100 protein-coding genes, 2 tRNA genes and 2 pseudogenes (1 of these 104 only partly in view) are annotated in these 114,174 nt (G+C 66.6%); 64 read left to right on the top strand and 40 right to left on the bottom strand.

All coding sequences use genetic code 11. The features are described from left to right. Both AC1D2F_RS00520 and pknB read left to right on the top strand, forming a co-directional pair. A protein-coding gene (locus tag AC1D2F_RS00520) for a protein kinase domain-containing protein (protein ID WP_476965978.1) crosses the window boundary here: on the top strand, nucleotides 1-872 show its 3' end. 967 nt of this gene lie to the left of the window's left edge; only the last 872 of its 1,839 coding nucleotides appear in the window; its start codon lies beyond the left edge, outside the window; its stop codon occupies nucleotides 870-872. A gap of 6 nt (nucleotides 873-878) precedes the next feature. Then, the gene (gene pknB / locus AC1D2F_RS00515) at nucleotides 879-2,855 is read left to right on the top strand and encodes a Stk1 family PASTA domain-containing Ser/Thr kinase (protein WP_229993505.1); all 1,977 of its coding nucleotides are present in this window, start codon (nucleotides 879-881) and stop codon (nucleotides 2,853-2,855) included. Nucleotides 2,856-2,963: 108 nt separating this feature from the next. Here the strand turns inward: pknB and AC1D2F_RS00510 are convergent, their stop codons facing one another. Together AC1D2F_RS00510 and AC1D2F_RS00505 are read right to left on the bottom strand one after the other, a co-directional pair. Next, the gene (locus AC1D2F_RS00510; RefSeq protein ID WP_229993506.1) at nucleotides 2,964-3,605 is read right to left on the bottom strand and encodes an anthranilate synthase component II; all 642 of its coding nucleotides are present in this window, start codon (nucleotides 3,603-3,605) and stop codon (nucleotides 2,964-2,966) included. Nucleotides 3,606-3,775: 170 nt separating this feature from the next. After that, a pseudogene (locus AC1D2F_RS00505) lies at nucleotides 3,776-4,228 on the bottom strand (sortase domain-containing protein); the annotation flags it as partial. A 135-nt stretch (nucleotides 4,229-4,363) separates the two neighbouring features. On the opposite strand from AC1D2F_RS00505, the gene AC1D2F_RS00500 reads away from it, so the two are divergent. Both AC1D2F_RS00500 and AC1D2F_RS00495 read left to right on the top strand, forming a co-directional pair. After that, complete coding sequence (locus AC1D2F_RS00500; protein WP_091560774.1) at nucleotides 4,364-4,618, top strand: cell division protein CrgA; 255 nt, start codon at nucleotides 4,364-4,366, stop codon at nucleotides 4,616-4,618. 103 nt (nucleotides 4,619-4,721) lie between these two features. Continuing rightward, entirely contained in the window at nucleotides 4,722-5,327 is a 606-nt protein-coding gene (locus AC1D2F_RS00495) for a DNA-3-methyladenine glycosylase I (protein ID WP_290369353.1), read from the top strand. Between the two features lie 1,151 nt (nucleotides 5,328-6,478). On the opposite strand, the gene AC1D2F_RS00490 is transcribed toward AC1D2F_RS00495, so the two are convergent. Together AC1D2F_RS00490 and AC1D2F_RS00485 are read right to left on the bottom strand one after the other, a co-directional pair. Next, nucleotides 6,479-7,348, bottom strand: coding sequence for a rhomboid family intramembrane serine protease (locus AC1D2F_RS00490; protein WP_229993507.1), 870 nt, complete (start codon nucleotides 7,346-7,348; stop codon nucleotides 6,479-6,481). Nucleotides 7,349-7,357: 9 nt separating this feature from the next. Further along, complete coding sequence (locus AC1D2F_RS00485) at nucleotides 7,358-7,903, bottom strand: peptidylprolyl isomerase (RefSeq protein WP_229993508.1); 546 nt, start codon at nucleotides 7,901-7,903, stop codon at nucleotides 7,358-7,360. 155 nt (nucleotides 7,904-8,058) lie between these two features. Between AC1D2F_RS00485 and AC1D2F_RS00480 the strand changes: the two genes are divergently transcribed. Continuing rightward, on the top strand, nucleotides 8,059-9,057 hold the full coding sequence (locus tag AC1D2F_RS00480; protein WP_229993509.1) for a hypothetical protein: 999 nt from the start codon (nucleotides 8,059-8,061) through the stop codon (nucleotides 9,055-9,057). Nucleotides 9,058-9,210: 153 nt separating this feature from the next. Further along, entirely contained in the window at nucleotides 9,211-10,083 is an 873-nt protein-coding gene (locus AC1D2F_RS00475; RefSeq protein ID WP_229993510.1) for a glycosyltransferase family 2 protein, read from the top strand. 44 nt (nucleotides 10,084-10,127) lie between these two features. Here AC1D2F_RS00475 and AC1D2F_RS00470 read toward each other — a convergent pair whose 3' ends face one another. After that, the gene (locus tag AC1D2F_RS00470) at nucleotides 10,128-11,072 is read right to left on the bottom strand and encodes a DMT family transporter (RefSeq protein ID WP_229993511.1); all 945 of its coding nucleotides are present in this window, start codon (nucleotides 11,070-11,072) and stop codon (nucleotides 10,128-10,130) included. A 141-nt stretch (nucleotides 11,073-11,213) separates the two neighbouring features. Here AC1D2F_RS00470 and AC1D2F_RS00465 point away from each other — a divergent pair, with 141 nt between their 5' ends. Beyond that, nucleotides 11,214-11,573 (top strand): cupin domain-containing protein, encoded by a 360-nt coding sequence (locus AC1D2F_RS00465; RefSeq protein ID WP_476965977.1) that lies wholly within the window; start codon nucleotides 11,214-11,216, stop codon nucleotides 11,571-11,573. A gap of 60 nt (nucleotides 11,574-11,633) precedes the next feature. On the opposite strand, the gene AC1D2F_RS00460 is transcribed toward AC1D2F_RS00465, so the two are convergent. The 11 genes from AC1D2F_RS00460 to dnaA all read right to left on the bottom strand — a co-directional run bounded on the left by AC1D2F_RS00460 (nucleotide 11,634) and on the right by dnaA (nucleotide 24,066). Continuing rightward, nucleotides 11,634-11,709: transfer RNA gene (locus AC1D2F_RS00460), tRNA-Ala, on the bottom strand. Nucleotides 11,710-11,781: 72 nt separating this feature from the next. Continuing rightward, nucleotides 11,782-11,898: a DLW-39 family protein gene (locus AC1D2F_RS00455; protein WP_216699097.1), complete on the bottom strand. Its 117-nt coding sequence runs from the start codon at nucleotides 11,896-11,898 to the stop codon at nucleotides 11,782-11,784. Nucleotides 11,899-11,967: 69 nt separating this feature from the next. Beyond that, nucleotides 11,968-12,041 (bottom strand) — tRNA-Ile (locus AC1D2F_RS00450). Between the two features lie 98 nt (nucleotides 12,042-12,139). Beyond that, nucleotides 12,140-12,775, bottom strand: a complete 636-nt coding sequence (locus tag AC1D2F_RS00445; RefSeq protein WP_229993513.1) for a DUF3566 domain-containing protein — start codon at nucleotides 12,773-12,775, stop codon at nucleotides 12,140-12,142. Then, the gene (gene gyrA / locus AC1D2F_RS00440) at nucleotides 12,772-15,510 is read right to left on the bottom strand and encodes a DNA gyrase subunit A (RefSeq protein ID WP_229993514.1); all 2,739 of its coding nucleotides are present in this window, start codon (nucleotides 15,508-15,510) and stop codon (nucleotides 12,772-12,774) included. The genes AC1D2F_RS00445 and gyrA overlap by 4 nt, the downstream gene beginning before the upstream one ends. A 60-nt stretch (nucleotides 15,511-15,570) precedes the next feature. Next, entirely contained in the window at nucleotides 15,571-17,673 is a 2,103-nt protein-coding gene (gyrB, locus tag AC1D2F_RS00435; protein ID WP_414645512.1) for a DNA topoisomerase (ATP-hydrolyzing) subunit B, read from the bottom strand. Nucleotides 17,674-18,085: 412 nt separating this feature from the next. Beyond that, the gene (locus AC1D2F_RS00430; protein WP_229993515.1) at nucleotides 18,086-18,646 is read right to left on the bottom strand and encodes a DciA family protein; all 561 of its coding nucleotides are present in this window, start codon (nucleotides 18,644-18,646) and stop codon (nucleotides 18,086-18,088) included. Further along, nucleotides 18,643-19,899, bottom strand: coding sequence for a DNA replication/repair protein RecF (recF, locus tag AC1D2F_RS00425; protein WP_229993516.1), 1,257 nt, complete (start codon nucleotides 19,897-19,899; stop codon nucleotides 18,643-18,645). Before recF ends, AC1D2F_RS00430 begins: the two co-directional genes overlap by 4 nt. A 45-nt stretch (nucleotides 19,900-19,944) precedes the next feature. Further along, nucleotides 19,945-20,829, bottom strand: a complete 885-nt coding sequence (gnd, locus tag AC1D2F_RS00420; protein WP_229993517.1) for a phosphogluconate dehydrogenase (NAD(+)-dependent, decarboxylating) — start codon at nucleotides 20,827-20,829, stop codon at nucleotides 19,945-19,947. A 104-nt stretch (nucleotides 20,830-20,933) separates the two neighbouring features. Continuing rightward, complete coding sequence (gene dnaN, locus AC1D2F_RS00415; RefSeq protein ID WP_090582070.1) at nucleotides 20,934-22,058, bottom strand: DNA polymerase III subunit beta; 1,125 nt, start codon at nucleotides 22,056-22,058, stop codon at nucleotides 20,934-20,936. Between the two features lie 586 nt (nucleotides 22,059-22,644). Beyond that, nucleotides 22,645-24,066 (bottom strand): chromosomal replication initiator protein DnaA, encoded by a 1,422-nt coding sequence (gene dnaA / locus AC1D2F_RS00410; RefSeq protein WP_018775671.1) that lies wholly within the window; start codon nucleotides 24,064-24,066, stop codon nucleotides 22,645-22,647. A gap of 462 nt (nucleotides 24,067-24,528) precedes the next feature. On the opposite strand from dnaA, the gene rpmH reads away from it, so the two are divergent. The 8 genes from rpmH (at nucleotide 24,529) to AC1D2F_RS00370 (ending at nucleotide 30,255) form a co-directional block, all read left to right on the top strand. Then, nucleotides 24,529-24,666 (top strand): 50S ribosomal protein L34, encoded by a 138-nt coding sequence (gene rpmH, locus AC1D2F_RS00405; RefSeq protein ID WP_003800212.1) that lies wholly within the window; start codon nucleotides 24,529-24,531, stop codon nucleotides 24,664-24,666. Nucleotides 24,667-24,707: 41 nt separating this feature from the next. Then, on the top strand, nucleotides 24,708-25,118 hold the full coding sequence (gene rnpA, locus AC1D2F_RS00400; protein WP_229993518.1) for a ribonuclease P protein component: 411 nt from the start codon (nucleotides 24,708-24,710) through the stop codon (nucleotides 25,116-25,118). Continuing rightward, entirely contained in the window at nucleotides 25,111-25,506 is a 396-nt protein-coding gene (yidD, locus tag AC1D2F_RS00395) for a membrane protein insertion efficiency factor YidD (protein WP_229993519.1), read from the top strand. Before rnpA ends, yidD begins: the two co-directional genes overlap by 8 nt. 16 nt (nucleotides 25,507-25,522) lie before the next feature. Continuing rightward, entirely contained in the window at nucleotides 25,523-26,503 is a 981-nt protein-coding gene (yidC, locus tag AC1D2F_RS00390; protein WP_229993520.1) for a membrane protein insertase YidC, read from the top strand. Further along, nucleotides 26,503-27,105 carry a Jag family protein gene (locus AC1D2F_RS00385; protein ID WP_229993521.1) on the top strand — a complete coding sequence of 201 codons (603 nt, stop codon included), beginning with the start codon at nucleotides 26,503-26,505 and terminating at the stop codon, nucleotides 27,103-27,105. Before yidC ends, AC1D2F_RS00385 begins: the two co-directional genes overlap by 1 nt. 16 nt (nucleotides 27,106-27,121) lie before the next feature. After that, nucleotides 27,122-27,772 (top strand): 16S rRNA (guanine(527)-N(7))-methyltransferase RsmG, encoded by a 651-nt coding sequence (rsmG, locus tag AC1D2F_RS00380; RefSeq protein WP_229993522.1) that lies wholly within the window; start codon nucleotides 27,122-27,124, stop codon nucleotides 27,770-27,772. 87 nt (nucleotides 27,773-27,859) lie between these two features. Further along, nucleotides 27,860-28,927, top strand: coding sequence for a ParA family protein (locus AC1D2F_RS00375; RefSeq protein ID WP_229993523.1), 1,068 nt, complete (start codon nucleotides 27,860-27,862; stop codon nucleotides 28,925-28,927). 68 nt (nucleotides 28,928-28,995) lie between these two features. Then, on the top strand, nucleotides 28,996-30,255 hold the full coding sequence (locus tag AC1D2F_RS00370; RefSeq protein ID WP_229993524.1) for a ParB/RepB/Spo0J family partition protein: 1,260 nt from the start codon (nucleotides 28,996-28,998) through the stop codon (nucleotides 30,253-30,255). Between the two features lie 6,392 nt (nucleotides 30,256-36,647). Here the strand turns inward: AC1D2F_RS00370 and trxA are convergent. The 5 genes from trxA to AC1D2F_RS00345 all read right to left on the bottom strand — a co-directional run bounded on the left by trxA (nucleotide 36,648) and on the right by AC1D2F_RS00345 (nucleotide 42,597). After that, nucleotides 36,648-36,974, bottom strand: coding sequence for a thioredoxin (gene trxA / locus AC1D2F_RS00365; protein WP_091248528.1), 327 nt, complete (start codon nucleotides 36,972-36,974; stop codon nucleotides 36,648-36,650). Nucleotides 36,975-37,011: 37 nt separating this feature from the next. Beyond that, entirely contained in the window at nucleotides 37,012-37,968 is a 957-nt protein-coding gene (trxB, locus tag AC1D2F_RS00360; protein WP_229993525.1) for a thioredoxin-disulfide reductase, read from the bottom strand. Between the two features lie 242 nt (nucleotides 37,969-38,210). Beyond that, the gene (locus AC1D2F_RS00355; RefSeq protein WP_229993526.1) at nucleotides 38,211-39,767 is read right to left on the bottom strand and encodes a protein kinase family protein; all 1,557 of its coding nucleotides are present in this window, start codon (nucleotides 39,765-39,767) and stop codon (nucleotides 38,211-38,213) included. 170 nt (nucleotides 39,768-39,937) lie between these two features. Then, nucleotides 39,938-41,986, bottom strand: a complete 2,049-nt coding sequence (gene murJ / locus AC1D2F_RS00350) for a murein biosynthesis integral membrane protein MurJ (protein ID WP_229993527.1) — start codon at nucleotides 41,984-41,986, stop codon at nucleotides 39,938-39,940. 62 nt (nucleotides 41,987-42,048) lie between these two features. Then, complete coding sequence (locus AC1D2F_RS00345) at nucleotides 42,049-42,597, bottom strand: NUDIX hydrolase (protein ID WP_229993528.1); 549 nt, start codon at nucleotides 42,595-42,597, stop codon at nucleotides 42,049-42,051. A gap of 171 nt (nucleotides 42,598-42,768) precedes the next feature. Between AC1D2F_RS00345 and AC1D2F_RS00340 the strand changes: the two genes are divergently transcribed. The 5 genes from AC1D2F_RS00340 (at nucleotide 42,769) to AC1D2F_RS00320 (ending at nucleotide 48,904) form a co-directional block, all read left to right on the top strand. Further along, nucleotides 42,769-44,247 (top strand): CCA tRNA nucleotidyltransferase, encoded by a 1,479-nt coding sequence (locus AC1D2F_RS00340; RefSeq protein ID WP_229993529.1) that lies wholly within the window; start codon nucleotides 42,769-42,771, stop codon nucleotides 44,245-44,247. Beyond that, on the top strand, nucleotides 44,248-44,832 hold the full coding sequence (locus tag AC1D2F_RS00335) for a histidine phosphatase family protein (RefSeq protein ID WP_091560715.1): 585 nt from the start codon (nucleotides 44,248-44,250) through the stop codon (nucleotides 44,830-44,832). Between the two features lie 652 nt (nucleotides 44,833-45,484). After that, the gene (locus AC1D2F_RS00330) at nucleotides 45,485-45,709 is read left to right on the top strand and encodes a hypothetical protein (protein WP_229993530.1); all 225 of its coding nucleotides are present in this window, start codon (nucleotides 45,485-45,487) and stop codon (nucleotides 45,707-45,709) included. Nucleotides 45,710-45,980: 271 nt separating this feature from the next. Further along, entirely contained in the window at nucleotides 45,981-47,459 is a 1,479-nt protein-coding gene (locus AC1D2F_RS00325) for a glycosyltransferase family 87 protein (protein ID WP_229993531.1), read from the top strand. After that, nucleotides 47,456-48,904, top strand: a complete 1,449-nt coding sequence (locus AC1D2F_RS00320; protein ID WP_476965976.1) for a phytoene desaturase family protein — start codon at nucleotides 47,456-47,458, stop codon at nucleotides 48,902-48,904. Before AC1D2F_RS00325 ends, AC1D2F_RS00320 begins: the two co-directional genes overlap by 4 nt. On the opposite strand, the gene AC1D2F_RS00315 is transcribed toward AC1D2F_RS00320, so the two are convergent. Next, complete coding sequence (locus AC1D2F_RS00315) at nucleotides 48,901-49,683, bottom strand: ABC transporter ATP-binding protein (RefSeq protein WP_229993533.1); 783 nt, start codon at nucleotides 49,681-49,683, stop codon at nucleotides 48,901-48,903. The two genes, AC1D2F_RS00320 and AC1D2F_RS00315, sit on opposite strands and share 4 nt — an antisense overlap. 45 nt (nucleotides 49,684-49,728) lie before the next feature. Further along, entirely contained in the window at nucleotides 49,729-50,829 is a 1,101-nt protein-coding gene (locus tag AC1D2F_RS00310; protein ID WP_229993534.1) for an ABC transporter permease, read from the bottom strand. Nucleotides 50,830-51,018: 189 nt separating this feature from the next. Between AC1D2F_RS00310 and AC1D2F_RS00305 the strand changes: the two genes are divergently transcribed. From AC1D2F_RS00305 to AC1D2F_RS00295, 3 genes are all read left to right on the top strand, one after another. Continuing rightward, complete coding sequence (locus AC1D2F_RS00305) at nucleotides 51,019-52,407, top strand: sensor histidine kinase (RefSeq protein ID WP_229993535.1); 1,389 nt, start codon at nucleotides 51,019-51,021, stop codon at nucleotides 52,405-52,407. After that, complete coding sequence (locus AC1D2F_RS00300) at nucleotides 52,404-53,060, top strand: response regulator (protein WP_229993536.1); 657 nt, start codon at nucleotides 52,404-52,406, stop codon at nucleotides 53,058-53,060. The genes AC1D2F_RS00305 and AC1D2F_RS00300 overlap by 4 nt, the downstream gene beginning before the upstream one ends. 89 nt (nucleotides 53,061-53,149) lie before the next feature. Then, the gene (locus tag AC1D2F_RS00295; protein ID WP_229993537.1) at nucleotides 53,150-55,174 is read left to right on the top strand and encodes a penicillin-binding transpeptidase domain-containing protein; all 2,025 of its coding nucleotides are present in this window, start codon (nucleotides 53,150-53,152) and stop codon (nucleotides 55,172-55,174) included. Nucleotides 55,175-55,292: 118 nt separating this feature from the next. Here the strand turns inward: AC1D2F_RS00295 and AC1D2F_RS00290 are convergent, their stop codons facing one another. Then, a complete protein-coding gene (locus tag AC1D2F_RS00290; RefSeq protein ID WP_229993538.1) occupies nucleotides 55,293-56,666 on the bottom strand; it encodes an aspartate aminotransferase family protein in 1,374 nt (457 codons plus the stop codon). Nucleotides 56,667-56,693: 27 nt separating this feature from the next. Then, on the bottom strand, nucleotides 56,694-58,181 hold the full coding sequence (locus tag AC1D2F_RS00285; protein ID WP_229993539.1) for a CoA-acylating methylmalonate-semialdehyde dehydrogenase: 1,488 nt from the start codon (nucleotides 58,179-58,181) through the stop codon (nucleotides 56,694-56,696). 112 nt (nucleotides 58,182-58,293) lie between these two features. On the opposite strand from AC1D2F_RS00285, the gene AC1D2F_RS00280 reads away from it, so the two are divergent. The 16 genes from AC1D2F_RS00280 (at nucleotide 58,294) to AC1D2F_RS00205 (ending at nucleotide 79,445) form a co-directional block, all read left to right on the top strand. After that, nucleotides 58,294-60,027 (top strand): PucR family transcriptional regulator, encoded by a 1,734-nt coding sequence (locus AC1D2F_RS00280; RefSeq protein ID WP_476965975.1) that lies wholly within the window; start codon nucleotides 58,294-58,296, stop codon nucleotides 60,025-60,027. A gap of 35 nt (nucleotides 60,028-60,062) precedes the next feature. Beyond that, nucleotides 60,063-60,980 carry a LysR family transcriptional regulator gene (locus AC1D2F_RS00275; protein WP_364746621.1) on the top strand — a complete coding sequence of 306 codons (918 nt, stop codon included), beginning with the start codon at nucleotides 60,063-60,065 and terminating at the stop codon, nucleotides 60,978-60,980. 376 nt (nucleotides 60,981-61,356) lie between these two features. Next, nucleotides 61,357-62,727: an MFS transporter gene (locus tag AC1D2F_RS00270; RefSeq protein ID WP_229991874.1), complete on the top strand. Its 1,371-nt coding sequence runs from the start codon at nucleotides 61,357-61,359 to the stop codon at nucleotides 62,725-62,727. 45 nt (nucleotides 62,728-62,772) lie between these two features. Then, entirely contained in the window at nucleotides 62,773-64,038 is a 1,266-nt protein-coding gene (locus tag AC1D2F_RS00265; RefSeq protein WP_229991875.1) for a M20 family metallo-hydrolase, read from the top strand. Then, nucleotides 64,035-65,474, top strand: coding sequence for an amidase (locus AC1D2F_RS00260; RefSeq protein WP_229991876.1), 1,440 nt, complete (start codon nucleotides 64,035-64,037; stop codon nucleotides 65,472-65,474). Before AC1D2F_RS00265 ends, AC1D2F_RS00260 begins: the two co-directional genes overlap by 4 nt. Before the next feature lie 47 nt (nucleotides 65,475-65,521). After that, nucleotides 65,522-67,204, top strand: coding sequence for an ABC-F family ATP-binding cassette domain-containing protein (locus AC1D2F_RS00255; protein WP_229991877.1), 1,683 nt, complete (start codon nucleotides 65,522-65,524; stop codon nucleotides 67,202-67,204). A gap of 129 nt (nucleotides 67,205-67,333) precedes the next feature. Beyond that, nucleotides 67,334-68,107, top strand: a complete 774-nt coding sequence (locus tag AC1D2F_RS00250; RefSeq protein WP_229991878.1) for a DeoR/GlpR family DNA-binding transcription regulator — start codon at nucleotides 67,334-67,336, stop codon at nucleotides 68,105-68,107. Then, nucleotides 68,104-69,291: an MFS transporter gene (locus tag AC1D2F_RS00245; RefSeq protein WP_229991879.1), complete on the top strand. Its 1,188-nt coding sequence runs from the start codon at nucleotides 68,104-68,106 to the stop codon at nucleotides 69,289-69,291. The genes AC1D2F_RS00250 and AC1D2F_RS00245 overlap by 4 nt, the downstream gene beginning before the upstream one ends. Before the next feature lie 52 nt (nucleotides 69,292-69,343). Next, complete coding sequence (locus AC1D2F_RS00240) at nucleotides 69,344-70,840, top strand: bifunctional phosphatase PAP2/diacylglycerol kinase family protein (RefSeq protein WP_364746618.1); 1,497 nt, start codon at nucleotides 69,344-69,346, stop codon at nucleotides 70,838-70,840. A gap of 149 nt (nucleotides 70,841-70,989) precedes the next feature. Beyond that, nucleotides 70,990-71,931 carry an ABC transporter ATP-binding protein gene (locus AC1D2F_RS00235; RefSeq protein ID WP_229991881.1) on the top strand — a complete coding sequence of 314 codons (942 nt, stop codon included), beginning with the start codon at nucleotides 70,990-70,992 and terminating at the stop codon, nucleotides 71,929-71,931. 3 nt (nucleotides 71,932-71,934) lie between these two features. Further along, complete coding sequence (locus AC1D2F_RS00230; RefSeq protein WP_476965974.1) at nucleotides 71,935-72,825, top strand: ABC transporter permease; 891 nt, start codon at nucleotides 71,935-71,937, stop codon at nucleotides 72,823-72,825. A 35-nt stretch (nucleotides 72,826-72,860) separates the two neighbouring features. Continuing rightward, complete coding sequence (locus AC1D2F_RS00225) at nucleotides 72,861-74,240, top strand: sensor histidine kinase (RefSeq protein WP_476965973.1); 1,380 nt, start codon at nucleotides 72,861-72,863, stop codon at nucleotides 74,238-74,240. Then, the gene (locus tag AC1D2F_RS00220) at nucleotides 74,200-74,934 is read left to right on the top strand and encodes a response regulator (RefSeq protein ID WP_476965972.1); all 735 of its coding nucleotides are present in this window, start codon (nucleotides 74,200-74,202) and stop codon (nucleotides 74,932-74,934) included. Before AC1D2F_RS00225 ends, AC1D2F_RS00220 begins: the two co-directional genes overlap by 41 nt. A gap of 284 nt (nucleotides 74,935-75,218) precedes the next feature. Further along, complete coding sequence (locus AC1D2F_RS00215) at nucleotides 75,219-76,709, top strand: amino acid permease (protein ID WP_476965971.1); 1,491 nt, start codon at nucleotides 75,219-75,221, stop codon at nucleotides 76,707-76,709. Between the two features lie 432 nt (nucleotides 76,710-77,141). After that, nucleotides 77,142-78,062: an intradiol ring-cleavage dioxygenase gene (locus AC1D2F_RS00210; protein ID WP_476965970.1), complete on the top strand. Its 921-nt coding sequence runs from the start codon at nucleotides 77,142-77,144 to the stop codon at nucleotides 78,060-78,062. Between the two features lie 66 nt (nucleotides 78,063-78,128). Continuing rightward, entirely contained in the window at nucleotides 78,129-79,445 is a 1,317-nt protein-coding gene (locus AC1D2F_RS00205; RefSeq protein ID WP_476965969.1) for a M18 family aminopeptidase, read from the top strand. 67 nt (nucleotides 79,446-79,512) lie between these two features. Here the strand turns inward: AC1D2F_RS00205 and AC1D2F_RS00200 are convergent, their stop codons facing one another. After that, nucleotides 79,513-80,196 (bottom strand): DUF1345 domain-containing protein, encoded by a 684-nt coding sequence (locus tag AC1D2F_RS00200; protein ID WP_229991888.1) that lies wholly within the window; start codon nucleotides 80,194-80,196, stop codon nucleotides 79,513-79,515. 274 nt (nucleotides 80,197-80,470) lie between these two features. On the opposite strand from AC1D2F_RS00200, the gene rpsF reads away from it, so the two are divergent. The 4 genes from rpsF (at nucleotide 80,471) to rplI (ending at nucleotide 82,242) form a co-directional block, all read left to right on the top strand. Further along, nucleotides 80,471-80,776, top strand: coding sequence for a 30S ribosomal protein S6 (rpsF, locus tag AC1D2F_RS00195; RefSeq protein WP_090582123.1), 306 nt, complete (start codon nucleotides 80,471-80,473; stop codon nucleotides 80,774-80,776). Between the two features lie 55 nt (nucleotides 80,777-80,831). Continuing rightward, a complete protein-coding gene (locus AC1D2F_RS00190) occupies nucleotides 80,832-81,407 on the top strand; it encodes a single-stranded DNA-binding protein (RefSeq protein WP_229991889.1) in 576 nt (191 codons plus the stop codon). A 125-nt stretch (nucleotides 81,408-81,532) separates the two neighbouring features. Further along, complete coding sequence (gene rpsR / locus AC1D2F_RS00185; protein WP_003800144.1) at nucleotides 81,533-81,772, top strand: 30S ribosomal protein S18; 240 nt, start codon at nucleotides 81,533-81,535, stop codon at nucleotides 81,770-81,772. A 17-nt stretch (nucleotides 81,773-81,789) separates the two neighbouring features. Then, on the top strand, nucleotides 81,790-82,242 hold the full coding sequence (rplI, locus tag AC1D2F_RS00180; protein ID WP_229991890.1) for a 50S ribosomal protein L9: 453 nt from the start codon (nucleotides 81,790-81,792) through the stop codon (nucleotides 82,240-82,242). Between the two features lie 91 nt (nucleotides 82,243-82,333). On the opposite strand, the pseudogene AC1D2F_RS00175 reads toward rplI, so the two are convergent. Further along, a pseudogene (locus AC1D2F_RS00175) lies at nucleotides 82,334-82,737 on the bottom strand (DUF1801 domain-containing protein). 139 nt (nucleotides 82,738-82,876) lie between these two features. Between AC1D2F_RS00175 and AC1D2F_RS00170 the strand changes: the two are divergent. Together AC1D2F_RS00170 and AC1D2F_RS00165 are read left to right on the top strand one after the other, a co-directional pair. Then, entirely contained in the window at nucleotides 82,877-83,506 is a 630-nt protein-coding gene (locus tag AC1D2F_RS00170) for an FMN reductase (protein WP_476965968.1), read from the top strand. A gap of 67 nt (nucleotides 83,507-83,573) precedes the next feature. Beyond that, the gene (locus tag AC1D2F_RS00165) at nucleotides 83,574-83,999 is read left to right on the top strand and encodes a TFIIB-type zinc ribbon-containing protein (protein WP_229991893.1); all 426 of its coding nucleotides are present in this window, start codon (nucleotides 83,574-83,576) and stop codon (nucleotides 83,997-83,999) included. Between the two features lie 81 nt (nucleotides 84,000-84,080). Here the strand turns inward: AC1D2F_RS00165 and AC1D2F_RS00160 are convergent, their stop codons facing one another. Together AC1D2F_RS00160 and AC1D2F_RS00155 are read right to left on the bottom strand one after the other, a co-directional pair. After that, a complete protein-coding gene (locus AC1D2F_RS00160) occupies nucleotides 84,081-84,653 on the bottom strand; it encodes a hypothetical protein (RefSeq protein ID WP_476965967.1) in 573 nt (190 codons plus the stop codon). Nucleotides 84,654-84,656: 3 nt separating this feature from the next. Then, nucleotides 84,657-85,124, bottom strand: a complete 468-nt coding sequence (locus AC1D2F_RS00155) for a hypothetical protein (protein WP_229991895.1) — start codon at nucleotides 85,122-85,124, stop codon at nucleotides 84,657-84,659. 739 nt (nucleotides 85,125-85,863) lie between these two features. On the opposite strand from AC1D2F_RS00155, the gene dnaB reads away from it, so the two are divergent. Beyond that, nucleotides 85,864-87,249, top strand: a complete 1,386-nt coding sequence (gene dnaB, locus AC1D2F_RS00150) for a replicative DNA helicase (protein WP_091560661.1) — start codon at nucleotides 85,864-85,866, stop codon at nucleotides 87,247-87,249. 6 nt (nucleotides 87,250-87,255) lie between these two features. On the opposite strand, the gene AC1D2F_RS00145 is transcribed toward dnaB, so the two are convergent. Next, nucleotides 87,256-88,230 carry an acyl-CoA thioesterase gene (locus tag AC1D2F_RS00145; protein WP_229991896.1) on the bottom strand — a complete coding sequence of 325 codons (975 nt, stop codon included), beginning with the start codon at nucleotides 88,228-88,230 and terminating at the stop codon, nucleotides 87,256-87,258. A gap of 163 nt (nucleotides 88,231-88,393) precedes the next feature. Beyond that, nucleotides 88,394-88,828 (bottom strand): DoxX family protein, encoded by a 435-nt coding sequence (locus AC1D2F_RS00140; protein ID WP_229991897.1) that lies wholly within the window; start codon nucleotides 88,826-88,828, stop codon nucleotides 88,394-88,396. Nucleotides 88,829-88,978: 150 nt separating this feature from the next. On the opposite strand from AC1D2F_RS00140, the gene AC1D2F_RS00135 reads away from it, so the two are divergent. The 3 genes from AC1D2F_RS00135 to AC1D2F_RS00125 all read left to right on the top strand — a co-directional run bounded on the left by AC1D2F_RS00135 (nucleotide 88,979) and on the right by AC1D2F_RS00125 (nucleotide 91,465). Further along, complete coding sequence (locus AC1D2F_RS00135; RefSeq protein WP_229991898.1) at nucleotides 88,979-90,334, top strand: MATE family efflux transporter; 1,356 nt, start codon at nucleotides 88,979-88,981, stop codon at nucleotides 90,332-90,334. 90 nt (nucleotides 90,335-90,424) lie between these two features. Beyond that, the gene (locus AC1D2F_RS00130) at nucleotides 90,425-91,018 is read left to right on the top strand and encodes a hypothetical protein (protein WP_229991899.1); all 594 of its coding nucleotides are present in this window, start codon (nucleotides 90,425-90,427) and stop codon (nucleotides 91,016-91,018) included. Nucleotides 91,019-91,102: 84 nt separating this feature from the next. Continuing rightward, nucleotides 91,103-91,465, top strand: a complete 363-nt coding sequence (locus tag AC1D2F_RS00125) for a hypothetical protein (protein WP_229991900.1) — start codon at nucleotides 91,103-91,105, stop codon at nucleotides 91,463-91,465. Between the two features lie 71 nt (nucleotides 91,466-91,536). Here AC1D2F_RS00125 and AC1D2F_RS00120 read toward each other — a convergent pair whose 3' ends face one another. Next, the gene (locus AC1D2F_RS00120) at nucleotides 91,537-92,079 is read right to left on the bottom strand and encodes a CGNR zinc finger domain-containing protein (RefSeq protein ID WP_229991901.1); all 543 of its coding nucleotides are present in this window, start codon (nucleotides 92,077-92,079) and stop codon (nucleotides 91,537-91,539) included. 215 nt (nucleotides 92,080-92,294) lie between these two features. Here AC1D2F_RS00120 and AC1D2F_RS00115 point away from each other — a divergent pair, with 215 nt between their 5' ends. Next, complete coding sequence (locus AC1D2F_RS00115) at nucleotides 92,295-93,248, top strand: EamA family transporter (protein ID WP_229991990.1); 954 nt, start codon at nucleotides 92,295-92,297, stop codon at nucleotides 93,246-93,248. Between the two features lie 94 nt (nucleotides 93,249-93,342). Next, nucleotides 93,343-93,615 (top strand): DUF2277 domain-containing protein, encoded by a 273-nt coding sequence (locus tag AC1D2F_RS00110; RefSeq protein WP_229991902.1) that lies wholly within the window; start codon nucleotides 93,343-93,345, stop codon nucleotides 93,613-93,615. A gap of 27 nt (nucleotides 93,616-93,642) precedes the next feature. Here AC1D2F_RS00110 and AC1D2F_RS00105 read toward each other — a convergent pair whose 3' ends face one another. The 4 genes from AC1D2F_RS00105 to AC1D2F_RS00090 all read right to left on the bottom strand — a co-directional run bounded on the left by AC1D2F_RS00105 (nucleotide 93,643) and on the right by AC1D2F_RS00090 (nucleotide 97,389). Beyond that, complete coding sequence (locus tag AC1D2F_RS00105) at nucleotides 93,643-95,877, bottom strand: heavy metal translocating P-type ATPase (protein WP_476966095.1); 2,235 nt, start codon at nucleotides 95,875-95,877, stop codon at nucleotides 93,643-93,645. 136 nt (nucleotides 95,878-96,013) lie between these two features. Continuing rightward, nucleotides 96,014-96,244: a cation transporter gene (locus AC1D2F_RS00100; RefSeq protein WP_229991991.1), complete on the bottom strand. Its 231-nt coding sequence runs from the start codon at nucleotides 96,242-96,244 to the stop codon at nucleotides 96,014-96,016. Between the two features lie 67 nt (nucleotides 96,245-96,311). Next, entirely contained in the window at nucleotides 96,312-96,689 is a 378-nt protein-coding gene (locus tag AC1D2F_RS00095) for a metal-sensitive transcriptional regulator (RefSeq protein ID WP_476965966.1), read from the bottom strand. A 214-nt stretch (nucleotides 96,690-96,903) separates the two neighbouring features. Then, complete coding sequence (locus AC1D2F_RS00090) at nucleotides 96,904-97,389, bottom strand: universal stress protein (protein WP_229991905.1); 486 nt, start codon at nucleotides 97,387-97,389, stop codon at nucleotides 96,904-96,906. 151 nt (nucleotides 97,390-97,540) lie between these two features. Here AC1D2F_RS00090 and AC1D2F_RS00085 point away from each other — a divergent pair, with 151 nt between their 5' ends. The 3 genes from AC1D2F_RS00085 to AC1D2F_RS00075 all read left to right on the top strand — a co-directional run bounded on the left by AC1D2F_RS00085 (nucleotide 97,541) and on the right by AC1D2F_RS00075 (nucleotide 99,288). Then, a complete protein-coding gene (locus tag AC1D2F_RS00085) occupies nucleotides 97,541-97,753 on the top strand; it encodes a hypothetical protein (protein ID WP_229991906.1) in 213 nt (70 codons plus the stop codon). A 67-nt stretch (nucleotides 97,754-97,820) separates the two neighbouring features. Then, on the top strand, nucleotides 97,821-98,945 hold the full coding sequence (locus AC1D2F_RS00080; protein WP_476965965.1) for a WD40/YVTN/BNR-like repeat-containing protein: 1,125 nt from the start codon (nucleotides 97,821-97,823) through the stop codon (nucleotides 98,943-98,945). 16 nt (nucleotides 98,946-98,961) lie between these two features. Next, nucleotides 98,962-99,288 carry a MoaD/ThiS family protein gene (locus tag AC1D2F_RS00075; protein WP_476965964.1) on the top strand — a complete coding sequence of 109 codons (327 nt, stop codon included), beginning with the start codon at nucleotides 98,962-98,964 and terminating at the stop codon, nucleotides 99,286-99,288. Nucleotides 99,289-99,291: 3 nt separating this feature from the next. Here the strand turns inward: AC1D2F_RS00075 and AC1D2F_RS00070 are convergent, their stop codons facing one another. The 3 genes from AC1D2F_RS00070 to AC1D2F_RS00060 form a co-directional block, all read right to left on the bottom strand. Next, nucleotides 99,292-99,528, bottom strand: a complete 237-nt coding sequence (locus AC1D2F_RS00070) for a hypothetical protein (RefSeq protein WP_476965963.1) — start codon at nucleotides 99,526-99,528, stop codon at nucleotides 99,292-99,294. A 184-nt stretch (nucleotides 99,529-99,712) separates the two neighbouring features. Next, nucleotides 99,713-101,455 carry an alpha-amylase family protein gene (locus tag AC1D2F_RS00065; RefSeq protein ID WP_476965962.1) on the bottom strand — a complete coding sequence of 581 codons (1,743 nt, stop codon included), beginning with the start codon at nucleotides 101,453-101,455 and terminating at the stop codon, nucleotides 99,713-99,715. Then, nucleotides 101,452-102,447: a TIGR03885 family FMN-dependent LLM class oxidoreductase gene (locus AC1D2F_RS00060; RefSeq protein ID WP_364746603.1), complete on the bottom strand. Its 996-nt coding sequence runs from the start codon at nucleotides 102,445-102,447 to the stop codon at nucleotides 101,452-101,454. The genes AC1D2F_RS00065 and AC1D2F_RS00060 overlap by 4 nt, the downstream gene beginning before the upstream one ends. A 106-nt stretch (nucleotides 102,448-102,553) precedes the next feature. Here AC1D2F_RS00060 and AC1D2F_RS00055 point away from each other — a divergent pair, with 106 nt between their 5' ends. Next, nucleotides 102,554-103,639 carry an ATP-dependent DNA ligase gene (locus AC1D2F_RS00055; RefSeq protein WP_229991912.1) on the top strand — a complete coding sequence of 362 codons (1,086 nt, stop codon included), beginning with the start codon at nucleotides 102,554-102,556 and terminating at the stop codon, nucleotides 103,637-103,639. A gap of 116 nt (nucleotides 103,640-103,755) precedes the next feature. Here the strand turns inward: AC1D2F_RS00055 and AC1D2F_RS00050 are convergent, their stop codons facing one another. Then, complete coding sequence (locus AC1D2F_RS00050) at nucleotides 103,756-105,075, bottom strand: MFS transporter (protein WP_229991913.1); 1,320 nt, start codon at nucleotides 105,073-105,075, stop codon at nucleotides 103,756-103,758. Between the two features lie 225 nt (nucleotides 105,076-105,300). Between AC1D2F_RS00050 and AC1D2F_RS00045 the strand changes: the two genes are divergently transcribed. From AC1D2F_RS00045 to AC1D2F_RS00005, 9 genes are all read left to right on the top strand, one after another. After that, the gene (locus AC1D2F_RS00045) at nucleotides 105,301-106,143 is read left to right on the top strand and encodes an IclR family transcriptional regulator (protein WP_229991914.1); all 843 of its coding nucleotides are present in this window, start codon (nucleotides 105,301-105,303) and stop codon (nucleotides 106,141-106,143) included. A 160-nt stretch (nucleotides 106,144-106,303) separates the two neighbouring features. Next, entirely contained in the window at nucleotides 106,304-107,185 is an 882-nt protein-coding gene (locus tag AC1D2F_RS00040) for a shikimate dehydrogenase (RefSeq protein ID WP_229991915.1), read from the top strand. Continuing rightward, nucleotides 107,185-109,158: a TIM barrel protein gene (locus AC1D2F_RS00035; RefSeq protein WP_476965961.1), complete on the top strand. Its 1,974-nt coding sequence runs from the start codon at nucleotides 107,185-107,187 to the stop codon at nucleotides 109,156-109,158. Before AC1D2F_RS00040 ends, AC1D2F_RS00035 begins: the two co-directional genes overlap by 1 nt. 41 nt (nucleotides 109,159-109,199) lie before the next feature. Continuing rightward, a complete protein-coding gene (gene pcaH / locus AC1D2F_RS00030; protein WP_476965960.1) occupies nucleotides 109,200-110,096 on the top strand; it encodes a protocatechuate 3,4-dioxygenase subunit beta in 897 nt (298 codons plus the stop codon). Nucleotides 110,097-110,103: 7 nt separating this feature from the next. Next, entirely contained in the window at nucleotides 110,104-110,679 is a 576-nt protein-coding gene (gene pcaG / locus AC1D2F_RS00025; RefSeq protein WP_476965959.1) for a protocatechuate 3,4-dioxygenase subunit alpha, read from the top strand. Further along, nucleotides 110,676-112,193 (top strand): lyase family protein, encoded by a 1,518-nt coding sequence (locus AC1D2F_RS00020; RefSeq protein WP_476965958.1) that lies wholly within the window; start codon nucleotides 110,676-110,678, stop codon nucleotides 112,191-112,193. Before pcaG ends, AC1D2F_RS00020 begins: the two co-directional genes overlap by 4 nt. Continuing rightward, nucleotides 112,186-113,004, top strand: coding sequence for an alpha/beta fold hydrolase (locus tag AC1D2F_RS00015; protein WP_476965957.1), 819 nt, complete (start codon nucleotides 112,186-112,188; stop codon nucleotides 113,002-113,004). Before AC1D2F_RS00020 ends, AC1D2F_RS00015 begins: the two co-directional genes overlap by 8 nt. Beyond that, nucleotides 113,001-113,456, top strand: coding sequence for a 4-carboxymuconolactone decarboxylase (pcaC, locus tag AC1D2F_RS00010; protein ID WP_364746591.1), 456 nt, complete (start codon nucleotides 113,001-113,003; stop codon nucleotides 113,454-113,456). Before AC1D2F_RS00015 ends, pcaC begins: the two co-directional genes overlap by 4 nt. Then, a partial coding sequence (locus tag AC1D2F_RS00005) for a thiolase family protein (RefSeq protein WP_476965956.1) occupies nucleotides 113,453-114,174 on the top strand: 722 nt, incomplete at its 3' end. The genes pcaC and AC1D2F_RS00005, both read left to right, overlap by 4 nt.

Below are 114,174 nucleotides of genomic sequence, written 5' to 3'. Positions count from 1 at the left end.
CGCTGCCCGTCGTTGGCGCTGCAGGTGCCGGCGCGGCGGCCGGCCTGGCAGCCGGTGCAGCCGCCGCCAGCGGCTACGGCGCCCGCAACGCGCTCAACCGCGCCGATGCCCTCGCGGCCGAGCGGAGCTGGGTGCAGGAAGAGGAAGCGGAAGATTACGACGAACCGGAGGAAGAGCCGAAGCGCCGCGGACGCAGCCCGTGGACCTGGCCGCTTATTGCGCTGATCCTGCTGGTGGTCTTCGCCCTGGTCGGTCTGGTCGTGAGCCAGGCCGGCAATCTGTTTCCCTCGCAGGCGCCGGCCAGCAACAATGTGACCTCCAGTTCTGCGAAGCCGAGCAGCGCCACCCCCTCGGCGTCGTCCGCGTCCGCGTCCGAGACCCCCACCCCCACGCCCAGCTCCGCGACACCGACCGAGTCCACCCCGGCAGCGGTCAACCTGATCCCGGATGCCTATTTGGGGAGGCCCTTCAACGATGTCCGCAACGAGCTGATCGGCCAGGGGCTGCAAGTCACCGGCGTCGAGGTGGTCAACGACGCGACACCTGGCACCGTCACCAACATTGACCCTTCCGGTCCGGTTCAGCCCGGCACCACCATCACCGTCAGCTACTCCAAGGGACCGGAAATGGTTTCCGTCCCGTCCATCAAGGCAGGCTCAAGCGAGGCCAAGGTCCAGCAGGCCATCCAGGACGCCGGGCTGCGCTGGGCCAAGGGAGCCGACGTCAGTCCCACGAACAAGAACGAAGATCCCGGAACCTTCGTGAGCTCGGAGCCTCCTTCCGGGTCCAAGGTGCCCGCCGGCAGCGTTGTGACCTATCACCTCGCCGAAGCCACCGCCACAACACCTTCACCTACCAAGTCCGGACCCTAAAGAATCATGAGCAATACACCCCGCACTCCGTCGCACAGGGAGGAACGCCCGGCGAACACGCAGCGCGTCCTCAGCGGGCGCTATGAGCTGGGTGAGCTGATCGGCCGTGGCGGCATGGCGGATGTTTTCCGCGGCGTCGATACCCGGCTGGGACGTACAGTGGCCGTCAAGCTGCTTCGCCCTGACCTGGCCAGGGACCCCCAGTTCCAGGCCCGGTTCAAGCGCGAGGCCCAGGCTGTCGCGGCACTCAACCACCCTTCGATTGTGGCTGTCTTCGACACCGGGGACCACGCGGTCCCCGGTGACCACGACGACAGCGTCCGTGTGCCCTACATCGTGATGGAATTCGTTTCCGGCAAGACGATCCGCGATCTGGTGCGGGCCAAGGACGTCACCATCGATCAGGCGATCGACTTCACGCTGGGCGTGCTGTCCGCGCTCGATTACAGTCACAAGGCCGGAATCGTGCACCGCGACATCAAACCCGCCAACGTGATGTTTTGCCCGGATTCGAACAGCGTCAAGGTCATGGACTTCGGGATCGCCCGGGCCATGGCGGACTCCTCGGCCACCATGACGCAGACCCAGGCAGTCGTGGGGACCGCCCAGTACCTGTCCCCCGAACAGGCACGGGGCGAAACCGTCGATGCACGGAGCGATCTCTACTCCGCAGGATGCCTTCTCTATGAGATGCTGGCCGGCCGGCCGCCGTTCATCGGCGACAGCCCAGTCTCCGTGGCCTACCAGCACGTGCGTGAGATCCCGGAGCCCGCCAGCAGCCTCAACCCCGAGGTCTCCGCTGCGCTGGACAGCGTGTTGATGAAGGCCTTGCAAAAGAACCGCGCGGACCGGTTCCAGGACGCGGCCGCCTTCCGCCGTGCCCTGCGGGCCGCGCGCAGCGGCGTTCCGGTGGCAGCACCGGCCGCCAGTGAAGCCCCCACGGACCCCACCAACGCCGTTCCCCGGCATGACCCCCTGGCGCCTACGGCAGCGTTCACGCTGACCGGGGCCAAGTTCCTTGACGATTCCCCGGGCGGCCGGCTGCGGCCCGCTGAAGAAACGCCCGACGACGAGCAGTTGCTGCAGCCCGCAGACACCGAACTTTATGACACGGACGACACCGGCAGCCTGCCCCTGGTGCTGCCGGTCGAACGCGAGCACACGCCGCGCCAGAAGTCGCGCCGCCGCACGTGGATCGCGACCCTGGTGGTCCTCACGATGCTGGTATTGGCCGGGGGCGGTCTGTGGCTCTACAACCTCATGAACCAGGCCCCGCCGCAGGCAACCAAGGTTCTGGTTCCCACGGTGACGTCCCTGACGGAATCAGAGGCCCTGCAAAGGCTGTACAACGCCGGCTTCAAGCCACAGCTCCAACGGCTGCAGCACGAGAGCATCCCCAAGGGCGCAGCCATTGGCACGGTGCCGACGTCGGGAAGTTCCATGGACGCCAACTCGGACATCATCCTCAATATTTCCGAAGGCCCCAGCGCGGTCACCATCCCCACCGACCTCCCGGGCCGGACGGAGGCGGCGGCCCGCGATCTCCTGCACCAAAAGGGACTGACCGGGTCCCTCACCACCAAGATGTCCAACCACCCCACGGTCCCTGTCGGCATTGTCATCACCACCAACCCGGCCCCGGGACAAATTGTGGCCGTCGCGGACACCGTCGAAATCGTCGTCTCCACCGGGAAGGTTGCTGTGCCCCAGCTGATCGGGCTGCCGCTGGCGGAGGCGGAGGCGAAAATGACGGAGCAGGGTCTGAAGCTCAACGTCACCGAAGTGGAGAATTCCCAGGTGGCCCCGGGCAAGGTGACAGGCCAGGCCGATGCCGCGGATTCGCTCGTGGAACAGGGTAAGACCATCACCGTGACCGTGGCCAAGGCGCCAGCGCCGCCCCCCTCACCGACGCCCACGCCCACGCCAACGCCCACCAAAACCACGACAAAGGAGGGCGCGGTCCTGGACGGACTGTTCCCCTAGGCCGGGCGGGACAGCGGGTAAGGGCCAGCTACCGCCGAGCCGGCGCGTGCAGAGCTCGCGCATGCAGTGCGTGCAAGGTCAGGGCAGGAGCATGCTGTACCTAAAGAGTCAGTGCTTGATAAGCGGGCTGAGTTCCGCTGCCCGCTCAGCGGCGCCGGCCATGCCCAGCGACTCGAGCCAGTTGCCCAGCATCTGGTAGCCGCCTTCGGTCAGGACAGATTCCGGGTGGAACTGGACACCGCACAGCGGGGCGGTGCGGTGCTGCAGGCCCATCACAACACCGGTGCCCGTTTCCGCGGTGATCTCCAGGACTTCCGGGATGCTCGCGCGGACGGCGGCCAGAGAGTGGTAGCGGGTGGCCGTGAGCGGGGAGGGCAGCCCGGCAAACACGCTGGTTCCGTGATGTTCGACGAGGGAAGTCTTGCCGTGCATCAGTTCGGGAGCGTGAGTTACGGTTCCGCCGTAGGCCTCCGCCAGCGCCTGGTGGCCCAGGCACACACCCAGCATGGGCTTGTCATGGCTGCCGCACCATTTGATCAGCTCAATGCAGACGCCGGCCCCGGCGGGATTCCCCGGTCCGGGAGAGATGAGGACACCGTCCCGTGCCTCGGCCATTTCGATCGCCTCGGCGAGCGTGACGTCGTCGTTGCGGACCACGGTGGTCTCGGCACCGAGTTCCTGGAGATAGCCGACCAGGGTGTAGACAAAGCTGTCGTAGTTGTCTACGACCAGGATCTTGGTTGTACTCATGGGTGCTTTGCTGAACCAATCGTTGAATCTGTTAACTGGGTGAATTGCGCCAGCCAAGGAAAAAGGAACTGAACCATCAATACCAGTGCTCCGGCCGCCAGCACCAGCGCAGTCGCAATCCTGAGCCACAAGGGACCGGGAAGGTGGCGGAAAAACCAGCCATAAATCCGTCAGCCTTCCCTGGCCGCGCGGGCCGCCTGGATAATTTCAGCCGGCGGCTCTGCGGAAACAGGTTGCCACCTTTCAAGCAGCGTGTAGGCCACAAAGCGTTCCTGGGAGCCAAACCGCGGATTGCAGCTCGTCGGGGTCAGATAGCTCTCCGTCGGCGCGGCGCCCGGCCGCGTCGGCACCGGCTCATCGGTCCGTGAGGGGAGGCCTGTCTGGCTGTTCCGGAACACGTAGACATAGTAGCCCTCGCGGGTCTGGACGTAGATCCAGTCCCCGGGCACTAAGGCGTCGACATGGTCCAGGACCGCGTCGTGAGCCTGCCGGTGTCCGGCCACGGCGAAGTTTCCCGCAGCCCCTGGCATGGCCGTGCCCTGATGGTGCCCGATGCCCATAGTGTCCAACACCGCCGTCGTGGTTGCCTGACCGATGGGGCGGTTGCGGGGTCCACGGTGTGGCCGGAACTACAGCTAGAATTGTGCGAGCAAAAAGAATTCAAACTTGACCAAGAGCGCGTTGGCCGGCGGGGGCTCCTGTCCTGCAGGATATAAAGCCACATTGCCGCTCTTGTTCCAGCCCGCCAAGGAGGATCAGTGCCCGAGTCGAAGCCGCGTAAAAGGACTGCCCGTGTGGCCCCGCAGACTTCTGCTGCGGAGGCCTACAAGCCCAATCCGGTCTGGTTCAAGCCGGTCATGTTTGGCCTGATGATCATTGGCCTGCTGTGGATCATCACGTTCTACATCACCGAGGGCGCCTTCCCGGTGCAGTCATGGGCGTCGTGGAACATTGTCGCCGGATTCGGAATCGCGATCATCGGCTTCCTAATGACCACGCGCTGGCGTTCCTGAACAGGCCCGCGCGGCGCACATCCCTGACGGGCCGGTACACACAGTGTGCCGGCCGTCGTCGTTAATCCCCGGCCCTAATTCCCGGCCCAGCGAAGGAACCCAGATGACTCCGGCAGTGAGCGGCTCAACCATAGGCGACGACGGACTGGCGCGGCCGGCGTGGGCATCCGTGGATCCCATGCTGCGCGAGTACTACGACAACGAGTGGGGCATGCCCGTCCGGGATGAGCAGGGCCTCTACGAACGAATCAGCCTCGAGGGGTTCCAGGCGGGGCTGTCCTGGGCCACGATTCTGCGCAAGCGGCCCGCCTTCCGCGCGGCATTCAAGGACTTCGACCCGGAACTGGTGGCCCTCTTCACGGACACCGATGTGGAGCGTCTCATGCTCGACGCCGGGATCGTCCGGAACCGGCTGAAGATCCAGGCAACCATCACCAATGCCCGGGCTACTCTGGCGTTGAGGGACGACGGCGGCCTGGTTGACTTCGTATGGGGGTTCCAGCCGGTGGCCACACCCCGGCCCAGCTCCCTCGACCAGGTCCCCACCACCTCGGCCGAGTCCATCGCGCTCTCGAAGGCGCTGCGCAAGAAGGGCTTCGCCTTCGTCGGGCCCACCACCATGTTCGCGCTCATGGAGGCTACCGGAATGGTGGACACCCATCTGCTGGACAGCCACCGGCGCGGAACTTCGGGCGTCTGGCCGCACTGACCAGTCGGGCGACACCCTGCCCCAACCTTATCCACAGCTGTGCACAAGTCTGGGGAAACTTATCCACACTGTTTATAAGTTCCCGGGCTAATGGCGCGTTTCGGCCCAGTTTAAAGGCCACTGCCGGGTCCAAGGCCGATGACGGGATCCCCGGGCGGACGCGAATTACAGCCTTGTAAGTTATTAACAGTGTGGATTGTCTGTGGACAAGTACGGCAGGCCCATCAGTCAGACCCCATCAGACCGTGGACGGCACTGCTGCACCCTTAGTGGGCATGGCCAGTCCCGAAATGAAGTCGCCTGGCCGGACAGGCAGGGCACCAGATGAGTTATCCACTTAATAACACCCCACTACCCACAAGTTATCCACAGCTGGGGATAACAGCCCGCGCCCCGGCCCCGCAACCCCTGCTGCGGGGCCATGAGCCGGGTTAGTTCCCACGGAAACTCAGACCATCAAGTTATTAACACTGTGAATAACCCTGTTGAAACACACCGCCGCTGTCCCCGGGTCCCTGCCTCCGCACCGGGCGGACTGTGGCGCTGTGTCGCTGTGTCGCGGCTCATCCGCCTGCGGCGGCGACACCTGGAGGCAGCGGACAGAGACAGCGCGGCAGTGGCCGCATCACAGAGAGCGCGATCGGCCCCGCGTCAGAGCTGGCGCGACCTGGAATGCCGCGTACAGATGCAGTGGAGAGCCGGTGACGGCGTGGCATGGCCTGGAGGGGGCCGGCGCCTGGAAACCGTCGCGGTGCAGGGAGGCACTGCAGGCAATGGTGCCGGCTGGCAGAAGCGTCGGGCCAGCGATCAAAGTTGTCCACTTACGCACAGGGCAACCCACAGAAGTTATCCACAGGTGTGGAGATCAGGCAGGACGCAGCGCCTCTGCGCCGGAAAATCGCCAGCTCAGGCGGTCAGATCCGGGTCGCCACGTTGAACTACACGCTTGTAAGTTATTAACAATGTGGATAACCCTTGTGGAAAACTTTCGAGGCCGCACCTCTGAATTCAGAGGTTGGGGCTCGGCCGGAGTTTGCGCACGGAAAGTCCCCACCTCTGGGCAGCGGGGAGGGGGACCGAAAGGACCGGAGGGCACTGCGGACAGCAAAACCGGGCCGCAACATGCGGCCGGGAACATGGGCTGGAGCGGGCTAGGCGCCGGCGCCGGCCATCCGGACGACGGACGCGACGATCACCAAGGCAAGGACCCCGCCAAGGCCGATGGCCTGCAGCAGGGTCTGCCGGGGGCCGCGCGGGGTATAGGCAATGACTGCGGCGCTCAGGGCGCCGGTGACGAGGCCGCCGAGATGGGCCTGCCACGCGATCTGGGGCACCATGAAACCGATGACCCCGTTGATGGCGATCAGGACCAAGAGTTGGCGGACTTCTCCGCCGCGTTGACGCTGGACCACCAGCAGCGCGCCGAACAGGCCGAAGATGGCGCCGGAGGCGCCCACGAGTCCCACGGGGCCGTTCACGGGATACACCGGGGTCAGCAGGAGAAAGCCGACGGATCCGCCGACGGCCGAGAGCAGGTAGATGGCCAGGAAGCGGGCGTGGCCCAGCAGCGGTTCAAGGATCTGGCCGAAAATCCACAGCGTATACATGTTCAGGACGATGTGGAGCAGGAATCCCTGCGAGTGCAGGAACGCCGAGGTGAGCAGCCGCCATGGTTCAACATCAGTCAGGGCGGGCGCGTAGGCAAGTTGCTGGTAGATCCCGTCGTTGGGAACCATCCACTGCAGGGCATAGACAAGGGCGCACAGCCCGATGATCACGAAAGTGACCACGGGTTTGCCGGCGGTCACGGCACCGCCGTAGACGGTCCTGACTGTCGGCGTCGTGCGTTTGGTTTCGTTGACACAGTCAACACATTGGAATCCGACGGCGGCCGCCCGCTGGCAGTCGGGGCACGCAGGGCGCCCGCACCGCTGGCAGCGCACATAGGCAGGCCTGTCCGGGTGCCTGGGGCATACCGGGACCTCTGCGGACGGCTCTGCCGCCGGAACTCCGTAGCTCATGGTGTGGGGTTAGAGCTTTTCGATGTCAATGCTGTTGATGGTGACATCCTCGACGGGGCGGTCGCCCATGCCGGTGCGGACGCCTTCGATCGCGTCGACGACCTTCTTGGAATCCTCATCGGCGACTTCACCGAAGATGCTGTGCTTGCCCTGCAGCCAGCCGGTGGGGATGGTGGTGATGAAGAACTGCGAACCGTTGGTGCCGCGCCCCATCTGGACACCGGCGTTGGCCATGGCCAGCTTGTACGGCTCGTTGAAAGTCAGTTCCGGGTGGATTTCATCGTCGAACTTGTAGCCCGGTCCACCGGTGCCGCGGCCCAGGGGATCGCCGGCCTGGATCATGAAGTCCTTGATGATGCGGTGGAAGATGGTGCCGTTGTAGAGCGGCGTGCCGGTCTTGTCCTCGCCCGTTTCCGGGTGGGTCCAGGCCTTCTCACCGGTGGCCAGCCCGACGAAGTTGTCGACAGTCTTCGGCGCGTGGTTGCCATAGAGGTTGACGACGATGTCGCCGAGGCTCGTGTGGATAGTGGCTTTTGCGGTTGCGTTGGCAGTCATAGCGCCTATTCTTCCATGACGGCTCCGCCCCCATAGGGCCGCACAGTCAGTTCCGCGCTGGGTGAAATCCACTGGAAATCGGTCTGAAGAATAGCCGGTGCGTTCCTAGACACGTAGGCTAACAGCAGAACCGTCACATTAATCGGGAGGTAGTTGTGAAGAAAACGGATCGTATTGCCCGTGACCTGGAGCAGTCAGTCAGCACCGGAGTAGACAGCGCCAAGGATTGGGCGGCTCCGCGGGTTGAGGCTGCCGTGAACTGGGCTGTTCCCCGCCTGCAGTATGGGCTGGATACCGCCTCTCCCAAAATCCAGGAGGGGCTCAAGTCAGCGGCCCACAATCTGGCCGGTAGCGTTGCCACTGTCACCCCTCGCCTTCAGGATGGCCTGGCCCAGCTTGCACCGAAAATCCACGACGCCGCGGAAAGCGCGACCCCGCGCCTGCACGAGGCTGTGGACAAGGCCTCACCGGTGATCCTCAACGCACGCGACCGGGTGGTTGTCGAGTACCTTCCCAGGCTTTCGGACCAGATCGGACAGGCTTCCGTGGCCGTCCACCGCACGCTGGAAAACGCTCCGGCCCACGTGGACGCCGTCGCACAGAAGCTTGTTGATTCCGGCGTGGTCCACGGCGTCCAGGCACAGGCCCAGACTGCCAAGGGACATGCGAAGAATCACGCGAAGACTGCAGGAAAGAACATCAAGGCGGCCGCCACCGAAGTCAGCAAGACAGCCAATGCCAAGCTCGCCAAGCAGCAGAAGCCCAAGCACCGCGGCCTGCTGATTTTCGGCATCATCGCTGCCGCAGCTGCCGCCGGTGTCGCCGCCTGGAGGGCTTCCAGGCCGGTGGAGGACCCCTGGAAGGTGCCGACGCCGGTAACGCCTGCCCCGACGGCCGCTCCTGCCGGCGAAGCGCTGAAGGACACCGCCGACAAGGCCGGCTCCGCGGCTGTTGCGGCAGCGGACTCTGCGGCCGAGGCTTCCACCGAGGCATCCGGTTCCGTAGCTGCCGCGGCGGACAAAGCGACAGAAGCGGCCAAGGACGTTGCCGACGACACCGCGAAGACTGCCGCCAAGGTTGCCACCGATGCCAAGACGGCCGTCCGCAACATCGCGTCCAACCTGAACAACGGGGCAGACAAGCCGAATAAGTAGCTCCGGCTGTATTCTCCCAAGGAGGGATTCCGCTACGGCGGGATCCCTCCTTTTGTTTCACACGGCGTGTTTCCCGCGGCAGGGTTTGCTCGGACTGGGGAGGCGCGTCGCGCTCCGCCTTCAAACGGCAGGCTAGATGCTAAATTTGTGGTGATGTCACCCCATAGATCACCCCAGGATGCTTTGCTCATTGCTCCGCCACCGGCTGTATCTATTGTGATTCCGGCGTACAACGAGGAAAGCGTCATCCGGCAGTGTCTGATCGCCGCGGTATACCAGTCGGTGCCTGCCCACGAAATCATTGTGGTGGACAACCTGTCCAAGGACCGCACGGCAGAGATCGTGCGGCAGATGCAGCTGGAGTATCCGGAGAGTCCCATCATCCTGCTCAGCCAGGACCGCGATCAGGGGCTCATCCCCACACGCAATTTCGGTCTTGACCACGCCACCGGTGACATCCTGGGCCGGATCGACGCCGATTCCGTGCTGGAACCGGACTGGGTGGAGCAGGTGCAGAAAGCCTTCGCTGACGAGTCGGTGCACGCTGCGACCGGTCCGGTGGTCTATTACGACATGCCCATGCGCCGGTTTGGGCTCAAGGCAGACGACAAAATGCGTCAGCTAATGCTCAGGCTTGCTAAGCACCAGTATCACTTCCTCTTCGGCTCCAACATGGCACTGCGTCGCTCGGCTTGGGAAACCATCCGTGCAGAGGCGTGCCGCGACGAGCGGGACGAGATGCACGAGGACATCGATCTTTCGCTGCATCTGGCCGACCACGAACTCCGGATCCAGTACTGGCCGCAGATGATCTCGGGTATGTCGGCGCGGCGGCTGGAGGACTCGCCGCGGGATTACCGCTACTACGTGACGCGCTTTGACCGCACCTACAAGGCCCACAACGTCAAGAAGATGGCATTGAAGGCACCCATGGTGGTCTTCTTCTCGGTGTATTTCCCCGCGAAATTGCTCCGCGCCATTCACACGGTCAACGTGGCCCAGCCAGCCCGCCGCGGCGGCCAATAGGCCCGGCGAACAGGCGCGGCCGCTCAGAGCGGCCCCGCCGGCTCCTAGTCGGTGCCAAGCTCCGCCAGCCGCTCTGCGCCGGGGCCCTCCGCAGCGCGCCCCTCAGCAGCGCCCCGGGTGGAGCGTGAGCCGCGCTGCCCCAGGACCACGACGGCGAGCCCCACCAGGATCATCACCAGTCCGGCATAGGTCCCGGCCGGGAGCGTCTCGCCCAGGAACGCCGCAGCCAAAAGCGCCGCTCCCGGGATTTCCAGCAAAATGATCATGGACACCAGCAGCGGGCTCATGGTCGCCAGCAGATAGTTGAACGCGGTGTGCCCCACCAGCTGTGCGCACACGGTGATGGCGAGGATCCCCAGCCAGCCGGTGGCTTCGAACCCTGCCAGCGGCGCTCCGGCCACCAGCGCCATCCCCGCCACAATCGCGGCGCACATGCCGTAGCACAGGGTCGTGTAGACGCCGGTGCCCATGCTCTGCCGGGCCTTGCCTCCGGCGAGCGTGTAGACGCCCGCCAGGGCGCCGCCGGCCACGGCCAGGAGATCGCCCACGAGCGCCTCGGGCGAGGTGCCCATATCAAAGCCGGTAATCGTCACTACACCGCCGAAGGCGAGCCCCAGCCCTACCAGGACCGGCCAGCGGAACCGGACTCCCCGGAAGAGTTGGAAGATCGCGATCCAGCCTGACTGAAGGCACACCAGTGCCGTCGCCGCCGCGACCGACGTCAACTGCAGGGAGGTGATGAAGCATGCGAAGTGCAGGGCCAGGGCCACGGCAGCGGCGAGCGACCAGCGGAACTCGGCTCCGGTCACGTGGCTGAACTGACGGGGGTTGCGGACCACAACCGGACCGGCCATCACGACCGCTCCAATGGCGTTGCGCCAGAAAGCAATGGCGAGGGCACTAACCGACGTGGCGCCCAGTGTGGCTGCAATAAGCGGCCCGGACGACGCCACACCCAGCACCCCTACGGCTGCAAGTAAGAAGTTCACGCTCCAACACTAATGGGACGGACCGTGGTGGCCCTTTACAGCCGCTACTCCTTGACCGGTGCATACCGCGGTGCCAACCTTAAACCGCGGTCTCACATCTCGGTCTCGCCATCATCGAAGAAGGAGACCATCATGGCGTCAATGATCCGCAAGAGCCTGGACAATCCCGAAGAAACACGTCCTGTTGCCGAAGGCATGGGCAGGGTGGATCTCGTCAATCTGGACTCCGGCCCGGTTGGACGGGCCACTTTCCTCCCAGGCTGGAAATGGTCAGATCACGTCAAGCCGATCGCCAAAACGGACAGCTGCATGGCCAGCCATACCGGCTACACGATTTCCGGCCGCATCAAAGTCGTCATGGATGACGGCGAAGAACTCGAATTCGGGCCCGGCGACTTCGGCGTCATTCCGCCGGGTCACGACGCCTGGGTACTCGGCGACGAGCCCTACGTGTTTATCGACTGGCAGGGGATGGCGGACTACGCCAAGCCGAAGGAGTGAGTGAGGCACGGGCATGAAAAAAGCCCCGGGCCGCGTTTCCGCGGTCCGGGGCTCATTCTATGGTGGAGGCACGGGGACTCGAACCCCGAACCCCCTGCTTGCAAAGCAGGTGCGCTACCAATTGCGCCATGCCCCCATAAGAAGCAACCCGTCAATCATACCTTAGGTCCGGACAGCTGATTTCCAGCTTCCACTCCCAGGCTCCGGGCTAGTCAACCGTATCGGTTGAATTGCTCCAGATCACTTTCCGGGCTTCGGATTCCTGCACTTTCCTGTAGAGGAGGACGCCTGCGACCGTGGCTGCGATAACCAGCAACTTCTTCACATGCTCCCCGTTCCGGTTCAGTCATCGACGAACCTTCACTAACCTCTGCCAGAACCAGTACTGGTTCCGTGGGCGTACCAGGACTTGAACCTGGGACCTCTTCGTTATCAGCGAAGCGCTCTAACCGCCTGAGCTATACGCCCCGATGCCTCATCGGGCCGAGATATGACTGTACAGCACATCCCGGCCCGATCTCAAATCGAGGCCCTTTCCCGCGGGATTCCGCGGAAAAGTACGGGAATTAGTCGTCCGTGAGGGTCACGCCAATGCCGCCCACGAGCGTCGCCGCAATGTTGTACAGCACCGCCGAAAGCATCGACAGGGCTGTCAGCAGCACCACGTTGATCACGGCGATGATGGTCGCGAACGACGCCACCTGCCCCAGGGACGCCACCTTCTTCAATTCAAAGCCGCCACCCTCAGAACCGGCCAGGGTCCCGAGCAGGCTGTCCACCTGGTCAAAGATCCCGGTAAGGTCCAAAACGGTCCAGAGCACGATCGCCGCCACGACCGTGACGATTCCCAGCGCCACGGAGAGCAGGAAGGCCATTTTCAGCACGGACCAAGGGTCTACCTTGCTGACCAGCAGCCTGGCACGGCGCACCTTGGCCTTCGGAGCCGGCTTGATCAGCCCGGCGGTGCCCTGCCCGCCGGACTGGGCGGCCCGCTGGCCCGGGACTGCGGGGCGCTGGCCGGGGACCGTGGGGCGCTGGCCGGGTGCGGGGGGACGCTGTCCCGTTCCTGCGGCTGCGCCGGACACGCCCGGGCGCTGCTGCGGACGCGAGGGAGCGCCGCTTACGCGCGGCGCGGCGGTGGGCTGCCGCACTCCGCCAGGCACGCCGCTGCTCGGGTTGGGATATGAGTCCGAATTACTCACTCGTTACCTCCGGTGTTTTCTTCGTCCAGCTCGGCATTGCCTGATGACTCATCTGACTCCGGGGCCGGTACTGATTCTGCCGCTGCGGACTCCTCATGCAATCCGCCATCTTCAGCCAACGTTACGTCATCCGGCGTGGAAGCCCGATTTTCGGCGTCCCCGCCGGCATCCCCGCCTGCATATTCGCTGTCGTCTTGACCTTCGGTCGAATCGTCGCTTTCCAGCCCGCGTTCGGTGTTGCGTGCAACGGCGATGATGCGGTCGTTCTTGTCCGGCTTGGCAAAAATAACGCCCATGGTGTCGCGGCCCTTGGCGGGCACGCCGGTGACCGAGGAGCGGACCACCTTGCCGCCCTCCATGACCACCAGGACTTCATCCTCTTCCTGGACAATGAGGGCGCCGACAAGGTGCCCGCGCTCCTCCTGGTACTTGCCGACCTTGATGCCGAGCCCGCCGCGGCCCTGGAGCCGGTATTCCTCCACCGCGGTCCGCTTGGCGAAGCCGCCTTCGGTGACAATGAAGACGTACGATCCGTCCTGAACGACGTCGGCCGCCAGCAGTTCGTCGTCCTCCCGGAACTTCATGCCGGTCACGCCGGAGGTGGCGCGGCCCATCGGGCGCAGTGCATCGTCCGTCGCCGTGAACCGGACGGACTGGCCCTTGCGGGAGACCAACATGAGGTCATCGGTCTCGGAGACCAGCTGGGCCGAGACGAGCTCGTCGCCGTCGCGCAGGTTGATGGCGATCACGCCGGCGGACCGGTTGGTGTCGTAGTCCTCCAGCCGGGTTTTCTTGACCAGGCCGCGCTTGGTGGCGAGCACCAGGTACGGGGCGTGCTGGTAGTCCCGAAGGTCCAGCACCTGGGCGATGTGCTCATCCGGCTGGAAGGCCAGCAGGTTGGCCACGTGCTGGCCCTTGGCGTCACGTCCGGCTTCGGCGAGCTCGTAGGCCTTGGCCCGGTAGACGCGTCCGAGGTTGGTGAAGAAGAGCAGCCAGTGGTGCGTGGTGGTGACGAAGAAGTGCTCCACGACGTCGTCCCCGCGCAGCTGGGCGCCCTTGATGCCCTTGCCGCCGCGCTGCTGGGAGCGGTAGTTGTCGCTGCGGGTGCGCTTGACGTACCCGCCGCGGGTGATGGTGACCACCATCTCCTCTTCAGGGATCAGGTCCTCCATCGACATGTCGCCGTCGAAGCCCATCAGCACCTTGGTGCGGCGGTCATCGCCGTGCTTCGCCACGATTTCGGCCAGTTCCGTGCTGATGATCTCGCGCTGGCGCGCTTCAGAGGCCAGGATCGAGTTGTACTCGGCGATCAGGGCCTCAAGCTCGGCATGGCGGTCCTGGATCCTCTGGCGTTCCAGCGCCGCAAGCCGGCGCAGCTGCATGTCCAGGATGGCCCGGGCCTGCAGCTCGTCGATGTCGAGCAGTTCCATCAGCCCGTCGCGTGCAGCCTCAGTGGTGTTGGAGGCGCGGATGAGGGCGATGACCTCGTCGAGCATGTCCAGCGCTTTGAGCAGGGCGCGGAGGATGTGCGCTTCTTCCTCGGCCTTGCGCAGGCGGTAGCGCGTGCGCCGGGCGATGACGTCCATCTGGTGGGTGACCCAGTGGCGGATGAACGCATCGAGGCTGAGCGTGCGCGGCACACCGTCAACGATGGCGAGCATGTTGGCGGCGAAGTTGTCCTGCAGCTGGGTGTGCTTGTAGAGGTTGTTCAGCACCACCTTGGCCACGGCGTCGCGCTTAAGCACAATCACCAGGCGCTGACCGGTGCGGCCCGAGGTCTCATCGCGGAGGTCGGCGATGCCGGAGATTTTGCCGTCCCTGACCAGTTCGGCGATCTTGATGGCCAGGTTGTCCGGGTTGGCCTGGTACGGCAGCTCGGTGACCACCAGGCACGTGCGGCCCTGGAGTTCCTCGACGCTGACCACCGCACGCATGGTGATGGAACCGCGGCCGGTGCGGTAGGCATCCTCGATGCCCTTGTGGCCGAGGATGGTGGCGCCGGTCGGGAAGTCCGGTCCCTTGATGCGCACCAGGAGCTCTTCGAGCAGTTCCTCCCGGCTGGCGGTCGGGTTCGCGAGGTACCACTGAACGCCGTCGGCGACTTCGCGGAGGTTGTGCGGCGGGATGTTGGTGGCCATGCCGACGGCGATGCCCGAGGAGCCATTGACCAACAGGTTCGGGAACCGGGCCGGCAAGATGGTCGGCTCCTGGTTCTTGCCGTCGTAGTTGTCCTGGAAGTCGACTGTTTCCTCGTCGATGTCCCGGACCATCTCCATGGCGAGCGGCGCCATCTTGGTTTCGGTGTACCGCGGGGCGGCCGCGCCGTCGTTGCCGGGCGAGCCGAAGTTACCCTGGCCGAGCGCCAGCGGGTAGCGCATGGTCCAGTCCTGGATCAGGCGGACCAGGGCATCGTAGATCGCGGTGTCGCCGTGCGGGTGGTACTGGCCCATGACCTCTCCCACCACGCGGGCACACTTGTTGAAGGAGCGGTCCGGGCGGTAGCCGCCGTCGAACATCGCGTAGAGCACGCGGCGGTGGACGGGCTTGAGGCCGTCGCGGACGTCCGGCAGCGCGCGGCCCACGATCACGGCCATGGCGTAGTCGAGGTAGGAGCGCTGCATTTCGGTCTGCAGGTCCACCTGCTCGACCCGGTCAGTCAGTACGTCGCCGTCGAGGATGGCGCCTTCAAGGACGGGCTCGGAGCCGGCCGGCACCTCGGGTGTTTCGTCACTCATAGTCTATATTTTCCGTTTCAGGTATATATCAGTTCTGGAATATTAGGGGCCAGGAAGCCTCTAGATGTCCAGGAACCGAACGTCCTTGGCGTTCTGCTGAATGAAGTTTCGGCGGGATTCAACGTCCTCGCCCATGAGCGTGGAGAAGGTCTGGTCCGCCGCCAGGGCATCATCCATCGTCACCTGCAGCAGGGTCCGGTGGTCCGGGTCCATGGTGGTGTCCCACAGTTCCGTGTAGTCCATCTCGCCGAGGCCCTTGTAGCGCTGGATGCCGTTGTCCTTGGGAATGCGGCGGCCCGCGGCCTGGCCCGAGAGCAGCTTGGCGTCGCGTTCACGGTCGCTGTAGACGTAATCGTGCGGCGCATTGGACCACTTGATCCGGTACAGCGGCGGCTGCGCGAGGTAGACGTAGCCGTTTTCGATCAGCGGGCGCATGTAGCGGAACAGCAGCGTCATCAGCAGCGTCGTGATGTGCTGGCCGTCGACGTCGGCATCGGCCATGAGCACGATCTTGTGGTATCGCAGCTTGGCGATGTCGAAGTCCTCGCCAATACCGGTGCCGAAGGCCGTGATCATGGACTGGACCTCGGCGTTGCCGAGCGCCTTGTCCAGCCGGGCCCGTTCGACGTTCAGGATCTTGCCGCGCAGCGGCAGGATGGCCTGGGTCTCCGGGTTGCGTCCGCGCTTGGCAGAACCGCCGGCCGAGTCACCCTCCACGATGTAGACCTCGCACCTCTCCGGGTTCTTCGAGGAGCAGTCGGACAGCTTACCGGGCATGCCGAAGGATTCCAGCGGGCTCTTGCGGCGGGCGTTGTCCCGGGCCTTCCGCGCGGCCATACGCGCCTGGGCTGCCGAGATGGCCTTGCGGATCACGTCCCGGGCGGGGCCGGGGTTGCGCTCGAGCCAGTCGCCCAGCCCGTCGGTGACCACGCGCTGGACGAAGCCCTTGACCTCGGAGTTGCCGAGCTTGGTTTTGGTCTGGCCCTCGAACTGCGGCTCGGCGAGCTTCACGGAAATGACTGCCGTCAGGCCCTCGCGGATGTCGTCCCCGGTGAGGTTGTCTTCCTTTTCCTTGATGATGTTCTTCTCCCGCGCATAGCGGTTGATGAGCGAGGTCATCGCGGCGCGGAAGCCCTCTTCGTGGGTGCCACCCTCGTGCGTGTTGATCGTGTTGGCGTAGGTGTGGACGCTCTCGGAGTACGCGTTGGTCCACTGCATCGCCATTTCCAGGGCGATGTGCCGTTCCGTGTCCTCGGTCTCGAAGGCGATGACGTCCTCGTGGACCACATCAACCTTCTTGCCGGAGTTCAGGTGCTTGACGTAGTCCAGCAGGCCGTCGTCGTACTGGTAGACCACGGTGTGGAATTCCGCCGGAACTTCGCCTTCGGTGGGGACGGTGTCCAGGTCCAGGTCGTCGTCCTCGGACGGTTCCTCCGGAGCGCGGCGCTCGTCGGTCAGCGTGATGCGCAGTCCCTTGTTGAGGAAGGCCATCTGCTGGAAGCGGGCACGCAGTGTTTCGAAGTCGAAGTAGGTGCTCTCGAAGATGGTGGCATCGGGGTAGAACGTCTGCGTGGTGCCGGTCTCGGCGGCCTCCTCGCCCTGGACCAGGCCGCCCTGCGGCTTGCCGCCGTCGGCGAAGGACATCCGCCAGACGTGTCCCTGGCGGCGGACCTCGGTGTCGACGCGGCTGGAGAGCGCGTTAACCACCGAAATGCCGACGCCGTGGAGGCCGCCGGAAACGGCGTAACCGCCGCCGCCGAACTTGCCGCCGGCGTGCAGGATCGTCATGACGACTTCCACGGTGGGCTTGTGCTCGGTGGGGTGCATGTCCACGGGGATGCCGCGGCCGTTGTCGACCACCCTGACCCCGCCGTCGGCCTGCAGCACGATTTCGATGTGCGTGCAGTAGCCGGCCAGAGCCTCGTCCACCGAGTTATCCACCACCTCGTAGACCAGGTGGTGCAAACCGCGGGGTCCGGTGGAGCCGATGTACATGCCGGGACGTTTCCGGACAGCTTCCAGGCCTTCAAGTACGGTGATGTCGCTGGCGCCGTATTCGCGCGATGTCGCGGTTCCCGACGACGACGCCGCTGCCGCCGCCACTTGCACTACCGCTTCCGCTACGTCTTCCACTGCCGGGATCTCTGCATTGTCGTTAGCCACAGGCGCTTTCGACTCCTCTATGTTCGTTGAAGGCCGGCCGTTGCCTCTTCCGTGGAAAAGGCTCCTGCCAACAGGCACGTCACTGACGACGCCGGGTGTTCCGCTGACTTGGGATCCCGTCCGCCGCACGCTGAAATTGCGTCGGAAACGGACTCAGTCAACGCTTCACCGGCGCCCAGTTATCTCCACCGATTCTATCGTGTTATAGGAGCCAAACCCGCATTCCAGGGCGCCAAACGGTCGGGAAAGTGCCGCTGAGAGGCCGCTGGCTCCCCCTGCAAGGCTTTCGGGGTCCGGCCCTAGGGTGCCTATACGACTCCGGGTCGTTCGAGCGCCCTACACGCCGCTTGCGGATTTTTCAAGGGTTTTTGCAAGAAGTGCTTCACATCCGGAGGCGCGTGGGGTCCCGGGGCTATCCATATGTGTCGCGGGGTCCGCGGCCATTGACCGTCCGGAGGCCCTTGCGCCAGCTCGGGGCGGCGGGTCCAAGCACCTGGATGCTGGTGACGACGCCGTCGCCAAGCTCGGTGCGGAATTTTTCCAGCAGGCTGTTGCTCAGCAGCCGCAGCTGGGTCGCCCACGCCGTGGAATCGGTGCGCACATGCAAGGTGGTGTCGGTAAAACTCTCGGGGGTGCAGTGCGCCGAAATCTCCGGGCCCACCAGCACGGCCCACTGTGCCATGACAGAGCCGACGGCCACCGGCGAGCTCCAGCCGCGTTCGGCAACGAGGCGTCCCACAACCTTTCCCAGGCCCAGCGGATCCCGGCCGGTGCCATGGAACTGGGAGAACCCGCGGGTTCCCCGCGCGGCGCGGGCAGGTTTCTGGGCCCCGGCACCGGAGCGCGGGAGCGCCCGGCGGATTTCGCCCCGGGCCGCGGCGGCGTCGCGCATTCTGTTCAGTGCCGCCTGCGCGGCATCGATGTCGTCGGGATCCCGGCCCGGTTGCAGGCCGCCGTCGGTATCCTTATTCATCGATTTTCCTGCTCATCGATTCCTCCCGGGATGACCTTCACCCGCCGTCCGGTCAGTTCCGCCGGGATATCGTCCTCGACGGCGGCAGTGACCAGCACCTGTTCGGCGCCGGATACTATTGCCGCCAGTTTACGCCGCCGCTGGACGTCGAGTTCGGCAAAAACGTCGTCAAGGATCAGGATCGGGGGCGACCCGCCGGTGCGGGCATCGTCGAGCATGACGTAGTAGGAGGCCAGGCGCAGGGACAGGCACATGGACCAGGTTTCGCCGTGTGAGGCGTAGCCCTTGGCCGGAGCCGATCCAAGCACGAGCTCAAGCTCATCCCGGTGCGGTCCGACCAGCGAGATGCCCCGTTCCAGTTCCTTGCGGCGGGATGCGGCAAAGGCCTGGATGTAGCGGTCGGTGAGCTGCTCGACGGAGAGCAGGCGCAGATCCTCCGCCAGGAGGGAGGTGGCATCGGCGCCGGCCGCATCCGTTTCGGTTTCCGCGGCGGTGGCGCCGCCCGCAGGTCTGGTCCCAGAACTGGCCCCAGCGCCGTCGTCATCCAGGCTGTCCTGCAGCGTGGAACGGTAAACCGCGGCGGCCTCCTTGGAGCCGTCGGTCAGTTGCGCATAGGCGTTTTTCAGGTGCGGTTGCAGGCGGTCCACCAGCTCGAGGCGCGCATGCAGCAGTTCGGCCCCGGCCCGGGCCATGTGCTGGTCCCAGACATCCAGCGTTGCCTCATGCCCGGAGCTGAACTTTCCGGCCCGGGCTGACTTGAGCAGTGCGTTGCGCTGCTTCAGGACCCGGTCGTAGTCACTCCTGGTCGCGGCGTGGCGCGGCATGAGGCTGACCAGAAGCTCGTCCAGGAACCGGCGGCGGCTGGAGGGATCGCCCTTGACCAGCGCCAGGTCTTCCGGAGCGAAGAGCACGGTCTGGCAGATGCCAAGCAGGTCCCTGGCCCGGACCGGATTGCTCCGGTTGATCCGTCCGCGGTTGGCCCGCGCGGCGTTGATTTCCAGTTCCAGTACGGTCGACTGCTCACCGCGGACCAGCTTGGCCCGGATCATCGCCCGTTCGGCACCAAAGCGCAGCAGCGGTGCGTCCGTGCTGACCCGGTGCGAGTTGAGCGTGGCCAGATACCCGATCGCTTCCATCAGGTTGGTCTTGCCGATGCCGTTGGAGCCCACCAGGACGGTGACCCCCGGCTCAAGGCTTAGATCGACCTGGGCGTAGCTGCGGAAATCTGTGAGTGAGAGTTTTTCTAGGTACACGCGGGATTCAGGACTTCACAGGCTGGGTTGCTTGGCTGGGCAGGATTACTTGGCCGGCCGGGTCGCGTGGCCGCCGAACTGGTGGCGCAGGGCGGACACCATCTTCATGGCCGGCGAGTTGTCCTCGCGGGAGGAGAACCTGGCGAACAGCGCAGCCGTGATCGCCGGTGCCGGCACAGCGTTGGCAATTGCCTCCTCGACGGTCCAGCGGCCCTCGCCCGAATCCTCGACGTAGTCGGAGATCGATTCCAGTCCGGGGTCCTCGTCAAGGGCCTTGACCATGAGGTCCAGGAGCCAGGAGCGCACAACCGTCCCTTTTTGCCAGGCCCGGAAAGTCCCGGGGAGATCGGCGACGATCTCCTTGGCGGCCAGGAGTTCGTACCCCTCGGCGTAGGCCTGCATCAGGCCGTATTCGATCCCGTTGTGGACCATCTTGGCGTAGTGGCCGGCACCAACACCGCCGACGTGCACAAAGCTGTCGGCCCGCTCGCCTGCGGGACGGAGCGCGTCAAAGACGGGAAGGGCCCGTTCGATATCGGCGGCATCGCCGCCCGCCATGAGGCCGTAGCCGTTCTGGAGGCCCCAGACCCCGCCGGACACGCCGCAGTCCGCAAAGCGGATTCCCTTTTCGGCCAGCGTTGCACCGTGCTTCTGGTCTTCCGTGAACCGGGAGTTGCCGCCGTCGATCACGAGGTCACCGGCGTCGAGCTTGGTGCCCAGTTCGGTGATCACGGCGTCGGTGATCTCGCCCGAGGGGACCATGACCCAGATGAGGCGCGGCGCCGGGACGGCGGCGATGAGTTCGTCCAAGGTGGCGACGTCGGCAACGTCGGGGTTGCGGTCAAAACCGGTGACCTCGATCCCGCCGTTGCGCAGACGTTCGCGCATGTTGAAGCCCATTTTTCCAAGGCCGATTAGTCCGATGTGCACGGGATGAACTCTTTTCTGCGCTGGGGTGCTTCGTTGGGGACCGTCACCCAGGTCACTGGCAGTTGTGGCCGTTTTGTGGGGTCAAAACGGCGCACATCTGTCAGCTAGTTGGGCAGCCTCACGGGCATGACGAGGTAGCGGTAGTCACCCTGGTCCTCGCCCTCGGCGTCCTGCTGGGCTGTGATCATGGCCGGCTTGGGTGCGGTGGTGAAGGAGAACCGCACGAACTTGGTTTCGATGACGCTCAGGCCCTCGATCAGGTAGTGCGGGTTGAAGGCCACGGTGATGTCCTCGCCGGACAACTGGGCTTCGAGCTCTTCGGAGGCCTGGGCGTCCTCGCCGGTGCCGGCGTCCAGGTGCAGCTGGCCCTGGGTGAAGGCGAGCCGGACCGGGGTGTTGCGTTCGGCCACGAGCGAGACGCGGCGCACGGCTTCGACCAGTTCCTGGGTCTGCACGGTGGCGTGGATGGGTGTGGAGTCCGGGAACAACGAGCGGATTTTGGGGTAGTCGCCGTCCACCAGCAGCGAAGTGGTGGTCCTGCCGCCGCTTTCGAAACCGATCAGCCGGCTGTCGTCGTCGGCGAGGGCGATGTTGATGTCGCCGCTGCTGCCCAGCGTTTTTGCCACTTCGTTGAGGGTCTTGGCCTTGACCAGGGCGCTCGTGGAGATGCCGGGAGTCGCAGGCTTCCACGGAACTTCCCGCATGGCCAGGCGGTAACGGTCGGTGGCAAGGAGGGTGATGAGATCGTCCTCGATTTCCATCCGAACGCCGGTCAGGATCGGCAGGGTGTCGTCCTTGCTGGCCGCGATGATCACCTGGGACACCGCCTGGGCGAACGAATCGCCGGGAACGGTGCCGCTGATCGTGGGGAGGGCCGGCAGCGGCGGGTATTCGGCCTCGGGCATCGTGGCCAGGTGGAAGCTGCTTCGGCGACATGTGAGAGTCACCTTGTTGCCGTCGGTTTCGACCTCGACGGGGGCGGACGGCAGGCTGCGGCAGATGTCCGCGAGCAGGCGGCCCGATACCAGGATGGTGCCTTCGGTGCTGATGTCAGCAGGGATTTCGAGCCTCGCGGAGGTCTCGTAATCGAAGCTCGAGAGGCTGACGGTACCGGCTTCAGCCTTCAGGAGCAGGCCTGAAAGTACGGGAACGGGCGGCCGCGGAGACAACGACCGGGCGGTCCATGTCACGGCTTCTGCCAGGACGTCCCGTTCGACTCTGAACTTCACGGAAGGGTGCCGCCTTTCATTGCTGCTGTTGGTGCTGAATTCGCTACGACTGCTCAGGCTGCCGCGGACCTCGGCAGGGATGCCGAACTCCGTCAACAAGGGAATCGTCCGCCCTCCCCGGGCCTCATGGCCCGGTAGGGAACCACAAAAGATGTCCGGGACGGACGCACTGCTGACAGCTTAGCCCCAAGGTGAGCGTTTCTCCCATCCCCGGGTTACAAGAGTGTTGTTCGCGGGGCCGGTCTCCTGTGCCGGTCCGGAACGGGCCTGGGCACTGCTCGGGGGGCGGAAGGAGATTGTTGTTTGAGGGAAATTCATTTTCTTGGGATTAGCAGTGTTAATAACTGCTGTGGAAACTGTGGATAACTCGATCCTGCCGTGCGAATCCGCGGTTAAGCCCTGTTCATGGACTGTGGGCGGAGCAGGTTTTAAACAGGGTGTGGATGGGGACAAGTTTTTTGGCCGATTCGCCGATCCACAGGAGCCTTAAGGGTTTTAAGCCCATTAACCGCGGTTGTCCCCTTAAGTATCCACAGGGTTGTCCACAGGGCCCTGTTAATAAGGTAAGAGTGCGCCGGCCGAGGGCTCAGGAATTACGCTGCTGCTGCTTGATCCGGTTGGTCAGCTCGGTCACCTGGTTGTAGATGACCCGGCGCTCAGCCATGAGTTCGCGGATTTTGCGGTCGGCGTGGATCACGGTGGTGTGGTCGCGGCCGCCCAACTCCTGCCCGATCTTGGGCAGGGACATGTCCGTGAGCTCCCGGCACAGGTACATGGCAATCTGCCGTGCGGTCACCAGCGTGCGGGTGCGCGACTTGCTGCAGAGTTCCTCCATGCTGAGCTTGAAGTAGTCGGCCGTCTGCGTGAGGATCTGGGCCGAGGTGATTTCCTGGGCACCGTCGTCGGTGATGAGGTCCTTGAGCACCATTTCGGCCAGGGCCACATCCACCGGCTGCCGGTTCAGGCTGGCGAAGGCCGTGACGCGGATGAGGGCACCCTCAAGCTCGCGGATGTTGCTGGAAATCTTCGAGGCGATGTATTCGAGGGCATCATCCGGGGCGGAGAGGCCTTCGCTGAGCGCCTTCTTCCGGAGGATCGCGATGCGGGTCTCCAGTTCGGGCGGCTGGATGTCGGTCAGCAGGCCCCACTCGAAGCGCGACTTCATGCGGTCCTCGAAGCCGGCGAGCAGCTTCGGCGGCTGGTCCGAGGTGATGACCACCTGCTTGTTGTTGTTGTGCAGGGCGTTGAACGTGTGGAAGAACTCCTCCAGCGTCCTGTCCTTGCCGGCCAGGAACTGGATGTCGTCGATCAGCAGCACGTCCACGTTGCGGTACGTGGTCTTGAAGCTGGTGCCTTCGTCGTCGCGGATGGAGTTGATGAAGTCGTTGGTGAATTCCTCGGAATTGACGTAGCGGACCCGGATCCCGCTGTAGAGCCGGCGCGCATAGTGGCCGATCGCGTGAAGCAGGTGGGTTTTGCCGAGGCCGGAGTCGCCGTAGATGAACAGCGGGTTGTAGGCCTTCGCCGGCGCCTCCGCCACAGCCACGGCGGCTGCGTGGGCGAACCGGTTGGAGGAACCGATCACGAACGTGTCGAAGACGTACTTCGGGTTGAGGCGGCCGAATTCGTGCGAGGTGCTCGGCAGCATCGGCTGCGGCTTTAACTCCACGGTCGGGTCAGCGGCCAGGGAAAGTTCGACGGCGGGTTCGGGCTCTGTGTGCAGGGGCACCAGGTCAGTGTCGACGTCGATCGCGCAGCGGATTTCGTCGGAAAACACGCTGCGGAGGGCGTCGTCGAGGGCTTCCTTGACCTGGGTCTGCAGCACTTCGCGGGTGAGCTCGTTGGGGACGGCCACCAGAAGGGTGGAACCGATCAGGCCCTGGGCCTGGGCCAGGATGACGAAGCCGCGCTGCCGGGGAGAGACACGGTGGTCGTTCTCCAGGAGGCTCACAACCCGCCGCCAGGAACTTCCGACAGTGTTGGCTTGGTTGGCTTCGTCTACTGTCATCAATCAGTTCCTCAAACTTGCTGGCCTGCATTACGTGCATCCACGCGGTCCGGAGCTGTCCACCGGCCGGCTCAATCCACAGGGTTATGCACAGTCCGTGGACAAGGGGTTACTGAGACACTGTAGGGGATCAAAACGCTAGAAGATAGCTGGGTTCAGTCCTGTGGATAATTACACCGTTGTGGTTCTCAAAAGGGGCCTGTGACCGGGCTCATCCACAGGCTGACGGACGGGTTAGCCACAGCTGGGGAAAGGTTGAGAAGCAACCCCCGGTTTGACTCGGGAGGTCGGCAAGCCCTAACGTTGTGAAGTCCCATGTGTACGCTTTTCGCCTCATCTGAATCTTTCCCGACGCCCCGCGTCGTGCGAGTTACGAGGGAAGCGGCACATCCAAAACTTAGCGTCGGCCAGTTCTTCCCCTTGATCGGGTGGGCGCACCTTTGATCCACTGGAGTAACTAACGTGAGCAAGCGGACTTTTCAGCCGAATAACCGCCGTCGAGCCAAGAAGCACGGCTTCCGCCTTCGTATGCGTACCCGTGCCGGCCGTGCCATCCTGGCAGCCCGTCGTGGCAAGGGCCGCACCGAACTGTCGGCCTAAATAACTGACTCGTCGGTCTACATCCCTGTGCGAGTTGAACGGTGCTAGCCACCAGGAACCGTCTGCGGACATCAACCGATTTTTCAACAACTGTACGTTCCGGTGTCCGCAATGGACGCCGGAACGTAGTGTTATATACGGCAGCTCTCGCTGCCGATGAACCAAGCCGGATCGGATTCATCGTTTCCAAGAGTGTCGGGAACGCTGTTGTCAGGAACCTCGTTAAGAGGAGACTGAGAGAAGCCGGTGCATTGTCGTTGCAGAAATACGGCAGCGGGTTCGCCATCGTGGTCCGGGCACTGCCCGCTGCGGCGGGGGCCAGCTGGGACCAGCTGCTCGCCGACTATGACGCCGCTTTGGAGACGACCATGAAACGGCTGGGCGATCGCCTTCCAGAGGCTGCTTCACCAGGTTCTTACAAGACGACACAGGAAGGGACCCCGCGTGCGTAACTCAACTGCCGCCGTCGTCCCTCCTGCAAAATCCGCAGCAGCATGGTTGGGCCGGGCAGTCTGGAACTTGCCCCGCAATGTCCTCATTCTGTTGCTTCAGGCGTACCGCAAGGTGATCTCACCGCTGTACGGCCAGGTTTGCCGCTTCTTTCCCAGCTGCTCGGCCTATGCCCTTGAGGCGATTACGGTCCACGGCGCGGTGAAAGGAAGCTGGCTGGCGGCGAGGCGCCTGTCGCGCTGCCATCCCTGGAACGCCGGTGGCGTGGACCATGTCCCCGCCGGCAAATGCGAGTGGCCCGCAGACCGCACCCCCACAATTGTTGTGCTGAACAATCCGGACAAGTACCTGGCTGCTCAGACTGATGGAGAAGGCCGCTCTGCGGCCTAACGAATAGGGATATCGTATGGACTTCTTTGAAACAATCATGTTTCCGTTCAAGTGGCTGGTCTCAGCCATCATGGTGGTCTTCCACGATGGCCTGAGCGCCATCGGCATGCCCGCTGCCAGTGGCTGGACGTGGACCCTGTCCATCATCGGGCTGGTGCTGGTGATCCGTGCCGCCCTGATTCCCGTGTTCGTCAAGCAGATCAAGGCCCAGCGAGGCATGCAGCTGCTGCAGCCGGATCTGAAGAAGCTGCAGGACAAGTACAAGGGCAAGACCGACCAGCTGTCCCGCCAGGCCATGGCGCAGGAACAGATGGCCCTGTACAAGAAGCACGGCACCAACCCGTTCTCTGCCTGCTTGCCCATGCTGATCCAGATGCCCTTCTTCTTTGCCCTCTTCCAGGTCCTCTCCGGCATTACGGCCGCGGCCACCAGCGGGAAGAGCATCGGGGCGATGAGCCACGAACAGGTCGTGCAGTTCGATCAGTCGACCATTTTCGGTGCCCCGCTCTCCGCGACGCTGCTCCACGGCACCCCCGAGGGCGGCAACGTCGTTGCGGTGTGGGTCCTCTCCATCGTGATGATCCTGGCCATGACGGCCTCGCAGTTCATCACGCAGAAGCAGATCATGGCCAAGAACATGTCCGAAGAGGCCCTGGCGAGCCCGTTCATGCGCCAGCAGAAAATGATGCTCTACATCCTGCCGGTCGTCTTCGGTGTGGGTGGCATCAACTTCCCCATCGGCGTCCTGATCTACTGGACCACCACGAACCTTTGGACCATGGGGCAGCAGTTCTTCGTGATCCGCCGGATGCCTACGCCGGGTTCCCCCGCCGCCAAGGCTCTCGCCGAGCGCCGGGCAGCCAAGGGCCTGCCCGCACTGCCCCTCCTGGGCGGCAAGAAGGTCGACGCCGAGGCAGCCGAGGCCTCCGCCGCGGCCGCCGTGGAAGCCAAGACCCAGCGCGTCCAGCCGCAACGTAAGAACAGGAAGAGGAAGTAATGTCTGCCGAGAGCACCGAACACGCTATTTCCGCCGAGTTTGACGAGGACCGGGACGACGCCCAGGATGCGGCCCAGGACTCGTCGCAGGACGACGCCCAGGGAGCACAGGCCGGCACCGGCAAGAGTGTTTCCGCAAGCCGCCTCGAAGAAGAAGGCGACGTCGCTGCGGACTACCTTGAGGAGCTGCTGGACATCGCGGACATCGATGGCGACATCGACATCGAGGTCCGCAACGGTCGCACGTATATCTCGATCGTCGCCGAAGAAGAATCGGCCGGGCTGGAAAGCCTTGTGGGCCGTGACGGCGAAGTCCTTGAGGCGCTCCAGGAACTGACGCGGCTCGCCGTGCTCTCCGCGACGGAGAACCGGTCCCGCCTGGTCCTGGATATCAACGGGTACCGTGCGGAGCGTGCCGGCGACCTGCAGAAGATCGCTGAAGACGCCGTCGCCGCGGTCAAGGATTCCGGCGAGGCCGTTGCCCTGGCTCCGATGAGCGCCTACGAGCGCAAGATCGTGCACGACGCCGTCGCCGATTTGGGGCTCGTCAGCGAGTCCGAAGGCGAAGGCGCCGACCGGCACATCGTTGTCTCCGCAGACTGAACCGTTGACTAGCTTGATGGTTGAAATTACCGCCCATGAACTCAAGGCAGCAGAGTCCATCTTCGGTGACCGCCTGGAACTGGCGACGCGCTACGTCGAGCACCTGGCGACGTCCGGGACCGAACGGGGCCTGATCGGGCCCCGGGAAGTGCCCCGGCTGTGGAGCCGGCACGTGCTCAACTGCGCCGTCATCGAGAGCCAGATTGCCCACGGAAGCCATGTCGCCGACGTCGGCAGCGGCGCCGGCCTACCCGGCCTGTGCCTGGCCATCGCCCGGCCGGACCTGGAGCTGACGCTGATCGAACCGTTGGAGCGCCGCGTCATCTGGCTCCAGGAGGTGGTGGATGACCTTGGCCTCGAGAACGTCACGATCATGCGCACCCGCGCGGAACTCGCAGTGGGACTCGTGAACGCCGACGTCGTTACGGCCCGCGCGGTATCCGCGTTGTCCAATCTCGCCGGACTGACCATTCCGCTCCTGGCCGGCAAGGGCGAAGTCGTTGCCATTAAGGGACGCAGCGCCGGCGAAGAAATCGAAAAGGCGGCCAAGATTATTCGCAAGCTGGGCGGCACTAAGACGTCCGTGGTGGTGGTGGGCGAGGACCTGCTCGAGGAACCCACCACTGTTGTGCGAATCGTAGTGAACAAGCCTCAAAAGATTACCTAGCACCGGCCCCGGTGCCCGGGGAGTCTGAGGGGAAGAGGTTAGGCTAGTAACCGGCAGTAAAAGCCGAATGAGAGTGAGCGTGTCATAGTGAGCAGTAGCGAAGCTTCCACACAGCGGATCCCGCCGTTTGTGTCCCTGGGGTCCGCACGGGCGTTTACGGCTCCTGCAGTAGCTTTTGACTACTCCGGAAATCACACGGCTTCGGTTGCCAAGGCTGTCGGGATGGCCGGTGTTTCACGTGAAACCTCTCTTCCGCACACCGGGAACGTGCTGGACTCCATCGACGATTCCAGCCCCATCGCCCGGGAACTCGCGCATGAGAACAAGCGCCGCGAACGGCTGCTCGGCCGGCAACTGCCCAAACCGGAAAAAACCCGGGTCTTCACCGTTTCCAACCAGAAGGGCGGCGTCGGCAAAACGACGACGACCGTCAATATCGCCGCCGCGCTGGCGGCGGCAGGCCTGAAAGTGCTCGTGATCGACATCGATCCGCAGGGCAACGCCTCCACAGCCCTGGGAATCGAGCACCACGCCGACGTCGACAGCATCTACGATGTCCTGATTAACGATGTCCCGCTGAAGGACGTTGTGGCCCCGTGCCCCGACATCGATAACCTGATCTGTGCGCCCGCCACCATCCACCTTGCCGGCGCCGAGATTGAACTCGTCAGCCTGGTGGCCCGCGAGCAGCGGCTGCGCCGCGCCATCGATGTGTACTCCAAGGAGCGCGCCAAGAATGGCGAGGATCGGCTGGACTACATCTTCATTGACTGCCCGCCCAGCCTCGGACTGCTGACAGTCAATGCCTTCTGTGCGGCCAGCGAAGTCCTCATCCCGATCCAGTGCGAGTACTACGCCCTTGAAGGCCTCAGCCAGCTCCTGAAGAACATCGAGATGATTCAGAAGCACCTGAACGCCGATCTGGTTGTCTCCACAATTCTGCTGACCATGTATGACGGCCGCACCAATCTCGCTGCCCAAGTGGCAGCCGAGGTCCGGGAGCACTTCCCGAAGCAGGTGCTCGGTGCCGTGGTGCCGAGGTCGGTGCGTATTTCCGAAGCACCGAGCTACCAGCAAACTGTCATGACGTATGATCCCTCTTCCAGCGGCGCCCTGTCCTACCTGGAAGCCGCAGCGGAAATCGCGGAACGTTAGAATCTTTTCAAGAATTGCACTAGCCAGAGCCAGGTGAATCCCGGCTCTTCCACTGGAGGGATTTATCCATGAGCGATAAGCGACGCGGCCTCGGCCGTGGACTTGGCGCACTCATTCCAAGTTCCGCCGCGGCTAACGCCTCCGGAAACGGCGCTGCCCCATCCCGGCCCGTGGACCTCTTCTTTCCCGAAGCCCGAAAAAAGATTTCCGACGCCGACTCGGTCCCGGACGTCAACGCCGCCCAGGCCAAGGCGCCGGAGTCCGCCCCCGCCAAGACCGGGGATCCTGTTGATCTCACAGCTGCCGGCACTGATGCCAGCGCAGCTGCCGACGTCGACGCAGCTGCCGGCGCTGCCGGCTCTGGGTCCAAGAAAACTCCCGCCCGGAAGACGGCTCTGCCGAAGTCCTCGCCTGCTGCTGCCAAGCCGGCCGCGGCCGACGCCGGCGAGCAGTTGGCCTTCGAGTCCACCTCGGAGCAGGGCGATGAGCGATCGGTTGAGCTTGTAGAGGTGCCCGGTGTCAGGTTTGCCGAAATTCCGGTCACTGATATCCATCCCAACCGCAAACAGCCCCGCTCGGTCTTCGATGAGGACGACATGGCGGAGCTGGTGCACTCCGTACGGGAAATCGGCGTCCTCCAGCCAATTGTGGTCCGTACCTCAACCGAAGAGGGTGGCGAACCCTACGAGCTCGTCATGGGTGAACGGCGGTGGCGTGCAGTACAGGCCGCGGGCCTGGAAACTATCCCCGCGATTGTCCGTGACACCACCGATGACGACCTCCTTCGCGATGCGCTGCTGGAGAACCTGCACCGTAGCCAGCTGAATCCGCTTGAAGAGGCTGCGGCCTACCAGCAGCTCCTCGAGGACTTCGGAACTACCCACGAGCAGCTGGCGGACAGGATAGGCCGTTCGAGGCCCCAGGTGTCCAACACCCTGCGGCTGCTGAAGCTTCCCCCGCTGGTCCAGCGGCGGGTTGCCGCAAACGTTATCTCGGCAGGTCACGCCCGTGCGTTGCTGGCACTCCCGGACGCCGCGGCCATGGAACGACTGGCGCAGAAAATTGTGTCGGAGGGCATGTCGGTCCGGGCGACAGAAGAAGCCGTCACCTTGTACCAGAGCCCCGCCTCGCCGGCCAAGAACAACATCCCGCGCCCCGGAGCCCGCCACGAACGGCTGGACTACCTGGCGTCGTCGCTGTCTGACCGCCTTGATACCAACGTCAAGATTTCGCTCGGTGCCCGTAAGGGTCGCGTCAGCATTGAGTTCGCGAGCGTCGAGGACCTGAACCGCATCATGGACGTCCTGACGCCTGGAGCGTCCAGCTAGGTCGCCTCTCGCTGAGCGTTTCCCGGAGGGTCTGTTTCACGTGAAACAGACCCTCCTTTTTTGTCGATGCCGGTGCCCTTTGCAAATGCCGGCGCTGCTCGTGCCGGGGATTTCTGCCGGGTGGGATTCCACTATCCTTCGGCCGGGCCCGGGGCCGGGCCTGGGCCGGCCGCGGATTGAGGGCTCGGGTCGTGGGAGCGGTACGTCACCGTGTTTAGTGGCGGAGTCTTTGGGGCGGAGTCTTTGGGGCGCTTCACCGCGGGTAAGGCGGCATTCGCCCCTACCGCCGGAATAGTGAACTGGCCTGATGAATACTGTTGGTTCTCAGCGTAGGTGCACGCGGAATGCGCAGTGTACGGTCCAGACCTTGTGCCGGCGTCCGCGAAATGGGTAACACATCGCCGTACGGGGCGTGAGCGGGGAGGTATGCCGCGGGGCTCTTGGAGTCGCTGAACGGATCTCGTGCGTTCCTAATGACCCTGCAGAGTCCATGCCGCCGCGACCACGTCTCTCCGAAGCCGCCATTACCGTCCCTTTCTGTGCCCATAGGAGAACCTGTTCCGGAGCTGCGGATCAATGTTTCACGTGAAACAGGGCCAGCAAATCCATGCCACAGCACTCACCGAGCCCTCAGGCCTATCCCGTAGGCCAGGCAGTGGACGATGGACGATAGCCGATCAGAGCGGATGGGGCGTTAGTACCGGCTCGAAGACCGGACGTCCGTCGCCCCGGCGGTCAACATCGCCGGGGACTCGGCATTCCGACGGTGCGAGTTCAACGGGGCCGTGCGACTGCAATAGAGCTGGGAATCGGGGGTGGCCCTGGGCCGGGGGTCGACCTCCTGGAGATGATCCACGAGATGTCCGCGGGCTGAATATCGAAGGTTGAGCCGCCCAAAGGAAGGTGTCCATCCCTGGTTGTTCAAACTCCCGGCCTCCGCGTCCGGCCCGGATGTTGGTGCGGGCAGTCGATCACATCGCTCCATCTTCGCCACCAGCAGCAGGCAGGAACAGCCTTCGAGGCATGGCCAGCTCCCGGGTCCGCCGTTAGCCCACGGTAAGAGCTGACGACTTTCGAGTTCGGCGGCAACGTACCTCGCTGCGCGAACTGTGGACGTGCAGCCTGTTGTGGCGGCCTTGAAAGCAGTGTCGGGTCCCGTTGCAGCGCTGCATGGGGGGCAATAGTCGAATGAATGCAGAGCGGGCTGGCGTGCCGCTGAAGTTCCGATCGGTCGGTTTATCGTGGGTTGGGGTCTTCCTGCTGTCGCGGGAATTCGAAAGAGTGCCTGTACCCTCTGATTCCGATGTCTAGTCGTTGAGGCGTCCTCTGGAAGGCAACCGCGGAGATTCGAATGTCACGCTTTGATCAGGCAATGTCGCTGCCACAAAGTCCCTGAGCATGGGTTCCCCGGCGATGTGGCGTGGCCTATGTTTTCGACGCGCTCCCTCCACCGCCGACGGTCCCGGGACCCAGGGCCGAGCGGCACTGTTTCGTGAAGGCGGAGCGGCGGGATTGGCCTGTTGGGCTTGGGCTCCTTGGCGGCCTGTGGGCCGCAACGTGGGCCTCGATATGGAGTTGATGTGGCGCCGACGCCGCAGGAGTACCCGACCTCGCAGCGATGCGACGGAGCACTCCTCTTGGGATGCTGGACAGAATTGCCTGGCATCACGGAGTTCCAAGCCCTCCGGGTCCCTACTCGCTGGCCTTACCGTATTCGACAGCATGCCCGTGATCCCATCCCCTCCTCCAGTAACCGTTCGGGCCGCGCATGTCAGCTTGCTGCGGCACCCCGGCACCCCGGCACCTCGGCACCTCGGCACCTCGGCACGCCGGCACCCCGGGCGCCGTATTCCGGCACCGCGGCACCCCGGGACGCCGTATTCCGGCACCGCGGCACGCCGGCACCCCGGGCGCCGTACGCCGGCACCGTGGCGCGGCGGTACCCAGGCACCCCGGACGCCGCAAGCCGGGCGTCGTACTCCGGGCCGTACTCCGGCACCGTGGCACGCGGGTACCCGGCTCCCCCACCGAGTTCGCAGAGTATGCCGTGCCCGTCAGCCTGTCATTACGGACTATACGAGAGTGCAGCGACATTGATCCGTCACGGGACGCCAGCCACCCTCACTCCCGGCAGGCCTCGGGAGCCCCTGCTGCCAGGAGCCGCGGTGCGTGGGGCTCCCGATACGGAATGCCGGCGAATCGTATCCGGAGGACGCGTCAGTGCCCTGTCGATTCAGAATATTGGACGGTCTCGCCTGCAGCAGCGTCGGTCTGGGCGGGATCGCCCGAGGTGATGAGTCCGCCAGCTGCCACGGTCGGGGATGCGCCCCAGCGTCTTCACGTTCAGATGGACGAGTCCCCTGTGCTTGCGCGTTCGTAGCGGTTAGCCGTGGTCAGGGTAGACGAATCGGAACTTCAATCTGCGGATCACAATCCATGCGCCGTGCGATCCCCGTACGCTGTAGGCTCCGGCCCACTCTTTGCGCCGGCACCCGACGAGGGTCGCGACCCGCCGGGGTTCCAGCGTAATGACCGTCGGCGTCCCGGATGGCCTGTTCACCTTCGGCACCTGAGCCAGTGAGTTGAGCGTTGGTCTGCGCCGGCTCATGCCGTTCGGAAGTCCGGCCACTCGCCCGTCCCAGGACTTCCCGACCCATGGACATGAGGCTCGGTCGGCCCGGGACTTTCCGACATATCGACGTGCGGCTCGGCCGGAACACGTTTGGCTCCGACGCAATACGAGCGGCCGGCCGCCACGCGGTCGACCATCAGGCAGCTTCCATGAGCCGTCCAAACGGCGGCGGGTGGGAGACGAGGACCTCCGAGTGACAAGTGCGTGAACGGATCGGCTCCACTAACCCCGGCGGTCGTCCTCGCTTTCAGGCCCCACGTGTCGACGACGTGCCGTCGCCGTAGACCCGGTCCGCGGCAGCCGGTCCGCGCAAGATGATAATTCGACTTGGCCCCATGGCGAATTGCCGAAGCCGGGTGATCAGACGGGGAGCGGCGGCGCTCCCCGGGTGCTTCTCAACATTCGTGCACGCGCTGGACGCTCTGCCCTAAGTGGTGGGTGGTGTATGTGGGTGAATGGTCTGGTCGTTCGAAGTGACGTGGTTCGGCCAACAGCATTGGTTCCCTGCGAGGTGAGGGACACCCCTTCCAGGCGCTGCGGTGCGGCAGCTGAACGGTGTCAGGAGGAGCGCTCTCGGAGCCGTCCATGGCTACTGGTTCCGGCCAGTGCCCGGTGGATAGAACGGTGGATAGAGCAGTGGATATTGCTGTGGATAACTTTGTGGATTAGTTTCGGACTGAAGCTCCGTGGGAGCGGCTGAATGGGACACCAGCTGCGGTCGTACCGTATGCCTTGATGCTTTGATGGATGCTCGTGATCCGTTTCACGTGAAACATGATCATTCACGGCGGGAACGGGGCCGGAAGCATTGGTGAAGATGTATTAAATCTCCGCTCTAGGGTTAATTTTTCAGGGTACTTGGCTTCTTTTTCCGTCCGGATCCCCAGGGCTTGAATGATTCTTCGCGGCAGAACCAAGGCACCGCGAGTAGCCGGTCAATAGGTCATGGCCTGAGAACCTAGCGACGCTTCTCGGAGCGTCAGTACGTGGGTGTGAATAGTCTCTCAGGGCCTGTGGATAACTGTGTGAATAACTTCTGTGGAGAACGCGGTGGATATCGCGGACGCGACGGTTCCTGCGGGCCAGTGCACGTGCTGGGCGCGCATGAATCGGGAGTGCTTTTGACCTCTATTTGTCGACGCGGACAGCCGCTTAGATGGCGGATACTGTGACGGTGGGTCCTCAAGGCGGTGTCGTCAGAGCAGTGTCGAAAAGCTCAAGGACACGGAGGGATCGAGGATCTCCTTCCGCGGGAGGCGGCAGTGACTACAGTCGGTAGCTCCAGGAGATCCGGAAGCGAAGGGGACGTTGCCCACCTGCCGACCGCTACAACAATACGACTAGTAGCGCACTGACACGAACCTGCGGTTCGGGAGAACGCGCATTCCCTCCTGTCCCCCGCGTGAATAGTCTGCGGACAATCGGCGGGAACAGAACCACTGCCTACCGGTCCCCTCTTCAGCAGACAAGGTGGTGCGGGTTGCCACTAGCCCGGGTAGTTGGAGCGTCGCCAAGGGCTTGAGGGGAGCTCTCGATGGAGCCTGGCCGGAGATGGGCAGCCCGGTTCAGCAGGCGTTGGGCGAGCTGCGACGTACGGACCGGAGACTGCAATGTGACTTAGACGAGGCGGCGACGTACGGACGAATGTCTGAGCCTGCCCGTTGCTGGACCGCCGGTACGAGGGATCACTGGCTGGGGCAAGACGGCGAATAATCGAGAGTCTTCATAGGCCGGCTGACGGGATCCGCCAGGAGCGGGAGCCGATTGCGGACCCGGCGCGGCGAGAAATATCGTCGCCGTACTCGGGGTGGCCAGCCATTGCCAGTGGCAGGGGGCTCCGTCCCTTGCCTTCAATAGGTCGTTGAGTTGTCTTCTATGCGCCTGCCGTGGACTGAACGTGGAGACCTCTTGCCGTGGCCTACTGACGACCCAACCCGGAATTCGACCGCCCATGTTCGGCGCGGGCCATAAATCAGACAACATGGGCCGTCGAGATATCAGTGTGCCTTGGAGATCCTGTTGGCCTTCTCCCCCGCCGGACCGCGTGCAGTCGAACCGCGATTGACCGTGTGGGGCCGGCCCCAGCAGCACGCCCTCCGCCTGTCGAGCAGGTTCCTAGGCTCTCGGACAGTTGCCTGTGGGCTGCCATGCCGCGGTGTTATGGAGTCTGTCCAGCTCACCCGATGACGGGAGTCTGCCCGGTTACGCTTTCCAATCAGACCTGCCGATTGGTCGCGCGGCTGGTGGGAGCTGGAAGGGGTTCCATCCCCCGTCAGGAACCATATTGCCCTGGTGACGGCCTCCCCTCGGATGGCGCGCAATCCGTTGCCTTGTTTCACGTGAAACCTGGCGATGCTGGAGCTGGGCCAGGTCCCGTTGGGGCCTAGGTGGGGATGGAGATGGAGCGTGGGACATGGAAGGAATTGGGCCCGCAGTCAGCCGAACGATACTGCAGGGAGTGGCAGGCTAGGCGCTATGCCGCGGCGCCCCTCCGCCTGTGGCTAGTTGCTGCCTCGACGCGGTCGGTGCTCAGGAGGCTATGGATGACGACGCAGGCCGGGAGGGGCAACATTTGGCGTCACTGTTTGGATCCCCCGGTGAACGGTAAAGGGGATGTCAGCGCCGTGTCCAAACTAATATCCGAGAGCCAACTGTCGGATCGCCATTTTTCGGCCGTCGTCGATGCCCGGCGTAGGTTCGGTTTCACGTGAAACACCATGACGGCGGCCTACTCGCCCGACTCCACGCGTGGGCAGCGCCGGCATGTTTCACGTGAAACATCTGGTGGACGGGGCTGAGGCCTGCGTGTGATTGGCGGCCGCCAAGAATGACCGGGAACCAAACGTAGAGCTAGATGACGCCAGGGATTGGAACGGCCGCTCTCGTGAATTTCAAGGGTCGACACGTCAGCGCCTGCCAGACTGTTTTCGCCACTAGCTTGGCTCTCGATTCTGTGGAGGAGCCGCGGGGGAAAATCACGTATACCGGCAGTGGCGGAATAGCTACCCCACGTCGAAACTTTGATCCGTTGCTGTGCAGGGCGAGATTCAGTCAAAATGCCCGCGCGGAATGCAGTCAGGACCCTTTGGTGACGCCCCAACCTGCCACCATAGGTCATTCGAGGCGTTGGCTGTGTGTGAGTTGCCCAATAAAGCATCGAATGCCGCCAGCACCACTTCGCCTATAGCCCGGCGATCTGGAACCGTCACCCGGATTCAACGTTTCACGTGAAACCGCTGGGTGCGGCGCGCTAACGACCCTTCGGGGCACCAAGTCACCATAAATCTCCGGCGACAGTGAAGGCTGCGGGTAGCCACGACTAGCACCATGGCCGCAGCGGCAAGAGGGAGGCCGGTTTCCCGAAACTTCTCGTGGCCGCAGAACGGCTGGCATGGACTGCAGAAGCGCGCATGAGCGTCCTGATCCTCATGTTTCACGTGAAACATGGGCATTATGTGAACGCGACAACCAGTGCACCGGCAAACCGTCGCTACAGTACTATTCGCGCACTGGAGCGCCCCCGATAGCAGGCGGAAGCGTCCCTTCTGGGGCAGGAATCGAGAAATACAGCGAGAGTGGCCAGCCGACAGAAAACTGCATCAGCGGGCAACCCCTGAAACTTGCCTTATCAGTTCGAAAGACGTCGCCGTGACCCGGGCAGCCCCTACTACCCTCTGTCAGTCCCCACTCCCCCTCTGTGGACCCTGGACCACAACAAAAAAGGGCCCCCGCCAGAAGGCGGGGGCCACTTTCAGTGAGCTTAGGACAGGACGTCCGCAAATTCCTTCTCAAAGAACTGCTTGGGCCGGGCACCGATAACGGTGCTCTTGACCTCGCCGCCCTGGAACAGGTAGACGGCCGGGATGGAGGTGATGCCGTACTCGGCTGCGATGGCCGGGTTGTCGTCAACATTGACCTTGACCACATCAACCTTCTCGCTGTATTCGACCGAAATCTCGTCAAGAATCGGTCCCAGCTTGCGGCAGGGGCCGCACCACTCGGCCCAGAAATCGACGATGACCGGCTTATCGGAGGCCAGTACATCAGTGCTGAAGCTGGCGTCCGTTACGTCTTTTGCGTTGCTCATAACCTTTGTCTCTCTTCCGTTGGTTGCTGCGCGCCGTTTAGGCGTGGAAATCTGCGAGGTAGTGCTCGACGTCGAGGGCGGCCACACAGCCGGAACCGGACGCGGTGATCGCCTGGCGGTAAGTCGGATCGATCACGTCGCCGGCGGCGAAAACACCCTGGACGCTGGTCTTTGACGTGCGGCCGTCCACCGCGATGGTTCCCTCTGCGGTCAGTTCGAGCTTGCCCTTGACCAGATCGGTGCGAGGATCATTGCCGATTGCAACGAACACTCCGGTCACGGCCAGTTCGGATTCCGCGCCGTCAAGCAGGTTCTTCAACCGCAATCCGGTGACTTTGTCCTGACCCAAAACGTCCTCCACGCCGCTGTTCCACACGAAGTTGATCTTCTCGTGGGCCAAGGCGCGGTCGGCCATGATTTTTGAAGCGCGGAGAGTGTCGCGGCGGTGCACAACGGTGACGGACTTGGCGAACTTGGTGAGGAACAGGGCCTCCTCCATGGCGGAGTCGCCGCCGCCGATTACTGCGATGTCCTGATCCTTGAAGAAGAAACCGTCGCAGGTTGCACACCAGCTGACACCGTGGCCTGAAAGCCGCTTCTCGTTCGGCAGGCCGAGCTCACGGTAGGCCGAGCCGGTGGAAAGAATGATGGACCGGGCCTTGAAGGTCTCCCCTGTGCCGATGGTGACGGTCTTGACGTCGCCGTCGAGGTCCATCTCGGTGACGTCTTCGAACTGGATCTCCGTGCCGAAGCGCGCGGCCTGCTTCTCGAAGTTCTCCATGAGGTCCGGGCCCATGATGCCGTCCGGGAACCCAGGGTAGTTCTCCACGTCCGTGGTGTTCATCAGTTCGCCGCCGGCCGTGACCGAGCCTGCCAGGAGCAGCGGCTTCAAGTTCGCGCGCGCCGTGTACACCGCTGCGGTGTAGCCCGCCGGGCCGGAGCCGACGATGATGACATCACGTACTTCGGAGGCAGTGTTTTCTGCGTTGCTCACTGAACGGTGAACCTCTTCCTTTGTCGAGCGCCCGCCTCGATGGCCGGCCACATGGCACAACTATTGCCGGGCATTGAATATTCCGGCCGAAATGGGCGTCACGAAGCAACACCATTACTCAGGGTACCGGTTTGCCGCGGCCGGGGCCGGAGGCGGCCCCGGATTACAGGGCCGCAACTACACAGGGCCCCTTACCGCCCAGGGCCCCTTATTGCCCAGGGTCGGCTACTGCCCAGGGTCCGCTACTGTACCTTGATCTCGGCAAGGCGCAGGCCGTACCCGTAGCGGGTCTTGGGAGCGGCCAGCTTGGGAAGCGTCTTGATGGACACGATCACGTATTGCGCCGTAACAGGTTCGGACAGCGGCATCGTGAGGTCCGGCGACGTAAAGCTGTTGCTGCCAATCTGCTTCGCGCCGTCCAGGGACGGGCTGTCATTGGTGAAGACGCTGATGCTGCCGCCGGAGGCGCCGAGCTGGCTCAGGGTGACGGAGGAGACTTTGGAGGGGTCCTTCAGCTTGACGACGAGCGGGACCTCGGAGGCAAGTCCGCCCCAGTCCTCCGTGGCGAATTCCATGTCGGACCAGAAGCTCGCGCCGTTCCCGTCAAACGTCTTGGCGAGGTCGGTGTCGTAATTTCCGGCGAAATCGAAGTTGCCGACTCGCGTCACGTCCTCGATGACGGGCGGCCCGGCGGCCGGTGCCTCGCTGGCGGTCGACGACGGTTGCCCCGTGGACTGTTCCGGCGTGCTGGACGACGCGGACGGTGCGGCGGTGGTCTGCGGGCTGCTCTTAAAGAGGCTGCCAAGGTTGGTGACCGCGAAGATGAGGCCCACCACCAATACGGCAGCCAGGAGCCCGCCCACCAGCCAGCGCATGGAGCGCGGTTCCCGGCTGGGCTCGTCTTCGTACTCGTACTCATCCTCGTCGATGGCGGCACGGGCGGAGGCGGGGAAGTTGCCCGGAGCCCGATCCGCAGTGTCGAAACCGGCTCCGGCCAGTCCGGCGGCCGCTGCGGCGCCGCCGTGGTGCTCGGCACCACGCTGGTCATCGCCGGTGTAGTCGTCGTCGGACCACAAGGAAACTTTAGGTGCAGCGGCGGTTGCCGGCTGCTGCGCTGCCGGGTCGGTCTGGCGGGACGCCGTGCCGCCCTGGGCGGGCTGCGGCGCCGTCGTATGTGCCGCGGTCTCTTGCGGTGCGGTTGTGGGGGCTTTGGGGGCCCTGGCGGCTGCTGCTGCAGCCCCGGCTGCCGCAGCAGCGCCAGTCGCGGCGGCGGGCGCCGACGTCGGCCGGGACGGTACTCCGGCGGGAGGTGCCGCGGGGGAAACCGGCGGGTGTCCGGCTGCGGCCTGGGTCTGCCCATAGTTGATGTACCCGGCGTCGACTTCCTCGTCGTCGTAGAGTCCGTCGTAGGTTTCGGGTTCGTGGGAGCGGGCCTGCCCAAAGATTTCGCTGCCCAGGGTGTCCGTGAAGAAAGGTTCCACGTACGGCGGGTTGGACGACACCACAAGATCCAGAAGGTCCGCGGCCGAGGTGTGGTTGGTGATCAGATACGTGGTGGAATCGCTGACGCCGAGGTCAAGGATCTGCACACTGCCGGGACGTTCGCCCGTGGCCACTTCACGGGCACTCTGGGCCACCTGATCGGCGTTGCCCGGGCCGGCGACAAGGATACTCACGGGACGGTTGAGCACCTGGTCCACACCGTCCAGCACCAGATCCTGGTCATGTGAGGTCAGTACGGTGGCAGTGACCTTGTAGCGGCCACCGAGTACTGATCCGACATCGATCGGGTGGGACACGGGCTCCTCCTAGACTGTCCGGGACCTGCCGACGTGGTCACTCTGAGAGCGACCGTGTGCCCTCCGGTAAGCCGGTTGACCGCTGGTCCGCAACTTCCCTTGTTAGTCTTCGATCCTAGCCGATGCTCTGTCCGGGCCGCGTGAGCACGGCGGTTCGAAACGGGGCCGGCTCATTTTTTCTTTTTCCGACTAAACGGGAAATAGGGGTTGTGACCGGCCGGGCCCTGGTAGGTCCGCCGGCCCGGCAAGGGAACATCGCCCCGGCCCAGACCGCCCTGCGCGGTGCTGGGGAGGTCCTCGGCCGGCAGATATCCGCCCTCCGGACCGGACGGACGCCCGTAAGGGAACGAGTCCTCTTCCCGGATGTCGGGGCCTGCTCGGAACGACTCGGCGTCGAACCCGCCGGAAATTCGCGGAATCAGGCCTGTATCCACCGAGGTGGTGGCCCGCTCCGGCGCCCTTCGCACCTCCGGTGCGCCACTTGCCTGCGGCTCGGGGGCGCGGCGCCGGAGCCGCCCCAGCAGCGGCTGCAGGAGATCCTGCAGCTCGGTCACCCGGAAGAGCTTCAGCAGCACGAAGTAGGCGGCCAGCATGACGGGACCGACGACGACGATCGTCACCAGAGCGGCGATCCGGTCGCTCCAGGCGTAGCCGTCCGGGTTGTAGCTGCCCAGCATCCACAGCGCCACGGCTCCGGCCAGAGCCGAACCCAGGGCCGCGTAGCCCATACGGATGTAGGAGCTTGCGATGCGGGGTCCGTCCAGGTGGCCCAGGAGCCGGCGCAGGAAGATCGCGCTGACGATCACGGAGAGGATATTGCCGCCGGTGTAGAGGATGGCGATGGCGAAGATGATCTGGTCGAACGGCAGGAACTGGATCGCGAACGCGGCCGCCACGTTGACCAGCGCCAGGACCAGCTGGATGAAGAACGGCGTCCGGGCGTCCTCGTTGGCGTAGAACACCCTCGACATCATGAAGTTGGCGCTCATGAACGGGGTGCTGAGGGCCAGGATGGTGAGGGTCTGGGCCAGCATGACGCCGTCCTGGCGCACGTTGCCGGAGAAGAACATGCCCAGCGGCCCGGCCAGCGCGAAGAGCGCCAGCGCGCCGAAGACGGTGGCCACGGCCATGGTCCGCAGCCCGTGGGAGAGCGCGCTGCGCAGCCCGGCCCGGTCGCCGTCCTGCGATGCCCGGGTCATCCGGTTGAACAGCACGGTGGCCAGGGACAGGGCAATGATGGAGTGCGGGAGCAGGTACAGCTGGCTGGCCACCTCCAGCACTGCGTTGCCCGGAATGGTGGCCGCCGCGGGGTCCCCCGCTTGTTGGAGGCGCGCCCGTTCCGCGCCCGGGATCGTGGCGATGCGCATGACGTAAAGGAATGCCAGCTGCCCCACGGCGGCCGTCGCCAGGGTCCAGACGCTCAGCTTTGCGGCATGGCCCAGCCCGACGCCGCGCCAGCCGAAGCGCGGCCGCAGCCCCAGCCGGAGCCTAAACACGGGAATGAGCAGGACGGCAGTCTGGGCGACGACGCCGATCGTGGAGAACCCGGCCACGAGAATGGTCTGGGCGGACCCCCAGTTGTCGATCGTGTGGGGATTGGCGGCATTGGCGCCCATGATGGCGATGAACATGCCCAGCCCGGCGATCGCCACGACGTTGTTGACGATCGGCGCCCACATCGCGGGCCCGAAGGCCCCGTGGGCGTTCAGGACCTGGGTCAGCAGGGCGTACAGGCCGTAGAAGAAAATCTGCGGAAGGCACCAGAACGCGAACGACACCGCGAGGGCCTTCTGTTGCGGCGAGTAGCCCTGGGTGGTCAGTTGAATGACCGTAGGCGCCAGCAGCGTGACCAGCAGTGTGAGCACCAGCAGCACCAGGACCGCCAGCGTCAGCAGCCGGCTGATGTAATCCGCACCCTTGTCCGGCGCCTTGCTGGCCTTGATGATCTGCGGTACCAGAACAGCATTGAACACCCCGCCCGCCACCAGCAGGAAGATCAGGTTGGGGAGGTTGTTGGCGTTGATGAACGTGTCATTGACGGAGGAGCCCAAGCCCAGGGCGGCCGCCAGCATCCAAGTCTTGGCGAAGCCCAGGAAACGCGAAACGAGGGTTCCGGCGGCCATGATGGCGCTGGAACGGGCTTCACCGGACTGGACAGCTTTGGAATCGGCGGGGCCGGAGGGTACGGGGGCGGGTTTGGCAGATGACATCGTCTTCATCGTCTCACCCGTGCGGGGCATTAGTCGCTATCGGTGGCCGGGACCGGCCGCTCCTGCGGCCCTTAGCGGTCTTCCGGGAGGACTTCCTTGGCCAGATCCGCGATGCGGCGCTCATTCGGGAAGGACAGCTTGCGGGCCAGCTCCTGGATAGGAACCCACGCGACGTCGACTGCTTCCTTGTCCGGATCGTTCTCGATGGTGAGTTCTCCGCCCGTGGCCCGCAACAAGTAGTGGTGCACGGTCTTATGGACGCGGTGCCCGCTAACGGTGAACCAGTAGTCGATGCTTCCCAGCGGTGCCAGGATCCGGCCTTCGATCCCGGTTTCCTCGGCGATCTCGCGGACGGCAGCTTCCTCGTTGCTTTCCTTGCCTTCCGGGTGCCCTTTCGGCAGGCACCACTCTAGACGGCCGCCGCGGTTGAGGCGCGCGATGATCGCTACCCGCAGGTCGGAGTCGGACATGTCCACCACGACGCCCCCGGCGGAGATTTCCTCCACGGTGGGCAGGGAAGCGTGGCCCGTGTGCTGGACAGGCGCGACATTGGCACCTATTGCCGACGGCAACGGTGCGTTTGTCCTCCTGCCGGGAGCGCTCGGTACGGGATGGGCCATGAGGTCCACTCTAACGACTCTTGCCCGCTGTTGATGACCTAAACATGGCCCTAAAGTGGACGGCCGGGAAAGTCGGCCCGCAGCAGTTCGTACGCAATCGTGACGAACCGGCCGGATCCTCGTGGGTTCCGGTGTGGTGCTGGCGCGGTTTTCTGACAAGCTTAAGTAACTATGGCGCACGCACATCACAAGACTGACTCCCACACCGTTTCTTTCCAGGTGGATCCGGTGGTTCTGGAGCTCGGGCAGCGCTTCGTCGACGCCGGCCACGAGCTGTCCCTCGTGGGCGGGCCCGTCCGTGACCTGTTTCTTGGCCGGATCTCGCCCGACCTCGACTTCACCACTGACGCCACGCCGGACCAGACCGTTGCCCTGATCAAGAAGTGGGCGGATAACTACTGGGAGATCGGGCGCGCCTTCGGCACCATCGGGATGCGCAAGGGCGAGTTCCAGATCGAAATCACCACGTACCGGGCCGACGCCTACGATCCGGAGTCCCGCAAGCCGATAGTGGCCTTCGGAACATCCCTCACGGATGACCTGCTGCGGCGGGACTTCACGATCAACGCCATGGCACTGCGGCTGCCCATGCTGGAGCTCGTCGATCCTTTCGGCGGCGTCCGCGACCTGCACGCCTCGATCCTCAACACGCCGGGACCGCCGGAAACGTCCTTCTCCGATGACCCCCTGCGCATGATGCGCGCGGCGAGGTTCGCGGCCCAACTGGGGGTGTCGGTGCACGCCGAAGTCCGCGAGGCGATGGTCCGGATGGCGGAACGGATCAGCATCATCTCGGCCGAACGTGTGCGCGATGAACTGATCAAGCTCATATGCGCCGCGCAGCCGCGGGCCGGCGTGGACCTGCTGGTCGATACCGGACTCGCGGACCTGGTGCTGCCTGAAGTCTCGGCCCTGCGACTCGAATCCGATGAACACCACCGCCACAAGGACGTATACCAGCACTCGCTCCAGGTCCTGGAACAGGCCGCGGCCCTGGAATCGAAGGCGGACGGCCCGGTTCCCGGCCCGGACTTTGTTTTGCGGTTCGCGGCGCTGATGCACGACGTCGGCAAGCCGGCCACGCGACGGTTTGAACCGGGCGGTGCGGTGAGCTTCCGCCACCACGACATGGTGGGCGCCAAGCTGACCGCGAAGCGCATGAAGGCGCTCCGCTTCGACAACGACACCATCAAGGCCGTGGCCAGGCTCGTGGAGCTGCACATGCGCTTCTACGGTTACGGTGAGGCCGGCTGGAGCGATTCCGCGGTCCGCCGCTACATCACCGACGCCGGGCCCCTCCTGGAGCGTCTGCACCGGCTCACCCGCTCCGACGTCACCACGCGGAACCAGCGCAAGGCGGACAGGCTGTCCTTCGCCTACGACGACCTCGAGGACAGGATCGCGGCCCTGCGGGAGCAGGAATCCCTCGACGCCGTCCGCCCGGACCTTGACGGCGGCCAGATCATGGCCCTGCTCGGTCTCAAGCCCGGTCCCGTGGTGGGCCGCGCCTACAAATTCCTGCTCGAAGAACGCATGGAGCACGGTCCGCTCGATCCCGCCGTCGCCGAATCCCGCTTGCGGGACTGGTGGGCGGCCCAGCCCGAGGCGGCGCCCGCCGGCGCCGAACTTTCCACCACTGAGGAGTCCTAAGTGACTGCACCATCCAACGGCCCCCGCCCCCAACTGTGGATCCTGCGGCACGGCGAAACAGAGTGGTCCAAGAGCGGGCAGTACACCGGGCTCACCGACATGCCCCTCACGGTCGAAGGCGAGCAGCAGGCCGTGGAGGCGCGCAGGGTGCTCGAGACTGTCGACTTCGACCTCGTGCTGACCTCGCCCCTGCGCCGCGCCCGCCGGACCGCCGAACTCGCCGGCTACCCCGACGCCCAACTGGAACCGCTGGCGGTGGAATGGGACTACGGCGACTATGAGGGCATCAGCTCAGACCTCATCCGCAAGGACAACCCGGAATACCTGATCTGGACGCACGGCGTGCCCAACGGTGAGGCGCTCGACGACGTCGCCGCCCGTGCGGACAAGATCGTGGCGCGGGTACTGGAATCGGGCCTGGACAATGTGCTGATCGTCGCGCACGGACATTTCTCCCGCATCCTGACCGCCCGGTGGCTTGGACTCGACCCCCGCGAGGGCCGGCATTTCGTGTTGGGGACGGCCAAAGTCTGCACGCTGGGATGGGATAAGAAGACACCGGCAATCGTGCGCTGGGGACTCTAAAACCGGTTTTAGAACAAAGTCAAAGAAAGTTTATGAATTCGGTAGGCAACTGCCGCATTCATAGTGTATTTTTATTTCTGACCCCAGAGCGACTTGCCGGGGTCACGGCGCACGTCGCCCGGCCAGTCAGCCGGAGCCACGGCAGGACAGAAAAGGAGGTTGGGGAAATGATGATTACTTTGACTAGCGGATGGATGTACTGCACCACCGCCACCCCGGCCTCGTTCGCTGAGCCGCGCCCAAATGTCGGACTGACTGTTTCCTGACCGCTTTCCCGTCCCAGGTAATGCAAGCTGGGACGGGCGGCAGCTGGCTTCCTCAACGGAACGCCTGGTGACAGCAGCCTGAACACGCGGAACCACGCGGTTGCGCAGCCTCCCATAGTTCGGAACCCAGTTTCTTGTTGGGGTTTCAGCGCTGCTGCGTCCTGGGGCCACTCTCCATCGAATAAATTCCCCGTATCCGGAATTCCGGCTTAATTTACAGCCCTAGAATTTCGCGCCTAATTGTCGCGCCCGGAATCGGCTGTTCGAATTCATCGCACCTATGGCTTTATTTGCCGTGCCCAAAATCTGCCGTCCGTTTCACCCGGCCATTCCCCACTAAGTCGCACCGAACCGGTCTGCAAATCCCCCACCAATGAAAGGGCCCCGTGGCTACCGCAACCACCGCTTCAACCCACCGCACCGCCGTACCCGCCGCCAAGACGCACCGATCCAGCCACCGAGGGGAGGTAAAAACCATGATGAACAAGCTCTATACGGTCCTGTTCAGGAAACTGGCGCACAGGGAGTCAACCCGCTTCAACGGCCAACTCCTGGACCAAAGACGAAACGAAACCTTCCTCGCCATGTATCAGGCCGGCCTGATTCGCTGAACCCCTGATCTGCTGACTGCCGGACACTTCCGCCACTGGTGCATGGACCAATCCCGTGCAGGAACGAAGCCCGTTACCGGCAGGACTGTTCGCAGCGAAGGAGAACCTGTGACTGACATCGGAACCGATCCCAGAGGAGCCCGTGCGGCGACGCACGGGCTCCTCCTTTTAAGCCCCGTTCGTCTCCCCCGTTGCCGTGGGGCGGGCGATCCGACGTGCCAGGAACTCCGCAGCGCGGCGTGGGGCAACGGCCCCCGGTAAGCTCGAGGGCATGCAGGAGACAAAGCCGCCGGAGCGCAAACGGGTCCGATTGGTCATCCCGAGCCGCAGCGACCCTTTTCTCCGAAACTTCACGGAACTGGTAGGTGGTCCGTTGGGCCAGCGCTCGGCGCCCGGGATCGTTTCGCCAGGATTCTTCACGGTGGAGCGTGTTCTGGTGATCCTCACAGTCCTCGCCGCCCTGGCCGGGATTCTGCTCAAGAACTTCTGCCGCACCAACGGCTGGGAAACGCCCGGGCAGTTCTACGCCACGTGCTACTCGGACTTTCCGGAACTGTTCCGCAACCGCGGCCTCGGCGATGGCGCCTTCCCCTTCATCACCCAGGGAAGCCTCTTTGAGTACCCCGTGCTGATGGGGCTCATCGCGGGCGCCACGGCACTTCTGGTGCCCGGTGCCGGCACCGGAGACCCCCGTGTCCTTGGCTACTTCGACGTCAATGCCACCCTGATCGCCGCGGTCTGGATTATCACCGTGCTGGCCACAGCACGGACGGACCGGCGGCGGTCCTGGGACGCGGCGATGGTTGCCCTCGCCCCGGGCATCGTCCTCGCCGGCGTCATTAACTGGGACATGTGGGCCGTGTGCATGCTGGCTCTTGGGATGTACTTCTTTTCGCGAAACAAGCTGGTCCTCGCCGGAATCTTCATCGGCCTGGGCACGGCCACCAAGCTCTACCCCCTGTTGATCCTCGGTGCCGTCCTGCTGCTGGCGCTCCGGAGCGGGCGCATCCGGGCGCTCCTGATCACCGCTGGTGCCGCAACCGCGGCCTGGCTGGCGGTCAATGTCCCGGCAGCCGCGGCAAATCCGGACGGCTGGAAGTACTTCTACCAGTTCACGCAGGAGCGGCCGGCGGGCTACAGCTCACCCTGGTTCGCCTACAACCTGGTGGCTGGCCGGCTGGGCTTGAACCCGCTTCAGGCCGAAGCCATCAACTCCCTCGCACTGGACCTGTTCCTCCTGGCCTGCATCCTGATTGCGGTCCTCGCACTGACAGCACCCCGGCGCCCGAGGATCGCGCAGTTGGTCTTCCTGATCGTGGCCGCATTCATCCTGACCAACAAGGTGTACTCGCCCCAGTTCGTGCTGTGGCTGATCCCCCTCATCGCCCTCGCCCGGCCCCGCTGGCGTGACTTCCTCATCTGGCAGGCCATCGAAGCACTGCACTGGGGCGCCGTCTGGATGTACCTCGGGCAGGCGACCAGCGGCGGTTCGACCCAGCACAACATCGATATGCCCTACTACGTCCTGGCAGTGGTGGCCCACATGCTCGCCACCGCCTACCTGATGGCGCGCGTCGCCTGGGACATCTGGGATCCGTCCCACGACGTGATCCGCGGGCACCGGATCGATGATCCGCATGGCGGCCCCTTCGACGGTGCCCCGGACTGGCTGCGGATTGATCTCCGCCGGCCTGCGGCGTCCGTAGTGCCGTGGCGGAAGAGTGCCGTGGCGGAAGGCCACCGCCCATGACTGACGTCGCCGTCGTCGGCTCCGGCCCCAACGGGCTGGCCGCGGCGGCGACCATGGCGCGGGCCGGACTCAAAGTCCACGTGTTCGAGGCGGCTGCCACCCCCGGCGGCGGACTCCGCACCGCCGAACTGATGGAACCGGGCCACTTCCACGACGTCTGTTCAGCCGTGCACCCCATGATTCTGGCCTCACCTTTCTTCCGCCGGTTCGAGCTGGCCCGGCGCGTGCCCCTGGAAGTGCCGGAGCTCTCGTACGGATCCCCGCTCGACGGCGGCCGTGCGGCGCTGGCCTACCGCTCCCTGGACCGCACTGTTGCGGAACTCGGGCGGGACGGCGCCGCCTACCGCCGGCTTATGGAGCCCCTGGTGCGGCGGGTGGAGGGAGTCGCAGACCTGACCCTGAACCAGCTGCTGCGGATTCCGGGAGATCCTCTGGCAGCCGCTGCATTCGGTCTCCGGGCGCTCGAACAGGGCTCGCCGCTGTGGAATGCGAGGTTCAGTCAGGACCTGGCTCCCGCACTGCTGAGCGGGGTCGCCGCGCATACCGTGGCGCCCCTGCCCTCGGTCACCTCGGCCGGCGCCGGCCTCATGCTGGGCGCCCTGGCGCATGCCGGCGGCTGGCCTGTTCCGCGCGGCGGATCGGCCGCGATTGCCCGGGCGCTGACCGCCGATATCGAAGCCCATGGCGGCGTGATCGAGACCGGGAGGCGGATCGCTTCACTCGCGGAGCTGCCGCCGGCCCGGGCCACCCTGCTGGATGTGGCGGCCCCCGCGCTGCTTCACCTGGCGGAGGGCAGGCTCCCGGCACGCTACCGGAGCGCCCTGGCGTCCTTCCGCTTCGGGAACGCGGTCTGCAAGGTCGACTTCATCCTCTCCGGACCGGTGCCGTGGGCGGCGGCCAGCCTCGCCGATGCCGGGACTGTGCACGTAGGCGGCACCAGGGCGGAAAGCGCCGAAGCGGAGCGCCAGGTGGCATCGGGACGGCATCCGGACCGGCCCTACGTACTGGTCTCCCAGCCCTCGCGTTTCGATGCCGGCCGCGCCCCGGCCGGCCGGCACATCCTGTGGACCTATTGCCATGTTCCGGCCGGCTCTGCCGTGGATATGAGCGACGCGGTCATGGCGCAACTGGAGCGCTTCGCACCCGGCTTCCGGGACCTGGTGGTCCAGTTCAAGGTGACGACGGCCGCCGGGCTGGCGGCGTACGACGAGAACTACGTCGGCGGGGACTTCGGCGCCGGCCGCATGGACCTTTGGGGCATACTGCGGCGCCCGGTGCTGAGCCCCGTTCCATGGCGGACGCCGCTGCCCGGCGTGTACCTGTGTTCCTCGTCCACCCCGCCGGGTCCCGGCGTCACCGGGATGCCCGGCTTCCACGCCGCCAGGTATGCCCTCCAGGACATGTTCGGGCTCGGCGTACCTGACCTCGGGAACCGGGTCCCCTAACCCAACCGCGGGGCCCCGAAGCCCGTGTCCGCCGCCGCCGACGCGGCCGGCGTCGCCACCATGGAGGACAGCCGTCCGTCGCGCATGCTCGCCACGGCGTCAGTGATCGGGACGAAGTCGGTGTCGTGGGTGACCATGACGGTTGCCACGCTGAATTCGTCCGTGACCTGCCGCAGCAACCGGACGATCGCCTCGCTGCGGTGGTGGTCAAGAGCCGCCGTCGGCTCGTCCACGAGCAGCACGGCAGGATTTCCCATGAGTGCCCGGGCAATGTTGACACGCTGCCGCTGCCCGCCGGAGAGCTGGTGGGGCCGCTTGGCCAAGGCGTGGCCGAGACCCACGAGGTCCAGCAGACCGGCCGCGCGTTCCCCGGCCGCGCGGGCGGCCCCGCCGCGCAGACGCTGGGTGATCACCAGCTGCTCCATCGCCGTGAGGGAGGGCAGGAGGTTGGGCTGCTGGAAGATGATCCCGATCTTGTCCCGGCGCAGTGCGGTGCGCCCGGCGTCGGGGAGTCCGCCGGCGTCCTGGCCGTCGATCACCACCAGGCCGGCGGAGGGCCGGACGAGGGTGGCGGCGACGGCCAGCAGGGACGACTTTCCGGACCCCGACGGGCCGATGAGGGACACAAACTCCCCGGGGTGAACTTTGAGGCTCACGTCGTCCAGGGCTTTGAGGGTGCCGTCTCCGTCCGGGTACTCCAGGGTGACGTTGACAAGGTTCAGGGCAGCGTTGTTCAGGGCGGACTTGTTTACGATGGACTTGTTCAGTGCGGAATTCACGAGATATGCCTTTCGAAGAATATACGGGACCGGGCCTGGGGCCGGTCAGTTGCCGCCGAGGGCGATCAGCGGATCGACGCGCGCAACGCTGCGGACCGCGAGGGCTGCCCCGGCCAGGCCCAGGAGCACGATCCCGGCGATGGGCAGCAGCGTTGTCCAGGGCGTGATGAGGAACGGCGCCGCCTGGGACGCGAGGACCCCGCCGGCCACGCCGGCCAGCCCGCCTGCCGCGGCGCCGGCCAGCAGGACCACGGCTGCCTGCGCCATGGCGTCCCGGAGGATGTAGCGGGCGGACCCGCCGAGTGCCTTCAGAACGGCGATGTCCCGGGTGCGTTGGACCGTCCAGACCGTCAGGAAGGCGACAATCACGAGGGCCGAGATGCCATAGAGGAATGCCTGCATGAGCAGCAGCGAGCCGTTCTCGCTCTTGTAGGAGCCGAGGGCCTGGAAAGATCCGTCGACGGTGGTGCTGACGGTTCCCGCGGCTGCATTGGCGGCATCGGTATCCACCCCGGGTCCGGCCGTGGAGTCAAAGGTCACGGCCAGCACCGTCGCGGCGCCCGCGTCCGGCAGGTGTGCCAGCTTCTGCCAATCGGCCAACGTGGTCCACACGACTCCGGTGTGTGAATACCACTGCTCCGGAACCACGGCCGTCACAACGAGGCCGGTGCCGCCCACCGAGACGCGGCTGCCGGTGCTGAGCTCCAGGTCCTTCGCCAGTCCCGCTCCGACAGCGATGGTTCCCTCTGTCAGCGGGGCGGGGGCCAGTGGCGTGCCGGTCTCGGTGCCGAAGACCGCAACGCTTGCCGTGCGTGCCGGGACGCCTCCGTCGCCGAGGGCCTGGAAGCGGCTCTGGCTGATCCCTAAGGCATCGGCCCGGGCGACGCCGTCGCGTGCCGACCACTGCGACTGTTGGGCGCGCGAGACTTCGGATTCCGTGAACGAGGCCTTGGGCGTGCTCCCTGCCGGGGCGCCGAAGACCAGTTGGTCGGCCGGGAGGGCAGCAAGGGCCGACGTCGACTGGTTGCCGAGTCCGGCCGTCAGCCCGGAAAGCATGACGAGCAGGAGGGTGATGAGCGCGACGACCGCGCCCATCAGGGCGAACCGGCCCTTGGCAAAGCGGATATCGCGGATGGCGAGATACATGGTTGTCCTTTTTCGTGACGTTTGTGGCGTTGCTTCCAGCCTTCCCTCCGCCAGTCCCAGGGGCATCGGCCGCCCGGTTGGATCGCGGGCACCGCAAGGACTGCCCTGCGATCAACCAAAAGGTTGATTCCGCCGGTGGCGGGCCGATTTCCGCAGTTGCCCCTGCCCCGCCGGCACTACGCTGGAAGCATGGAGGGCAACGCCGGCAACACGGTCCACGAGGGCATTGGACACGAGGGCACACGACACGCCGGCACACCCCACGGGGCCACGGGGCACGCGGGCACGGAGCCCACCGGGGCGGCCGTCATTCTGCGCGTCCTTCGCGTGAGCCTTCACGTCGGCTTCGCGGTACTTCTCCTGGTGGCGCTGGTCCGGCTCGTGGCCGGCGGAATCACGGGTCAGGGCTGGGTCACCCTGCTGCTGGCCCTGCTGCTCGCCGCCTTCTACCTCGCTGGCACCGTTCTGGAGAAAAGGCATGCAGCCCACAGGACCCGGTTCGATCCGCGGCCCTACTCGGCCTGGTGGCTGGGCGGCGTCAGCGTCCTGTGGCTGCTGCTGATCTGGACCAGCGCCGACTTCGTCTGGCTGGCCTTCCCGCTGTTCTTCCTGGAGTTGCACGTGCTCCGGCGCCGGCTGGCGCTGCCCGCGATCGCACTCAGCACCCTTTTTGTCATTGGGGCGCTCTGGTTCCACAACGGCGGTATCGCACCGCCGGAGCTGCCCATGGTGCTCGGGCCCGCGTTCGGCGCAGCCTTCGCTGTGGTCACAGGGCTGGCCTACCGGGCGCTGTTCCTGGAGGCGGAAAACCAGCGGCTGGCGGCCGAAGAGCTCCGCCGCACCCGTGCCGAACTCGCCCGAACCCAGCACAATGCCGGCACCCTGGCCGAGCGCACCCGGCTGGCCCGCGAAATCCATGACACCCTCGCCCAGGGCCTGTCCAGCATTGTGCTGATGGGGCGCGCGGCCGAGAAAGCCCTGGACGACGGCGAACCCGCCGTGGCACGGGAAAGGCTCCGCATCGTCCGGGACACGGCCGCCGCGAATCTTGCAGAGGCCCGCAACTTCGTCCGGGCGCTCCAGTCCCCCGACCTCGAGGACGGCTCCCTCGTGGCCGGCCTCCTCCGGCTGTGTGAAAAGACCGAAGCGGAGACCGCCGCGCGCGGTACCGGGCTGCGCTGCCGCCTCGACGTCGAAGGCGTGCCCGTGGAACTCCCCGCGGCCCACCAGACCGCCCTGCTCCGGGCCGCACAGGCGAGCCTGGCCAACGTCCGGATTCACGCGCAGGCGAGCACCGCCGTCGTCACCCTTTCCTTCTTGGGCCCGGAAGTGGCCATGGACATCTACGACGACGGCACCGGGTTCGACCCCGCCGCCTTGCCGGCCCGTCCGGACGGTTCCGGTTATGGGCTGACGTCGCTGCGGGAACGTGTGGCCGCCCTCCACGGCCAGCTGGACATCGAGTCTGCCCCGGGTGAGGGGACCGTGGTGGCCATCCGGCTGCCACTGGGCGACGAGCCCGGCACCGCGCCCGGTTCCAATGCCGTGCCGGCGCAAGCCAGCGGGGACCGGCAATGAACAACATCCGGGTGTTCCTGGTGGACGACCACCCGGTGGTCCGGGCCGGGCTGCGGGCGATGCTGGGTGATCTGCAGGGCATCACAGTGGTGGCCGAGGCGGCCGACGGCGGCGCCGCCCTGGCCGGACTGGCCAAGCTCCATACCCTGGGCGAGCCTGCGGACGTGGTGCTCATGGACCTGCAGATGGGCGCGGGAATGGACGGCGTCACCGCGACCGGCCGGATCAAAGCGGGAGAGGCCGGGCAGCCGGCGCCTCCGGTGCTCATCCTCACCACCTTTGACTCCGACGCCGACATCCTCGCTGCCGTCGAGGCCGGCGCCAGCGGCTACATGCTCAAGGATGCCCCGCCGGAGCAGATCCGCCAGGCGGTGCTCTCCGCCGCGGCCGGCGGTACGGCGCTGGCACCCGAGGTCGCGGCCAGGCTGATGGGCCGGATCAGGAACCCGGAGCCGGCCCTGTCCGTCCGCGAGATCCAGTTGCTCGAACTGCTGGCCACCGGGATGGGAAACCGGGCGATCGCCAAGCAGCTGTTCATTTCCGAGGCCACGGTCAAGACCCATCTGGTGCATATCTACGGCAAGCTCGGCGTGGACAACCGCACTGCCGCGATCGCCGTTGCCGCACAGCGCAGGATCATCCGGCGGCCCTAGGCGTTCCGGGCACGGGAAGTCCGTGCCTGTGTCACGTGCCGCCGCTTTGTGACACGGGGGTTGTCAGTGGTCCGGGGCATAATGTCGCAATGGGGAACTCATCAAAACTTGCACTGGCCCTTGTGGGTCTGGTTCTTGGCGCCTCGCTGGTCGCCTGCGGAGACGGCCGGGACGGCGCGGAAGGCGCCGCCCAGCAGCTCGCCAGCGCGGTGTCCGCGCTCGACGTCGGATCCGTCGCCTTCGAGGGGAAGGAGTCGGGCGCCGCCAACGACCAGCTCAAGGAAATTTTCCAGGGACTGGACCCGGACAAACCAGCCGTGCAGGCCGGCCAGCTGACCTTCGAGTCGGACACGGCCACGTTTCCGCTGAACTACACCTGGAAAGTCGGCGCGGAGGAATGGAAATACACCGTTTCCGCACAGCTGAAGAAATCCGGGGACAAGTGGCTCACGGTGTGGAAGCCGGCCATGCTGGTTCCCGACCTCGCTGACGGGGAGATCATCACCCGGGCCACCCAGACGCCGCAGAGGGCCTCCATCCTGGGCGCCGGCGGGGCCCCGCTGGTCACGTACCGGCCCGTTGTCAACGTTGGCATCGACAAGCCAGCGCTCGGCGGCGCGGACCCCTCCGACTCCGCCACCAAGCTTGCCCAACTGGTCGGCGTGGACCCGGCAGCCTACGCCCAGCAGGTCGCGGCGGCCGGTCCGGACGCCTTCGTCCCGGCCATCACCTTCCGCGAGGACGGTTCCCGGACCATCACCGACGAGCAGATCTCCGCCATCCCCGGCGGCCGCGCCGTCCCGGACAGCCTGCCGCTGGCACCCACCCGCACGTTTGCGCGGGCACTTCTGGGTACAGTCTCCGAGGCGAACGCGGAGCAAATCGAGAAGTCCGGCGGCGCGCTCAAGCCCGGGGACACCACCGGCGCCGGGGGCCTGCAGCAGCAGTACGACGCGCAGCTGCGCGGAACCGACGGGATCGTGATCCGGGCACAGAAAGCCGGACTCACCACCGCGGAAATCCAGGCGGCGTCTCCCGACCCGAGGCGGGTGCTGTTCGAGACCGGCATCAAACCCGGAACCCCGCTGAAAACCACCCTGGACCCGAAGCTGCAGCAACTCGCGGAAGACGTGCTCGGCAAGGTCGGCCCTGCGTCGGCCATCGTGGCGCTCCGGCCCTCCAGCGGCGCCGTCCTGGCCGCCGCGTCCGGGCCGGGCAGCAACGGCTACGACACCGCAATGCTGGGACAGTATGCCCCCGGATCGATCTTCAAGATGGTCGATTCCCTGGCCATGTTCCGCAACGGGATGACCCCCGATTCCAAGGTGGACTGCCCGGCGACCCTCACGGTGGACGGCCGCACCTTCAAGAACGCCGAGGGATACCCCGAGTCCTCCCTGGGCTCCGTGACGCTGCGCGACGCCTTTGCGCACTCCTGCAACACCGCCTTCATCAACGCCCGCGACACCGTCAGCCAGGCGCAACTCGAATCTGCCGCGACCTCGCTGGGCGTGGCAGTCGAAGCGCCCGCGCTCGGCGCCGCAGCGTTCCTCGGCTCCGTCCCCGGGGAAGCCGCAGGAACCGAACACGCCGCCTCCATGATCGGCCAAGGCAAAGTGCTCCTGTCCCCGCTGGCCGCCGCCATCATGGCCGGCTCGGTAGCCAAGGGAGCCCCGGTGGCCGCCCAGCTGGTCTTGAATCCGAATGAGGGCGTCACTTCACCGGGCGCCGAGAGCACGCCCACTGCCGGCACCGGAACAGGCACGGCGCCTGCCGCCCCGCCCTCCGGTGACGCGTCGGCGTCGGCGTCGGCCGCGGCACCGGCTACGGCGGCCGAAACGCCGGTAACGGCAGCGGAAGCCGCGGCGTTGGCTGACATGATGCGTGCCGTCGTGACCAGCGGGCATGCCGGGTTCCTGGCCGCCGTCCCGGGCGAGCCCGTCGGCGCGAAGACCGGAACGGCTGAGTTCGGCAACGACACCCCGCCCAAGACCCACGCCTGGATCGTGGCGGCGCACGGTGACCTCGCCGTCGCCGTCTTCGTGGAGGACGGCGGCCTTGGAGCCACCACGTCCGGACCGCTGCTCAAGGAGTTCCTCACCCGGGCCAGCTGAGACGCCGGACCGGAAAAGTCCGAGTCGCCGGAGATTCTGCGCCGAAATGGCGGATGCTCCCCCGCGTTGTTATGCGGGGGAGCATCCGTCGTTCGGGTGTCAATAGTGCGGGAGCGCCTCAGGCGGCGAAGCCGTCCGCAATGTCCAACACGGCGTCCAGTACGGCCAAGCCCTTTTGGGTGTCTTCCACGCTGGTGTTGCACGGCGGGACAACATGGATTCGGTTGAAGTTCGCGAACGGGAGCAGCCCGCGGGACTTGCAGGCCGCCACCAGCTGGTTCATTTCCGGGCTTGAGCCGCCGTACGGGGCCATGGGCTCGCGGGTCTTCCGGTCCTTGACGAGTTCGATCGCCCAGAAGACGCCCTTGCCGCGGACTTCACCAACGGAGCGGTGGCGCTCGGTGAATCCACGGAGGGCCGGTCCGATCACCGTCTCGCCGAGGGCTGCCGCGTGCTGGACGATCTGTTCGTTCTCCATCGCGTTGATGGTCGCCACGGCGGCAGCCGCCGCGAGCGGGTGGCCCGAATAGGTCAGGCCGCCGGGGTAGACACGCTTGCCGAACGTGGCTGCGATCTCCGGGCTGATTGCCACCCCGCCCATCGGAACATAGCCGGAATTCACGCCCTTGGCGAAGGTCAGCAGGTCCGGAACGACGTCGAAGTGCTCGACGGCGAACCAGGTTCCGGTGCGGCCGAAGCCGGACATGACTTCGTCGGCGATGAAGATGATGCCGTGCCGGGTGCAGAGCTCGCGGACGCCCTGCAAGTATCCCGGGGGCGGCACGTAGATCCCGGCCGTGCCCGGGATGCTTTCCAGGATGAGGGCGGCGATGGTGGAGGGGCCTTCGAAGCTGATCAGCTGTTCCAGGTGTTCGAGGGCGCGCTGGCTTTCCTCCTCCTCGGTGGTGGAGTGGAAGGCGGTGCGGTACAGGTACGGCGGGAAGAAGTGGACGGTGCCGGTGCTGGCGGTGTCGCTGGGCCAGCGCCGGGGGTCGCCGGTGACGTTGATGGCCAGCTGGGTGCCGCCGTGGTACGAACGGTAGGCGGAGAGCACCTTGTGGCGGCCCGTGTGCAGACGGGCCATGCGGATGGCGTGCTCGTTGGCGTCCGCCCCGCCGTTGGTGAAGAAGATCTTGTCCAGTCCGCCGGGCGTGCGCCCGGCAATCAGGCGTGCAGCTTCGGAGCGCGCGTCGTTGACGTAACTCGGGGCAATCGTGCACAGCTTGGTGGCCTGTGCTGCGATGGCGGATACGACGGCGGGGTGCTGGTGGCCGATATTGGTGTTGACCAGCTGCGAGGAGAAGTCCAGGTACTTGTTGCCGTCGCCGTCCCAGACGTGGGAGCCCTCGGCCGCGGAGATGACCATGGGGTCGATGAGGTCCTGGGCGGACCAGGAGTGGAAGACGTGCTTGCGGTCCAGTTCGTAGGCGCGGCGGGCGCCCTCGGCGGCCTCCTGCTGCGGGAGGGTTTCGTTTTCAAGGGTCGAGGTCATGACAGCTGCCTTTCGGATACGGGTGGCTTAGGCGTTCTGCGGGAAGCCGAGGTTGATGCCGCCGTGGCTTGGATCCAGCCAGCGGGAGGTGACGGCCTTGCCGCGGGTGAAGAAACCGACGCCCTCGGTGCCGTGGGCGTGGGTATCCCCGAACAGCGAGTTCTTCCAGCCGCCGAAGGAGTAGTAGGCCATGGGGACCGGAACGGGGACGTTGATGCCCACCATGCCCACCTCCACTTCGTTCTCGAAGCGCCGCGCCGCGCCGCCGTCGTTGGTGAAGATGGCGGTGCCGTTGCCGTATGGGTTGCCGTTGATCATCTCGAGCGCCTCGTCGTAGCTGTCAACGCGGAGCACGGACAGGACCGGTCCAAAGATCTCGTCCTGATAGATGGACATGTCCGGAGTCACCTTGTCGAAAAGCGTGGGTCCGACGAAGAAGCCGTCACCTTCCGCGTCGGCGGCGATGTTGCGGCCGTCGACGACGAGTTGGGCACCGGCAGCTTCGCCGGCATCAATGTAGCCGGCAACCTTGTCCCGGTGCTGGGCCGTCACCAGCGGGCCCATGTCGCAGCCGCGCAGCCCGTCGCCGGTGCGCAGGGAAGCCGCACGCTGGGCAATCTTGTCCACCAGTTCATCGGCGATTTCGCCCACCGCGAGCAGGGCAGAGATGGCCATGCAACGTTCGCCCGCCGATCCGAATCCGGCATTGATGGCGGCGTCGGCGGCCAGGTCCAGATCGGCGTCGGGCAGCACGATCATGTGGTTCTTGGCTCCGCCAAGGGCCTGGACGCGCTTTCCGTTGGCCGTCGCGGTCTGATAGACGTACTTGGCGATCGGGGTGGAGCCGACGAAGGAGACGGCTTTGATGTCCGGGTGGTTGAGCAAGGCGTCGACGGCCACCTTGTCGCCGTGCAGGACGTTGAACACGCCGTCCGGCAGGCCGGCTTCTTTCCAGAGTTCGGCCATCCAGTTCACCGCCGTGGGGTCCTTTTCGCTGGGCTTGACGACGACCGTGTTGCCGGCGGCGATGGCAAGCGGGAAGAACCACATCGGCACCATGGCCGGGAAGTTGAACGGGCTGATGACTGCGACCGGACCCAGGGCCTGGCGGATGGAGTGGACGTCCACGTTGGTGGACGCGTTCTCGGTGTAGCTGCCTTTGAGCAGATGGGGGATGCCGCAGGCGAACTCGACGACTTCCTGGCCCCGGGTGACTTCCCCGAGGGCATCGTCCAGGACTTTTCCGTGCTCGGAGGTGATGATGGCGGCGAGTTCGCCTTTGCGGGAGTTGAGCAGTTCGCGAAAGGCGAAGAGGATCTGGGTGCGGCGGGCAATCGAGGTGTCGCGCCATGCGGGGAATGCGGCCTTGGCCGCGGCAATGGCGGCGTGGCTCTCGTCCCGGCTCGCGAGCGAAACCTGGCCGGTGACCTTGCCCGTGGCCGGGTTGGTCACCGGGGCCGTGCGCGCGCCGGCGGGAACGTAGCTGCCGTTGATCCAGTGCTCGATGATGTTCAAGGTTTCTCCTCATGCGGTATTCGGGGTGCGTTGAGTCCAGTGTCCCTACCGGGAGACGGCACCATAAGTGCCAGTGTGTAAGGAGAATCACAGCTTGGTTTACACTGTGTAAATGTTGCCCACCGTCGGCTCGATCCTTGACCTTCCCGTTCTCCGCGAGGCCGCGCCGCTCCTGCTCGGCGGCGCCGGGGCCCTCGACAACCCCGTGCGCTGGGTCCACGTGAGCGAATTGCTCGACATTTCCGGGCTGCTGTCTGGCGGGGAGCTGGTGCTTACCACCGGACTGGAGCTGGAAAAGGAACCCGGGCTTACGGCGTCGTTCATCAGGTCCCTGGAGCAGGCGGCGGCGTCCGGCCTGATTGTTGAACTCGTCGGCGACAGGAAGCCCAGTTTGGATGCGCTGCGCGCGGCCGCGCTGGCCACGGCCATGCCCGTGATCGTGGTGGAGCGCCGCGTGCGGTTCGTGCAGGTCACCGAAATCGTGCACCGGATCATCGTCGCCGAACAGCTGGAGCGGGTGGAACGCGCCCGCGACGTCCACGAGGCCTTCACGGTGCTGAGCCTGGAAAGCGCAGGGACTGGGCAGGTGGTGGACCAGGCAGCCGCCATGATCGGCGCCCCGGTGGTCCTGGAGGACCTCTCGCACCTCGTCCTCGCGTACTCGGCCGGGCAGCTGCGGACCATCGAACTGCTGGAGGACTGGGAGCGGCGGTCCAGGACCACGCCGGCGCCGCCCGGGACGGGCCGCACCGGGCCCGAGGCCTGGCTGCAGACGCCGGTTGGCGTGCGCGGGAACGTCTGGGGGCGGCTGGTGGTGCCGGTCCCCCTCGACGACGACGACGCGGCGGCCATGGTGCTGGAACGCGCGGCCCAGACCCTGGCGATCAACCGGCTCGCCGAACGGGACCGGCGGGAGCTGAGCCACCAGGCGCAGGCGGGGCTTCTCAACGCCCTCCGTCAGCCCCGCGGGCTGGGCGAGGACGAGGCGCAGGCCCGCGCCGCGGCGCTGGGACTCAGGCGGTCGCCGCACTACCTGCCAATTGTGTTCCGGAGCGGCGGAGCAGCCTATGGTCCCTCAGCAGGGGCAGGGGCAGGGGCAGGGGCAGGGGCAGCGGGAGCCGGAATCGATCCACTCGCTGGGCAACAGGAGGAACGTGCCCTGCTGGAGCAGCTCGCCCGGGCCCTCAAAACCGTGTCAGGCAGCGCTTTGACCGCGAGCATCCGGTCCGGATCGGTCGGCATGATCCTGGCCGTTCCTGCGAAGCAATTGGAGGACCCGACCCTCCAGCGTCTCGCCGATGCCCTCGCGGGCAGCGACACGCCACCCGGCCCACCCGTCCGCGGAGCCCGGCCCGGCAGAGGTCTGCCCGGCGGAGGCTGGGCCGGCAATCCGGCGGAGGCGACATGGAGCATCGGCGTGGGGCACCTGAGGGGTTCCTTGCTCGAAGCGGCGGCGGGCATTGACGAAGCCGCCCACGTCGCCGAAACCGCGGCGACGCTGCGGGGTGATCGGAAGCCGTTCTACCGGGCGACGGACGTCCGGCTTCGGGGGCTGCTGGCCCTGCTGCGCAAGGATCCGCGGGTGCAGCAGTTCGCGGAGTCAGAACTGGAGGGTGTCCTGCAGGCCGACGCCCGGGACGGCGGCGGGCAGCTGGAACTGCTGGGCCGCTACCTCGAGTCCGGCGGCAACAAAGCGGCTCTGGCCCGCACCGGCTATCTCAGCCGCCCGACACTGTACGCGCGGCTGGCCCGCCTTGAAGAGCTCCTCGGCGTGGACCTCGACGACGCGGAGTCCCGGACGTCGCTGCACGTCGCCCTACTCCTGCACCGGCTCCGGGGCCTGTGACCGCGCGGATCCGCGCAGAATGCGAGCATTGACGAATGGCGAAGCCCTTTACCTTGACCCAGCTGCGGTATTTCGCGGTGGTGGCCGAGCTCGAAAACATGACTGCGGCGGCCGAAAGGCTGCTCGTGACCCAGTCCACCCTGTCCACCGCCATGGCCCAGCTTGAAGCAAGTTTGTCGACGCAGCTGTTTGTCCGGCTCAGGACGCGCGGCCTGCGCCTGACGCCGTCCGGCCGGCAGCTGGCCCAGGACATCAAGGTGCTGCTGGAGCATGCGGACTCGCTGTACGAGTCAGCCCGCGGGCTTGCGACAAGCCTGGTCGGAGAGCTCAAAGTGGGCGTGTTTTCGCCCCTGGCGCCCTTCAGGCTTCCCGCAATCCTGCAGACCTTCGAAGTTCAGCATCCGGGAGTCGAGGTCTCCTTCCTGGAAGCCGATCTGGCGAGCCTGCAGACGGCCCTCCTCGAAGGGCAGTGCGATGTCGCGCTGATGTACGGTCTCGGCCTGGGCCGGGGCTTCACACACACGGTGCTCGAGCGCGTGCCCCCTCATGTGCTGGTCCATGCTGAACACCCCGCGGCGTCCCGGCCCGAGCGAAGCATCGCACTGAAGGATCTCGACGGCGAACCCGCGGTGGTGCTGGATCTGCCGCACAGCCGGGAATACTACGAGCAGCTGTACGCGATCGCGGGGGTGCTTCCCAATGTCCGGCACCGCTTTGCCGGGTATGAGACGGTGCGCTCGTTTGTGGCGAAGGGCCACGGCTACGCCATGCTGAACCAGCGGCTCCACAGCGACATGACGTATTCCGGCGGCAGGGTGGTTGCCCTGACCCTGACGGATGACTTCCCGCCAATCGAGGTGATGCTGGTCCGGCCCGAGGGAGTGCAACCCACCCGCCGGGCACTGGCCTTTGAGGAGACCTGCATCCGGCTCTACGGTGCCGCCCGGCACTAGCCCGGCGGATTCCCCGTGCCCACCGACTGTGACTGCGAAAATCCGCAGCGATTGGCATCGATGAAATCGATTGATTTGGCCAAAACAATCAATTGGACAGATGTGAACCGGATCACACAAAGTTGGTCCAGTGCGGTGGTGCCGGCGGGAGTCCAACGGCAAATCCCGCGCAATGACGGCCCTTGGCCGAGTCCCGAAGCGCGACAACCATGTTGATCAAAGGAGATTCAATGGTTCCGATTCACGCCCCAGGTGTCCGACTTATGTCCGGACCGTGGCTTGCCGGCAACACAGCGGCAACATCAGCAGATTTCATTTCCCGGGCCCGTAACACGGCAGGGAACTTCGGAAACACGGCGCCTCTAGCGTGGCTGTCATGACGATCAACGACATCAAGGACCAGCCGGTGTCCGCTTCCCAGACCACACCGTCCGCCCCGGCCCTGGACAAGGACGCTCCGCGGTCCGGACCTCTCGGCATCACCAAGATGCAGAAGCGGGTCCTCGCAGGCGGCAGCATCGGGCAGTTCATCGAATTCTACGATTTCACGCTCTACGGCCTCACCGCCGTCATCTTCTCCCAACTGTTTTTCCCCGGCAGCAACCCGGTCACGGCCATGCTTGCCACGTTCGCCACCTTCGGCGTCGCCTTCGTGGTCCGTCCCATCGGCGGCCTGTTCTTCGGCGCGCTCGGCGACCGGATCGGCCGCCGCCGGGTCCTGACCATCACGCTCGTCGCCATCGGCGGGGCCACCGCCTTGATGGGGCTGCTGCCGACCTACGGCCAGATCGGCGCCTGGGCACCGGTGTTGCTGGTCCTCTGCCGGCTGATCCAGGGCTTCTCCGCCGGCGGCGAATCCGTGGGAGCACCCTCGTTTGTCTTCGAGCACGCCCCGGTCAGCCGCCGCGGGTTCTGGCTCAACATCACCATCGCCGCCACTGCGCTGCCCTCTGTCGTCGCCGGTTCGATGATCCTCATCCTGAGCCAGTCAATGCCCAACGAGGCCTTCATGGCGTGGGGCTGGCGCCTGCCGTTCCTGCTGGCACTGCCGCTCGCCCTGTTCGGCGTCTGGATCCGCAGCCGGACGGTGGAAAGCGATGCGTTCAATGAGGCCAAGGCTGCCCGGACCAAGGAATTCAGCCCGGTCCGCGAAGCCTTCCGCGAAAACCGGCTCCGTATGGTCCAGGTCATCTTCGTCATGGGCCTGACCGCAATGGGCTTCTACTTCCTCTCGGCCTATTTCGTCTCCTATGTCCAGACCACGGGCCACCTGAGCCGTGAACAGTCCCTCCTGGTCAACGCCGCCGCTCTCGCGCTCTACGCCGTCCTGCTTCCTTTCGGTGGCCGGCTGGGCGACCGCTTCGGCCGCAAACCGATGCTCATTGCCGGTTCAGCCGCGCTGGCCCTGCTTTCAGTGCCGAGCTTCATGCTGGTGACCAGCGGAAGCCTCCCTCTTGCCCTCCTGGGCCAGTCCCTCTTCGTGGTGGCGCTCTGCATCTACGGCGGAGGCTGCTACACCTTCTTCGTTGAAATCTTCACCACCCGCACCCGCTTCACGTCGGCGGCAATCAGCTACAACGGCGCCTACGCGCTCTTCGGCGGCACAGCACCGTTCATCGGGACCGCCCTGGTCGGCGGCACCGGAGTGCCTCACGCGCCCGGCTTCTACATGGCCGCGGCCGCCGCCGTCGTGCTCCTGCTGGTGCTCTTCACCAAGGTTCCCGAGACGCGCGGCCGCATGGGCTAAGCCCGCCGCCCCACCCTCTCCACCGCAACCTACAAAGGATTTCCCATGACTTCAGCAGCTTTCCTCGAAGACTTCCACCACGTGGCCACCATCGGCGCCACCCCCGACAACGGCGTCGACCGCCAGGCGGCAACCCCGGAGGATGCGCAGACACGCCACTGGTTCGCCGGGTGGGTGCGTGACGCCGGATGGGAACTCCGGGTGGACGGGATCGGCAACATGTTCGGGCTGCTGGAGTGGACGCCGGGGGCGCCCTATGTGCTGATCGGATCCCACCTGGACAGCCAGCCGCTCGGGGGCCGGTTCGACGGCGCGTACGGTGTCGTCGCCGCCCTGCACGCGGCCCGGCGTCTGGACGCCGAGGTTGCGGAGGGCGGGCCCGCGCCGCGGTTCAACCTGGCCGTAGTGAACTGGTTCAACGAGGAGGGCGGCCGGTTCGCGCCGAGCATCATGGGAAGTTCGGTGTTTGCGGGACTCCTGCAGCGGGAACAGATGCTGGATGTGGCGGACCTGCAAGGCGTCACAGTCCGTGAGGCGCTGGATGGCATCGGGTACCTCGGCACCTCTGACGGGCCCGAGGCCGCCGGCTACGCCGAGATCCACATCGAGCAGGGCAGGATCCTGGAACGCGAGGGCATCTCCATCGGCCTGGTGGACAGCAGCTGGTACACCCAGAAACTGGACATCGAAGTGCTCGGCGAACAGTCGCACACCGGAGCGACGGCCATGGCCGACCGGCACGACGCCCTGGTGGCAGCCTCCAAGATCATTCTTATGGTGCACGACGTCACGGCTGAGTTCGCCGAGGAGGCCCTCGTCTCATCCGTGGGCCAGCTGACCCTCGAACCGAACTCGCCCATTGTGGTGGCCCGTAGGGTCCACCTCGTCGCCGACCTCCGCTCCGGCGATCCGGACATCGTCAAGGCGGCCCGCGCCAAACTCATCGAGGACATCGATGCGCTGGCACGCGAGCACGACATCAAAGTCAATGTGAAGGACTTCGACATCCGGCCGATCCGCCGCTTCCCCGAAGGCGGGATCGAACTCGCGGACAAGGTGGCTGCAGACCTGGGCCTTTCCGCGCGGCGGATCCAGACCATGGCCGGCCACGATTCCGTTGCCATGAACACAGTGGCGCCGTCGGTCATGCTCTTCATCCCCAGCGTGGACGGCGTCTCGCACTGCGAACGGGAGTTCAGCACCGACGAGGACATGGTTGCCGGCGTGGACATGCTCACTGGGGTGGCCCGGGACCTGGTTGCCGGCGCCCTGGCCGAAGCCTCCTCCGAGCCGGCAGCGGCCTTGGCATGACCGAGCTGCACTACCTCGACGCCGGCACGGCCCTGCGGCTTTTCCGCTCCCGGGAGCTCTCGCCGGTGGAGCTCATGGAAGCGGTGATCACCAGGACCGAGGCCGTCAACGGCGGCATCAACGCCCTGACGGAGACCCTGTTCGAAGAGGCGCTCCCGGCAGCACGGCAGGCCGCTGCCCGGTATGCGCGGGGCAGGGACCTCACACCCCTGCTGGGGCTGCCGGTGGCCGCCAAGGAAAAGCACGGGCTCCGGGGACGCACCCTTTCGCAGGGGCTCGTAGCCCGCAAGGGGGAGCTCGCGCACGCGGACCATCCCGTCATCGACCGAATCCGGCGTGCCGGCGGCATCATCCATGCCCGCACCACCACGCCCGAATACAGCTGCGCCACCGTCACCCACAGTCCCCTGTGGGGAGTCACGCGCAATCCCTGGAACCGGCAGTATTCCCCGGGCGGCTCCTCCGGCGGTTCCGGGGCGGCACTGGCCGCCGGGCTGGCGCCGCTGGCCACCGCCTCCGACATCGCGGGTTCAACCCGCCTGCCGGCGTCGTTCACCGGGACCGTCGGCTACAAGGCGCCCTACGGAAGGATTCCCGGCCTGGCCCCGCTCTCCGCGGACCACTACCGCGGCGACGGCCCGATGGCACGGACCGTGGCGGACGCAGCCTTGCTGGCGAACGTCATGGCGGGCCGTCATCCGGGCGACCACACCTCCCTCGCCGGGAGTCCGGCGTTGTCCTGCCCGCCGGGTGCTGACACCGCCTCGGCAGTGGCCGGCATGCGCATCGCTCTCTGCATCCGGCTGGGGAACTATCCCGTCGCCGCGGATGTTGAGGCCAATACGCGCGGCGTGGCAACGGCCCTGCGTGATGCCGGCGCCGTGGTGGAAGAGATCGAGCTGCCCTGGACCACCGAGGACATCAGCCGGACAATGTTCACACATTTCGGCTACCTCCTCGGTCCGGCCATGGAGGACGAGACCTCGGAGTCTCCCGAGCTGCTGGCCCCGTACACACGGCGGTTCATGGCGGACGCCCGGAAAGCCGCCGCGGAAAACCGGTTCGTCGACGGCATCCGGGCGGAAACCAGAATCCAGGCCGAGCTTGCCGCGGCGATGTCCGGCTTCGACGCCCTTCTCTGCCCGGCCTCGGCCGTGGCCGCCCTGGACGCGGACGGCATGTACCTTGACGGGATCGACGCCGGGGGCGAGCGGCTCGGGCACTACTGGCAGGGGCACATGACGGCGCCCTTCAACATCAGCAACCGCTGCCCCGTCCTGGCCGTGCCGAGCGGCATGGCCGACTGCGGCATCCCCACGGGTGTGCAGATCGTGGGCCATCCATTCGAGGACGCCACAGTCTTCACGGTGGGTGCCGCCGTGGAGGCGGTGCGGCCCTGGGCAGGACGCCGTCCGGAGCTCCTGGTGAACAGCTAGGCGCCCGGGCCCCGGCCGGTCCGTCCGTCCATGGGAAGATTGAACGCGTGGCTCATATTGACGTTTCCGGCATCGACTACTTCCTCTCCGACGGCACCCAGCTGCTCAACGGCGTGACGTTCAAGGTCCCCGACGGCACCAAGACGGCGCTGATCGGGCCCAACGGAACCGGCAAGACCACGCTGTTCCGGATCATTTCCGGCGACCTCGTTGCGGATGAAGGCGTGATCGGCCGCTCCGGCAACATGGGGATCATGCGCCAGTTCGTGGGCCAGGTCCGGGATGAGTCCACCGTCCGCGACCTCCTGGTCTCCGCCGCCCCGCCCGCCCTGGCCGCCGCCGCGCGCACCGTCGACGAGGCAGAACTCGCCATGCTGGAGCACGACGACGAGCCCACCCAGATGGCCTATGCCCAGGCCATCGTGGACTGGGGAGACGCCGGCGGCTACGACGTCGAGACCGTCTGGGACGAGGTCTGCATGGCCGCCCTCGGCCTGCCGTTTGACCGGGCGCAGCACCGCCCGGCGTCGAGCCTCTCCGGCGGCGAGCAGAAGCGGCTGGTGCTCGAGGCTCTCTTCGCCGGCCCGGACGAACTGCTGCTCCTGGACGAGCCGGACAACTACCTCGACGTCCCGGGCAAGCGCTGGCTCGAGGCCAAGCTGAACGAGTCGAAGAAGACCGTGTTCTTCATCAGCCACGACCGTGAACTGCTCAACAACGCCGCCGGCCGCATCGTCACGCTGGAACCGGGCATCAACGGCGCCGGGGCCTGGATCCACGGCGGCGGTTTCGGTTCCTACGTGGATGCCCGGGCCGACCGGAACGCGCGCTTCGAGGAGCTGCGCAAGCGTTGGGACGAGGAGCACGTAAAGCTCAAGGAACTCGTCAACATGTACAAGAACAAGGCCGCTTTCCGTTCCGACATGGCCAACCGCTATCACGCGGCCCAGACCCGGCTCGCGAAGTTCCTCGAGGCCGGTCCGCCCGAGGCCCTGCCGATCGAGCAGAATGTGCAGATGCGGCTCAAGGGCGGGCGCACCGCCAAGCGCGCCGTCGTGGCGGAGAAACTGGAACTGACGGGCCTGATGAAGCCGTTCTCCACCGAGATCTGGTTCGGCGACCGGGTGGGCGTCCTTGGTTCCAACGGTTCGGGCAAGAGCCACTTCCTGCGCCTGCTCGCCACCGGCGGCACGGATCCGGAACGGGAGCACCTGCCGGTGTCCGACGTCGAGATCGCGGAGGTGCCGCATGAGGGCACCGTGAAACTCGGCGCCCGGATCCGGCCCGGCTTCTTCGCCCAGACCCACGTCCGGCCCGACCTGCTGGGCAAGACCCTGCTCGAAATCCTGCACCGGGGCGACGAGCACCGCTCCGGCATGGGCCGCGAAGCCGCCGCCGGGGCGCTGGACGGCTACGGGCTGGCAGCGCAGTCCGAGCAGAAGTACGAGTCCCTCTCCGGCGGCCAGCAGGCGCGGTTCCAGATCCTGTTGCTGCAGCTCTCCGGCGCCACGCTGCTGCTGCTTGACGAACCCACGGACAACCTCGACCTGCACTCGGCCGAGGCCCTGGAACGGGCGATCGACCACTTCGAAGGCACCGTCCTGGCAGTCACCCACGACCGCTGGTTCGCCCGCACTTTCGACCGCTTCCTGGTCTTCGGCTCCGACGGCAGGGTCTACGAGTCCGCCGAACCGGTCTGGGACGAAAAGCGCGTCGAGCGCGCCCGCTAAGCCAACAAGCAACGCGGCGTCACTTAACGCCCATCCCCGAGGGGTTTCTGGGGCGCCAAGTGACCCCGCGTTTGCTCTTTGGGTCGCGCAACAAATGATTAAATGATCACAAACCGTTAGCATTTGATCATGAACACTGATGAGCGGCACCGCCTGATCGGCGGACTGCTTCGCAACCGCGAGCAGGTGACGGTGGACGACCTGATGGCCGCCTGCGGCGCCTCCGGTGCCACCATCCGGCGCGACCTCGACATCCTGGCCCTGCACGGCGTGCTGCGGAGGGTCCACGGCGGAGCCAAGAGCCTGGTTTTCGGCGGTGAAAACCCCCAATACGGGCAGCGCGAGCTGGAGGACCACACCGCCAAGGTGAGGATCGCCGCCGGTGTGGCGGCCATGCTCCAGGACCGGAGTCACGTCTGGCTGGACAGCGGCACCACCGCTACGGAGATCGCCCGCCAGTTGCGCCAGCGCGAGATGACGATCATGCCGATGTCGTTGCGAGCCGTCACCGCGCTGTCCCTGGACGATGTGCCTGCCGGCCGCCGCCCCGAGCTCCTGATGCCGGGCGGCAGCCTCGTTCCCGGTGAACTGTCTTTCCGCGGGCCCATGACGGAATCCAACATCCGCTCGCTGCGCTTCGACGCCGCCGTGGTCACGCCCTGCGCCCTGAACCTCAAGGACGGGCTGTTGGCCCACGATCTCGACGACGCCGCCGTCAAGCGCGCTGGCCTGGAATCCGCGGCCCGGGTGATCGTCGCCTGCGCCGGATCCAAATGGAACGCCAGCGCCGTCGCCCTCGTCGCATCCCTGGACGCCGTCGATGCCGTCGTGACCGACCGGCAGCTCAGCCTGGAAGAACTTGACCAACTCTCACAACGCTCGGTGGAAGCAGTGATCGTATGACCAGTACCGCAACCGTCCCGCAACTGAAGGCTGCCACCGGGGCGACTTTCCTTGTCTTCGGGATCAACGGATTAGTCTTCGCCAGTTGGGCTGCCCGCATCCCCGCGGTGACAGAGATCCTGCACATCACCGCGGGCCAGATGGGAACGCTGCTGCTGTGCCTGGCGGTCGGCTCGCTGATCGCCCTGCCCACGGCCGGGTTTGTCGTCGGCCGGATCGGCACCGCCAACACCGTCCGGAGCGCCGGACTTGTGGCCGCGGCGGCCGGCGTCGGCGTCGCGCTGTCCCTGATGGCGGCCTCCGTCCCGGGGACGGCGATTGCCCTGTTCTTCTTCGGGATCGGCGTCGGGCTCTGGGATGTTTCGCAGAACATTGAAGGTGCCGACGTCGAGCACCGGCTCGGGCGCACCATCATGCCGCAGTTCCACGCGGCCTTCAGCGGCGGCGCATTCATCGGGGCCCTGATCGGCGCCGGCCTGTCCACCCTGGGGGTCGGGCTCCCGGAGCATCTGCTGGTCATAGCCGCCGTCGTCGCCGTCCTGACCACGGTGGCCCCGCGGTACTTCCTGCCCCATCTGCCCGCCGCGGCGCCCGCCGCGGGGGACCCGGACCACGGCAAGGGCGGGTCGGCCTGGCGGGACGGGCGCACGCTGCTGATCGGCGTCGTCGTTCTCGGCGCCACCCTGACTGAAGGCGCCGGCAATGACTGGATTGCCAAGGCCGCGGTTGACGGCCTGGGCGCTGAACAATCCACGGGGGCGCTGCTGTTCGCCGCCTTTGTGCTGGCAATGACCGCCATGCGCTTCTTCGGCGGCCGCGCGATCGACGTCTACGGCCGCGTGGCTGTGCTGCGCGCCAGCATGGCCGCGGCAGCCGCGGGCCTCTGCCTCTTCGTGTTCGCCGGCACCATCTGGCTGGCCGCTGCCGGCGCCGTGCTCTGGGGCGTGGGCGCCGCCCTCGCATTTCCGATCGGGATGTCCGCCGCGGCGGATGACCCCCGGAAGGCGGCCGCCCGGGTGTCCGTCGTGTCCACGCTGGGCTACATTGCCTTCCTCGCCGGGCCGCCGCTGCTGGGCTACCTGGGCGATGTCACCGGTATCAGGGCCGCCCTGCTGGCGATCGGGATTCCGATTCTGGTGGCCCTGGTGCTCGCCGGCGCCGCGAAGCCCTTGCGCGCGAGGTAGGTGCCCGCCGCGCCCTTGCCTCCGGCGGGCCGTCCGGCAGTATGGTGGTCAAATGCGAACCATGCTGAGGAAGGCCCCCGGCCGCCTGTCGAAATTCGACCTCAAACTGGTGCGCGCCGTCTCCAATCTGCCGGGCGGAGGCCATGACGAGTTCTTCCGCCGTCTCTCCGCCGCCGCCAACAAAGGCAAACTCTGGTTCGGCGTCGCCGGAGCCATGGCCCTGGTGCCCGGAAGGACGCGCCGGGCAGCCTTGCATGGGCTCTTGGCCCAAGGCGTGGCCTCGGCAGTCACGAACGTGGTGTTCAAGACCCTCCTGCCCCGGACGCGGCCCCTGCCCGAACACCTTCCGGTCTTCCGCTTCGTCAATCCGCAGCCGACGAGTTCGTCGATGCCCTCGGGCCATTCGGCCTCCGCGGTGGCCTTCGCGCTCGGAGTCGGCATGGTCCGGCCGGCACTCGGTGCGGCGCTGGCCCCCGTCGCGGCCGGGGTGGCCTACTCCCGGGTCCACACCGGGGCCCACTGGCCCTCGGATGTGCTGTTCGGTTCCGCGATCGGCGCCGGCGCGGCCATGGTGACGCGGAAGTGGTGGCCCGTCCGGCCGCCCTTCCCGGAAACCCGCCGTGGCGCCGTCCGGGCCGCGGAACTCCCGGACGGACAGGGTCTCTGCATCGCCGTCAACACCCTCGGCGGGTCCTATGCCGACGAGACCGTTGACGCCCTGCAAAAAACATTCCCCAAAGCGTATATAAAGAAAATTGGGCATGATGAGGCCGTTGACGCGGGCATCGCCGAGGTCGCGACGCGGCCGGGCATTGCGGCCCTGGGCGTCTGGGGCGGCGACGGAACCGTGGGCGCCGCGGCGGCCGCCGCCGTCGAACGCTCCCTCCCGCTGCTGGTGCTCCCCGGCGGAACGCTCAACCACTTTGCCCGCGACGCCGGGACGCCCACGCTGGGGGCGGCGGTGCAGGCGGCCTCGCACGGCGAGGCCGCAGTGGCCGACATCGGCCACGTGAGTGTCGAACGCGGGCTCCCCGACAGCCCGGAGCACCTCGAACTGATCATGCTCAACACGGCCAGCATCGGTCTCTACCCGAACCTGGTCCGCCGGCGCGAACAGCTCCAGCCGGCTCTGGGAAAACCCCTGGCCGGAGTGGTGGCCATGTTCCGGACCTTCGCGGCCGGTACCCCCACCACCCTGATCGTCAACGGGGTGCGGCACCGGCTGTGGATCCTGTATATCGGCCGCGGCCGCTACTACCCCAGCGACCACGCGCCGCTGGTGCGCCCCGTGCTGGCGGACGGGGTCCTGGACCTGCGGATGATTACTGCCGATGAGCCGTTTGCCCGGCTGCGGCTGCTCTGGGCCGTGCTCACGGGCACCGTGGCCACTTCCGGGATCACCCACCTCAGCGAAACGGACCGGATCACGGTGGAACCCGGGAACGGGCCCATGGTCCTCGCCGTCGACGGGGAGGTCATGCCAGGAGTGCGGAGCGTGGAGTTCACGGTCCGCCGCGACGCCCTGACCTACTACTCGCCCCTCGACTGAGCCTGTCATCCTCCCGGACTACCCTGATTGGCCCCTGAATCATCCCTGAGACCGGCGAAATACGCCGCCGGCCTCGGTAGCGTGGTGTGCAGACGGGCCCGTGACTGCGGAGCCCCGGATAATCTCCCGCTACGCAAAGGAAAGCTTCCATGATCGAAGCACGAGGCCTGACCAAGGTTTACGGCGACAAGACCGCCGTCGCCGGCGTCAACTTCACCGTCGAAGCCGGCCGGGTCACCGGCTTCCTGGGTCCGAATGGGGCCGGAAAATCCACCACCATGCGCATGATCATGGGACTGGACCGGCCGACGTCGGGCTCAGTGACCGTCAACGGGTCGCCGCTGACCGGGCACGCCGCGCCGCTGCGCGATGTCGGCGCGCTGCTCGACGCCAAGGCCGTCCACACGAGCCGCTCCGCCTACAACCACCTGCTGGCCATGGCCGCGACCCACAGCATCCCCAAGAAGCGGGTCCACGAAGTCATTGAAATGACCGGGCTGGCCGAGGTGGCCCGCAAGAAGGTCGGCGGCTTCTCACTGGGCATGGGCCAGCGGCTGGGCATCGCCGCCGCGCTCCTGGGCGACCCGCAGACCGTCATCCTGGACGAGCCCGTCAACGGTCTCGACCCGGAAGGGGTGGTGTGGGTCCGGAACCTGGTGAAGTATCTGGCCTCCGAGGGCCGCACGGTCTTCCTCTCCAGCCACCTCATGAGTGAAATGGCCGTCACGGCGGACCATCTGATCGTGATTGGCCGCGGGAGGATCATTGCGGACGCCCCGATCCAGGAAATCATCACCGGCAAGGGCCAGGGCCGCACGCGGGTCCGCACAGACCAGCCGGACCGGCTCATGCAGTTGCTGGCCGGAACCGGCGTCTCCGTGGAGGCCCAGGAGCGCGAGCTCCTCGAAGTCACAGGCCTGGACCCGCGGCAGATCGCCACCGCAGCGCTGGAGAACCACGTCATGATCTACGAACTCACCCCGCTGCAGGCCAGCCTCGAGGAGGCCTATATGGAGCTGACCAAGGATGAGGTCGAATACCACTCGCTGATCACCACGGGCGCCGTTCCCGTCGAAGCCGGAGGCAACTAAGCCATGAGCTCCACAACCGTTGAATCCACGCCATCGCCCCGCGGCGCCGAATCCCGCGCGCAGCGGTCCGGAAACGGCAGCAGTTCCGGCCCCGGCCCCAGCTTCCTGCGGGTCCTCAACTCCGAATTCATCAAGTTCCGCACCCTGCTCTCCACGCTGATCCTGCTCGGCTCCACAGTGGTCGTCATGGTCGGGTTCGGGGCCCTTTCGGCCTGGGGGACCGGCCAGTTCTCCGAGGCGGCGGCCCAGGACCCTGAGGTGGCCGCCAGGCTCGCGGCGCAGGGCGGCGACATCGCCGTCAGCGTGCCGACTTCCGGCATCGCGTTTGCCCAGCTGATCCTGGGCTCCCTCGGTGTGCTGCTGATGAGCTCCGAGTTCACCACGGGCATGGCCCGGTCCACGTTCGCGGCAGTGCCCAAACGGATTCCGGCGTTCGCGGCCAAGCTCGTGGTGGTAGTGCTGACCTCCTTCGTCATCACCGGCGCCTCCACCCTGGTGGCCGGGTTGGTGTCGGTGCCGATCCTGGATAACTACGGCCTCGGCCTGGACCTGGGCAGCTCGCAGTCGGTCAAGCTGCTCGTTGTCAACAGCATCTATGTGGCGGCGGTCGCGGCGATCGGCATGGCGCTGGGCACCCTGATCCGCAACTCGGCGGGCGGCATCATGAGCCTGGTCGGCCTGTTCTTCGTGGCGCCCATCGCCTTCCAACTCATTCCGGGCGACTTCTTCGTGGAGGCCCGCAAGTACCTGCCCGGCAACACCGTGGATCCCCTGACCGCCGTGGAGCACGTCCCGGACACGCTCGAGGCCTGGCAGGCCGGCCTGGTGCTGGGCGCCTGGGTTGTGGTCCCGGTGCTCCTGGCCGCCATCCTGCTCAAGAAGCGGGACGTCTAAGCCGGGCCCACAGGCCCAGCGTCTAGGCTCAGAGCATGATCGATGCAGTACCTGTGAGGGACGCGTCGGCCGGACCGGCCGACGCGTCCCTCGCCGAACTCACCGCCCGCCGCCGCGGCCGGCTCCGGCGCTACCTGCTGGCCAATCCGCGAGTCATGGATGTCCTGGTGGTGCTCTGCTACCTGGTCCTGGTCACGCCGACGGCCATCGAGTCGATCCTGCATGGCGACTGGCCGGTGGCCGTCCTGCTCGCCGCGGCCGCGCCCGTCCTGCTCTTCCGGCGGGCCTATCCCGTGCGGGTGGCTGCCGCCGTGGCGGCACTGGAACTGGCCGTCACCTTCCTGCATCCGTGGGGATCCAATGTCTCCGCCGGGCTCTGGTTTTCGCTGTACGCCGTCGCCGTCGTCCGCACGCGGCGGTTCGCCCTTGCAACACTGGCCCTGACCACCGCCCCGCTCCTGCTCCTGTACTTCCTGCTGGCCGTTGGTCCGCTGGACGGGCGGCTCCCGGACATGGCGGTCCGCACGCCGGAGAATTTCCAGCTGCTCACGGGCATCGCGGCGGGCATCGGCATCACGCTCTCCAACGTGATCGCCACGGGGATCGGGATCTCGGTGCGGCAGCGTCGCGAGCACGAGTACGAGATCGCCGCATGGGCCGCCCGGGCCCAGCAGCTCGGTTCGGTCACGGAACGGAACCGGATCGCGCGCGAAATGCACGACGTCGTGGCGCACTCGCTGACGGTCATGATCAGCCTTTCGGACGGCGCCGCCGTCGTGGTCAAGAAGGATCCGGCGCGCGCCGCCGGCGTCCTGGCCGAACTCTCCCGGACGGGACGCACCGCGCTGGCCGACATGCGCCGCGTGCTCGGCGTGCTGCGCGAGGACGCCGCCACAGGACACGCCCCGCGCGAGCCGCTGGTGGCCGGAGGCAGCCTGGCCACACTGCTCGAGGGTTTCCGCACCGCGGGACTGCCGCTGCACTACACGCACACCGGCCCGTCCCTGCCCTCCGATGCGGCGTTCCAGCTGACCGTTTACAGGATTGTGCAGGAGTCGCTGACCAATGTGCTGCGCTACGGCCGTGCGCTCAGCCGCGTGGACGTCAGCATTGTCCGCAACGGTTCCCGCGTCACCATCGAAGTGGTCGACGACGGCAGGGGCACCGTTGACCCCGGCAGTGCCGGGGCCGCCGCGCAGGCGAAGCCCGACTCACTGGATACCTTCGGCACCGGGCATGGAATCGCCGGGATGCGGGAGCGGGCCAGGATTTACGCAGGCACTGTACACGCCGGGCGCACTGGTGAGCGCGGCTGGCGCGTGCACGCGGAACTGAACTGCAATGGCGAGAATGCCACGGATACAGGGGGGAACAATGCTCGACAAAGGACCGGTACGCGTTCTGCTGGTGGATGACCAGCCGCTGCTTCGGATGGGCTTCCGGCTCATCCTGGAGGGCGAAGATGATTTGTGCACCGTGGGCGAGGCATCCAATGGTGCCGAAGCGGTCAGCCACGTCCGGGAGCTCGCGCCCGACGTCGTCCTGATGGACGTGCGGATGCCGGTGCTGGACGGGATCGAGGCCACCCGGGCCATCGCGGCCTCGGATTCGGACGCCAAGATCATCATCCTGACCACCTTTGACCTCGATGAATACGCCTTTGCCGGGCTGCGGGCCGGGGCCTCGGCCTTTCTGCTCAAGGACGTGGCGCCGGCGGAACTGATCAGCGCGGTGCGGGTGGTGGCCAGCGGCGACGCAGTGGTGGCCCCGCGCGTTACGCAGCGGCTGCTGGAGACCTACGTCCGCGGCGCCGGAGCCGGCATGGATCCCGCCGGGGCGGACGGCGGCGGACAGCGCGCCGGCAGCCCGGCACGCCCGGCGAGGGATCCGTTGCTGGCGGACCTGACGCCCCGCGAAAACGAGATGCTCGGGGCGATGGCGGAGGGGCTCTCCAACGCCGAAATCGCGCACAGGTACTTCCTGTCCGAGGCCACCGTCAAGACGCACGTGCGCCGGATCCTGACCAAGCTCCACCTCCGCGACCGTGTCCAGGCCGTCGTGTACGCGTACGAGACCGGCCTCGTGGTGCCGAGCAACGCAGACTACTGACGGGAACGGCCCGCCGGCCGTGGGAGCCGGCTACCGGCGGGTAGGCCTGAAGCAGTGGTTTCAGGCACATTGCCGAGTTGCCTATGAGGCAACTTTAGTTACGCTGATGGCCTCCCTGTTGGGGGATGGCCCGGTCTCGCGGGCCGTCATTTGTGGGACTGCACAAGACGGGGCCTGTGCCGCGCGGTCTAGTGTGAAACGACATTGTGGTCCGCCGCACAGCAGGGATTCGATTCCGTGCCGGCAAAGAGCGGGCCTGAACCCCCACGAAGGACGGCGCTTCCATGCCCGCTGACCAGCAGCTCTCAAAATCCCTGAAACCCAGGCATCTGTCCATGATCGCCATCGCCGGCGTGATCGGCGCCGGACTGTTTGTCGGTTCCGGTGCGGCGATCCAGCAGGCCGGCCCGGGCATCCTGGTTGCCTACGCCGCGGCGGGACTCGTCGTCATCCTCGTGATGCGGATGCTGGGCGAGATGGCTGCGGCCAACCCGGAGACCGGCTCATTCTCCACCTACGCGGACAAGGCCCTGGGCCGCTGGGCCGGGTTCAGCATCGGCTGGCTCTACGCATGGTTCTGGATCATTGTCCTCGGCATCGAGGCCACGGCCGGGGCCGCGATCATGCACCGCTGGGTCCCCGGCATCGACCAGTGGGTGTGGGCGCTTGCCCTGATGGTACTGCTGACGCTGACGAACCTCGGGTCCGTGAAGTCGTACGGCGAGTTCGAGTTCTGGTTCGCTTCCATCAAGGTGGCGGCAATCGTGCTCTTCCTGCTCTTTGGCGCCGCCGCGATCCTCGGCCTCATCCCCGGCGTTCCGGCACCCGGTCTGGACAACCTGATCGGCAACGGCGGGTTCATGCCCAACGGTCCCGGCGCCGTCCTGGCCGGCATCCTCGTGGTCGTGTTCTCGTTCTTCGGCGCGGAGATCGCCACCATCGCCGCCGGTGAATCCGAAAACCCGGTCGACGCCGTCAAGAAGGCCGTGAAGTCCACTGTCTGGCGCATCCTCGTCTTCTACATCGGCTCCATCGCCATTGTGGTCACCCTGCTGCCCTGGAACTCCGCCTCGGTCGCCAAGAGCCCCTATGTTGCGGTCATCGAGCTGTTCGGCATCCCCGGCGCCGGAACCATCATGGACATTGTGGTGCTGACCTCTGTGCTCTCCTGCCTGAACTCGGGCCTCTACACCGCCAGCCGCATGCTGTTCTCGCTCTCCCGCCGCGGCGATGCCCCCAAGTCATGGATGCGGATTTCCAAGCGCGGCGTGCCTTCTTCCGCGGTACTGGCCTCCACGGTGGTCGGCTTCATCACCGTCGGCCTGAACTACATCGCCCCGGACACCGTCTTCCTGTTCCTGGTCAACACTTCCGGCGCTATCGCCCTGTTCGTGTGGCTCGTGATCGCCGCCTCCCAGCTGATCCTGCGCCGCCGCATGGGCGCCGCCGCCAAGGATCTCCAGCTGAAAATGTGGCTCTTCCCGTACCTGACCTGGGTGTCGATCGTCAGCATCGTGGCCCTGCTGATCGGCATGGTGATCCTGGAATCCACGCGGGAATCACTCCTGCTCTCGCTGGCTCTCGCCGCCGTCGTGGTGGGGATCGGGGTCTTCCGCTACCGCAGGAACGGCTCCAAGGCCACCGTTCCCGCAGCAGGTGTCGCCGAGGCTCCTGCCGGGAGCGCCGAAGCTGCTGAGGCCCAGGCTGAAGCTGCCGAGGACGCCACTGTGGCTCGTGCCGAGGACGCCACGGTGGGCGCCCGACCGGGGGCATAGCTTCCAGGACTCGCTCGGCGGCCCCGGACCACCGGACATGCCCTCCCCCGGCGCCAACCAGCGGACATAGTGGCATTATGTCCATGCCTTGGCCCGAGGGGAGGGCATGCCCATGCCTGCCGCGGGGACATGTCCATTCCCCTGGCGGAGGGGAGGGCATGTCCGGCGGTACCGAGAAGGGACATGTCCGATCTTGGCCGTGGTCAGAGAGCCTTTTCTGAGGTCTGAAATCCGGACATGCCCTCCCTCTGCTCCCACGAGTGGACATAGCGCCACCATGTCCACTGCTCGGCCCGAGGGGAGGGCATGCCCATGCCTGCCCCGGGGACATGTCCATTCCCCGGCCCGAAGGGAGGGCATGTCCAGCCGCGGCACAGCCGTTTCACAGGAAGGGACTAGCCAGCCCATAGCGCTGCCGGGTTCGATGGGGTTATGACAAATAGGCCCCAGCCCCCGCACGAGCCGCACCCCAACCATGACCGCGGCCTGGAATTCGATCTCTCCACCCTCGTGAGCCGCCGATCCCTGGGCATGTTCCTCGGCGCGGGCACGGCCGCCGCCCTGGCGGCCTGCACCCCTGGCGGCACCAGCGGCAGTTCGACGTCGGCCCCGGCCGCAGCGACTTCGGCGGCAGCAGCGCCCGCGACAGCAACGACGTCGGCCGCGGCAGCGGCGTCCGCCTCGTCATCGGCCACACCGGCCCTGACCCGTGCGATCGCCGAATGCGGCATTGAAATCCCGCAGGAAACCGCCGGCCCCTACCCCGGTGACGGATCCAACGGGCCCAACGTCCTCGAGGCTTCCGGCGTGGTCCGCCAGGACATGACGTCCAGCTTCGGGACCTCCACCAGTACGGCCGAGGGCATTCCGCTGACCGTCACGCTGACCCTGCTGGACAACGCCAACGGCTGCACCGCGCTGGCCGGCGCCGCCGTTTACGCCTGGCACTGTGACCGCGAGGGCAGATACTCCATGTACGATTCCGGGCTCCAGAACGAGAACTACCTCCGCGGCGTCCAGGAGGCCGACGCCAACGGGCAGGTCACGTTCACGACCATCTACCCCGGCGCCTACAGCGGCCGTTGGCCGCACATCCACTTCGAAGTGTTCGAGTCCATGAACAAGGCGACGGCGGCCGGCCGGGTTCTGGCGGTGTCGCAGATCGCGCTGACCGAGGCAGCCTGCAAGGAGGTCTACGCGTCGGCCGGCTATGAATCCAGTGCACAGAATTTCCCCCGCACCACGCTGAAATCCGACAACGTCTTCGGCAACGACGGCGGTATCTACCAGCTGGCCACGATGAGCGGCTCGGTAGCCGCGGGCTACGCCGCCGGCCTCAACGTCACCGTCTAGGCAAGGCGGCGCCCGGCACGCCCGGCACGCCCGGGGCCCTGTGCGTGCCGGGCTAGACTCGGAGCCATGCCAACACCGAGCACTGCCGTAGAGCACATCCAGGACCTCGGCGCGTACGTCAGCGCGTCGCCGTCGAGCTTCCACGCCGTCCACGAAGCCGCGCGCCGGCTGGAGGCGGCGGGCTTCACGGGCCTGGAAGAACTGCAGGCCTGGCCGGAGCCGCAAGCCGCCGCTGCCGGCAAGTTCTATGTGATCCGCGACGGCGCCCTCATCGCCTGGGTGGTGCCGTCAGGCGCCGGACCGATCACGGGCTTCAACATCCTCGGCGCCCACACGGACTCGCCGTCCTTCAAACTCAAGCCGAAACCCACTACGGGCAAGTTCGGCTGGCTGCAGGCCGGCGTCGAGGTCTACGGCGGGCCCCTCCTGAACTCCTGGCTGGACCGCGAACTCCAGCTCGCCGGCCGGCTCGTCATGCGCGACGGCAGACAGCACCTCACGGCCACAGGCCCGCTGCTGCGCTTCCCGCAGCTCGCCATCCACCTTGACCGGGCCGTAAATGAAGGCCTCGCCCTGGACAAGCAGCAGCACATGAACCCGGTCTTTGGCCTGGGCGATCCCGCCGGCGAGGACCTGCTCGGGCTCCTCGCGGACAGGGTCAGCGATGCCGCGGTGGATCCGGCGCAGATCGGCGGGTACGACGTCGTCATTGCGGACACCCAGGCCCCGGCGGTGTTCGGCGCGCGGGGTGAATTCTTCGCCTCCGGCCGGCTCGACAACCTCTCAGCGACCCATGCCGGACTCACGGCGTTGATCGCGCACGCCGCCACGCCGCTGCCAAACGGTGCGCCGATCGCCGTGCTGGCCGCCTTCGACCATGAGGAAATCGGATCAGCGTCCCGATCCGGCGCGTGCGGGCCCCTCCTCGAAGACGTCCTCGTGCGGATATCCGACGGACTCGGAGCCTCGGCGAGCCAGCGGCGGCAGGCGTTCGCGGCGTCGTTCTGCGTTTCGGCGGACGCCGGCCATGCCGTGCACCCGAACTATCCGGAGCGGCACGATCCCGCCAACCGGCCGGTCCTCAACGGCGGGCCGCTGCTAAAGATCAATGCCAACCAGCGCTACGCGACCGACGCCGCCGGGGCCGCCCTCTGGGCGCGGCTGTGCACGGACGCCGGGATTCCGTACCAGGAATTCGTCTCCAATAACGTGATGCCGTGCGGCTCGACGATCGGTCCGCTGACGGCCACCCGGCTGGGAATCCGGACGGTCGACGTCGGCGTGCCCCTGCTGTCGATGCACTCGGCGCGCGAGCTCTGCGGAGTCCAGGACCCGCACTGGCTGGCCACGGTCACCCGGACGTTTTTCCGGACGGCGGCGTAACCGCGGGTCAATGAGGGGTTGAGGCGCCATGGCCGGCCCTAGACGGCCCTGAACGGGCCTAGCGGCCCTAGACGGTCAGCCCAACCACAAGGTTGAGTGTGGCGGCCAGGATGATGGTCCCGAAAATATACGACAGCAGGCTGTGCTTGAGCGCCTCGGCCCGCACGCCATGGTTTTCCAGGGCGGTGTCAGAGACCTGGTACGTCATTCCCAGGCTCGTGGCCAGGTAGGCGAAATCCGTGTACTGCGGGGGGCCGGCCTGGTTGAAGTTGATCCCGCCAACCGCCGCCCCCGCATGGGCGTCGGTGCTGTAGTAAAGCTCGGCATAGCGCAGCGTGAACAGGGTCTGGACCAGCAGCCAGGACAGCGCCACCGAGGACAGCACCAAAAGCCCGCCGCCGAAGCGCGCCCAGGTGTCGGTGCTGTGCGAATCGATAACGACGGCGGCCACCGCGACGAGGCTCGCCGCATTCGTGGCCAGGATCAGCAGGTCGGTGACGCTGCGGGACGGGTCCTCCGCCGTGGCATGGGCCATGGTTTCGATGGGGTCCAGCCGGCCGATCACCAGCCAGACCCAGATCACGTAGCATGCCGCGGCGCAGGACCAGCCGACCGCCGGGGCCTCCACCCAGTACCCTGCCAGCCCGGTGACCGTCGCAGCGAGCACGCCGACCAGCATCATGACCGCAAAGCGCAGGCGGCTGCGGCGGATCGGTGGGGGCACGGCGGTGGCATCGGTGTCGGTGTCCATTTTCAGATCATGGCACAGAGCGCACGCCGGCTCCCCGACCGCCGGCCGTGCGGCGGTTTTCCACATCAGCGCCCTGCCCAGTTCCGCCCCCGGCAAGCCCGGGCTAGCGTGGCCCCATCAGGAATCGCCGAAACCAGCCCCAATGCACTAAGATATTGAAGTCTGTGCTGCGCCCTGCCACTGTTCCGGCGGCCGGGCATTGCATGACACCGCAAATGAACCTCCTGTTACGGAAATGCCGTAACCGCTTAGCCCAAAGGAGGTGGGTTCACATATGCGTCCTTACGAATTGATGGTAATCATCGACCCCGAGGTCGAAGAGCGTGCCGTTGAGCCGTCGCTTCAGAAGTTCCTGAACGTCATCACCAACGATGGTGGAACCATCGAAAAGGTTGACATCTGGGGCCGTCGTCGCCTGGCTTACGAAATCCAGAAGAAGTCCGAAGGTATCTACGCCGTGGTGAACTTCACCTCTGAGCCGGCTACCGCCAAGGAACTTGACCGCCAGCTGAGTCTCAACGAGACCATCATGCGCACCAAGATCACCCGCCCCGAAGAGCAGAAAGTTGTTGCTGAGTAATTCAGCAGCCAACCTTCAATCTTCATCCCCGCAGGAACGCACAAGGAGGCAGTAGATGGCAGGCGAAACCACTATCACGGTTGTCGGTAACCTCACCAATGACCCCGAACTCAGGTTCACACCGTCCGGTTCGGCCGTAGCGAATTTCACCATCGCGTCTACTCCCCGCACCTTCGACCGGCAGTCCAATGAGTGGAAGGACGGGGAAACCCTGTTCCTCCGCGCGTCGGTCTGGCGCGAAGCAGCCGAAAACGTCGCCGAATCCCTGACCAAGGGCATGCGCGTGATCGTCTCCGGCCGCCTGAAGAGCCGTTCCTACGAAACAAAAGAAGGCGAGAAGCGCACCGTTATCGAGCTTGAGGTCGATGAAATCGGCCCGAGCCTGCGCTACGCCAATGCCAAGGTCAACCGCACCCAGCGCTCCGGCGGTCAGGGTGGACAGGGTGGCTTCGGCGGCGGCAACAGCGGCGGTGGCTTCGGTGGCGGCCAGGGTGCAAACCAGGGCGGCAACACCGGTGGAACATGGGGCGGCAACCAGCCCGCCGCGCAGGAAGACCCGTGGGCCACGCCCGGGGTCAGCAATGCCGGTGGCGGCTGGGGCAACGGCCCGGATTCCGAACCTCCCTTCTAAACAACATCTAAGGTCCGGCAACGAAAACCGCCTGGACGCCGCAAGGCGGCCGGGTGCAGACCGCGCCGGATCACCACCATCCCGTGGATCAATATCCACGGGCTCCATCGAATAGGAGCTCCACGATGGCTAAGGCTGAACTCCGTAAGCCCAAACCAAAGTCCAACCCCTTGAAGGCCGCTGACATCACTGTCATCGACTACAAGGACGTAGCATTGCTGCGCAAGTTCATCTCCGACCGCGGAAAGATCCGCGCCCGTCGCGTCACTGGCGTCACGGTGCAGGAACAGCGCAAGATCGCCCAGGCAATCAAGAACGCCCGCGAAGTTGCTCTGCTGCCTTACTCCGGCGCTGGCCGCGGCTAAGGAAGGGATTAACTAACATGGCAAAGCTCATTCTGACCCACGAAGTAACCGGTCTCGGTGCTGCTGGCGATGTTGTCGAGGTCAAGGACGGTTACGCACGTAACTACCTGCTGCCCCGCAACTTCGCCCTGACCTGGTCCAAGGGTGGCGAGAAGCAGGTTGAGTCCATCAAGGCTGCCCGCGTTGCCCGCGAGCACGCTTCCCTGGAAGACGCTCAGAAGCAGGCCGCTGCACTCTCCGCCAAGCCGGTCAAGCTGATCGTCAAGGCCGGCGCAACCGGTCGCCTGTTCGGCACCGTCAAGCAGGGCGACGTCGCCGACGCTGTTGAGGCCGCTGGCCTGGGCCGCATCGACAAGCGCAAGGTTGAACTGCCGGCACACATCAAGTCGACCGGTTCCTACCAGGCAAACGTCCGTCTGCACGACGACGTTTCCGCTGTGATCGAACTCGACGTAATCGCAGGCAAGTAGCCCTCACCGGCTGCAGTCCTGAACTGCGGGAAGGCCCCCGCCTCCGGTTCCCTCTGAGGGACCGAAGGCGGGGGCCTTCTGCTTTAAAAAACTAGGCGTGGTGCAGCATCGTGGTGACATGCCGGTAGCCGAGCCGGATCAGTTCCGCCAGCACGGCCTCGTCGACGTCGTCGAGCTTGTTGACGTACAGGCAGCCGGCGCCGACCTTGTGCTTGCCCAGCCTGCCGAGCAGTTCGGCGGCCTCCGGTCCGTACGTGAGGCCGTAGAGCGACAGGCTGGATTTCCTGGGGGAGAATCCGACCGCCGCGGCGTCGCCCTCCCGGCCGCTCGCGTACTTGTAGTGGTAGCGGCCGAACCCCACAATTGTCGGACCCCACATCTGCGCCGGTTCCCCCGTGATTCCGGACATCAGCGCCAGCAGGCGGAACCCGTCGCCGCGCCGGCCAGGAACTCCTCCACCGAGGCGCCGGTGGCCTGCGTTTTGTTTTCAGCCATGAGGGCAGTCTGGCAGAGCGCGGCACTCCTGTCAGGCAAGGCGTGTGTCCGGGAATAAATCCAGGCATCCACCGCTTCTAGAGGTAGATGCAAACGCATGTAACAGCGTTGCTACCAGGATTCAACTTAGGAGCACTCCGTGGAAACCCGCCGTATCACCGTTATCTCCGCCGGACTCGGCGTCCCCTCCTCGAGCCGCCTGCTGGCGGACCAGCTGGCGGCGTCGGCTGAACGGCAGCTCGCCGCGGCCGGCTACGCCGTGGACATCGACGTCGTGGAGCTGCGGGACCTGGCCGTGGACATCGCCAACAACTTCGTGACCGGCTACGCGGCTCCGCGGCTGGCCGAAGTGATCGCCGGCGTCGAGGCCTCCGACGGTGTGATCGCCGTCAGCCCTGTGTTCAGCGCCTCCTACAGCGGGCTTTTCAAGTCCTTCATCGACGTGCTCGATCCCAAGGCACTGGAAGGCAAGGCCGTTCTGCTCGGGGCCACCGCCGGCACGGACCGGCACCAGATGGTGCTGGACTTCGCGATGCGGCCGCTCTTCACCTACCTGCGCACCCGGATCGCCGCCACCGCGGTCTTCGCCGGACCGCAGGACTGGGGAAACAACGACGACGACGGCGGCTCGCCGCTCTCGGTGCGCGTGGACCGTGCGGCGGGGGAGTTTGTCGGCCTGCTGCAGGACTCAGGGCCGCAGCAGAAGCCGGCCGCGCTGGAATCCCTGCCGTTTGAGCAGCTGCTCGCCGGGATCACCGGCCAGCGGTAGGCTCTGCACACCGGGCCGCCCGAACCTTTTCGGCGGCCCGCTCGTTGTCCGGGACATGAAGTGTCCCGTGGATTCTATTGACCTGATCATGAGTGAACGCAGCGGTGTGGAGATCGATTACTGCCCCAAATGCAGGGGAGTGTGGCTGGACCGGGGGGAGCTGGACAAGATCATCGACCGTGCGGCGGAGTCCCTGGGCCCGGCAGCAGCCGTCCCCGCCGCGCCGCTGCCGCCGACTGCGCTCCCGCCTGCTGCGTTCCCACCTACGGCGCCTGGCCACATTCCGCCGCCGCTGTACAACTTCGACCCGCGCCGGGATGACCGGCGCCCGGATGACCGCCGCTATGACGACCGCAGGTACGATGAGCGCCGCGACCGTCCGCGCCCAGATCAGTCGCGCCCAGATCAGTCGCGGTATGAGCAGCCGCGTTACGACGACCGCCGCCGTCCCAAGAAAAAGGAAAGCTGGCTGGGGGACCTGTTCGATTTCTAGGCCTGGGAAACTACCTGCCAGCGCGGAACCTACCGGGTAGGACCAGCGGGATGGATGAACGGGGCCCGGGCCCTATGGCTCTCAGTCGCCCAGCAATGCAATAAATTCCCTGGCCTGCTTCATGGAAATATCCGAGTGGCGGGTCAGGGCTGTCGCTGCGGCCTCGGTGTCGCCGCTCTTGGCCAGGGTGCGGATCCTCCCGTAGATCTCATCATTGAGCATGTTGCTGCTCACCTCGCGTGTGACATCACCCTTGCTGGCGATCGCCCGGTAGCGGTACGCGAACCGCTGCGGCACGTCGTCCTCGTCCGGAACGGCCTCCGGCGCGGGCTCCGGGGCGCGGAACGGCTGGGGGTGCGCCGCCAGCGCCGCGACGGCGTCGCGGGACGCCCGCAGGCCCTCGCCTGTGGCCTCGAGGTACACCTTGATGGCGGCCATCGCCTGCCCCTGCGCGATCAGAGCGTATAGCCGCCGGTGCTGCTCCTGGGTGAGCCTGGCGGCCGCCGCACGCGCCAGCTCCGCCGAGCCGGGGTCCTGCTGTGGCATGGGTGCCGGCCTGGAGCGTTCGCCGCGGCGGCTCCAGGCGCGGACCGCGATCAGCACGCCGGCGGCCACGAGCACCAGGATCAGTACGGGAATGAGCAGGGAGTCCATGTGCTACAGCCGTTCTACGTAATTCTTTGCGGTCTTGAAGTCCGAGTGGGTCGACTGCCGCAGGAGCCGGGCGGCCTTCGTCTTCTGGCCGTCGCGGGCCAGTGACTGGAGTTGCAGGAGGAGTTGGGGACTCAGGTGTCCGACGGCGAGCAGGGCGTCCTCGTGGCCGTGGCGGCTCCGCGAGGGGGCGGAGCCGATCTTGGCCAGCAGGGCGGAGCGGGCATTGTCGGCCTGCTGCGTCTGCTGCTGGGAGTTCTGGCTGGGGCGCGTGGTGGCTTCAACCCGGGCGCGGGCAGCCTCGGCAGCCTGGACCTGTGCCGCGTAGTGGGCCAGGGACTTTACCGCCAGTTCCCGCTGATAGCGCTCGGCGTCGGAGATGCCGAAATTCCGCGGCTTCAGGGCTGTGGTCACCGCCCACAGCACCGCCGCCAGAATGAGGGCAGGCAACATGACTATCAGTACATCGCCCATGTTTAGAGCTTATGCCAGATTGCGGTTATCCACAGCATGTTCCGCACCGCGCGTACAGTGCGCTGCGGCTGGCGTCAATTCGGTGCGGCGGCATGAGTCCGGTCACAAAATGTGCACATTGGGCGGCAAATGTGGCCTCCGGCGCCGCAGTGTATCCCCAGCTGCAAGGTGCAGGCTGTGGATGAAGCTTGGCGAAAAATGTTTTGTGTCCACAAGATGAATCCAATGTTTCCGCAGGTCAAGTACGGATTTCGGGCTTAACTTTCTTTCTATCCACAGCTCTACCCACAGACTGTGCACAAGCATCTGGCACTAGTGCACAGGTTATCCACAGGGGAGCGGGGCTGCCGGGTTGGTGCCTGACCGATCGGCGGATAACGTTGCAGGATATCGGGCCTGGGAAGCGGAAATCCTGCGGTAGCCAGGTGATGCCAACCGGGGCCCCGTCCCCGGATCCCGGTGGCACACAAGCCGCACCAACGCTGTGGATAACGGCGGTGTCGGATCGGCGCGAACTGTCGGAGCTGACTGATAAGAATTGAGCGGCCGGCATGTGCCGGGCTTTGCCGCTGGGCATCACAGCATCGGGAATCACAGCAGTTGGGCAACACGGCTGTTGGGCATCACGGCTGTTGGGCATCACGGCTGTTGGGCATCAAGGCGCAGGGCATTAAGGCACTGGGCACACGCGCTGCGGCGAACGGATATCCGCCACGGCACACAATGAAGGACGGCAGTTTTGTCAGTTACGCATCTGGACTCAGTCGAGGGTACGCGGGGAGGCGAGGGCAGCCGCAAGCCCCCGCAGGACATCCCCGCGGAGCAGTCAGTCCTGGGCGGCATGATGCTGTCCAAGGACGCCATCGCCGACGTCGTCGAGATCCTGCGTGGCCAGGACTTCTACCGTCCGGCCCACGAAACCATTTACGAGGCCATCATCGACCTCTACGGCCGGGGCGAACCGGCTGACGCCGTGACGGTCTCGGACGAGCTGACCAAGCGCGGCGAAATCAACAGGATCGGCGGCCCCGCCTACCTGCACGAACTCATCCAGACCGTCCCCACGGCCGCGAACGCCGGTTATTACGCCGAAATCGTGGGCGAACGCGCGGTCCTGCGCCGCCTCGTCAATGCCGGCACCAAGATTGTCCAGCTCGGCTACGGACAGGACGGCGAGGTCGAAGACCTGGTCAACCAGGCCCAGGCCGAGGTCTACGCCGTCGCCGAACGCCGGACCGCCGAGGACTATGTGGTCCTCAAGGACGTCATGGAATCCACCGTTGACGAGATCGAGGCCTCGGGCCACCGGGGCGAGGGCATGGTGGGCGTCCCCACCGGCTTCTATGAGCTCGACGAACTGACCCACGGCCTGCATCCGGGCCAGATGATCGTTATCGCCGCCCGCCCGGCAGTCGGCAAATCCACGTTCGCGCTGGACTTCGCCCGCTCGGCAGCCATCAAGAACAACCTCGCAACCGTCATGTTTTCCCTCGAAATGGGCCGCAACGAGATCGCCATGCGCCTGCTGTCCGCCGAGGCAACCATTGGTCTCCAGGACCTCCGCAAGGGCACCATCAAAGACGAGCAGTGGTCCAAGATCGCCACCACCATGGGCCGCATGAACGATGCCCCGCTGTTCATCGATGACAGCCCCAACATGTCGCTGATGGAAATCCGGGCCAAATGCCGGCGCCTGAAGCAGCAGCATGATCTCAAGCTCGTGATCCTGGACTACCTGCAGCTCATGAGCTCGGGCAAGAAGGTGGAATCCCGCCAGCAGGAAGTCTCCGAGTTCTCCCGCGCCCTCAAGCTCCTGGCCAAGGAACTCCAGGTGCCGGTGATCGCGCTGTCGCAGCTGAACCGTGGCTCCGAGCAGCGCCAGGACAAGCGGCCCATGGTCTCGGACCTGCGCGAATCCGGCTCAATCGAGCAGGATGCCGACATGGTGATTCTGCTGCACCGCGAAGACGTCTATGACAAGGAGTCCCCCCGCGCCGGCGAGGCGGACATCCTGATCGCCAAGCACCGTAACGGCCCCACAAAGGACATTGTGGTGGCCTTCCAGGGCCACTACTCGCGGTTTGCCAACATGGCGGCCGACGCCGGCGGTGGCGGCGGCTTCTAGCCGGCCCTAGGCCCCGCCTGCCGCGAGCAGGTGGTTGGGCAGCCGGTTTCCCGGCGCCCGGCCGCGGATTTCCAGCAGTTCGCGGGCATGGGCGTGGAGCCGGACGTCTTCCCCGGACACCGGTACCCACTGCGGAATCGGGACCGAGGTGCCGGTCTCGTCGCGGGCGACCATGACTGTCAGGCAGTAGGTGGTGAGGTTCAGCTCGCGCCCCTTGGGATCTCCGGACCGGACATGGACAGCGATGTGCATGCCCTTGGTGCCGGTGTAGACCAGCCGGGCCTCGACCTCCACGACGTGGCCGATCAGCAGCGGCCGGTAGAACCGCACGCCGCCGGAGAACACGGCCACGGTGTCCTTCCCGCAGTAGCGGGACGCGCAGACGTAAGCGGCCTCGTCGATCCACTTCATGACGATGCCGCCGTGGACCTTGCCGCCCCAGTTCACGTCCGTGGGCGCCGCCATGAACCGCAGCACCACCCGCTCGGCCGTGCCGGCGTCGGTATATTCCTGTCCGCTCATGGCCTGGACGATGTCCTCGCGGACCTTGATCCGGGCCAGAGCGTCGTCCCGCTGCTCGATTTCTTCCGGCGTCACGGGTTCAAACTGAGGCACCGGGATGGGCTTGCCGTCTGCGCCCACTGCCACGAAGATCACGATGCACTGGCTGCGCATGGTGGCAGCTCCGCCCTTGGGGTCCCCTGAGGACACCACGGTGCGGATATGCATCGAAGAGCGCCCGGTGTACACGATCGTGGCCTCGACCTCCACCATGTCGCCGCTGTTGACCGGGTCCGCGAAGTGGATGTTTCCCACGTAGGCCGTCACGCAGTACGACTTTGCCCAGCCGACGGCGGCGGCATAGGCCGCCTTGTCCACCCACTCGAGCACGGTGCCGGCGTCGACCGAGCCACTGTGGCCGACATCGGTGGGGGCCGCCAGGAAGCGCAGGGTCACGGAATTGGGCGCGTTCTCGCTCATGCTGCGAGTTTACTGAAAGGCCCGGCAGGAGCCGCCGGCAGGCGACACAATCGCTGTCCGGGACGCCATAACCGGGACAGTGTCAGGCGGTGGCACGAACGACGGCGGGCAGTCACCAAGGGTGACTGCCCGCCGTCGTTCGCTGATTGCCTTTGGCGAAGCCTTAGGCGAGGACGCTGAGCTTCGAGTTGCTGCGGCCGAAGAGGGCCCGGTCAGCGGAGAGCTTGCCCGCGCCGACAAGGGCCACGGCCAGGGCGGCGGCGGCCAGGATCAGGACCAGCTCGTAGCCGCCGGTGGCGACAAAGACGCCGGCGGAGGCGTGGACCAGGAACAGGGCGCCGAGCATGTCCAGCGCAAGGAGGGCGGCGAAGACCCGGGTGAGGACGCCCAGGATCAGTGCGACCCCGCCGACGAGTTCGAGGGTGGCGACGAAGGGGGCCACCGCCTGGGCTGCCGGGACGCCCATCTGGGAGAAAGCCGCCTGGGTGCCGGCGATGGTGAATTCGTTGAACTTCTGCCAGCCGTGGGCGGCGAACAGGAAGCCCGTGATGACGCGCAGGATGGTCCGGGCGGAGGTGGTCAGTGCGGGCTGGTTCATTACGTGCCTTTTCTAGAGTCTGGGTGCTGCGGCGGGCGGGCCGCAGCAGCGCAAAAGTTGTATGTTCAACTCTTATGGTTCCGTCATTTACTTGAAATGTCAACCAAATGACGTTCTGTGGCTATTCTTGTGCCCGGCTAGGGTTAAGCCGTGCATCCTTCCCCGCCGCTGTCCACGACCCTGCCGCCGGCTACAGGGCACCGGCGGGAAATCCTGCGCCTGGCCGTGCCGGCCTTCGGCGCGCTGATCGCCGAGCCGTTGTTCCTGCTCGCGGATTCGGCAATTGTGGGCCATCTCGGCGTGGCCGAGCTGGCCGGCGTGGGGCTGGCATCGGCGGTCCTTCACACGGCAGTTGGACTCATGGTGTTCCTGGCATACTCCACGACGCCGGCCGTGGCGCGGGCCATCGGCAACGGCCAGCTGGCGAAAGCCCTCGCCGTTGGACGCGACGGCGTCTGGCTGGCGCTCCTGCTGGGATTCGTCCTGGCGGCCGCCGGGTTCCTGGCCGCCGGGCCGCTCCTGGACCTGATGGGCGCCCGCGGTGAGGTGCATGGGTTTGCCGTGGACTACCTGCGCGGGTCCATGCCGGGCCTCGTGGCGATGCTGCTCATCTTCGCGGGCACCGGGGTGCTGCGCGGACTCCAGGACACCCGGACCCCGCTGATCGTCGCCGCCGCCGGTTTCACACTGAACATCGCGCTGAACCTGGTCCTCGTCTACGGGATGGGCTGGTCCGTGACCGGCTCGGCCGTGGGCACGAGCATCGCGCAGTGGGCCATGGCAACCGTCTATGTGCTGATCGTCCGGCGCAACGCCCGCAACAACGGGGTGTCCCTGCGGCCGGACTGGCGCGGCATCCGGGCCCTGACCAGGGTGGGCTCCTGGCTGATGCTGCGCACGCTCAGCCTTCGCATCGCGATTCTCGCCACGGTGGTGGTGGTCACCGCCCAGGGTCCCGTCAATCTCGCCGCGCACCAACTGGCCATGACCATCTTCACGTTCTTCGCCTTCGCGCTGGACGCCCTCGCGATCGCCGCCCAGGCCCTGATCGGCAAGGAACTCGGTGCGGCCCGGCCGGTGGCGGCACGCGCGCTGACGCGCACCATGACGCGGTGGGGGCTCGGCTTCGGCGCACTGACCGGGATCCTCCTGGCTGCCGCGGCGCCATGGGCAGGCGCCCTCTTCACGTCCGACGCCGACGTCCGGGCGGCGCTGACCCTCGCCCTTTGGGTGCTCGCCGCCGGGCAGCCGCTGGCCGGTTACGTCTTTGTCCTCGACGGCGTCCTCATCGGCGCGGGCGACGCCCGCTATCTGGCGATCGCCGGCGTCGTCAATCTCGCGGCCTACCTGCCGCTGCTGCTGGCCGTCGGGTATTCCGGCGCCGGCGCCGGCGCGGGATTGCTCTGGCTGTGGGCCGCCTTCTCCCTGGGCTACATGGCGGCGCGGGCGCTGACGCTCGGCCTCCGGGCCCGGACGGAGAAGTGGATGGTCCTCGGCGCGCGCTGAGTGCGCTGAGCAGGAACCGCGGGCGGGCGCACTGAGCCGGCCCGGCCAGCAGACGCGCGGGCAGTGGCGGCTTCGCACTAAACTGGACGGGTGACTCTTCCCGCAGCGCCTGACGCGACCCCTGCCATCCGCGCCGCGGCCGACCTCTGGAAGCCCGTGCTTCTCAGGGCGGCCGTTGCGCTCGTGTTTGGTGCCGTGACCGTGTTCTGGGCCGCGCCGTCCGAGGCCGGCATGGGCTGGGCCGGCGGCCTCTACCTGCTGGCCACCGGTGTGGTCATGATCTGGGGCCTGCCCAAGACCGGGTTCCGCCCCCGGGAAGGCGCCGGCAGGATCCTCTCCGCCGGCGGAGCAGCCCTGGCCGGAGCCGGCGCGGCCGTGGCCCTGATCCCCGCCCCACTCGTCTTCGGAACGATCGCGGCCCTTGGCCTGGGCGTGGCCGGCGCCGCGGAACTGTCCGCGGGCATTCTCGCCCGCGGCCGGTCCGTACTGGCCCGCGACTGGATCGCCTCCGGCGTGATCGGGCTGGGCACCGCGATCGCGCTGCCGTTCTTCATCGGCCTCGGCCCGCACGCACTCCTCGGCGTTGCGGGCGGCGGGGCCATCATCAGCGGCGTCCTGTGGATGCTGTCCGGCCTGACCCTGCGGCATGATGCTCCGGGCGATTCCGCGGAGGCCGTAAACTAGTACCGACAGGTTCTACCCGGCGTAGAACAATTGCGGTAACAAGACAGCCACGCTTCCCCGCGCGGGCTGCAGGAGGAAAACACCTTGGCACAGCAGAAACCCGGAGCGCCCCGCAGCCTGCGGAACTCGGTCAAGGGGCCGCTCATGTTCTCCGCGTTCTGGGCCGTGGTGATGTTCTTTGGCGTCCTGATCTTCGCCTCGGGCGGCAGCGCCCGCTCACCCCGGTTCGACCTCGCGTTCATCGGCGCCGGGATCGCCTTCATTGTGATCCTGGTGGTGGCCGCCATGCTCGCGATGAGCCACAAGGACAACCCCGAGGACCTGGGCAAGGGCTCCGGCGTCAACCTCAGTTCCAAGCACCCGTCCTCCGGCCACGGCGGCCCGTCAGCGCGGCCCCGCCCCGAGGCCGGCCCCGGCGATTCCCGTGATGGCGGCCCGCAGGCCTAACACCACAGGCCTCACAGCGCAGGCCTGACGGCGCAGTTTTAACAGAAGGCCACGGCCCGCGGCCGTCGCCGTCAGGACGCGGCTTTCCGGGCCCGGTACGCGGCCACGTGGGCGCGGTTGGCACAGTTGCCCGTGTCGCAGTAGCGCTTCGAGCGGTTGCGGCTCAGATCCAGCACGACGGCGTCGCAGTCGTCCGCGGCGCACACCAGCAGGCGGTCCATTTCCTTGCTGCGGATCACGTCAACGATCGCCATGGCCGCCTCCGTACTCATCCGGTCGGCCAGCGGAGCCTCCGGGGTGGTGGCGTGCAAGTGCCAGTCCCACGGAACATGCTTGACCAGCTGGGGCAGCGCCCTGGCCTCCCGGAGCAACCGGTTCACGGTCTCGGCGGCAGTGGCCTCGTCCGCCAGCCAGAGCTCGGCGAGCTCGCCGCGCAGGTACCGCACGCTTGCCAGCTCGGCCTCATCCCGGGTCCGGGAACCGGTGAAGCCCTCGGCCTCCAGGAAGTCGTCCAGATCCTTGGCGGTGGCCAGATGTTCCTCACCGTTGGCCGCCGTGTTGATGAGGTTGACCACAGAACGCAGGGCAACTTCCGTGTCAGGGGCAAAAACCATCTTGACTCCTTACCTTGTCCGGGCGTAATGTCATGAGCATAACCCTATTTTACTCCTGACAGGAGATTGCCGTGTCTGCCCCCCAACGCCCCGTCGCCGCCCCGGTACGAGACCTTGCCGCCCAGCGGCCTGCCTCCGAACCGGGCAGCGCCGCGCAGGGCGCGAGCCAGGGTGCCACACAGGCTGCCAATCGGACCGGAGCGGCATCAGGCTTCATGGCCTCCGGCCTGGGCGTCGCCCTGTTTTCGTCCGCGGTGTTCGGGCTCTCCGGATCATTCGCCAAGGCGCTCCTGGAAACGGGCTGGACACCCGGCGCGGCCGTCACGGCCCGGCTCACGGGCGCGGCCCTGATTCTGGCCATCCCCGCCATTCCCGCCCTGCGCGGGCGGTGGCACCAGCTCCGGGACAACTGGCTGACCGTCGTGCTGTTTGGATTCATCGGCGTCGCGGCATGCCAGCTGTTTTACTTCAACGCAGTGTCCCGGCTCTCGGTCGGCGTCGCCCTGCTGCTGGAGTACCTCGCGCCGGTCCTGATCGTGCTCTGGCTGTGGGCCGTCAGCCGGAAACGGCCGCGGCCACTGACCATTGCCGGCACGCTCCTGTCCCTCGGCGGGCTGGTCCTGGTCCTGGACCTCACGGGAGCCGTGAAGGTCGACTTCATCGGCGTGCTGTGGGGGATCGCGGCCGCCGTCTGCCTCGCCATCTACTTCTTCATCACCGCCAAGGAAAACGACACCCTCCCGCCCATCGTCCTGGCCTCCGGCGGGCTCATGGTGGGCGCCATTGTCATGTGGCTGACCGCGGCAACCGGGCTGCTGCCGATGGCCTTCAGCACCGCCGACACCCGCCTGGGACCCTGGGTCACCCCGTGGTGGGTGGCGCTGGGCGGCCTCGTCGTCCTGGCCACGGTGGTGGCGTACGTGTCCGGAATTGTCGCCGCGCGGGCGCTCGGGTCGAAAGTCGCGTCCTTTGTCTCGCTCACCGAAGTGCTGTTCGCCGTCATCTGGGCGTGGCTGCTGCTGGGCGAACTGCCCGGACCCATCCAGCTCCTGGGCGGGCTCCTGATCGTCGGGGGCGTGGTCCTGGTCCGTCTGGACGAGCTCCGGGCACCGGCCGGCACCGGTGCGGCGGCACTGGATCACGCGAACGACTGCGAGCCCGTGCCGTAAGCCACCACCAGCGTTACCTCTCAGGTGCCTGCCGGGTGCCAGCATTCACGCCGGGGTCCTCGTTCCCGGGCCCGAAGGCACCTAGCATGGAGATATGTGCCGAAACATCCGGACCCTCCACAATTTTGAGCCCCACGCGACCACCGCCGAGGTGGAGGCCGCAGCGCTGCAATACGTGCGCAAGATCAGTGGCAGCACGAAGCCGTCCAAAGCCAACGAAGAGGCCTTCAACCGGGCTGTGCATGAGGTTGCCCACGCGACGCAGCACCTGCTCGACTCCCTCGTGACCCACGCCCCCGCAAAGGACCGCGGGGAGGAAGCCGCCAAGGCCAAAGCCCGCGCTGCCGTCCGCTACGGCGCGGCCTGAGGCAGTGGCGCCAGGGGCGGGACCGGCTTAGCGGCCGAAGCTGCGCAGCCGCAGCGAGTTGGCCACCACCAGCACCGAACTGGCGGCCATTGCGGCGCCGGCGATCATCGGGTTGAGCAGGCCCAGGGCTGCCACCGGAATGCCCACGGCGTTGTAGAAGAACGCCCAGAAAAGGTTCGTCTTGATGGTGCCCAGCGTTCGGCGGGAGAGCTCGATCGCCTGCGCCACCTGCCCGAGGTCGTTGCCCATCACCGTCAGATCGGCGGCCTCGATGGCGACGTCGGTGCCGGAGCCCATAGCGATGCCCAGGTCCGCCTGCGCTAGCGCCGCGGCGTCGTTGACGCCGTCCCCGGCCATCGCCACAGTGGCGCCCGCCGCTTGCAGCTTCCGCACGGCGTCGACCTTGCCCTCCGGGAGTACACCCGCGAAGACGTCGTCCGGGCTGATCCCGACGGCGGCCGCCACCTGCGCGGCCACGGCGGCGTTGTCACCGGTCAGCAGGATCGGCCGGAGCCCGAGTTCCCGGAACCGGGCGACCGCGGCTGCGGAGCCGGGCTTGAGGGTGTCCCGCAGGCGGATGATGCCGGCGGGTTCGCCGTCAACGGCAACCCAGATGGCCGTGGCGCCCGAGTCTTCGGCAGTGCCCAGCGCCTCCCGCTGCGCCGGGGCCGGGGCGATGCCGAGCTCCAGCAGCCAGCCGGTGCGCCCCGCGGTTACCCGCCGTCCGTCCACGGTGCCCTGGACGCCGCCGCCGGGCGCGGAACGGAAGCCGGCGACGGCGGGGTGGCCGGCGCCGTCGTTGTTCAAGCCCTCCGCGGTCAAAGCCGCAGCGGCGATGGCCCGGGCGATCGGGTGCTCGGAGGCGKTTTCCACTGCCCCCGCGAGGCGCAGGACCTCGGCTTCGCTGTGCGGTCCGAAGCTGTGGATGCCGTCCACGGCGAGCCGGCCGGTGGTGACGGTTCCGGTCTTGTCCAGCAGGATCGTGTCCACCGTCCGGGTGTCCTCGAGGACCTGCGGCCCCTTGATCAGGATGCCGAGCTGGGCGCCGCGGCCGGTTCCCGTGAGCAGCCCCACCGGTGTGGCCAGCCCCAGGGCGCAGGGGCAGGCGATGACCAGCACAGCGACGGCGGCGGTGAAGGCGGCCCGGACCTCGTCGGGGCCCATGGCCGGTGCGGCCGCCATCAGCCAGGCCCCGAAGGTGAGGGCGGCGATGGCCAGGACGACCGGTACGAAGACGGCGCTGATGCGGTCTGCGAGCCGGGCGATGGGTGCTTTTCCGGTCTGCGCCGCAGAGACGAGGCGCCCCATTTGGGCCAGCGTGGTTTCGGACCCGACGCGGGTGGCGCGGACCAGCAACCGGCCGGAGGTGTTGATGGTGGCCCCGGTGACTTGGCTGTCCGGGCCAACTTCCACCGGTACGGACTCGCCGGTCACAAGGGAGGCGTCCACGGCCGAGGAGCCGTCGATGACCACGCCGTCGGTGGCGATCTTCTCGCCGGGGCGGACCACCATCACATCTCCGACGGCCAGCTGGTCGGCCGGGATCTTGTGCTCGGTGCCGTGGCGCAGGATCGTCGCGTCCTTTGCCCCCAGGTCCAGCAGGGCCCTGAGGGCGTCGCCGGCCTTCCGTTTGGCATTGGCCTCGAGGTAGCGGCCAAGGAGCAGGAACGTGGTGACCACGGATGCGACCTCGAAATACAGGCCGCCGGAGCCCATGCCCTCCGCTGCCGGGTGTGCGGTCATGCGCGGGTCGGCTAGGAGCTGGCCGGCCGAGAACGCGTAGGCAGCAATCACGCCGATTGATACCAGGGTGTCCATGGTCGAGGCCAGGTGCCGGGCGTTGGCTGCCGCGGCGCGGTGAAACGGCCACGCCGCCCAGGTGACCACCGGCAGGGCAAGGACGGCGGCCGTCCAGCCCCAGTTCGGGAACTGCAGCGCCGGGATCATCGAGATCGCGAACACCGGCACGGTGAGCGCGGCTGCCGCGGCGAGCCGCGGGCGGAGTGAGGGTGCGGCTGAGCCAGTCGGACCCCCGGTGGTGGCCGGGAGTTCTGCGGGCTCAACCGGTGTGCCCGGGTACTTGGGGGACCGGATCGTGGCCTTGTAGCCAGCGGCCGCGACCGTGGCGGTGATTTGGTCGTCGGTAATGTCCGCCGGGACGCTGACACGGGCGGACTCGAGGGGCAGGTTGACGCTGGCCTCGACGCCGTCGAGCTTTCCGAGCCTGCGCTCGACCCGGTTGACGCAGGAGGCGCAGGTCATGCCCTCGATATCGAGGTCAATGACCCGGCTTCCGGCTTGGTCCAACAACTGCTCGCTGCTCACGGCGCCCTTCTTTTCCCGTCGATGCCCTGTCTGCCGTTGGCCGGCGTCTGCCGTCCGCCGGCGCGAACGTCACTCAGGCTTCGCTGGCGACCATGAGGTAGCCGGCCTCGGCGACGGCCTCGCCGATCTCGGAGGACGACAGTGTCTCGCTGGAGGTGATCGTGACGGTGGAGATGCCCCCGGCCTTGAGATCGACGTCGACCTTTTCGACGCCGGAGAGCGCCTCAAGTTCTTCGCTGACGGAGGACACGCAGTGGCCGCAGGTCATGCCGGAAACGTTGACGGTGGTGGAAACGGTGGCCATGGCGTGCTCCTTGTCGCTGGGCAGGTGGTGGTTCCCCGGCCCGGTGGTGTGGTGGGTGGTGCAGGTCCTAGCGCAGGAGGCGTCCGATTGCATCGGTGGCTTCCTTGACTTTGAAATCGATGGCCTCGGCCCGAAGCTCCGGATCCGGCTCGGCGGCGGCGCCGACAACGCAGTGCCCGATGTGCTCCTCGACGAGCCCCAGGCTCACCGCGTGCAGGGCCTTGGTGACGGCGGCGACCTGAGTGAGGATGTCGATGCAGTACTTGTCCTCGTCAACCATCCGGGCGATGCCGCGGACCTGCCCTTCGATCCGCTTGAGCCGGCGAAGGTAGGCATCCTTGTTGGCCGTGTAGCCGTGCTGCTCGTGGGGCGCTGTGTCCAAGCTCAACGGGTCCAAGCTCAACGGGTCCGGGCGCGCCGTGCCGGGGACTTCTGACTCGCTCATGCCCCCAACATATACCCCCTAGGGGTATGTTTCAAGCCTGCGTGCGGGCTTGCGGGGAATCTGGAACGTTGCGCAAATTAAAGAGCTCCGGAGTGCGTTATTGGGGGATACGCACTCCGGAGCAGCTATAGGGTAGGCGGTTCGTCCCGCCTACACATCGAGCTTACTTGGCGGTAGTGGGATAACACCAGCACTCCGAATAAGTACTTTCGCTTTATTTTCTACCCGCCGGAACGATGAGGATCGGACGTTCCTGATGGTGGCTCAGCCATGCCGCCACAGAGCCGTTGAGCGCCGCGGAAATGCGGTGGCCGATGCCGCGTTCGGGGGTCCCCACCACAATCATGCGCGCGTTGGCGTCCGCGGCCAGCCTGCCGATCGCCCGGGCGGGGTCCCCGGCCAGGGTGCGCAGTGTCCAGTCGATCCCCAGGCCTGCGCAGTGTGCCTCAATGGCCGAACGCAACTCCTGGGTGGTCTCCCGGATCCGGGCGTCGTCCGCGTCCGGATGCAGCGACAGGCGGTGCGCGGACCGCGCCGGATCCCACTCCACGAGGTAGCTTGCCTCATCCACGTAGGCGCAGATCATGGGCGCGGCCAGGGTCTTCGCAAGGGATGCCGCCAGCTGCAGCACCTCGGGATGCTGCCCCGGAACCACGCCCACCACGAGGGGCGCCGGGCCGTCGGCGGAGTCGTCAGACATACTTCATTCTGGCGCCGGGGTGCCGCCCTGAACAGGGGCTTACTTCCCGTTCCCGCAGCTCGGGACGGCGCTGGCGCAGTTTGCCGGGGAATCCCTTGAACAGCCCGGGGACGGGGCCTACGGTTGAAGAACACAGGAGGAGGTGGCCGCCGTGGAGATCTACATGTGGTGGTTGGATCTGGATTTGGCGAGCAAAGAATGGCTTCGGGAAAATCTCCGGACCGTCGAACTGCCCGAGGCCGTGCAGCGGGGGATAGCCGCCGCCGGCGGCCCCAGTCCCGCTGAATCGTCCGCCGGCGGCGCCGCAGTTTTGACGGCTGCGGACTGGGACTTCATCGAGACGCAGTCGGAGTTCGTCGACTGACACGCGCCACGGTACCCCCGTCGGCGCCGGGAGAAAACCATTGCGGCCTTCCGGCGGGGATGGTTGCATGGGACGCATGGCTACTGCAGAGAGTTATGTCCTGGCGATCGGGACCAAGAAGGGCCTTTGGCTGGCGACCAGCCCGGACCGGAGGCACTGGTCCTTGTCCGGGCCGCATTTTCTGATGAGTGAGGTGCCCAGCATCGGCATCGATACCCGCGATGGCAGGACCCGGATCCTGGTGGGGGTCCGCTCCGAGCACTGGGGTCCCACGGTTTTTCACTCCGATGACCTGGGCGGAACTTGGAGCGAACCCGAAAATGGCGCCATCACGTTCCCCGACGGCACCGAGGCCGCCTTGGAACGGATCTGGCAGATCCACCCGGACGCCGACTCCCGCCCGGGCGTCGTGTGGGCGGGATGTGAACCGATCTCCGTCTGGAAATCGACCGACGGCGGCGAGCATTTCGAGCTCAACCGCGGCCTCTGGGACCATCCGCACCGCAGCGAATGGGGCGCAGGCTACGGCGGCGCCGCGGCGCACTCGATCGTCGTTGACCCCACGGGCGAGAAAGTCCACGTTGCCATGAGCACGGGAGGGGTCTACCGCTCGCTCGACGGCGGCACCTCCTGGGAGCCGCGCAACAAGGGGATTTCCGCCTACTTCATGCCGGATCCCAATCCGGAATTCGGCCAGTGCGTCCACAAGATCGCGGCCGACGCCGCCGTCGACGGCCGGCTGTACGCGCAAAACCACCACGGCGTGTACCGCAGCGACGACGACGCCGAATCGTGGGAGTCGATCGCCGAGGGGCTGCCGGCTGACTTCGGTTTTGTGATGCTGACGCATCCGCGCCGGGCCGGTACGGCCTGGGTGATCCCGCTGAAGGCTGACGGCGAACGGATTCCGCCGGACGGGAAGTTGGCCGTGCACCGGACGGATGACGCCGGCGCCAGCTGGAAACGGCTCGACGCCGGGCTTCCGGAAGCTGAGTACAACGCCGTGCTGCGAGATGCCGCCAGCGTCGATGGCGCGGAGCCCGCGGGCGTCTACTTCGGGACGCGGGGCGGCAGTGTCTACGCCAGCGCCGACGAGGGCGAACACTTCACCGAAATCGCCTCGCACCTGCCGGACGTGCTGTGCGTGCGGGCGGCCGTGGTTTCCGCGGCTTTGGTGCCGGCGCAGCCGTGAGGGGACGAACAAGCGCATGAACGGCGCCATGGTCGACGGCGACTCCATGCCGGCCGAGTCCGCGATCAGTGTGGTCCTGCCCAGCGCGCTCCAGCCGCTCGCTGGCGGGCAGTCCATCCTGACTACGCCCGCTGAGGCTACGGTGACGGTGGAGTGGTTGCTGGATACGGTGACCGGGGACTACCCGGCTCTGTCGCGGCGGTTGCGGGACGAGACCGGAAGCGTTCGCCGTTACGTGAATATATACGTCAACGGGAATGAAATCCGGCGGCTGCAGGGCCTGGTGACTGCCGTGGCACCAGGCCAGGAAGTCCTCATCATCCAGTCAGTGGCGGGAGGCTGAGCCTCAGGCGACCCGCCAGACGGTGCATTCGTCCGCGTTGATGGCCTTGCGCATGCCCGATTGGCGGTCCATGATCCAGACGACGCCGATTCCGGGGGCCGTTTCCTGGACGCTGCCGCGGCGGATCACGACGTCGTCGTAGTTCGGGCCCACGCTCAGGTGGGCCTCGATCTCATCGCCGCGGTGCAGCTGGTCGAGGGCGCGGATACGGGTTACATGGGCTTTGGCTTCCTTCAACATGGCGGGGCCTCCTGACTGGAGCTGGTGCCTGCTCTTGCCGGCACTTCCAGTGTCCTGCGCCAATGTTGCGTCCGCGTTTCAGCACGGTAAGGGGCCGGTTAGTTTTCGACGGCGCGGCGGTTACCGGCCCTCTTTTTCGCCGGCCCCCTTAGTTTGCCGGCCGCCGCACTGCCGGCGGGCGCGCTCAGGGGAGTTGTCGTTCCCCCGGGCGCTGGACCCGGAACCACCGGTATCCGTAGCGGTCCAGCGGAAGCTCGAAGGCGCCGTCGTCGGAGAGCGGGATGTCCTCGCCGCCGAGCAGGTCCCGGAGCACGGCCCCGGCGTACGACCGCACCTCGCCGCCCGTCGCGTCCGGACCCGCTGGCCCGCTTTCCTCGCCCTCCTGCGGCGATGCCGCCGCCATCGCGCCCGTCACGGACACCGGCTCCGCGCCGAAGTTGTGGGCGACAATCACCGTGGAACCGTCCCACGTGCAGCGCTGCAGCAGCACCGCCGGCGAGCCCTGCTTGATGAGTTCGAACCTGCCCCAGCCGAGCTCGGGACATTCCCGGTAGCGCTGGATCAGCGTCGCGACGAAGTTCCACAGCGAATCGGGATCCGGTTTCGCGGCCGCGGCGTTGATATGTGCCGGGCCGAAGGGTCCCTCCACCGGCTGGGCCACGAGGTCCCCGGACGGGGCGGTCGAGAAGCCGCCGTTCGTGGTGTTGTCCCACTGCATGGGGGAGCGGACGGCCGAGCGGCCCTTCGCCCGCAGGTCCTCGCCCATCCCGATCTCTTCGCCGTAGAAGAGCACCGGGGTGCCCGGCAGCGAGAACATCAGGGAGTAGACCATGCGGATCCTGGCCGGGTCGCCGCCGAGCATGGTGGGCAGCCGCCGCCGCAGTCCGCGGCCGTACATCTGCATGTCGGGATCTGGGCCGAAGGCTGCGAAGACCTCGTCGCGTTCGGCATCGCTGAGTTTGTCCAGCGTGAGTTCATCGTGGTTCCGGACGAACATGGCCCATTGGTTGTCAGGATTGATTTTCGGACGGCTGCTCAGCGTCCGGGCCAGCGGCCGGGCGTCCTGCCGGGCCAGTGACAGGTACATGTTCTGCATCGAGAGAAAATCAAACTGCATGTTCAGCTCGTTGCCGGCCGGGCCGCCGAAGTACTTCAGCTGTTCCTTGTACGGGAGATTGACCTCGCCGAGCAGCACGGCACTGCCCTGGCGGCGGTTGAGGAAGCTGCGCAGGGCGCTCAGGTATTGGTGCGGATCGATTCTCGCGGCCTCGTCCTTGGGCTCGCCGAGCAACTCCAGAAAGAAGGGCACCGCATCCAGCCGGAAGCCGTCCAGGCCCAGCTGCAGCCAGAATCCCATGGACTTCGCGATCTCGTCCCGCACCTTGGAATTCATCACGTTCAAGTCCGGCTGGTGTTTGGCGAACATGTGCAGATACCACTCACCGGTGGCCTTGTCCTGGGTCCAGATGGAGGTCTCCTCGCCGGGAAACACCACCTGGTCCGAGGTGTCCGGCGGCGTGTCCTTCCGCCAGACGTAGTAGTCGCGGTACGGGTTGTCCACGGACTTCCGGGCCTGGACGAACCACGGGTGCCGGTCGGAGGTGTGGTTGATGACAAAGTCCGCGATCACCCGGATGCCGCGATCGTTGGCGGTGCGGATGAATTCCACCAGGTCCCCCGGGCTCCCCAGCCGGGGGTCCACGCCGTACATGTCGGTGACATCGTAGCCGTCGTCCCGGTCCGGGGAGGGGTAGAAGGGCATGAGCCAGATGCAGGTAATTCCGAGCGCGGCAAGATAGTCAACGCGCTGGATCAGCCCGCCGAAGTCTCCGGTGCCGTCGCCGTCGCCGTCGAAGAAAGTCTCCGGGTCCAGGCAGTAGATCACCGCGTTTTTCCACCAGAGGTCAGAGGTTTCGGCGATTCTCACAGCGCACCGTCCGGTCCGGTCAGGGCTTGTCCGGCCGGGCGGAGCTGGGGGAGGACGTGTTCGGCGAAGACGTCGATAAACGGAGCCTGCTCCTGGCCCACGAAGTGCAGGTACAGCTCGTCGAATCCGAGGTCCAGATAGGACGCGAGCCATTGGGCGTGCTGCCCGGCATCGGCGGAAACGTTGACGGCCGCCCGCACCTGGTCCTCCTGGACACCGGCGCTGACGCCGTCGAAATGGGCCGCCGTGGGCAGGTCCCAGGGAATCGGCGGCGCAAAGACGTTGGTGCGCCACTGGTCCATAGCGATCGCGACGGCCTCGGCCTCTGTCGGTGCCCAGGACAGGTGGACCTGGAGGGCAGCGTTCCCGCGGCCACCGGCGTCCCGGTAGGCCGCCAGCATGTCCTTCAGCTTTTCCGGCGGCTGGTTCACGGTGACGAGTCCGTCCGCCCAGGCCGCCGCCCGGCGCGCTGTTTTCACGCTCACGGCCGGGGCAATGAGCGGCGGCTTGGTCTCCGGGACGTCCCAGATCCGGGCTTGCTCCACCGTGACGAGGCCGTGGTGCGTGACCACGTCGCCGGCGTGGAGCCGGCGGATGATGTCGACGCACTCCTCCAGCCGGCGCTGCCGCGTCTCCTTCTGCGGCCAGTGCTCGCCGGTGACGTGCTCGTTCATGTACTCACCGCTGCCCGGCGCCATCCAGAAGCGGCCGGGAAACATGTCCGCCAAGGTGGCCGAGGCGTGCGCGATGATCGCCGGGTGGTAGCGCTGCCCGGGCGCCGTCACCACCCCGAAACGCAGCCCGGTGGTGGCCAGCGCGGCCCCGAGCCAGGACCAGGCGAAGCCGGAGTGGCCCTGCCGGGCGGACCACGGCTCAATATGGTCCGAGCACATCGCGGCATCGAAGCCGGCCTGCTCGGCCAGCTGCACGTCCTTGAGGAGGCGGCCGGGGCTGATCTGTTCATGCGAGGCGTGGAACCCAATGGTAGCCATCACCCATGTCTACCGTGGGGGCGGGGCCGTGTCGAGGAAACCCTCGTTGGGGAAAGCCCTGCGGCGGGGCTGGCGGTGCCGGGTCCGCGGCGCAAGAATGGGCGCTATGCGACTGCCGTTGATGCCACCCATTGCGCCCATGCTGGCCAAAGCACTCCCTGCCCTGCCGGTGCCGGACACTGGAAAGGGCTGGCTCTTTGAACCGAAGTGGGACGGGTTCCGCTCCATCATCTTCCGCGACGGCGACGAGGTGGAGATCGGCAGCCGGAACGGCAAGCCGATGACGCGCTACTTCCCCGAGCTCGTCGAGGCGCTGAAGACGGAGCTGCCGGAACGCTGCGTGGTGGACGGCGAGATCATCCTGGTGGCGGCCTCGGGGGACCGGCTCGACTTCGATGCGCTCCAGCAGCGCATCCATCCGGCCGCCAGCCGGGTGAAGCTGCTCGCGGGACAGACCCCGGCGCGTTTCGTGGCGTTCGACCTGCTCGCCCTCGGCGACGAGGACCTCACCGGAAAACCCTTCGCCGAGCGCCGGCGGGAGCTCGAACGCGCACTCGCGGCCAGCGCGGCCCCGGTCCACCTGACGGCCGCGACTTCCGACCGGGACACGGCGCAGCGCTGGTTCCGGCAGTTCGAGGGCGCCGGACTTGACGGCATCGTGGCCAAGACGCTGGAGGGCACCTACCAGCCGGACAAGCGCGCGATGGTCAAGGTCAAGCATGAGCGGACGGCGGACTGCGTGCTCGCCGGATACCGCGTGCACACCTCCGGTCCGGACCGGATCGGCTCGCTGTTGCTGGGGCTCTACGACGACGCCGGGGTGCTGGCGAATGTCGGCGTGGTGGGCGCCTTCCCGATGGCACGGCGCCAGGAGCTGTTTGCCGAGCTGCAGGAGCTGGTCACCGGTTTCGAGGACCACCCCTGGGCCTGGGCCCGGCAGGAGGAGGGGGCGCGGACCCCGCGGAATGCCCAGGGAAGCCGGTGGAGCGGCGGCAAGGACCTGTCCTTCACCCCGCTCCGGCCCGAGCGCGTGGTGGAAGTGAAGTACGACCACATGGAGGGCGAACGGTTCCGACACACTGCCCAGTTCGTGCGCTGGCGTCCGGACCGGGATCCGCACTCCTGCACCTATGACCAGCTGGAGGAGCCGGTGAAGTTCGATCTCGCCGCGGTGCTGGGCGCCGTACGCTAAGGCCCAAACCTAACCTGAGACAACGCAATAGCGCCTTTAACGACGCGGCCCGCCCCCAGAAGGGACGGGCCGCCGTCGTGCGGTGCGGAACTGCCGGCTGAGCGCCGGGCGGGAACCTAGTGCTGCTGGCCGAGCTCCCGGGTGGGGACCTTGAACGTCTCCTTGGCCGTCAGTGCCGCGACGGTGGCGATCAGGCAGATGATGCCGGTGAAGATGCTGATCTGGACCCAGCCGCCGGACTGGATGCCGCCCATGGCCGCGACGATCGCCGGGGCGAAACCGGCCATCAGGAAGCCAAGCTGCGTACCGATCGCGAGGCCGGAGAAGCGGACGTTGGTGGTGAACATCTCGGCGTAGAAGGAGGGCCAGACCGCGTTGGCCGCAGCGTAGCCGAACGAGAAGAACCCGATTGCCGCGAGGAACATCAGAGGGACACTGCCGGATTCGAGGCTCAGCAGGAAGACCGGGGTCAGGACCGCGCTGGACAGTGCGCCATAGATGAAGACCGGTTTGCGGCCGATCTTGTCCGCGAGCATGCCGAACAGCGGCTGGGTGCCCAGGGCCATGAAGTTGGCGCCCACCACGAGCCAGAGGGTGGTGGTGCCGTCCACGCCGGCGACGTTCTTGGCGTAGCTGATGGCCAGGGTGCCGAAGACGGTGGACACGGCGGCGATGAAGGCGCAGGCGATGACGCGGAGGACATCGCGCCAGTGGTCCTTGAGGAGGTCGGCCACCGGGAGCTTGGAGATCTGCTTGGTCTTCTGGGCTTCCTCGAACGCCGGGGGCTCGTGCAGGGTGCGGCGGATGAAGAACGCGATCAGCACAACCACGGCGCTGAGCCAGAACGGGATGCGCCAGCCGATGGTGTATTTGATCTCATCGGGCAGGGCCAGTACGGGGATGAAGACGAGGGCGGCGAGGATCTGGCCGCCCTGGGTTCCGGTCAGGGTCCAGGAGGTGAAGAACGAGCGGCGGTTGTCCGGGGCGTGCTCGAGCGTCATGGAGGAGGCGCCGGCCTGCTCGCCGGCTGCGGACAGGCCCTGGCAGAGCCGTGCCAGCACCAGAAGTGCCGGGGCCCACCAGCCGACCGTGTCGAAGTCCGGGAGACAGCCGATAACGAAAGTGGCGGCACCCATCAGCAGCAGCGTGAACATGAGGACCTTCCGGCGTCCAATCCTGTCGCCGAAGTGGCCGAGGATGACCGCGCCGACCGGACGGGCCACGTAGGCGAAGCCGAAGGTCGCGAAGGACATGATGGCCGCATTGGTGTCCGCATCGGGGAAGAAAACGTGCGGGAAGATCAGTGCCGCTGCGGAACCGAAGATGAAGAAGTCGTAATACTCGACGGCGCTGCCCAGGAAGCTGGCAAGGGCCGCCTTCTTCGGCGTCCCTCCTGTGACGGTACCCGGCGTCGTGGACGGGACAGTGTGGCTCATGGTGTTCCTTTGGTGTGACGACGTTGTCGCGGATGGATCAGGAAGGTCTCGACTGCCGCTTGCTTAAGTGTGGTGCAGCCGGAGGTCCGAGGAAAGACCAGGATTAGTAGCCACATGGTGGAAGCTACTTTTGCGATATAGCAATCATGACTGTGAGCACAGTCACCTGTCAAGAAAAATAATCACCATCTAGAAATAGCTCTCACTATGTGGGAATATCAGTACATGAGTGTGAATCAAGCCACAGATACGCCCGCCGCTTCCGGGTATCCCGGGGAAGCCCCTGCAAAGCCGGCCAAAGCCGCCAGGGAGGACTCGCGGACGGACATGGTGGGCAAGGCGCTGGGCCTGCTGGTCCTCCTGGGCGACGAGCCGCGCGGCGCCAGTGCCGCGGACATTTCCCGCCGGGCGGATCTGCCGTTCAGCACCACCTATCGCCTGCTCGGGTCCCTGACGCGGGACGGCTTCGTGGACTATGAGCCGGACGGCCGCCGCTACCACCTGGGGCTGCGGGTGTTCCAGCTCGGCCAGCGCGTTTCCAACCATCACGGCTTCGCGGGTACGGCCCTGCCCATCCTGCGGCGGGTCACCGAGGAAACGGGCGAGGCGACCATCCTCTCCGTGCGCGACGGCCTCCACCACCTGACGGTGAACAAGGTGGACGGCCCGCAGACCTTCCGGGTCACGAGCGACCCCGGGCATCTCGGGGCCCTGCACACCACCTCGGTGGGCAAGGCGCTGGTGGCGTTCGCCGATGACGCCACCCGCGTCCAGCTCGTCGACGAGCTGCCCCTGGAACCACTGACGGCGCTCTCCATCACCGACCGCGAGGCTTTCCGGGCGGAAATCGAGCAGGTCCGGCGCCAGGGCTACGCGACCATGGACGAGGAAAACGAGCTCGGCATGCGCGCCGTCGCCGTCCCGGTCTTCAACGCCCAGGGGCACGCCTTCGCCTCCCTTGCCACGGCAGTTCCGGTGTTCCGCCTCAGCATGGAGTCCCTGGTGGCCCTTGTGCCGTTGCTTCAGGCGGCGGCCGCCGAGCTGTCGGCCCGGCTGCCCCAGCGGTGACGGCCCGACGCCGGAGCCACCGCCGTAACAATAAGTTCGTCATTCGAACAACAGTGCAACATGTGAACAAAGTCTGTAATGTAATCCCTGTCACCCGGGCCGCCGGAGATGCCGCAAGCGTCCCAGCCCGCCGAGTGCCGTTGTCAAAGGAGCTAACCGGATGAGCAATCGAGCAGAGTCCTTCCTCGTGGGCCTCGTGGGAGACGGCGTCATGCCCTCCCTCACGCCCTACATGCACGAACGCGAAGGCGACGTGCAGGGCCTCCGGTACCTCTACCGCCCGATCGACCTCACCGAACTCGGCCTGCCCGGCCAGGCCGTGGGGGAGCTGCTCGCCGGCGCCCGGAGCCTCGGGTTCAACGGATTGAACATCACGCACCCCTGCAAGCAGCTCGTGCTCGACTACCTGGACGAAGTCTCCGCAGACGCCCGGCGCCTCGGCGCCGTCAACACCGTGGTCATCCGCGAGGGCCGCTTCATCGGCTACAACACCGACTTTTCCGGCTTCGCGGCGGCGCTGGCCTCCGGGCTCCCCGGCGCCACCCTGGACCGCGTGGTGCAGCTGGGCGCCGGCGGCGCCGGTTCCGCCGTCGCCTACGCCTTGCTCACCGCGGGGGTCCGCGAACTGGACCTCGTGGACACCGACGCGGCGCGCTGCGCCGCCCGGGCGGCCGAGCTCGCCGGATTCTTCCCGGACCGGACCGTCACTGCCCGGACGACGGCGGAGCTCCCGCAGCTCATGCCGCAGGCCGACGGCCTGGTGCACTGCACCCCCGTGGGCATGGCCGCCCACCCGGGCGTTCCGCTGGACATGTCCCTCGTGGAGTCCCGGCACTGGGTGGCCGACATCGTGTACCGGCCGATCGAAACCGAGCTTGTCCGCGAGGCGCGCGCCAAGGGCTGCGACGTGCTCGACGGCGGCCGGATGGCCGTGGGCCAGGCGGCGGACGCCTTCCGGATCTTCACCGGGCGCCAGGCCGATGCCGACCGCATGCGCTCCCACTTCCTGGAACTTGTGGCCGCGGAAGAAGTGGCCGCCTGATGCGCACCGGAATCGCCACCGTCTGCCTCGCCGGCACCCTGCGGGAAAAAATGCAGGCCTGCGCCATGGCCGGCTTCGACGGGATCGAAATCTTCGAACAGGACCTCGTGACGTCCCCGCTGAGCCCGGAGGACGTCCGGAAACTGGCCGCCGACCTCGGCCTGAACCTGGACCTCTACCAGCCCTTCCGCGACTTCGACAGTGTTCCCGAGGACTTGCTCGCCGCCAACCTTCGCCGCGCGGATGCCAAGTTCAGGCTCATGTCCCGCCTGGGCATGGACACCATGCTGCTCTGTTCCAACGTCGGCACGGCCACGATCGACGACGACGATCTCCGGGCAACCCAGCTCTCCCGGCTCGCGCACCTCGCGGGTGAACACGGCGTCAAGGTCGCCTATGAGGCCCTCGCCTGGGGCAAGTACGTCAACGACTACGAGCACGCCCACCGGCTGGTCGACATGGTGGACCACCCCAACCTGGGCACCTGCCTGGACTCCTTCCACATCCTCTCCCGGGACTGGGACACCGCGCCGATCGAGGCCTTCAACCCGGAGAAGATCTTCTTCGTGCAGGTCGCCGATGCCCCCAAGCTGTCCATGGACGTGCTGTCCTGGAGCCGGCACTACCGGGTGTTTCCGGGTGAGGGCCAGTTCGAGCTCGCCAAGTTCATGGGCCACGTGGTCCGCGCCGGCTACACCGGGCCGGTGTCGCTGGAGGTGTTCAACGACGTCTTCCGCCAGTCCGACGTCGAACGCACCGCCGTCGATGCCATGCGGTCGCTGATCTGGCTCGAAGAGCAAAGCGCCGCCTGGCTAGAGGCAAACCCGGCCCCCGCCGAAGGCGAGGAGGCCAGCAAGGCGGCCGGCCCCGCGGCCCGGCGCCGCTACCCCATGGAGCTCGCCACGCTACCCCGGGTGGCCGAGCCCGCCGGCTTCAACTTCGCCGAGGTCCGCGCAGGGGACACCGCCGGCCTGGAAACCCTGCTCGGCCAGCTGGGGTTTGCGTTTAACGGGCGGCATCGGACCAAGGACGTGCAATTGTGGACCATGGGCCACGCCCGCGTGATCATCACTGAAGAACCGGCCACCGCCGCCGGTGCTGCCCTCCAGCAGGCTCCCGCCGCCGCTGCCATTTCCGCTGCCATTTCTGCCGTGGGCTTTGACGTCGACTCTCCCGTCATCGCCGCCGCCCGCGCCCAGCAGCTCAAGGCTCCCGCGGTGCCGCGCAAGAGCCAGGCCAACGAGGAAGTCTTCCAGGGCTTCGCCGCGCCGGACTCCACCGAAATCTTCCTCTGCCAGGGCAGCCCGGACGGCACCGCCGCGTGGACCCGGGAATTCGGCGACGGACTGGGCGTCCCCGCGGAGGATCGGGCCGGCAACCCGGGCGCCGTGATCGACCACGTCAACCTCGCCCAGCCGTGGCAGCACTTCGACGAGGCCGTGCTCTTCTACACCAGCGCGCTTGCGCTGGAGCCGCAGCCGTTCGCCGAGGTGGCCAGCCCCACCGGGCTGGTCCGGTCCCAGGTGATGCTCACGCAGGACCGGGGCGTCCGCCTGGTGCTGAACCTGGCGCCGCTGCTGCAGCAGGAGGGCCCCGCCGGCGCGTCCGGGACCGGCCACCGCCGCACCTACCAGGAGCACGTGGCGTTCGCCGTGGATGACCTCGTGGCCACTGCCCGGGCCGCACGGGACCGCGGACTGGACTTTCTGCGGATCCCGGCGAACTACTACGAGGACCTCGATGCCCGGTTCGAGCTGGAGCCGGAATTCCTGGCCACGCTCCGCGAGCTCAACCTGCTCTATGACCGCGATGCCGACGGCGAATTCCTGCATTTCTACACGGCCACGGTGGGCAGCGTGTTCTTCGAAATGGTGGAACGCCGCGGCGCCTACGACGGCTACGGCGCCCCGAACGCCCCGGTGCGGCACGCCGTCCAGTACGACCATCTGCACCACCTGACCCGCACTTCCTGACCCCATCCGAACAACAAACACACCAAGGAAAGGAGGCTGCTGTGCCTGAAGAAATCAACCTCGACATCTTCAATGCCGACCCGATCACCGAGGACGTGTCCGACGAAGCCACGGAGGCCGCACCAAAGACGTATGCGCCGCTCGACGCCGCCGCTGAGTCGCAGGCGGACCTCAGCGCCGAGATGAAGGCGATCGGCGAGGCCTACGCGCAGGCCCTCAAAAACGGAGCCCCGGCCGAAACCCAGCCGCGGCTCGACTACGCGCCGTACCGCAGCAGCGTCCTGCGCCACCCCACCAAGGACCTGCACCACGCGGACCCGGAAACCATCGAACTCTACTCGCCAGCGTTCGGGCACATGGACGTCCACGCGCTGGAAGCGGACCTGACCATCGCGCACAACGGCGAGCCGCTGGGCGAACGCATCGTGGTCTCCGGCCGCGTGCTCGACGGCGACGGCCGCCCCGTGGCCGGCCAGCTTGTGGAGATTTGGCAGGCGAACTCCGCCGGCCGCTACATCCACAAGCGGGACCAGCACCCGGCACCGCTGGACCCCAACTTCACCGGCGTCGGCCGCTGCATCACGGGCGCCGACGGCTCCTACAGCTTCACCACCATCAAGCCCGGCGCCTACCCGTGGAAGAACCACCTCAATGCCTGGCGCCCGGCCCACATTCACTTCTCCCTGTTCGGGCAGGAGTTCACCCAGCGGATCGTCACCCAGATGTACTTCCCCGGTGACCAGCTGTTCCCGCTGGACCCGATCTACCAGTCGATCGTGGACCAGGATGCCCGCGACCGGCTCGTGGCCACCTACAACCACGAGCAGACCAAACCCGAATGGGCTCTGGCCTACAACTGGGACATTGTCCTGACCGGGTCCAAGCGGACCTGGACAGAAAACGAGGCATTGGGCGCAGGAGGCGACGAGAATGAATAGGAGCGCCATGAGTAAACTCACCCCGACACCGGGCCAGACGGTGGGGCCGTTCTATGGCTACGCCCTGCCCTACGCCAAGGACCGCGAGCTCCTGGCCCCCGGCTCCCCGGGCTCCATCCGGCTCCAGGGCACCGTCTATGACGGCGCCGGGCACCCGATCCCGGACGCGATCCTGGAGATCTGGCAGGCCGACGCGGACGGCAACGTTCCGCACCGCACGGGCTCCCTGGTCCGCGACGGCTACACCTTCACCGGCTTCGGCCGGAGCGCCGTGGGCAACACCGGCGTCTTCACCTTCACCACGGTGAATCCCGGCCCCACCGAGGAGGGCGCGGCGCCGTTCATCGCCGTCGCCGTCTTTGCCCGGGGCCTGATGAACCGCCTGTTCACCCGCGTCTACCTGCCGGAGGACGAGGAAGCCCTGGCCAAGGATCCGCTGCTCAGCTCGCTCGAGCCGGACCGCCGCCGGTCCCTGATCGCGCGCCGGGATCCCGACGGCGGACTGACCTGGGACATCCGCCTCCAGGGCGAGGGCGAGACGGTGTTCCTGGATTTCAACGACGCCGAGGGTGCCTCGAAGTGACCTTCTTCGAGACCCACGGTGACGCCGGCCTGCACGGCGACGTTGGCCTGCTGAATCCCGTGTCGGCGTCGCCGCTTGTGGCGGCGCTGACCGGGGACCGTGCAGTGCTCGCCGCCATCCTGCAGGTCGAGGCGGGCTGGGCGGCCGTCCTGGACGAGGCGGGCCTCGCCCCGGCCGGGTCCGCCGCCGTGGTGGCCGCAGCAGCGGACGTGCAGCGGTACGACGTCGCGGGCATCGCCGTGCGCGCGCAGGGCGGCGGCAACCCCGTCATCCCGCTGCTCGCCGACCTCCGGGAACAGGTCCGGGCCCTGGACACCGGGGGTCTCGGCGCGGTACAGGCCGTTCATACCTCGCTGACCAGCCAGGACGTGCTCGACTCGGCACTGATGGTGCTGGCTGCCGGGGCCGTGCGCGAGCTGAAGGCCGAGCTCAAGACCGCGACGTCCGCCCTCGCCGGCCTCGCTGAAGCCCATGCGGCCACGCTTTGTGTTGCCCGCAGCCTGACCCAGCACTCGCTGCCCTACAGCTTCGGGCTGCGGGCCGCGCAGTGGTTCAACGGGCTCGCGGCCGCGGCCAGCCGGCTTGAGGCCCTTGACCTGCCGGTCCAGACCGGCGGCGCTGCCGGAACTCTCGCCGCCGGCACAGCACTGACTTCCGCCGGCGGGCCGCTCTCCCCGTTTGACCTCGCCGACCGGCTCGCCGCCCGCCTGGGTCTCGCCACGGTTCCTGCCCCCTGGCACACCAACCGGTTGGCCGTGACCGGGCTCGGCGACGCGCTGGCGGCCGTGACGGACGCGGCCGGAAAGATGGCCGCCGACATCCTGTTCCTGAGCCGGCCGGAAGTGGCCGAGCTCGCCGAACCGCGCGTCGCGGGACGGGGCGTGTCCTCGGCCATGCCGCAAAAGCAGAACCCCGTGCTCTCCGTGCTGATCCGCAGCGCCGCCCTGCAGGCTCCGGCCCTGGCCGCACAGCTGCACCTCGCGGCCGCCAATTTCAACGACGAACGCCCCGACGGCGCCTGGCACAGCGAATGGGTGGCCCTGCGCCAGCTGCTGCGTCTGGCCCTCGGCGCCGCGGCGCAGATGCGCGAATTGGCCGAAGGGCTGCAGGTCTTCCCCGCAGCGATGCGCCGCAACCTGGACCTCGCCGGCCCGCTGCTGCTCTCTGAAGCCGTCAACGCCGCCGTCGCGCCGCTTTTGGACGTGCGCAGCGCCGAGACGGGATCGGGCCGGACCGGGAAGCAGCGCCTGCAGGGCGTCGTGGACGAAACGCTCCGGGCCCCGGCCGCGGAGCAGGCGGCCACCTACCGGACACTGCTCCGCGCGGCCGTCCCGGAATATCTGCTCACCGACGCCCGGCTTGAGGAGCTTTTGGACCCGGCCAACTACCTCGGCCAGGCCGTTGAGATCTCCCGCCGCATCCTCGCGGCGTACCCGGAATACGCCACCGCCCACGCCGCCGCCCCGGCCGGCGCCACCGCTCACCAACTGCAGAATGGAACCTCCCGTGGCTAGACCCACCGTCAAAGCAGTCCTGCTTTCGCCCCAGCGCGCGCTGGGCGACAAGCCCCTCCTCATCGTGGGCCCATCGCTCGGAACATCCTCCCTCGTGTGGAGCCAGGCCGGCGCCCTGCTGGGCGACGACGTCGACGTCGTCGCCTGGGACCTGCCCGGGCACGGCGTCTCGCCCGCAGCGCAGGAGACCTTCACGGTCGCCGACCTCGCGGACGCCGTGATCGGCCTGGTCGATTCGATCGCCCCGGGTGCGCGCTTCCACTACGCCGGCGTGTCCCTCGGCGGGGCCACCGGCCTGCAGCTCGCCATCAAACACGGCGACCGGCTCAAGAGCCTGTCCGTGCAGTGCTCCGGCGCGAAGCTCGGCACCCCCGAGGGCTGGCTGGAGCGCGCCGAAACCGTCCGCACACAGGGAACCCCGGTGATGATCCAAGGCTCGGCGCAGCGCTGGTTCGCCCCGGGATTCATGGAGAGCCAGCCCGAACTCAGCAGCCGGCTCCTGCACACCCTCCGGGACGCCGACCGCCTCAGCTACGCCTTCTGCTGCGAGGCCCTGGCCGGCTTCGACGTGCGGGACCAGCTCGGCACCATCCGCGTCCCCACGCAGGTTGTTGCCGGCGTCCTGGACGCCGTCGCCCCGCCGTCCATGGCCGAGGAAGTCGCCGCGGGCATCACCTCCGGCGGCGGCACGGCCACGGCCGTCAGCCTGGAGGGCGTGGCACACCTGGCGCCCTTCGAGGCGCCGGGGCACATCGCCGAGTTGCTGAAAAGCCTCATCACCTGGACCGAGACCCAAGGAGCGGGCGAATGACCGGACACCAACTCAACAGCCCCGAACGAAACGGCGTAGTCCAGCCCGGCGCGACAAGCCAGGAAATCTACGACGGCGGCATGAAAGTCCGCCGCGAGGTCCTCGGCGCCGCGCACGTGGACCGCGCCAACGCGAACAAGGATTCCTTCACCGAGGACTTCCAGGACATGATCACCCGGATCGCCTGGGGCGGCATCTGGACCCGGCCCGGGATCAGCCGCCAGATGCGCTCGGCCGTCACCCTTACCGCCATGGTGGCGCACGGGCACTGGGAAGAACTGGCCATGCACATCCGTGCCGCCATCACCAACGGCCTGAGCCGGGATGAGATCAAGGAAATCCTGCTCCAGACCGCCATCTACTGCGGGGTCCCCTCCGCCAACACGGCCTTCAAGACCGCCCAGCAGGTGTTCCAATCCATGGACAACACAGAAATGGACCAGACAGCATGAACCAGGCTTTCATTTACGATGCCGTGAGGACGCCCTTCGGGAAGTTCGGATCCGGCCTGGCCGCCGTCCGTCCGGATGATCTTGCCGCGCACGTGATCCGGGAAGCGGTGAAGCGCGCCCCCGGGCTGGACGTGGAGCGGGTCGATGAGGTGGTGTTCGGCAACGCCAACGGCGCGGGCGAGGAAAACCGCAACATCGCCCGGATGGGCACCCTGCTGGCCGGGCTGCCGGTCTCGGTCCCGGGCACCACGGTCAACCGGCTCTGCGGCTCCTCGCTGGACGCGACGATCATCGCGTCCCGGCAGATCAACACCGGCGATGCCGAGCTGATGCTGGTCGGTGGCGCCGAATCGATGTCCCGCGCCCCGTGGGTGCTGCCCAAGACCGAGAAGCCGTACCCGGCCGGGGACCTCACCCTGGCCTCCACTACGTTGGGCTGGCGGCTGGTGAACCAGGCCATGCCGACGGAGTGGACCATTTCCCTGGGCGAGGCCACCGAACGGCTGGCCGGGAAGTACGGTGTGGGCCGCCAGGCGCAGGACGAGTTCTCCGCCAGCTCGCACAACCTGGCCGCCGCGGCGTGGGACGAGGGCTTCTACGACAACCTCGTCGTCCCGGTCCCGGGCACTGACCTGGTCCGCGACGAGGGCATCCGGGCCGGGTCCTCGGCGGAGAAGCTCGCCGGGCTCAAGACCGTGTTCCGCGCGGAGAACGGCAC

The organism is Arthrobacter sp. P1_B3 (assembly GCF_056406615.1).
This window is presented reverse-complemented; position numbering and strand designations above follow the sequence as displayed.

What these genes read in the sequence shown, in the direction of transcription:
- pknB (WP_229993505.1), top strand. Translation starts at nt 879, where the DNA reads ATGAGCAATACACCCCGCACTCCGTCGCACAGGGAGGAACGCCCGGCG.
- AC1D2F_RS00510 (WP_229993506.1), bottom strand. Translation starts at nt 3,605, where the DNA reads ATGAGTACAACCAAGATCCTGGTCGTAGACAACTACGACAGCTTTGTC.
- AC1D2F_RS00495 (WP_290369353.1), top strand. Translation starts at nt 4,722, where the DNA reads ATGACTCCGGCAGTGAGCGGCTCAACCATAGGCGACGACGGACTGGCG.
- AC1D2F_RS00490 (WP_229993507.1), bottom strand. Translation starts at nt 7,348, where the DNA reads ATGAGCTACGGAGTTCCGGCGGCAGAGCCGTCCGCAGAGGTCCCGGTA.
- AC1D2F_RS00485 (WP_229993508.1), bottom strand. Translation starts at nt 7,903, where the DNA reads ATGACTGCCAACGCAACCGCAAAAGCCACTATCCACACGAGCCTCGGC.
- AC1D2F_RS00475 (WP_229993510.1), top strand. Translation starts at nt 9,211, where the DNA reads ATGTCACCCCATAGATCACCCCAGGATGCTTTGCTCATTGCTCCGCCA.
- AC1D2F_RS00465 (WP_476965977.1), top strand. Translation starts at nt 11,214, where the DNA reads ATGATCCGCAAGAGCCTGGACAATCCCGAAGAAACACGTCCTGTTGCC.
- gyrA (WP_229993514.1), bottom strand. Translation starts at nt 15,510, where the DNA reads ATGAGTGACGAAACACCCGAGGTGCCGGCCGGCTCCGAGCCCGTCCTT.
- AC1D2F_RS00430 (WP_229993515.1), bottom strand. Translation starts at nt 18,646, where the DNA reads ATGAATAAGGATACCGACGGCGGCCTGCAACCGGGCCGGGATCCCGAC.
- dnaA (WP_018775671.1), bottom strand. Translation starts at nt 24,066, where the DNA reads ATGACAGTAGACGAAGCCAACCAAGCCAACACTGTCGGAAGTTCCTGG.
- yidC (WP_229993520.1), top strand. Translation starts at nt 25,523, where the DNA reads ATGGACTTCTTTGAAACAATCATGTTTCCGTTCAAGTGGCTGGTCTCA.
- AC1D2F_RS00385 (WP_229993521.1), top strand. Translation starts at nt 26,503, where the DNA reads ATGTCTGCCGAGAGCACCGAACACGCTATTTCCGCCGAGTTTGACGAG.
- rsmG (WP_229993522.1), top strand. Translation starts at nt 27,122, where the DNA reads ATGGTTGAAATTACCGCCCATGAACTCAAGGCAGCAGAGTCCATCTTC.
- AC1D2F_RS00370 (WP_229993524.1), top strand. Translation starts at nt 28,996, where the DNA reads ATGAGCGATAAGCGACGCGGCCTCGGCCGTGGACTTGGCGCACTCATT.
- trxA (WP_091248528.1), bottom strand. Translation starts at nt 36,974, where the DNA reads ATGAGCAACGCAAAAGACGTAACGGACGCCAGCTTCAGCACTGATGTA.
- murJ (WP_229993527.1), bottom strand. Translation starts at nt 41,986, where the DNA reads ATGAAGACGATGTCATCTGCCAAACCCGCCCCCGTACCCTCCGGCCCC.
- AC1D2F_RS00345 (WP_229993528.1), bottom strand. Translation starts at nt 42,597, where the DNA reads ATGGCCCATCCCGTACCGAGCGCTCCCGGCAGGAGGACAAACGCACCG.
- AC1D2F_RS00340 (WP_229993529.1), top strand. Translation starts at nt 42,769, where the DNA reads ATGGCGCACGCACATCACAAGACTGACTCCCACACCGTTTCTTTCCAG.
- AC1D2F_RS00325 (WP_229993531.1), top strand. Translation starts at nt 45,981, where the DNA reads ATGCAGGAGACAAAGCCGCCGGAGCGCAAACGGGTCCGATTGGTCATC.
- AC1D2F_RS00320 (WP_476965976.1), top strand. Translation starts at nt 47,456, where the DNA reads ATGACTGACGTCGCCGTCGTCGGCTCCGGCCCCAACGGGCTGGCCGCG.
- AC1D2F_RS00310 (WP_229993534.1), bottom strand. Translation starts at nt 50,829, where the DNA reads ATGTATCTCGCCATCCGCGATATCCGCTTTGCCAAGGGCCGGTTCGCC.
- AC1D2F_RS00305 (WP_229993535.1), top strand. Translation starts at nt 51,019, where the DNA reads ATGGAGGGCAACGCCGGCAACACGGTCCACGAGGGCATTGGACACGAG.
- AC1D2F_RS00300 (WP_229993536.1), top strand. Translation starts at nt 52,404, where the DNA reads ATGAACAACATCCGGGTGTTCCTGGTGGACGACCACCCGGTGGTCCGG.
- AC1D2F_RS00295 (WP_229993537.1), top strand. Translation starts at nt 53,150, where the DNA reads ATGGGGAACTCATCAAAACTTGCACTGGCCCTTGTGGGTCTGGTTCTT.
- AC1D2F_RS00290 (WP_229993538.1), bottom strand. Translation starts at nt 56,666, where the DNA reads ATGACCTCGACCCTTGAAAACGAAACCCTCCCGCAGCAGGAGGCCGCC.
- AC1D2F_RS00280 (WP_476965975.1), top strand. Translation starts at nt 58,294, where the DNA reads ATGTTGCCCACCGTCGGCTCGATCCTTGACCTTCCCGTTCTCCGCGAG.
- AC1D2F_RS00275 (WP_364746621.1), top strand. Translation starts at nt 60,063, where the DNA reads ATGGCGAAGCCCTTTACCTTGACCCAGCTGCGGTATTTCGCGGTGGTG.
- AC1D2F_RS00270 (WP_229991874.1), top strand. Translation starts at nt 61,357, where the DNA reads ATGACGATCAACGACATCAAGGACCAGCCGGTGTCCGCTTCCCAGACC.
- AC1D2F_RS00265 (WP_229991875.1), top strand. Translation starts at nt 62,773, where the DNA reads ATGACTTCAGCAGCTTTCCTCGAAGACTTCCACCACGTGGCCACCATC.
- AC1D2F_RS00260 (WP_229991876.1), top strand. Translation starts at nt 64,035, where the DNA reads ATGACCGAGCTGCACTACCTCGACGCCGGCACGGCCCTGCGGCTTTTC.
- AC1D2F_RS00250 (WP_229991878.1), top strand. Translation starts at nt 67,334, where the DNA reads ATGAACACTGATGAGCGGCACCGCCTGATCGGCGGACTGCTTCGCAAC.
- AC1D2F_RS00245 (WP_229991879.1), top strand. Translation starts at nt 68,104, where the DNA reads ATGACCAGTACCGCAACCGTCCCGCAACTGAAGGCTGCCACCGGGGCG.
- AC1D2F_RS00240 (WP_364746618.1), top strand. Translation starts at nt 69,344, where the DNA reads ATGCGAACCATGCTGAGGAAGGCCCCCGGCCGCCTGTCGAAATTCGAC.
- AC1D2F_RS00235 (WP_229991881.1), top strand. Translation starts at nt 70,990, where the DNA reads ATGATCGAAGCACGAGGCCTGACCAAGGTTTACGGCGACAAGACCGCC.
- AC1D2F_RS00230 (WP_476965974.1), top strand. Translation starts at nt 71,935, where the DNA reads ATGAGCTCCACAACCGTTGAATCCACGCCATCGCCCCGCGGCGCCGAA.
- AC1D2F_RS00225 (WP_476965973.1), top strand. Translation starts at nt 72,861, where the DNA reads ATGATCGATGCAGTACCTGTGAGGGACGCGTCGGCCGGACCGGCCGAC.
- AC1D2F_RS00220 (WP_476965972.1), top strand. Translation starts at nt 74,200, where the DNA reads ATGCTCGACAAAGGACCGGTACGCGTTCTGCTGGTGGATGACCAGCCG.
- AC1D2F_RS00215 (WP_476965971.1), top strand. Translation starts at nt 75,219, where the DNA reads ATGCCCGCTGACCAGCAGCTCTCAAAATCCCTGAAACCCAGGCATCTG.
- AC1D2F_RS00210 (WP_476965970.1), top strand. Translation starts at nt 77,142, where the DNA reads ATGACAAATAGGCCCCAGCCCCCGCACGAGCCGCACCCCAACCATGAC.
- AC1D2F_RS00205 (WP_476965969.1), top strand. Translation starts at nt 78,129, where the DNA reads ATGCCAACACCGAGCACTGCCGTAGAGCACATCCAGGACCTCGGCGCG.
- AC1D2F_RS00200 (WP_229991888.1), bottom strand. Translation starts at nt 80,196, where the DNA reads ATGGACACCGACACCGATGCCACCGCCGTGCCCCCACCGATCCGCCGC.
- rpsF (WP_090582123.1), top strand. Translation starts at nt 80,471, where the DNA reads ATGCGTCCTTACGAATTGATGGTAATCATCGACCCCGAGGTCGAAGAG.
- AC1D2F_RS00190 (WP_229991889.1), top strand. Translation starts at nt 80,832, where the DNA reads ATGGCAGGCGAAACCACTATCACGGTTGTCGGTAACCTCACCAATGAC.
- rpsR (WP_003800144.1), top strand. Translation starts at nt 81,533, where the DNA reads ATGGCTAAGGCTGAACTCCGTAAGCCCAAACCAAAGTCCAACCCCTTG.
- rplI (WP_229991890.1), top strand. Translation starts at nt 81,790, where the DNA reads ATGGCAAAGCTCATTCTGACCCACGAAGTAACCGGTCTCGGTGCTGCT.
- AC1D2F_RS00160 (WP_476965967.1), bottom strand. Translation starts at nt 84,653, where the DNA reads ATGGACTCCCTGCTCATTCCCGTACTGATCCTGGTGCTCGTGGCCGCC.
- AC1D2F_RS00155 (WP_229991895.1), bottom strand. Translation starts at nt 85,124, where the DNA reads ATGGGCGATGTACTGATAGTCATGTTGCCTGCCCTCATTCTGGCGGCG.
- AC1D2F_RS00145 (WP_229991896.1), bottom strand. Translation starts at nt 88,230, where the DNA reads ATGAGCGAGAACGCGCCCAATTCCGTGACCCTGCGCTTCCTGGCGGCC.
- AC1D2F_RS00140 (WP_229991897.1), bottom strand. Translation starts at nt 88,828, where the DNA reads ATGAACCAGCCCGCACTGACCACCTCCGCCCGGACCATCCTGCGCGTC.
- AC1D2F_RS00120 (WP_229991901.1), bottom strand. Translation starts at nt 92,079, where the DNA reads ATGGTTTTTGCCCCTGACACGGAAGTTGCCCTGCGTTCTGTGGTCAAC.
- AC1D2F_RS00115 (WP_229991990.1), top strand. Translation starts at nt 92,295, where the DNA reads ATGGCCTCCGGCCTGGGCGTCGCCCTGTTTTCGTCCGCGGTGTTCGGG.
- AC1D2F_RS00110 (WP_229991902.1), top strand. Translation starts at nt 93,343, where the DNA reads ATGTGCCGAAACATCCGGACCCTCCACAATTTTGAGCCCCACGCGACC.
- AC1D2F_RS00100 (WP_229991991.1), bottom strand. Translation starts at nt 96,244, where the DNA reads ATGGCCACCGTTTCCACCACCGTCAACGTTTCCGGCATGACCTGCGGC.
- AC1D2F_RS00095 (WP_476965966.1), bottom strand. Translation starts at nt 96,689, where the DNA reads ATGAGCGAGTCAGAAGTCCCCGGCACGGCGCGCCCGGACCCGTTGAGC.
- AC1D2F_RS00090 (WP_229991905.1), bottom strand. Translation starts at nt 97,389, where the DNA reads ATGTCTGACGACTCCGCCGACGGCCCGGCGCCCCTCGTGGTGGGCGTG.
- AC1D2F_RS00080 (WP_476965965.1), top strand. Translation starts at nt 97,821, where the DNA reads ATGGGACGCATGGCTACTGCAGAGAGTTATGTCCTGGCGATCGGGACC.
- AC1D2F_RS00075 (WP_476965964.1), top strand. Translation starts at nt 98,962, where the DNA reads ATGAACGGCGCCATGGTCGACGGCGACTCCATGCCGGCCGAGTCCGCG.
- AC1D2F_RS00070 (WP_476965963.1), bottom strand. Translation starts at nt 99,528, where the DNA reads ATGTTGAAGGAAGCCAAAGCCCATGTAACCCGTATCCGCGCCCTCGAC.
- AC1D2F_RS00060 (WP_364746603.1), bottom strand. Translation starts at nt 102,447, where the DNA reads ATGGCTACCATTGGGTTCCACGCCTCGCATGAACAGATCAGCCCCGGC.
- AC1D2F_RS00055 (WP_229991912.1), top strand. Translation starts at nt 102,554, where the DNA reads ATGCGACTGCCGTTGATGCCACCCATTGCGCCCATGCTGGCCAAAGCA.
- AC1D2F_RS00050 (WP_229991913.1), bottom strand. Translation starts at nt 105,075, where the DNA reads ATGAGCCACACTGTCCCGTCCACGACGCCGGGTACCGTCACAGGAGGG.
- AC1D2F_RS00045 (WP_229991914.1), top strand. Translation starts at nt 105,301, where the DNA reads ATGAGTGTGAATCAAGCCACAGATACGCCCGCCGCTTCCGGGTATCCC.
- AC1D2F_RS00040 (WP_229991915.1), top strand. Translation starts at nt 106,304, where the DNA reads ATGAGCAATCGAGCAGAGTCCTTCCTCGTGGGCCTCGTGGGAGACGGC.
- AC1D2F_RS00035 (WP_476965961.1), top strand. Translation starts at nt 107,185, where the DNA reads ATGCGCACCGGAATCGCCACCGTCTGCCTCGCCGGCACCCTGCGGGAA.
- pcaG (WP_476965959.1), top strand. Translation starts at nt 110,104, where the DNA reads ATGAGTAAACTCACCCCGACACCGGGCCAGACGGTGGGGCCGTTCTAT.
- pcaC (WP_364746591.1), top strand. Translation starts at nt 113,001, where the DNA reads ATGACCGGACACCAACTCAACAGCCCCGAACGAAACGGCGTAGTCCAG.